Source organism: Stenotrophomonas sp. STK17_22, assembly GCF_051983905.1.
GTDB lineage: Bacteria > Pseudomonadota > Gammaproteobacteria > Xanthomonadales > Xanthomonadaceae > Stenotrophomonas > Stenotrophomonas maltophilia_A.
Genome location: NZ_CP197010.1, coordinates 3,544,683 through 3,655,961, shown reverse-complemented (window position 1 = coordinate 3,655,961; position 111,279 = coordinate 3,544,683). Strand labels below are relative to the sequence as shown.

The 111,279-nt window shown below is 65.5% G+C and carries 109 protein-coding genes and 7 tRNA genes (1 of these 116 cut by a window edge); 74 read left to right on the top strand and 42 right to left on the bottom strand.

Annotation, left to right across the window (positions count from 1 at the left end; all coding sequences use genetic code 11):
• From ACSYS9_RS17190 to ACSYS9_RS17170, 5 genes are all read left to right on the top strand, one after another.
• A protein-coding gene (locus ACSYS9_RS17190) for a VOC family protein (protein WP_032128247.1) crosses the window boundary here: on the top strand, positions 1-56 show its 3' portion. Its footprint begins 307 nt before the window's first position; only the last 56 of its 363 coding nucleotides appear in the window; the start codon falls outside the window, past its left edge; its stop codon occupies positions 54-56.
• 32 nt (positions 57-88) lie between these two features.
• Entirely contained in the window at positions 89-859 is a 771-nt protein-coding gene (gene truA, locus ACSYS9_RS17185) for a tRNA pseudouridine(38-40) synthase TruA (protein WP_049398724.1), read from the top strand.
• Positions 856-1,512, top strand: coding sequence for a phosphoribosylanthranilate isomerase (locus ACSYS9_RS17180; protein WP_049429515.1), 657 nt, complete (start codon positions 856-858; stop codon positions 1,510-1,512). The genes truA and ACSYS9_RS17180 overlap by 4 nt, the downstream gene beginning before the upstream one ends.
• A 253-nt stretch (positions 1,513-1,765) precedes the next feature.
• A complete protein-coding gene (locus ACSYS9_RS17175) occupies positions 1,766-2,455 on the top strand; it encodes a hypothetical protein (protein ID WP_081352348.1) in 690 nt (229 codons plus the stop codon).
• Positions 2,456-2,503: 48 nt separating this feature from the next.
• A complete protein-coding gene (locus ACSYS9_RS17170; RefSeq protein ID WP_081352349.1) occupies positions 2,504-4,360 on the top strand; it encodes a C40 family peptidase in 1,857 nt (618 codons plus the stop codon).
• 48 nt (positions 4,361-4,408) lie between these two features.
• Here the strand turns inward: ACSYS9_RS17170 and ACSYS9_RS17165 are convergent, their stop codons facing one another.
• Entirely contained in the window at positions 4,409-5,296 is an 888-nt protein-coding gene (locus ACSYS9_RS17165) for a LysR family transcriptional regulator (RefSeq protein ID WP_071229130.1), read from the bottom strand.
• A gap of 97 nt (positions 5,297-5,393) precedes the next feature.
• On the opposite strand from ACSYS9_RS17165, the gene trpB reads away from it, so the two are divergent.
• The 5 genes from trpB (at position 5,394) to glmM (ending at position 10,592) form a co-directional block, all read left to right on the top strand.
• Positions 5,394-6,611 (top strand): tryptophan synthase subunit beta, encoded by a 1,218-nt coding sequence (trpB, locus tag ACSYS9_RS17160; RefSeq protein ID WP_071229131.1) that lies wholly within the window; start codon positions 5,394-5,396, stop codon positions 6,609-6,611.
• Positions 6,608-7,285: a hypothetical protein gene (locus ACSYS9_RS17155; protein WP_071229132.1), complete on the top strand. Its 678-nt coding sequence runs from the start codon at positions 6,608-6,610 to the stop codon at positions 7,283-7,285. Before trpB ends, ACSYS9_RS17155 begins: the two co-directional genes overlap by 4 nt.
• 1 nt (position 7,286) lies before the next feature.
• Positions 7,287-8,096: a tryptophan synthase subunit alpha gene (trpA, locus tag ACSYS9_RS17150; RefSeq protein WP_071229133.1), complete on the top strand. Its 810-nt coding sequence runs from the start codon at positions 7,287-7,289 to the stop codon at positions 8,094-8,096.
• Positions 8,097-8,355: 259 nt separating this feature from the next.
• Positions 8,356-9,231 (top strand): acetyl-CoA carboxylase, carboxyltransferase subunit beta, encoded by an 876-nt coding sequence (gene accD, locus ACSYS9_RS17145; protein WP_005410473.1) that lies wholly within the window; start codon positions 8,356-8,358, stop codon positions 9,229-9,231.
• On the top strand, positions 9,231-10,592 hold the full coding sequence (gene glmM, locus ACSYS9_RS17140) for a phosphoglucosamine mutase (RefSeq protein ID WP_071229134.1): 1,362 nt from the start codon (positions 9,231-9,233) through the stop codon (positions 10,590-10,592). The genes accD and glmM overlap by 1 nt, the downstream gene beginning before the upstream one ends.
• 81 nt (positions 10,593-10,673) lie before the next feature.
• Here glmM and ACSYS9_RS17135 read toward each other — a convergent pair whose 3' ends face one another.
• Genes ACSYS9_RS17135 through ACSYS9_RS17125 form a run of 3 tightly spaced genes read right to left on the bottom strand, consistent with a single transcriptional unit; the run spans position 10,674 to position 14,576 of the window.
• Positions 10,674-11,531 (bottom strand): polysaccharide deacetylase family protein, encoded by an 858-nt coding sequence (locus tag ACSYS9_RS17135; RefSeq protein ID WP_071229135.1) that lies wholly within the window; start codon positions 11,529-11,531, stop codon positions 10,674-10,676.
• Positions 11,524-12,669, bottom strand: coding sequence for a glycosyltransferase family 4 protein (locus tag ACSYS9_RS17130; protein WP_107433346.1), 1,146 nt, complete (start codon positions 12,667-12,669; stop codon positions 11,524-11,526). The genes ACSYS9_RS17135 and ACSYS9_RS17130 overlap by 8 nt, the downstream gene beginning before the upstream one ends.
• 20 nt (positions 12,670-12,689) lie before the next feature.
• Complete coding sequence (locus ACSYS9_RS17125; protein WP_071229137.1) at positions 12,690-14,576, bottom strand: DUF3413 domain-containing protein; 1,887 nt, start codon at positions 14,574-14,576, stop codon at positions 12,690-12,692.
• Between the two features lie 195 nt (positions 14,577-14,771).
• Between ACSYS9_RS17125 and ACSYS9_RS17120 the strand changes: the two genes are divergently transcribed.
• From ACSYS9_RS17120 to pnp, 27 genes are all read left to right on the top strand, one after another.
• Positions 14,772-15,707 carry an isopenicillin N synthase family dioxygenase gene (locus tag ACSYS9_RS17120; protein ID WP_032128257.1) on the top strand — a complete coding sequence of 312 codons (936 nt, stop codon included), beginning with the start codon at positions 14,772-14,774 and terminating at the stop codon, positions 15,705-15,707.
• A gap of 687 nt (positions 15,708-16,394) precedes the next feature.
• The gene (gene tpiA, locus ACSYS9_RS17115; RefSeq protein ID WP_032128643.1) at positions 16,395-17,150 is read left to right on the top strand and encodes a triose-phosphate isomerase; all 756 of its coding nucleotides are present in this window, start codon (positions 16,395-16,397) and stop codon (positions 17,148-17,150) included.
• Positions 17,151-17,181: 31 nt separating this feature from the next.
• Entirely contained in the window at positions 17,182-17,619 is a 438-nt protein-coding gene (gene secG, locus ACSYS9_RS17110; protein WP_010486424.1) for a preprotein translocase subunit SecG, read from the top strand.
• 51 nt (positions 17,620-17,670) lie between these two features.
• Positions 17,671-17,755, top strand: a tRNA-Leu gene (locus ACSYS9_RS17105).
• Positions 17,756-17,866: 111 nt separating this feature from the next.
• Complete coding sequence (locus ACSYS9_RS17100; protein WP_008265012.1) at positions 17,867-18,223, top strand: NADH-quinone oxidoreductase subunit A; 357 nt, start codon at positions 17,867-17,869, stop codon at positions 18,221-18,223.
• Positions 18,214-18,768 carry a NuoB/complex I 20 kDa subunit family protein gene (locus ACSYS9_RS17095; protein WP_005417936.1) on the top strand — a complete coding sequence of 185 codons (555 nt, stop codon included), beginning with the start codon at positions 18,214-18,216 and terminating at the stop codon, positions 18,766-18,768. Before ACSYS9_RS17100 ends, ACSYS9_RS17095 begins: the two co-directional genes overlap by 10 nt.
• Positions 18,769-18,801: 33 nt before the next feature.
• A complete protein-coding gene (locus tag ACSYS9_RS17090; RefSeq protein WP_005410462.1) occupies positions 18,802-19,551 on the top strand; it encodes an NADH-quinone oxidoreductase subunit C in 750 nt (249 codons plus the stop codon).
• Positions 19,548-20,855 carry an NADH-quinone oxidoreductase subunit D gene (locus ACSYS9_RS17085; RefSeq protein ID WP_005417935.1) on the top strand — a complete coding sequence of 436 codons (1,308 nt, stop codon included), beginning with the start codon at positions 19,548-19,550 and terminating at the stop codon, positions 20,853-20,855. Before ACSYS9_RS17090 ends, ACSYS9_RS17085 begins: the two co-directional genes overlap by 4 nt.
• A gap of 97 nt (positions 20,856-20,952) precedes the next feature.
• Complete coding sequence (gene nuoE, locus ACSYS9_RS17080; protein WP_005410460.1) at positions 20,953-21,480, top strand: NADH-quinone oxidoreductase subunit NuoE; 528 nt, start codon at positions 20,953-20,955, stop codon at positions 21,478-21,480.
• A 4-nt stretch (positions 21,481-21,484) separates the two neighbouring features.
• Positions 21,485-22,825, top strand: coding sequence for an NADH-quinone oxidoreductase subunit NuoF (gene nuoF / locus ACSYS9_RS17075; RefSeq protein ID WP_071229139.1), 1,341 nt, complete (start codon positions 21,485-21,487; stop codon positions 22,823-22,825).
• The gene (nuoG, locus tag ACSYS9_RS17070) at positions 22,822-25,056 is read left to right on the top strand and encodes an NADH-quinone oxidoreductase subunit NuoG (protein ID WP_071229140.1); all 2,235 of its coding nucleotides are present in this window, start codon (positions 22,822-22,824) and stop codon (positions 25,054-25,056) included. Before nuoF ends, nuoG begins: the two co-directional genes overlap by 4 nt.
• Positions 25,053-26,147 carry an NADH-quinone oxidoreductase subunit NuoH gene (nuoH, locus tag ACSYS9_RS17065; protein ID WP_006381129.1) on the top strand — a complete coding sequence of 365 codons (1,095 nt, stop codon included), beginning with the start codon at positions 25,053-25,055 and terminating at the stop codon, positions 26,145-26,147. Before nuoG ends, nuoH begins: the two co-directional genes overlap by 4 nt.
• 3 nt (positions 26,148-26,150) lie before the next feature.
• Complete coding sequence (nuoI, locus tag ACSYS9_RS17060) at positions 26,151-26,639, top strand: NADH-quinone oxidoreductase subunit NuoI (protein ID WP_006381128.1); 489 nt, start codon at positions 26,151-26,153, stop codon at positions 26,637-26,639.
• A 9-nt stretch (positions 26,640-26,648) separates the two neighbouring features.
• A complete protein-coding gene (locus tag ACSYS9_RS17055) occupies positions 26,649-27,305 on the top strand; it encodes an NADH-quinone oxidoreductase subunit J (RefSeq protein WP_032128645.1) in 657 nt (218 codons plus the stop codon).
• Positions 27,302-27,607, top strand: a complete 306-nt coding sequence (gene nuoK / locus ACSYS9_RS17050; protein WP_005417921.1) for an NADH-quinone oxidoreductase subunit NuoK — start codon at positions 27,302-27,304, stop codon at positions 27,605-27,607. The genes ACSYS9_RS17055 and nuoK overlap by 4 nt, the downstream gene beginning before the upstream one ends.
• 7 nt (positions 27,608-27,614) lie before the next feature.
• Positions 27,615-29,774: an NADH-quinone oxidoreductase subunit L gene (gene nuoL / locus ACSYS9_RS17045; RefSeq protein WP_071229141.1), complete on the top strand. Its 2,160-nt coding sequence runs from the start codon at positions 27,615-27,617 to the stop codon at positions 29,772-29,774.
• A 23-nt stretch (positions 29,775-29,797) separates the two neighbouring features.
• Complete coding sequence (locus ACSYS9_RS17040; RefSeq protein WP_005410452.1) at positions 29,798-31,306, top strand: NADH-quinone oxidoreductase subunit M; 1,509 nt, start codon at positions 29,798-29,800, stop codon at positions 31,304-31,306.
• Between the two features lie 15 nt (positions 31,307-31,321).
• Positions 31,322-32,782: an NADH-quinone oxidoreductase subunit NuoN gene (gene nuoN, locus ACSYS9_RS17035; protein ID WP_049423844.1), complete on the top strand. Its 1,461-nt coding sequence runs from the start codon at positions 31,322-31,324 to the stop codon at positions 32,780-32,782.
• A 129-nt stretch (positions 32,783-32,911) separates the two neighbouring features.
• A tRNA-Met gene (locus ACSYS9_RS17030) sits at positions 32,912-32,988 on the top strand.
• A gap of 82 nt (positions 32,989-33,070) precedes the next feature.
• Positions 33,071-33,147: transfer RNA gene (locus ACSYS9_RS17025), tRNA-Met, on the top strand.
• 366 nt (positions 33,148-33,513) lie between these two features.
• A complete protein-coding gene (gene rimP / locus ACSYS9_RS17020; RefSeq protein ID WP_005410450.1) occupies positions 33,514-34,104 on the top strand; it encodes a ribosome maturation factor RimP in 591 nt (196 codons plus the stop codon).
• A 4-nt stretch (positions 34,105-34,108) separates the two neighbouring features.
• Positions 34,109-35,620: a transcription termination factor NusA gene (nusA, locus tag ACSYS9_RS17015; RefSeq protein WP_071229142.1), complete on the top strand. Its 1,512-nt coding sequence runs from the start codon at positions 34,109-34,111 to the stop codon at positions 35,618-35,620.
• A gap of 92 nt (positions 35,621-35,712) precedes the next feature.
• The gene (infB, locus tag ACSYS9_RS17010) at positions 35,713-38,358 is read left to right on the top strand and encodes a translation initiation factor IF-2 (protein WP_032128650.1); all 2,646 of its coding nucleotides are present in this window, start codon (positions 35,713-35,715) and stop codon (positions 38,356-38,358) included.
• A 92-nt stretch (positions 38,359-38,450) separates the two neighbouring features.
• Positions 38,451-38,834: a 30S ribosome-binding factor RbfA gene (rbfA, locus tag ACSYS9_RS17005; protein ID WP_005410447.1), complete on the top strand. Its 384-nt coding sequence runs from the start codon at positions 38,451-38,453 to the stop codon at positions 38,832-38,834.
• A 107-nt stretch (positions 38,835-38,941) separates the two neighbouring features.
• Positions 38,942-39,850, top strand: a complete 909-nt coding sequence (gene truB / locus ACSYS9_RS17000) for a tRNA pseudouridine(55) synthase TruB (protein WP_032128651.1) — start codon at positions 38,942-38,944, stop codon at positions 39,848-39,850.
• Between the two features lie 173 nt (positions 39,851-40,023).
• Complete coding sequence (gene rpsO, locus ACSYS9_RS16995) at positions 40,024-40,284, top strand: 30S ribosomal protein S15 (protein WP_005410445.1); 261 nt, start codon at positions 40,024-40,026, stop codon at positions 40,282-40,284.
• Positions 40,285-40,435: 151 nt separating this feature from the next.
• Positions 40,436-42,544, top strand: coding sequence for a polyribonucleotide nucleotidyltransferase (gene pnp, locus ACSYS9_RS16990; protein ID WP_032128652.1), 2,109 nt, complete (start codon positions 40,436-40,438; stop codon positions 42,542-42,544).
• Between the two features lie 134 nt (positions 42,545-42,678).
• Here pnp and ACSYS9_RS16985 read toward each other — a convergent pair whose 3' ends face one another.
• Positions 42,679-43,503, bottom strand: coding sequence for a hypothetical protein (locus ACSYS9_RS16985; protein WP_440568236.1), 825 nt, complete (start codon positions 43,501-43,503; stop codon positions 42,679-42,681).
• Between the two features lie 385 nt (positions 43,504-43,888).
• On the opposite strand from ACSYS9_RS16985, the gene ACSYS9_RS16980 reads away from it, so the two are divergent.
• Both ACSYS9_RS16980 and ACSYS9_RS16975 read left to right on the top strand, forming a co-directional pair.
• Positions 43,889-45,079, top strand: a complete 1,191-nt coding sequence (locus tag ACSYS9_RS16980; RefSeq protein WP_071229143.1) for a glycoside hydrolase family 18 protein — start codon at positions 43,889-43,891, stop codon at positions 45,077-45,079.
• A 90-nt stretch (positions 45,080-45,169) separates the two neighbouring features.
• Positions 45,170-45,562: a VOC family protein gene (locus tag ACSYS9_RS16975; protein ID WP_049401221.1), complete on the top strand. Its 393-nt coding sequence runs from the start codon at positions 45,170-45,172 to the stop codon at positions 45,560-45,562.
• Positions 45,563-45,691: 129 nt separating this feature from the next.
• Here ACSYS9_RS16975 and ACSYS9_RS16970 read toward each other — a convergent pair whose 3' ends face one another.
• Genes ACSYS9_RS16970 through ACSYS9_RS16960 form a run of 3 tightly spaced genes read right to left on the bottom strand, consistent with a single transcriptional unit; the run spans position 45,692 to position 47,821 of the window.
• Positions 45,692-47,251, bottom strand: coding sequence for a PepSY-associated TM helix domain-containing protein (locus ACSYS9_RS16970; protein ID WP_071229144.1), 1,560 nt, complete (start codon positions 47,249-47,251; stop codon positions 45,692-45,694).
• Between the two features lie 10 nt (positions 47,252-47,261).
• Complete coding sequence (locus tag ACSYS9_RS16965; protein WP_032128657.1) at positions 47,262-47,525, bottom strand: membrane protein; 264 nt, start codon at positions 47,523-47,525, stop codon at positions 47,262-47,264.
• Positions 47,525-47,821, bottom strand: coding sequence for a hypothetical protein (locus ACSYS9_RS16960; RefSeq protein ID WP_005410439.1), 297 nt, complete (start codon positions 47,819-47,821; stop codon positions 47,525-47,527). Before ACSYS9_RS16960 ends, ACSYS9_RS16965 begins: the two co-directional genes overlap by 1 nt.
• Before the next feature lie 429 nt (positions 47,822-48,250).
• On the opposite strand from ACSYS9_RS16960, the gene thrS reads away from it, so the two are divergent.
• The 11 genes from thrS to ACSYS9_RS16905 all read left to right on the top strand — a co-directional run bounded on the left by thrS (position 48,251) and on the right by ACSYS9_RS16905 (position 56,702).
• Positions 48,251-50,152: a threonine--tRNA ligase gene (gene thrS, locus ACSYS9_RS16955; protein WP_049401217.1), complete on the top strand. Its 1,902-nt coding sequence runs from the start codon at positions 48,251-48,253 to the stop codon at positions 50,150-50,152.
• A 49-nt stretch (positions 50,153-50,201) separates the two neighbouring features.
• Entirely contained in the window at positions 50,202-50,744 is a 543-nt protein-coding gene (gene infC / locus ACSYS9_RS16950; protein ID WP_005410437.1) for a translation initiation factor IF-3, read from the top strand.
• Positions 50,745-51,011: 267 nt separating this feature from the next.
• Entirely contained in the window at positions 51,012-51,209 is a 198-nt protein-coding gene (gene rpmI, locus ACSYS9_RS16945) for a 50S ribosomal protein L35 (RefSeq protein ID WP_005410436.1), read from the top strand.
• 11 nt (positions 51,210-51,220) lie between these two features.
• Complete coding sequence (rplT, locus tag ACSYS9_RS16940) at positions 51,221-51,580, top strand: 50S ribosomal protein L20 (protein ID WP_006380762.1); 360 nt, start codon at positions 51,221-51,223, stop codon at positions 51,578-51,580.
• Positions 51,581-51,774: 194 nt separating this feature from the next.
• Complete coding sequence (locus ACSYS9_RS16935) at positions 51,775-52,770, top strand: phenylalanine--tRNA ligase subunit alpha (protein ID WP_005417865.1); 996 nt, start codon at positions 51,775-51,777, stop codon at positions 52,768-52,770.
• A gap of 85 nt (positions 52,771-52,855) precedes the next feature.
• Positions 52,856-55,237 (top strand): phenylalanine--tRNA ligase subunit beta, encoded by a 2,382-nt coding sequence (gene pheT / locus ACSYS9_RS16930; protein WP_071229153.1) that lies wholly within the window; start codon positions 52,856-52,858, stop codon positions 55,235-55,237.
• Positions 55,238-55,264: 27 nt separating this feature from the next.
• Positions 55,265-55,564, top strand: a complete 300-nt coding sequence (locus ACSYS9_RS16925; protein ID WP_005410432.1) for an integration host factor subunit alpha — start codon at positions 55,265-55,267, stop codon at positions 55,562-55,564.
• Entirely contained in the window at positions 55,545-55,901 is a 357-nt protein-coding gene (locus tag ACSYS9_RS16920; protein ID WP_005410431.1) for a MerR family transcriptional regulator, read from the top strand. The genes ACSYS9_RS16925 and ACSYS9_RS16920 overlap by 20 nt, the downstream gene beginning before the upstream one ends.
• Positions 55,902-55,969: 68 nt before the next feature.
• Positions 55,970-56,046 (top strand) — tRNA-Pro (locus ACSYS9_RS16915).
• 117 nt (positions 56,047-56,163) lie between these two features.
• Positions 56,164-56,364 carry a hypothetical protein gene (locus ACSYS9_RS16910; RefSeq protein ID WP_014037933.1) on the top strand — a complete coding sequence of 67 codons (201 nt, stop codon included), beginning with the start codon at positions 56,164-56,166 and terminating at the stop codon, positions 56,362-56,364.
• Positions 56,361-56,702: a low molecular weight protein tyrosine phosphatase family protein gene (locus ACSYS9_RS16905; protein WP_032128660.1), complete on the top strand. Its 342-nt coding sequence runs from the start codon at positions 56,361-56,363 to the stop codon at positions 56,700-56,702. The genes ACSYS9_RS16910 and ACSYS9_RS16905 overlap by 4 nt, the downstream gene beginning before the upstream one ends.
• On the opposite strand, the gene ACSYS9_RS16900 is transcribed toward ACSYS9_RS16905, so the two are convergent.
• Entirely contained in the window at positions 56,681-57,118 is a 438-nt protein-coding gene (locus tag ACSYS9_RS16900; RefSeq protein WP_071229145.1) for a GNAT family N-acetyltransferase, read from the bottom strand. The genes ACSYS9_RS16905 and ACSYS9_RS16900 overlap by 22 nt on opposite strands.
• An 85-nt stretch (positions 57,119-57,203) precedes the next feature.
• Positions 57,204-57,713, bottom strand: a complete 510-nt coding sequence (locus tag ACSYS9_RS16895; protein WP_071229146.1) for a DUF3011 domain-containing protein — start codon at positions 57,711-57,713, stop codon at positions 57,204-57,206.
• Positions 57,714-57,953: 240 nt separating this feature from the next.
• On the opposite strand from ACSYS9_RS16895, the gene ACSYS9_RS16890 reads away from it, so the two are divergent.
• On the top strand, positions 57,954-58,349 hold the full coding sequence (locus ACSYS9_RS16890; RefSeq protein WP_071229147.1) for a hypothetical protein: 396 nt from the start codon (positions 57,954-57,956) through the stop codon (positions 58,347-58,349).
• 24 nt (positions 58,350-58,373) lie between these two features.
• On the opposite strand, the gene ACSYS9_RS16885 is transcribed toward ACSYS9_RS16890, so the two are convergent.
• Positions 58,374-59,066 (bottom strand): aspartate/glutamate racemase family protein, encoded by a 693-nt coding sequence (locus ACSYS9_RS16885; protein ID WP_032128663.1) that lies wholly within the window; start codon positions 59,064-59,066, stop codon positions 58,374-58,376.
• Between the two features lie 86 nt (positions 59,067-59,152).
• Between ACSYS9_RS16885 and ACSYS9_RS16880 the strand changes: the two genes are divergently transcribed.
• The 5 genes from ACSYS9_RS16880 (at position 59,153) to ACSYS9_RS16860 (ending at position 61,465) form a co-directional block, all read left to right on the top strand.
• A complete protein-coding gene (locus ACSYS9_RS16880; RefSeq protein ID WP_042358872.1) occupies positions 59,153-59,464 on the top strand; it encodes an ArsR/SmtB family transcription factor in 312 nt (103 codons plus the stop codon).
• Positions 59,464-59,811: a polyketide cyclase gene (locus ACSYS9_RS16875; RefSeq protein ID WP_071229148.1), complete on the top strand. Its 348-nt coding sequence runs from the start codon at positions 59,464-59,466 to the stop codon at positions 59,809-59,811. The genes ACSYS9_RS16880 and ACSYS9_RS16875 overlap by 1 nt, the downstream gene beginning before the upstream one ends.
• A 37-nt stretch (positions 59,812-59,848) precedes the next feature.
• Positions 59,849-60,457, top strand: coding sequence for an ATP-dependent Clp protease proteolytic subunit (locus tag ACSYS9_RS16870; protein ID WP_071229149.1), 609 nt, complete (start codon positions 59,849-59,851; stop codon positions 60,455-60,457).
• Positions 60,458-60,555: 98 nt separating this feature from the next.
• Positions 60,556-61,197, top strand: coding sequence for a LysE family translocator (locus ACSYS9_RS16865; RefSeq protein WP_032128667.1), 642 nt, complete (start codon positions 60,556-60,558; stop codon positions 61,195-61,197).
• A 94-nt stretch (positions 61,198-61,291) separates the two neighbouring features.
• Complete coding sequence (locus ACSYS9_RS16860) at positions 61,292-61,465, top strand: DUF1328 domain-containing protein (protein WP_006380555.1); 174 nt, start codon at positions 61,292-61,294, stop codon at positions 61,463-61,465.
• A gap of 22 nt (positions 61,466-61,487) precedes the next feature.
• Here the strand turns inward: ACSYS9_RS16860 and ACSYS9_RS16855 are convergent, their stop codons facing one another.
• From ACSYS9_RS16855 to ACSYS9_RS16840, 4 genes are all read right to left on the bottom strand, one after another.
• Positions 61,488-61,820, bottom strand: a complete 333-nt coding sequence (locus ACSYS9_RS16855) for an SMR family transporter (protein ID WP_005410423.1) — start codon at positions 61,818-61,820, stop codon at positions 61,488-61,490.
• 13 nt (positions 61,821-61,833) lie between these two features.
• Positions 61,834-62,406, bottom strand: a complete 573-nt coding sequence (locus tag ACSYS9_RS16850; protein ID WP_049401207.1) for a TetR/AcrR family transcriptional regulator — start codon at positions 62,404-62,406, stop codon at positions 61,834-61,836.
• An 86-nt stretch (positions 62,407-62,492) separates the two neighbouring features.
• Complete coding sequence (locus ACSYS9_RS16845; protein WP_032128669.1) at positions 62,493-62,726, bottom strand: DUF1653 domain-containing protein; 234 nt, start codon at positions 62,724-62,726, stop codon at positions 62,493-62,495.
• A 12-nt stretch (positions 62,727-62,738) separates the two neighbouring features.
• Entirely contained in the window at positions 62,739-63,023 is a 285-nt protein-coding gene (locus tag ACSYS9_RS16840) for a hypothetical protein (RefSeq protein ID WP_071229150.1), read from the bottom strand.
• A 404-nt stretch (positions 63,024-63,427) separates the two neighbouring features.
• Between ACSYS9_RS16840 and ACSYS9_RS16835 the strand changes: the two genes are divergently transcribed.
• The 3 genes from ACSYS9_RS16835 to ACSYS9_RS16825 all read left to right on the top strand — a co-directional run bounded on the left by ACSYS9_RS16835 (position 63,428) and on the right by ACSYS9_RS16825 (position 64,701).
• A complete protein-coding gene (locus ACSYS9_RS16835) occupies positions 63,428-63,634 on the top strand; it encodes a hypothetical protein (protein ID WP_049423877.1) in 207 nt (68 codons plus the stop codon).
• 132 nt (positions 63,635-63,766) lie between these two features.
• Positions 63,767-64,330 carry a DUF3011 domain-containing protein gene (locus tag ACSYS9_RS16830; protein WP_049401711.1) on the top strand — a complete coding sequence of 188 codons (564 nt, stop codon included), beginning with the start codon at positions 63,767-63,769 and terminating at the stop codon, positions 64,328-64,330.
• 167 nt (positions 64,331-64,497) lie between these two features.
• Positions 64,498-64,701 (top strand): hypothetical protein, encoded by a 204-nt coding sequence (locus ACSYS9_RS16825; RefSeq protein ID WP_005417823.1) that lies wholly within the window; start codon positions 64,498-64,500, stop codon positions 64,699-64,701.
• 152 nt (positions 64,702-64,853) lie between these two features.
• On the opposite strand, the gene dxs is transcribed toward ACSYS9_RS16825, so the two are convergent.
• From dxs to ACSYS9_RS16785, 8 genes are all read right to left on the bottom strand, one after another.
• On the bottom strand, positions 64,854-66,761 hold the full coding sequence (gene dxs / locus ACSYS9_RS16820; RefSeq protein ID WP_071229154.1) for a 1-deoxy-D-xylulose-5-phosphate synthase: 1,908 nt from the start codon (positions 66,759-66,761) through the stop codon (positions 64,854-64,856).
• Positions 66,762-66,866: 105 nt separating this feature from the next.
• Positions 66,867-67,532 (bottom strand): HNH endonuclease, encoded by a 666-nt coding sequence (locus tag ACSYS9_RS16815; RefSeq protein WP_014037907.1) that lies wholly within the window; start codon positions 67,530-67,532, stop codon positions 66,867-66,869.
• Between the two features lie 484 nt (positions 67,533-68,016).
• Positions 68,017-69,807 (bottom strand): acyl-CoA dehydrogenase C-terminal domain-containing protein, encoded by a 1,791-nt coding sequence (locus ACSYS9_RS16810; protein ID WP_071229676.1) that lies wholly within the window; start codon positions 69,805-69,807, stop codon positions 68,017-68,019.
• Between the two features lie 65 nt (positions 69,808-69,872).
• Positions 69,873-70,349, bottom strand: coding sequence for an LEA type 2 family protein (locus tag ACSYS9_RS16805; RefSeq protein ID WP_032130304.1), 477 nt, complete (start codon positions 70,347-70,349; stop codon positions 69,873-69,875).
• A 162-nt stretch (positions 70,350-70,511) separates the two neighbouring features.
• A complete protein-coding gene (locus ACSYS9_RS16800) occupies positions 70,512-71,063 on the bottom strand; it encodes a lipocalin family protein (RefSeq protein WP_032130303.1) in 552 nt (183 codons plus the stop codon).
• Positions 71,064-71,159: 96 nt separating this feature from the next.
• On the bottom strand, positions 71,160-71,735 hold the full coding sequence (locus ACSYS9_RS16795; RefSeq protein WP_071229677.1) for a hypothetical protein: 576 nt from the start codon (positions 71,733-71,735) through the stop codon (positions 71,160-71,162).
• 100 nt (positions 71,736-71,835) lie between these two features.
• Positions 71,836-71,911 (bottom strand) — tRNA-Phe (locus ACSYS9_RS16790).
• Between the two features lie 73 nt (positions 71,912-71,984).
• Positions 71,985-72,060: transfer RNA gene (locus tag ACSYS9_RS16785), tRNA-Phe, on the bottom strand.
• Between the two features lie 334 nt (positions 72,061-72,394).
• On the opposite strand from ACSYS9_RS16785, the gene ACSYS9_RS16780 reads away from it, so the two are divergent.
• A complete protein-coding gene (locus ACSYS9_RS16780) occupies positions 72,395-73,420 on the top strand; it encodes an NADP-dependent oxidoreductase (RefSeq protein WP_071229678.1) in 1,026 nt (341 codons plus the stop codon).
• Positions 73,421-73,601: 181 nt separating this feature from the next.
• Here the strand turns inward: ACSYS9_RS16780 and ACSYS9_RS16775 are convergent, their stop codons facing one another.
• Positions 73,602-74,444, bottom strand: coding sequence for a bifunctional transcriptional activator/DNA repair enzyme AdaA (locus ACSYS9_RS16775; protein ID WP_071229679.1), 843 nt, complete (start codon positions 74,442-74,444; stop codon positions 73,602-73,604).
• A gap of 132 nt (positions 74,445-74,576) precedes the next feature.
• On the opposite strand from ACSYS9_RS16775, the gene ACSYS9_RS16770 reads away from it, so the two are divergent.
• Positions 74,577-75,338 carry an SDR family oxidoreductase gene (locus ACSYS9_RS16770; RefSeq protein ID WP_032130300.1) on the top strand — a complete coding sequence of 254 codons (762 nt, stop codon included), beginning with the start codon at positions 74,577-74,579 and terminating at the stop codon, positions 75,336-75,338.
• A gap of 6 nt (positions 75,339-75,344) precedes the next feature.
• On the opposite strand, the gene ACSYS9_RS16765 is transcribed toward ACSYS9_RS16770, so the two are convergent.
• Positions 75,345-75,830, bottom strand: coding sequence for a hypothetical protein (locus tag ACSYS9_RS16765; protein WP_049423886.1), 486 nt, complete (start codon positions 75,828-75,830; stop codon positions 75,345-75,347).
• A 180-nt stretch (positions 75,831-76,010) separates the two neighbouring features.
• Between ACSYS9_RS16765 and ACSYS9_RS16760 the strand changes: the two genes are divergently transcribed.
• On the top strand, positions 76,011-76,166 hold the full coding sequence (locus ACSYS9_RS16760; RefSeq protein ID WP_177179536.1) for a hypothetical protein: 156 nt from the start codon (positions 76,011-76,013) through the stop codon (positions 76,164-76,166).
• Between the two features lie 479 nt (positions 76,167-76,645).
• Here the strand turns inward: ACSYS9_RS16760 and ACSYS9_RS16755 are convergent, their stop codons facing one another.
• Both ACSYS9_RS16755 and ACSYS9_RS16750 read right to left on the bottom strand, forming a co-directional pair.
• Complete coding sequence (locus ACSYS9_RS16755; RefSeq protein ID WP_440568224.1) at positions 76,646-77,164, bottom strand: hypothetical protein; 519 nt, start codon at positions 77,162-77,164, stop codon at positions 76,646-76,648.
• A gap of 16 nt (positions 77,165-77,180) precedes the next feature.
• Positions 77,181-77,627 (bottom strand): hypothetical protein, encoded by a 447-nt coding sequence (locus ACSYS9_RS16750; protein WP_440568222.1) that lies wholly within the window; start codon positions 77,625-77,627, stop codon positions 77,181-77,183.
• A 430-nt stretch (positions 77,628-78,057) separates the two neighbouring features.
• Here ACSYS9_RS16750 and ACSYS9_RS16745 point away from each other — a divergent pair, with 430 nt between their 5' ends.
• The gene (locus ACSYS9_RS16745; protein ID WP_177179537.1) at positions 78,058-79,896 is read left to right on the top strand and encodes a hypothetical protein; all 1,839 of its coding nucleotides are present in this window, start codon (positions 78,058-78,060) and stop codon (positions 79,894-79,896) included.
• Between the two features lie 193 nt (positions 79,897-80,089).
• Positions 80,090-80,446, top strand: coding sequence for a hypothetical protein (locus ACSYS9_RS16740; RefSeq protein WP_071229684.1), 357 nt, complete (start codon positions 80,090-80,092; stop codon positions 80,444-80,446).
• 2,279 nt (positions 80,447-82,725) lie between these two features.
• Here ACSYS9_RS16740 and ACSYS9_RS16735 read toward each other — a convergent pair.
• The 7 genes from ACSYS9_RS16735 to ACSYS9_RS16705 all read right to left on the bottom strand — a co-directional run bounded on the left by ACSYS9_RS16735 (position 82,726) and on the right by ACSYS9_RS16705 (position 87,299).
• On the bottom strand, positions 82,726-83,388 hold the full coding sequence (locus ACSYS9_RS16735) for a hypothetical protein (protein ID WP_143048266.1): 663 nt from the start codon (positions 83,386-83,388) through the stop codon (positions 82,726-82,728).
• Between the two features lie 65 nt (positions 83,389-83,453).
• Complete coding sequence (locus ACSYS9_RS16730; protein ID WP_081352370.1) at positions 83,454-84,209, bottom strand: M15 family metallopeptidase; 756 nt, start codon at positions 84,207-84,209, stop codon at positions 83,454-83,456.
• A 193-nt stretch (positions 84,210-84,402) separates the two neighbouring features.
• Positions 84,403-85,371, bottom strand: a complete 969-nt coding sequence (locus ACSYS9_RS16725) for a hypothetical protein (protein ID WP_071229688.1) — start codon at positions 85,369-85,371, stop codon at positions 84,403-84,405.
• Positions 85,362-86,066 carry a hypothetical protein gene (locus tag ACSYS9_RS16720; RefSeq protein WP_143048267.1) on the bottom strand — a complete coding sequence of 235 codons (705 nt, stop codon included), beginning with the start codon at positions 86,064-86,066 and terminating at the stop codon, positions 85,362-85,364. The genes ACSYS9_RS16725 and ACSYS9_RS16720 overlap by 10 nt, the downstream gene beginning before the upstream one ends.
• A gap of 258 nt (positions 86,067-86,324) precedes the next feature.
• The gene (locus ACSYS9_RS16715; protein WP_177179538.1) at positions 86,325-86,576 is read right to left on the bottom strand and encodes a hypothetical protein; all 252 of its coding nucleotides are present in this window, start codon (positions 86,574-86,576) and stop codon (positions 86,325-86,327) included.
• 56 nt (positions 86,577-86,632) lie between these two features.
• Entirely contained in the window at positions 86,633-87,094 is a 462-nt protein-coding gene (locus ACSYS9_RS16710; protein ID WP_071229690.1) for a hypothetical protein, read from the bottom strand.
• Positions 87,095-87,223: 129 nt separating this feature from the next.
• Positions 87,224-87,299: transfer RNA gene (locus tag ACSYS9_RS16705), tRNA-Ala, on the bottom strand.
• 237 nt (positions 87,300-87,536) lie between these two features.
• Between ACSYS9_RS16705 and ACSYS9_RS16700 the strand changes: the two genes are divergently transcribed.
• Positions 87,537-89,867: a TonB-dependent receptor gene (locus ACSYS9_RS16700; protein WP_071229691.1), complete on the top strand. Its 2,331-nt coding sequence runs from the start codon at positions 87,537-87,539 to the stop codon at positions 89,865-89,867.
• 73 nt (positions 89,868-89,940) lie between these two features.
• On the opposite strand, the gene ACSYS9_RS16695 is transcribed toward ACSYS9_RS16700, so the two are convergent.
• Both ACSYS9_RS16695 and rnd read right to left on the bottom strand, forming a co-directional pair.
• On the bottom strand, positions 89,941-91,014 hold the full coding sequence (locus ACSYS9_RS16695) for a hypothetical protein (RefSeq protein WP_032130293.1): 1,074 nt from the start codon (positions 91,012-91,014) through the stop codon (positions 89,941-89,943).
• Between the two features lie 90 nt (positions 91,015-91,104).
• Positions 91,105-92,184 carry a ribonuclease D gene (gene rnd / locus ACSYS9_RS16690; protein WP_071229692.1) on the bottom strand — a complete coding sequence of 360 codons (1,080 nt, stop codon included), beginning with the start codon at positions 92,182-92,184 and terminating at the stop codon, positions 91,105-91,107.
• An 84-nt stretch (positions 92,185-92,268) separates the two neighbouring features.
• Here rnd and ACSYS9_RS16685 point away from each other — a divergent pair, with 84 nt between their 5' ends.
• Together ACSYS9_RS16685 and ACSYS9_RS16680 are read left to right on the top strand one after the other, a co-directional pair.
• Positions 92,269-94,155, top strand: coding sequence for a formylglycine-generating enzyme family protein (locus ACSYS9_RS16685; protein WP_071229693.1), 1,887 nt, complete (start codon positions 92,269-92,271; stop codon positions 94,153-94,155).
• Positions 94,156-94,244: 89 nt separating this feature from the next.
• On the top strand, positions 94,245-95,141 hold the full coding sequence (locus ACSYS9_RS16680; RefSeq protein WP_071229694.1) for a M48 family metallopeptidase: 897 nt from the start codon (positions 94,245-94,247) through the stop codon (positions 95,139-95,141).
• Positions 95,142-95,652: 511 nt separating this feature from the next.
• On the opposite strand, the gene ACSYS9_RS16675 is transcribed toward ACSYS9_RS16680, so the two are convergent.
• The 3 genes from ACSYS9_RS16675 to queG form a co-directional block, all read right to left on the bottom strand.
• Positions 95,653-97,004 (bottom strand): IS3 family transposase gene (locus ACSYS9_RS16675; RefSeq protein WP_440568216.1). Its coding sequence is split into 2 segments (ribosomal slippage): positions 95,653-96,557 and positions 96,557-97,004, totalling 1,353 coding nucleotides; the frame shifts between segments, so codons are not numbered across the junction.
• Between the two features lie 198 nt (positions 97,005-97,202).
• Positions 97,203-98,534 carry an exodeoxyribonuclease VII large subunit gene (xseA, locus tag ACSYS9_RS16670; RefSeq protein ID WP_071229696.1) on the bottom strand — a complete coding sequence of 444 codons (1,332 nt, stop codon included), beginning with the start codon at positions 98,532-98,534 and terminating at the stop codon, positions 97,203-97,205.
• Positions 98,535-98,579: 45 nt separating this feature from the next.
• The gene (gene queG, locus ACSYS9_RS16665; protein WP_071229697.1) at positions 98,580-99,650 is read right to left on the bottom strand and encodes a tRNA epoxyqueuosine(34) reductase QueG; all 1,071 of its coding nucleotides are present in this window, start codon (positions 99,648-99,650) and stop codon (positions 98,580-98,582) included.
• Between the two features lie 23 nt (positions 99,651-99,673).
• Between queG and ACSYS9_RS16660 the strand changes: the two genes are divergently transcribed.
• The 6 genes from ACSYS9_RS16660 to ACSYS9_RS16635 all read left to right on the top strand — a co-directional run bounded on the left by ACSYS9_RS16660 (position 99,674) and on the right by ACSYS9_RS16635 (position 107,210).
• Positions 99,674-101,158 (top strand): bifunctional ADP-dependent NAD(P)H-hydrate dehydratase/NAD(P)H-hydrate epimerase, encoded by a 1,485-nt coding sequence (locus tag ACSYS9_RS16660; RefSeq protein ID WP_071229698.1) that lies wholly within the window; start codon positions 99,674-99,676, stop codon positions 101,156-101,158.
• A complete protein-coding gene (gene tsaE, locus ACSYS9_RS16655; RefSeq protein ID WP_071229699.1) occupies positions 101,155-101,637 on the top strand; it encodes a tRNA (adenosine(37)-N6)-threonylcarbamoyltransferase complex ATPase subunit type 1 TsaE in 483 nt (160 codons plus the stop codon). Before ACSYS9_RS16660 ends, tsaE begins: the two co-directional genes overlap by 4 nt.
• A gap of 82 nt (positions 101,638-101,719) precedes the next feature.
• A complete protein-coding gene (locus ACSYS9_RS16650; RefSeq protein ID WP_071229700.1) occupies positions 101,720-103,282 on the top strand; it encodes an N-acetylmuramoyl-L-alanine amidase in 1,563 nt (520 codons plus the stop codon).
• A 121-nt stretch (positions 103,283-103,403) separates the two neighbouring features.
• Positions 103,404-105,311, top strand: a complete 1,908-nt coding sequence (gene mutL / locus ACSYS9_RS16645) for a DNA mismatch repair endonuclease MutL (RefSeq protein ID WP_071229701.1) — start codon at positions 103,404-103,406, stop codon at positions 105,309-105,311.
• Between the two features lie 11 nt (positions 105,312-105,322).
• On the top strand, positions 105,323-106,255 hold the full coding sequence (locus tag ACSYS9_RS16640) for a DUF1684 domain-containing protein (protein WP_071229702.1): 933 nt from the start codon (positions 105,323-105,325) through the stop codon (positions 106,253-106,255).
• Position 106,256: 1 nt separating this feature from the next.
• Positions 106,257-107,210 carry a TraB/GumN family protein gene (locus ACSYS9_RS16635; protein ID WP_032130255.1) on the top strand — a complete coding sequence of 318 codons (954 nt, stop codon included), beginning with the start codon at positions 106,257-106,259 and terminating at the stop codon, positions 107,208-107,210.
• A gap of 74 nt (positions 107,211-107,284) precedes the next feature.
• Here ACSYS9_RS16635 and phaR read toward each other — a convergent pair whose 3' ends face one another.
• The 3 genes from phaR to gluQRS form a co-directional block, all read right to left on the bottom strand.
• Positions 107,285-107,824 (bottom strand): polyhydroxyalkanoate synthesis repressor PhaR, encoded by a 540-nt coding sequence (phaR, locus tag ACSYS9_RS16630; protein ID WP_032130258.1) that lies wholly within the window; start codon positions 107,822-107,824, stop codon positions 107,285-107,287.
• Positions 107,825-108,007: 183 nt separating this feature from the next.
• On the bottom strand, positions 108,008-108,748 hold the full coding sequence (phbB, locus tag ACSYS9_RS16625; RefSeq protein ID WP_049423910.1) for an acetoacetyl-CoA reductase: 741 nt from the start codon (positions 108,746-108,748) through the stop codon (positions 108,008-108,010).
• A gap of 17 nt (positions 108,749-108,765) precedes the next feature.
• Complete coding sequence (gluQRS, locus tag ACSYS9_RS16620) at positions 108,766-109,686, bottom strand: tRNA glutamyl-Q(34) synthetase GluQRS (RefSeq protein WP_071229703.1); 921 nt, start codon at positions 109,684-109,686, stop codon at positions 108,766-108,768.
• Between the two features lie 93 nt (positions 109,687-109,779).
• On the opposite strand from gluQRS, the gene htpX reads away from it, so the two are divergent.
• A complete protein-coding gene (htpX, locus tag ACSYS9_RS16615) occupies positions 109,780-110,646 on the top strand; it encodes a protease HtpX (RefSeq protein WP_049463081.1) in 867 nt (288 codons plus the stop codon).
• Positions 110,647-111,279 lie beyond the last annotated feature (633 nt).

Sequence of the window (111,279 nt, the reverse complement as noted above, 5' to 3'; positions counted from 1 at the left end):
TCGTCGAGCCCGGTGGCAACGAACTGGCGGTCTGGTCCGAACGCGATCCGGCCTGAGCGCCGCCCCATCCGCAACATCGAGGTAGCACATGCGTTATGCGCTTGGCGTCGAGTACGACGGCAGCGATTTCAGGGGCTGGCAGAACCTGGGCGAGGGTGGTCCCAGCGTGCAGGCCAGCCTCGAGCAGGCCCTGTCATCGGTGGCTGATGCGCCGCTGCAGGTGGTCTGCGCCGGCCGCACCGATGCCGGCGTGCATGGCCAGTGCCAGGTCGTGCATTTCGATACCGACGTGGTGCGCGATCCGCGCGCCTGGATGCTCGGCACCACCACCCGCCTGCCGCGCTCGATCGCGGTGCGCTGGTGCGTGCCGGTGGCCGATGATTTCCACGCCCGCTTCTCCGCGCGTGCGCGCCGCTATCGCTATCGGCTGCTCAACCGCGAGGTACGGCCGGCGCTGGACCGGCAGACCCTGAGCTGGGAGCGCCGTGCGCTGGACGAGACCCTGATGCATGCCGCCGGCCAGGCATTGCTTGGTGAGAATGACTTCAGCGCGTTCCGTTCGGTGCAGTGCCAGGCGCTGCATGCGCGGCGTGAACTGCAGTCGCTGCAGGTCAGCCGTCATGGCGAAGTGATCGAAGTCGCAGTACGTGGCAATGCATTTCTTCATCACATGGTCCGCAATATCGTCGGATCGTTGATCCTGGTGGGCAGCGGCGAAAAACCGGTGGAATGGATCGCCGAACTGCTGGCCGGGCGCGATCGCACCGTAGCCGGTCCCACCGCACCGCCGCAGGGCCTGGTGTTCCTTGGGCCCCTGTACCCCGACAACTGGCATCTGCCCGCCGAGGTCACGCTATGAGCCGTTCCTACTACCGTACGCGCATCAAGTTCTGTGGCATGACCCGTGCCGGCGATGTCCGCCTGGCCGGTGAACTGGGCGTGGACGCGGTGGGCTTCATCTTTGCCCGCGAGAGCAGCCGCCGGGTCGCGCCGGCCGAGGCCCGCGCGATGCGCCAGGCGATCGCGCCGATGGTCGACGTGGTGGCGCTGTTCCGCAACAACAGCAAGGAAGAGGTGCGCGAGGTGCTGCGCACGGTGCGTCCGACCCTGCTGCAGTTCCATGGCGAGGAAGACGAGAGCTTCTGCCGCAGCTTCAACATGCCCTACCTGAAGGCGATCGCCATGGGCGGGCGTGAAGAGGTCAACGCCCGCACCCTGCAGCTGCGCTATCCCAGCGCCGCTGGCTTCCTGTTCGACAGCCACGCACCGGGTGGTGGTGGCGGTACCGGCGTAGCGTTCGACTGGGGCCGCATTCCGACCGGGTTGCACCGGCCGTTCCTGCTGGCCGGTGGCCTGAACCCGGAAAACGTCTATGACGCCGTCCTGGCCACGCTGCCGTGGGGCGTGGACGTCTCCAGTGGCATCGAGCTGGAGCCGGGCATCAAGGACGGGTACAAGATGCGCACCTTCGTCGAAGAAGTGCGCCGCGCGGACTGCACGGTTCTGGAGTGATACGCGTCACCTGAGGGGGCACCCGGAATGTCATCGTCGACGGTGCATTCCGCCGTGCCGTGAAGGCGGGCGAATCCTGAATGCGATGAGTATCACGCTTTCGGGTAATTCAGGTTCCAGCGCCAAAAAGTCGACACCCCCCGAACATCTGATCGGACACAATGCGCCCAGCCTGTCTTGGCTGGGTGCGATGCCGCGTGCGTGTCGCTGGCCGCGCCCCTGAGATACGCCTTACCTTTCGAACGAGGACGCAATGGATATGCCCCATCTCTCTTCCCGCCGTATCCGCCTGGCCCGCCTGACGCTCGTGCCCAGCCTGCTGCTTGCCTTGGGCGCGTGTGCGGCCGGTGACTCATCCGCCCCGACCGCATCGGCACCGGCCGCTGCCGCACCGGCAGATGCACCTGCCACAGCACCGGCCACGGTTCCGGCGGCAGCACCGGCAGCCGACGGCCTGGCTGCGCTGATCCAGGCCAGTGGCGTGAAATGCAGCAACGCCAGTACAGGCAGCGGCTGCACGGCGGGCGATGTGGACAGCGGTGATTTCTACGATGTCGAACTGTCGCCGGACTGTGGCGACCAGGGTTTCTTCGCTGGCGTAGCCGATGCCAAGGGCGTGGAGACGTTGAGTGCGGTGCCATCCACCGGCAGCAAGGCCAGCGTGACCGCGAAGCTGTCGAAGGGGCAGCTGGTCTGCGTGCAGGGCATCGGGCGCACCGGACAGAATCCGCTGTTCTATTACGTCGTTGCGGTTCCCGCTGCGACGGTCGGCAAGTGCAAGGGCAACACGTTGTGTGACACCTATGGCGACAGGCCGATCACTGGCCTGGCGACCACGGGGGGCGAGGCCTGCCATGCGACGGCGCCGGGACGTTACGCCGGGAACTGCGCACAGGGCTGGGTCAGTGCGGACGTGCTCGACGTGTTTTCCAACGGAATGTAATCACCGCCAGGGGAGCGGTCCAATCAACCACTGGCAAAGGAACAGCTCATGTCGGATCCAAAAATCACCCGGCTGGTCAGCAGCGTAGGTACCACGCGCACGCTGGAAATGGACGATGGCAGTGTCGTCGAACGATCAGGCGGCAGCGTCTCGTGGCGCAACAACAATCCTGGCAACCTCAAGTTTGAATTCGCCGGCAGCGCGGACAAGACGGTAACCAATCCGCGTACCCGCGAGCAGGCGCTGGAATCGGCGCAGGGGCGCTACAAGGGCGTGGTCGATCTTGACCAATGGGGCAACGCGGTTTTCGAAAGCTATGAAGCCGGCCGGGTGGCGAAGATCCAGCTGCTCGAACGCCGGTTCGGCGACAAGACCGTGGAGGAAATGCTGCCGAGCTACTCCACCAAGGATTACAGCGGCACCACCCACCACAAGGAGCAGGCGGCCACCATCTATGCCGAAGGCGATCGCCAGGGGGTCGACCTGCGCTCGAAGACCGTCGGCCAGATGAGCGTGCGCGAGCGTGAAGTGCTGGCCGACGGCATCCGCCGTTTCGAGGGCTGGCAGCCGGGTGAGGTTGCCACGCAGCAGCCTCCTACGCGCACACCGGCGGCTGCGCCCGTGCAGACCCAGACCCAACCGCAGGTACAGACGCCTTCGGCGGCGGCGCCCGCTGCGGGCCAGGCCGCGGCTGCAGTCGGCAGTGCCGCGCTCTACAACGAGGCCTATCAGCATTTCATGGCCTCAGGCCGCCAGTACGAATACGGGCGCCCGGACCATCCGCGCCCGGGTCGCGACAGCAGCCGGCTGGAGCGTGACCTCGATGGTGACGGACGCTTCGGCGTGGATTGCTCGGCGTTCGTATGGCGCGGCCTGAAGAACGCGGGTTACGACGTGCGGGGCGAGAACGCTGCGGGGTTCACTACGTCGACGCTGTTCAATGGTGCGAACACCACGGCTTACGCACGCGAGCATTTCGATGTGACCTCGGCTGCCGAAGCACGCAAACCGAACGGATCGCTGAAGCAGGGCGACATCCTGATGTTCTCCTCGTCGCAGGGCCAGCATGTCGGCATTTTCAAAGGCTACGACGCGCAGGGAAACATCCAGTTCATCGGCTCGCAGGGAAGCACCGGGCCGGCCGAGGTCACCATCCGGCCGGGCGGGTACTGGGATGGCGGAAGCACCCGCATCGTTGGTGCGCTGACACCGAAGCCGGAATTCCAGGTGCGCGCGCCGCTGCACGGCAATGGCGAACCTGCGCTGTTCCGGCCAACCGCCACCGTGCAGCCGGCTGCATCACACGCGGCGGCCAGCGAGGTGATGAAGCAGGGGCAGCGTGGCGCCGACGTGGAGGCGTTGCAGCAGACTCTCAACCAGCTCGGTGTGCGTGATGCGCAGGGCCATCGGTTGTCAGAGGATGGTCGTTTTGGTGATCACACCCGCGAAGCGGTGATCGCGCTGCAGAAACAGCAGGGGCTGGTGGCCGATGGGATTGTCGGTCGCCAGACCGCTGCCGCGCTGGCGGCGGGCCGTGCGCAGGGCCATGAACCTGCAGCGGCTGTACCGAAGGGGCCGTCGCTGAACGATGCATCGCATCCGGACCACGCACTGCACAACGCCGTCCGCAGCAAGCTTCCCAGCGTGTTTTCCGAAGAGGCTGCCGCCAATATCACCCTGCATGCAAAGCAGAACGGAATCGACGCGGCCGACAAGCTGCAGAGCATCACGGTGCAGGATGGCAAGGCGTTCGTGATGGGCACGACGCCGGGCTTCCGCACCGCGGTGGACCTGGCCCAGGCGCCGCCGTCGCTGGAGCAGACCAGTGCCAAGCTGCTGGCAGATCCTTCGCACCAGCAGCAGGTGCATGAGGAGCAGCAGCGGGTCGCGATGGGCGGTCGCTGAGGCCTGTGTTGCCGGCTCCGGGCGGTGAACGCCGCTCGGGGCCTCGTCTCATTGCAGCTGTGCTGCTGCCCAGTCGGCCAGGGCGTCCACCCGTGCATCGGCCGGGCCATCCGGCCGCGCCAGCACCCAGAAGCCGCCGGTGGCGGTAAACCCCCACGGTGCGACCAGCCTGCCTGTTGCCAGATCTTCGGCCACCAGGGGCTCCGGTGCGATCGCCGGGCCCAGCCCGGCCACGGCTGCTTCCAGCAGGTAGTACAGATGTTCGAAAGCGGTGCCCAGCTGCAGCTTCGCGGTGTCCAGATCGTGCGCCTGCGCCCACGCCGGCCACGCCTGCGGCCGTGAGCTGGTGTGCAGCAGCGTTTCCTGCAGCAGCGCCGAGGGCGGTACCTGCCGCAGGCGCTGCGCGGCCGGATGCGAGGGTGCCACCACCACGCCGACCCGTTCCGGCGCCAGCTCACGCACCTGCCAGCCCCGTGGCCACGGCCCCTGCGCCAGCAGCAGCACGGCATCCAGCGCCGCCTGTGCTTCGGTGAAACTGCCATCCAGCGCCGACCACTGCAGGCGCACGCCGGGCAGGGCGGCCTGCAGCACGGGCAGGCGCGGGATCATCCAGCGCGCCAGTACGCTGCCGCTGCAGCCCAGCACCAGTGCTGGGGCCGCCGTCGGCCGGCGCAGCTCGCGCACGCAGTCTTCGATGCCGCTGAACGCCTCGCTGCACGCGGCCTGCAGTCGCGTGCCCGCAGCGGTCAGGCGCAGCCCGCGGCCGGCACGCTGGAACAATGCCAGGCCGAGATGATCCTCCAGCAGCTTCAGTTGCCGGCTGATCGCGCCGTGGGTGACATGCAGGTCCTGCGCGGCGCGCCCAACCCCGCCCAGACGGGCGGTGGCCTCGAACGCACGCAGCGCATTGAGGGGAGGCAGCAGGGAACGACTCATGTGAGATTTCCTGACGATATGCGCCAGATAATATCCATTTTCCGGTCACGACCCGTGCGCTAGAGTATCCACCTGTCTCGAACCAGCGGTCGCTTCCATGTCTGCCTCCCCCATTGCCGACTACCACGCCTTCCCGGATGCCCAGGGCCACTTCGGCCGCTACGGCGGCAGCTTCGTTGCCGAAACCCTGGTCGGCCCGCTGCAGGAACTGGCCCAGGCCTATGACCAGGCCCGCCAGGACCCGGCATTCCAGGCCGCTTACGACCGCGACCTGGCCCATTACGTGGGCCGGCCGAGCCCGATCTATCACGCCCAGCGCCTGAGCGATCATGTCGGCGGTGCGCAGATCCTGCTCAAGCGCGAGGACCTGAACCACACCGGTGCGCACAAGATCAACAACACCATCGGCCAGGCGCTGCTGGCCGCGCGGATGGGCAAGAAGCGCATCATCGCCGAGACCGGTGCCGGGCAGCATGGCGTGGCCAGTGCCACCGTTGCCGCGCGCTTGGGCCTGGAATGCGTGGTGTACATGGGCGCCACCGACATCGAGCGGCAGAAGATCAACGTCTACCGAATGAAGCTGCTCGGTGCGACGGTGGTGCCGGTCACCTCCGGCTCGGCCACCCTGAAGGACGCGCTCAACGAAGCGATGCGCGATTGGGTGACCAACGTGCAGGACACCTTCTACATCATCGGCACCGTGGCTGGTCCGGATCCGTACCCGCGCATGGTGCGCGATTTCAACGCCATCGTCGGCCGCGAAGCACGCGAGCAGATGCTGGCCGAGTACGGCCGCCTGCCGGATGCGATCACCGCCTGCGTCGGCGGCGGCAGCAATGCCATCGGCCTGTTCCATGCCTTCCTCAACGATCGCCAGGTCGAGATCGTCGGCGCCGAAGCCGCCGGTGATGGCATCAGCACCGGTCGCCATGCCGCCTCCATCGCGGCGGGTCGCCCCGGCGTGCTGCACGGCAACCGCACCTATGTGCTGTGCGACGACGACGGCCAGATCATCGAGACCCACTCGGTATCAGCCGGCCTGGACTATCCGGGTGTCGGGCCGGAGCACGCGTTCCTGGCCGATACCGGCCGCGCGCGCTACCTCGGCGTCACCGATGAGGAAGCGCTGCAGGCCTTCCACCTGCTGGCGCACACCGAGGGCATCCTGCCGGCGCTGGAATCCAGCCATGCGCTGGCACAGGCGATCAAGCTGGCGCGCGGTCGTCCGCGTGACCAGATCGTCCTCTGCAATCTGTCCGGCCGTGGCGACAAGGACGTGCATACCATCGCCGCGCGCGAAGGGCTGGTGCTGTGAGCGCGCGGCTGCGGAACAGTGGCGTGCTGCTGCTGGCACTGGGCTTGGCTGCGTGCCAGCCGCCGGAGCCGCCGGTGCTGGCACCGGCCGCCAAGGCCAACACGCAGCCTGTGCAGCAGGCGGCCAACGATGATCTCGACCCGATGGCGCGTACGCCCATTGTCGATGCCCCCTCCGAAGAAGGGACGAGCGGCGATGACGCGCCCGCGGTGGCTTCGGTGGCGCTGGATCATGCTGGTGACGTGCTGGTTGGCCAGCACATGAGTGACCTGAAGGCACTGGGTCCCTGGAAGGCGCAGGGCGCGAAGGAATTCTTCGAAGGCGACTGCGAGTACTACGACGGCAAGGGACTGCCGCCGGGCGTGTCGATGATGACCGACGACGACCGCGTGGTCCGTTTTGATCTGAAGCCGGGCGACGACCCGGAACTGCCGGTTGAACAGCCCGGTCCATTCGGCCTGCGCATCGGCATGACCCGCGCCCAGGCCATGGCCCAGTTCCCGAAGCCGCCGGTATCCAGCCCGCATGCCTACGACGGTGACCAGGGCGAGTACCTCACCTGGCAGGACCCGGGTTCGGACCTGGGTATCCGCCTGGAACTGTTTGAAGGGAAGGTCACCCGGATGTACTGGGGAACCAGCGATGCGATTGAACTGATTGAAGGATGTGCCTGAAATGCCCGTATCCCGACTCGATGCCTGTTTCCTGCGTCTGCGCGAACAGCAGCGCAAGGCGCTGATTCCCTTCGTCACCGCCGGTGATCCCTCGCTGGAGGCCACCGTGCCGGTCATGCACGCGCTGGTCGATGCCGGTGCCGATGTGATCGAACTGGGCGTGCCGTTCTCCGACCCGATGGCCGACGGCCCGACCATCCAGCGCAGCTCCGAGCGCGCGCTGGCGCGTGGTGCTGGCAGCCGCTACGTGCTGCAGGCCGTTGCGCAGTTCCGCGAGCGTGACGCTCAGACGCCGGTGGTGCTGATGGGCTACCTGAATCCGGTGGAGATCCATGGCTACGCGGCCTTCGCAACGGCAGCCGTGGAGGCGGGTGTGGACGGCGTTCTGCTGGTCGACCTGCCGCCGGAAGAAGCCGGCGAAGCGCAGCAGGCCTTCGATGCAGCGGGCCTGGCACTGGTCCTGCTGGCGTCGCCGACTACCAGCGAGGCGCGCGCCGACAAGCTGCTGGCGCTGGCCCGTGGCTACCTCTACTACGTCAGCTTTGCCGGTGTCACCGGCGCGTCCGAGCGCCTGGACAGCGATGCCGCCAGTGCCCGCCTGCAGGCCCTGCGCGCGCGCGCTTCGGTGCCGGTGGTGGCCGGCTTCGGCATCAAGGATGCCGACAGTGCTGCGGCGATGGCCCGCCAGGCCGACGGCGTGGTGGTCGGCAGCGCGCTGGTGGCGGCGCTGGCCGAAGCGGGCTCGGCGGAAGACGCGGTGCAGCGCGCCCGGGCCTTCCTCGCCCCGCTGCGGCAGGCCCTGGACGCGTAACAGGACTGCCGGCCGCCGGCCGGCATCTGCCTGACGGCCACATGCAAGTGCTGCCGGCCAGCGGCCGGCACTACCCATGGGTCTGCAGGCAGGGGCTGCCGGCTAGCGGCCGGCATGACCCAGCACCTAAACGTACGTCCCAGCATGGTTTTTTCCGGCGGCCCCGGGGCCAGCAAGGGGGTGCACGGGCGGGGAAAGCGGAGCTAGACTGTCCGCCTTTGCGGCCCTTGGGCCGCCCTGAACGGAAGTGTCCTCCCGCATGAGTTGGCTCAGCAAGTTGATGCCGTCCGGCATCCGCACCGACAACACCCCCAGCAAGAAGCGCAGTGTCCCCGAGGGCCTGTGGGAAAAGTGCAGCAACTGCGGCAGCGCGTTGTACCGTCCTGAACTGGAAGAGAACCTGGAGGTCTGCCCGAAGTGCGGCCACCACATGGCGATCCGCGCACGTGCGCGCCTGGCCGCCCTGTTCGACGCCGACAGCACCACCGAGATCGGTGCGCGCCTGGGCCCGACCGACCTGCTCAAGTTCAAGGACCAGAAGAAGTACAGCGAGCGCATCAAGATCGCGCAGAAGAACACCGGCGAGTACGACGCGCTGATCGCCATGCGCGGGCTGCTCAAGGGCCGTGCGCTGGTGGCCTCGTCGTTCGATTTCGCCTTCATGGGTGGCTCGATGGGCTCGGTGGTGGGTGAGCGTTTCGCGCTGGCCGCCGAAACCGCGGTCGAGATCGGCGCCCCGTACGTGTGCTTCTCGCAGAGTGGCGGCGCGCGCATGCAGGAAGGCCTGTTCTCGCTGATGCAGATGGCCAAGACCTCGGCCGCGCTGGGCAAGCTGCGTGAAGCGGGCCTGCCGTACATCTCGGTGCTGACCCACCCGACCACCGGTGGTGTGTCGGCCTCGTTCGCGATGCTGGGCGACATCAACATCGCCGAACCGCAGGCGCTGATCGGCTTCGCCGGCCCGCGCGTGATCGAGCAGACCGTGCGCGAGAAGCTGCCGGAAGGCTTCCAGCGCTCGGAGTTCCTGCTGGAGCACGGTGCCATCGACCAGATCTGCGACCGCCGCGAAATGCGCGACCGCCTGTCCGATCTGCTGGCAATGCTGGGCCGTCAGCCGGCGCCGGAGGTGGCTTGATGGGAGGCCGCAAGTACTTCGGTACTGATGGCATCCGTGGGCGGGTCGGCCAGGGCGTGATCTCGGCCGACTTCGTGCTGCGCCTGGGCAATGCCCTGGGCCGTGTCCTGGTCGCCCAGCGCGGCCAGGACGGGCGCCGGCCGATCGTGGTGATCGGCAAGGACACCCGCATTTCCGGTTACATGTTCGAAGCGGCACTGGAAGCCGGCCTGGTCGCCGCCGGCGCCGACGTACAGCTGCTGGGGCCGATGCCGACCCCGGCGGTGGCGTTCCTGACCCGCACGCTGGGCGTGGACGCCGGCATCGTCATCAGCGCCTCGCACAACCCGCATTACGACAACGGCATCAAGTTCTTCTCGGCCCATGGCGAGAAGCTCGACGATGCCACCGAACTTGCCCTGGAAGCGGCGCTGGACGTTCCGTTCACCACCGCCGAATCGGAGAAGCTGGGCAAGGCATCGCGTGCGTGTGAAGCGGTCGGCCGCTACATCGAGTTCTGCAAGGCCAGCGTGCCGCGCGCGTTCGACCTGCGTGGCGTGCGCCTGGTGCTGGATTGCGCACACGGCGCCACCTACCAGATCGCACCGCTGCTGTTCCGCGAACTGGGGGCCGAGGTGATCGGCATCGGTGCCGAGCCCAACGGCGTCAACATCAACGCCGGTGTGGGTTCCACCCATATCGACAACCTGGCGGCCAAAGTCCGCGAGACCCGTGCCGATCTCGGCATCGCGTTCGATGGTGATGGCGACCGTGTGCTGATGGCCGACGACCAGGGCAACCCGGTCGACGGTGATGACCTGCTGTACATCCTGGCCCGCGCCTGGAAGGACGAAGGCCGCCTGCGCGGCCCGGTGGTCGGCACGCTGATGAGCAACTACGGCGTGGAGAAAGCTTTTGCCGATCTGCAGATCCCGTTCGTGCGCAGCAACGTTGGTGACCGCTACGTGCACCAGGCATTGGTCGAAGGCGGCGGTGTACTCGGTGGTGAAGCGTCGGGCCATCTGCTGTGCCTGGACCGGGCCACCACCGGTGACGGTATCGTCAGCGCGCTGCAGGTGCTGGTCGCGCTGCGCAACAGTGGGCAGACCCTGCGCCAGGCACTGAAGGGCCTGGTGCGGGTGCCGCAGAAGACCGTCAACGTGCGTCTGGGCAATGTCTCGGCCAAGGCCACGGTGCAGTCTGAAAGCGTGCAGTCCGCGCTGGCTGTGGCGCAGCAGGCCGTAGCCGGCCGTGGCCGCGCGTTCCTGCGGCCGTCCGGTACCGAGCCGGTGGTTCGGGTCACCGTGGAAGCCGATGACGCCACGCTGATGCAGCAGACGCTGGACCGCTTGTCCGCTGCGGTGCGTGAAGCCGCCAGCTGAGGCGACTGCACATCCGTACAAAGAAAACGCCCCGGAATTCCGGGGCGTTTTCTTTTGCGGCGGCCAGGGGGGATGGCGTGTTCAGGGCCCCGGCACCATCTTCTTCTGGCGTGCCTTGAACCCATTGAACAGCGGCGCGATCAGCGGGTTGTAACTCAGGCGGATGCGCTTGCGCAGCCAGTTGGCCGGGCGGTTGCGGATCGCGAAACGATAGATGCGTTCCGGGTCGCCACCGATCACGTTGCGGCCGAACGGGTGGGTGGTGTGCAGGTAGCGGAAGCCCTGCTCGCGCGCCACTTCGATGTGATCCTGGTCGAAATCACCGTACGGCCAGCACAAGGTATCGGACACGTCGCCAAGCTTGTCCTGCAGGACTTCGCGCGAGATCGCCAGATCCCGGCTCAGGCCCGCGCGGCGCTGCGCACGGTCCAGATCGTCACGGCGCAGCCAGCGGGTGTGGGTATGGGTGTGGCAATGCACTTCGAAGGTGCCGGCGGCGATGGCCGCACGTGCTTCGCTCCAGCGCATCATCACATCGTCACTGCGGTCCTGCTCGTAGATCGCCGCTTCGCAGCCGCGATGGTCCGGCGTCGACGGCAGCGTCGCTCCAGCAATGCCGGCATGCGGACGTTCCGGGCCTTCGCCCATCCAGCCGGTGACCACGAACACCACGGCATGCATGCCGTACTTCTGCAGGATCGGATGGGCATACACCCAGTTGTCCAGGTAGCCATCGTCGAAGGTGATGACGATCGACTTGCGCGGCACCGGCTTGCCGGCCAGGAAGCCGGCGTACTGCTCCAGCGTCAGTGAGGTCCAGCCATTGCCTGCCAGCCACGCGATCTGGCTTTCGAAGTTTTCCGGCGACACGGTGATCATGCCCGGCGAGGGGCTGACATGGTGGTGCATCAGCACCGGAACGGTTCGCGCATCAGCCATGTCCCAGCTCCTTCAGCCACTGGTGGTAGTAGTGTTCGGTGGCTTCACCGTGGCCGTCCGGCGTGAAGCGGTGCGCGCCGTGCATCCAGTCCCAGCCAGCGCGGCCCATCTGCCGCCGCCGTTCCGGGTCGTCCACCAGCAGGCGCAAGGCACCTGTCATGGCGGCATTGTCTCCCAAACGGGTGAGGATCGCATTGCTGCCATCGACCACCATCTCCGGCACGCCACCCACCCGCGTGGCTACGATCGGTACGCCCACATAAGCCGCTTCCAGGAACACGGTGCCGGCCGCTTCCTTGTGCGAGGCCAGCGCGAAGATGTCGAAGCCGGCCATCAGCCGGCAGGCTCCATCGCGGTAGCCGAGCAGGTGCACCTGGCGCTGCAGGCCGTGCTCGGCGCACATCGCCTGCAGTCGTTCCGTCACGGCCTGGCCATCACCGACGATCACCAGGTGCAGGTCCGGGTTGGCCTTGCACAGCGGGATCATCGCCTGCAGCAGGTCGGCATGGCCCTTGGGCTCGCGCAGTACCGCCACGCAGCCGACCACGATGTCCTGTTCGCCGAAACCGAGCTCGGCACGCACCTGCGCGCGCGCGTCCTGCAGGCACTGCCAGGGATCGGCCTTGCGGATCTCGCTCCAGCGCGGCGGAACCGCGATAGGCGGCACGATGCCGATGCGCTCGGCCGGAATGCCACGGTCGGCCAGCAGCTGCTTGACGAAGCTGCTGACGGTCAACACCCGGTGCGGAAGCCCGGTATAGGTCAGCAGCGAATTGACCGGGCTCATCAGGTGGCGTGAGCGCACCACCAGCGGCGTGCCGCCCAGGCGTGCACCGGCGGCGGCGATCAGCGCATCGCGGCGGCTGGTGGTGTTGACCACGTCGTAGCGTTCGCGGCGCACCAGTCGCGATACCGACCACACGCCGCGCAGCAGGCGTGCCAGGCCTCCCATGCGCAGCGTATGCACGGTGAAACCGTCGTCGCGTGCCAGTGTGGCCAGGCGCGCATCGGGCTGGCACAGCAACGACACTTCATGGCCACGCGCGCGCATCACCTGCATGTGCCGGAAGATATAGATCTCCTGCCCGCCCATTCCCTTGGCGGCTTCGGTATGCAGGATACGCAGCGGACGGTTCATGCAGGATCGGTCCTTGAAGTTCAGCGGTTGCGGAAGCGGGTCAGCGCTTCCCATGCGGAGCGGATGGCGGCGGCGTCCGGTGCCTGCTGCGACAGCGGACGGTAGTGCCGGTCGAGCGCGGTGGCGTTGCCGAACTTGTCGAACACGTAGATGGCATCGCCATGGCGTACCGCGCGCTGCGACCAGCTCTCCACCACCAGCGCACGTTCGCTGGTGGTGGGCGCGGCCAGCAGGTCCTGGCCAGTACTGAAGTCGCTCAGGGCGTTCTCGCAGCCCAGTGCGTGGCGCATCAACGTCGGCACCCAGTCCTCATGCGAACTGGTGCGCATCTCATGGCCGCTGGGCTGGCCAGGCCAGTGCAGCACGAACGGCACCTGCAGCTGGTAGTCGGAGAAGTTGCCGTTGTGACCCCAGTAGTTCAGCTTGAGGTCGTTGAACTCTTCGGCATGGTCACCGGTGACCAGCACGATGGTGTTCTCGGCCAGGCCTTGTGTGCGAAGGTCGTCCAGCAGCGAGCCGACCAGGCTGTCGGCGTAGTGCACGGCGGTGCGGTAGCGGTTGAGCTCCGGCGTCGGGTCGTGGTCCGGGCCGAAGGACAGGAAGTCGATCTCCTTGGCCATCGGCGTGGCCACCGGCGGGTAGCTGGCGGGCAGGTGGTAGCCGGCGTGGGTGGAGTCGAGGAACACGAAGCCGAACCACGGGTGCTGCGCGGCCTGGCTGGTGCGGATGTCGTTCTGCAGCGCGGTGACGATGGCTGCGTCACGCTTGTCGGGTGTCAGGGCGGAGGGGCCCTGGTGCAGCTGGTCGCGTACGTCGGCGAAGGCGGTGCGGTCGAACTCCGGGCTGTACAGCGGCGCGCTGCCGTACAGGTGCAGGTCGTAGCCCTGCTGGCCCAGCACCTGGAACAGCTGCGAGCCGCGCTGTTCGTCCAGCATGCTCTGCCAGTAGCCGCCGGGCAGGCCGTAGAGCAGGCCGAACAGGCCGTAGCGAGTGGCGTTGCCGGTGCTGAAATGCTGGTCGTACACGCGCGAAGCCTGTGCCAGTGCCGTCGTATTGGGCATCAGCTGCGGCGTCATGGCGTCCTGGCGCAGCGACTCCAGCACCACCATCAGCACATTCGGCCGATGTGGGTTCTGGCAGCGCAGGGGCTGCAGCGGATACAGCAGCTGCGCATGGCGCGGGTCAGGCAGGCCAGCCTGCTGTTCGCTGACAACGCCCAGTTTGCGCATGAAGCTCTTGGCGGTGATCGGCTGCGCCCAGGGCAGGTAGTTCCACTGCGCGATGACGTCGCGGTCGCCGCGGGCATCGTAGTAGGCGGTGGCGACCTGGCCCCCCCCCATCAGCAGAGCGACCACCGCCCAGGCCTGCAGGACCCGGCGGCGGCGGGGCAGGGCGGGCAACAGCTTCCAGCATGCCCAGGCCAGCAGGCCTTCGGCGGCGAAGATGGCGGCGACCAGCAGTCCGGCCTGCAGCCAGGTTTTCCAGGACAACGCGACCTGGTCCTGCAGCGCGCCGCCGAACACCATGTTCACCACCATGGCATTGAGGTGGAACCGATACAGAGTGAAAACCTTCGCATCAACCAGCAGCAGGCACAGCCACAGGCCCTGCAGCAGCACGGCGCTGATGCTCAGCGTGCGCGCGCTGCGCGGCCACAGGCCCAGCAGCAGCGGCAGCAGGCCTGCGAGGGCACCGAAGGCGAGCAGATGCCCCGGCAGAGCGACGGACAGGTAAACCAGGCCGATTGCGCCACCGGGGTTGTCGGCCAGCGGTACGTTGCCGAGCGTGATCGCCATCGCCAGCAGCGCGTTGCCGGCCACGAACAGCGACCACCAGGCCAATCGGCGCCAGTGACGTGCCGGGCCGGAGGGCAGGGAGGTGTTGGCAGAAGGAGCAGCAGGGCGCATGAAGGACGGAGGCGGCAGGTGGAACAGGGGCGGGAGTCCCGGTTGTGACGGAATCGTTAATCCGCGCGCGGGTTGCGCATTGTATCGGTTTGTTTCTTCGTATCGAGTGGCGTCCCCCGGGCGATCTGTCACAATGTTCAGGTGGGCCATGAATGCGCTGGCCCTTCCAGACCCAACGACAAGCCAGGAACCGCTGTGAGCCAGATCCCCACCCTCGACATCACCCGTTTCGACAGCGACCGCGAGGCCTTCGTGGCCGAGCTGGGCGCGGCCTACCGCCAATGGGGATTCGCGGGCATCCGCAACCACGGCATCCCGCAGGCCGACATCGACGCGGCCTACGATGCCTTCAAGGCCTTCTTCGCCCTGCCGGAGGAGGTCAAGCGCAAGTACCACGTGGCCGGCAGTGGCGGCGCCCGCGGCTACACCCCGTTCGGCGTGGAGACCGCCAAGGGCTCCAAGCATTTCGACCTGAAGGAGTTCTGGCACATCGGTCGCGAGATCGCCGACGACTCCAAGTACCGTGATGTGATGGCGCCGAACCTGTGGCCGACCGAGGTCGAGGGCTTCCGCGAGCGTGGTTACGGCCTGTACCAGGCGCTGGACAACCTGGGGTCGCGCGTGCTGTCGGCGCTTGCCCTGCACATCGGCCTGCCGGAAGACTTCTTCGCCGACAAGACCAACTTCGGCAACTCGATCCTGCGCCCGATCCACTACCCGCCGATCACCACCGACGACATCCCGAACGTGCGTGCCGGCGCGCATGGCGACATCAACTTCATCACCCTGCTGGTCGGTGCCAGCGCCGCGGGCCTGGAAGTGCAGTCGCACGAGGGCGAGTGGGTGCCGTTCACCTCGGACGCGGACACCATCGTGGTCAACATCGGCGACATGCTGCAGCGCCTGACCAACCACGTGTACCCGTCGACCATCCACCGCGTGGTCAACCCCCCGGGCGAGCTGGCGCGCCAGCCGCGCTACTCGGTGCCGTTCTTCCTGCACCCGAACCCGGACTATCTGATCGACGTGCTGCCGTCCTGCATCACCCCGGAGAACCCGAGCCGGTACCCGGAGGCGATCACCGCCCACGGCTTCCTCGAGGAACGCCTGCGCGAGATCAAGCTGAAGTAATGAGAAGTGAGGCCGCCGAAAGGCGGCCTTTTTCTTTGCAGGGCTGCGCCCTGCACCCGCAGAGGCCAAAGCCAAAGCCAAAGCCAAAGCCAAAGCCAAAGCGGCTCTGGGATGTTCCGTGGGGAGGCGGGGAGGTGTCGACCTTGGTCGACACGGTAGATCCACGCCATGGGTGCGGGCAGCTACCCGCACTGCCGCTTTTGCTTTTGATCTTCTTATTTCTTTCCGTGGCGGGCGGAACCGCCGGAATGTGTCAGAGGCCGGGCGGGTGGGGCTGCGCAGGGGCGTGAGCCGCATGGGCCCGAGGCATGCCTCGGGCGCGTTGGGCAGGACGCCCAACCCGGGTCTTGCTCGTGTGTGCAGGACAGCGCACACGAGCAAGCGGCGACCGAGCTTACAGGGGTGAGGGCGCTTTGCTTGCGAAGTACTGCTTCGCAAGCGCGCCCGAACGCACAGCCGCCAGCGGCTGGGCCGGGCCCCGGAGGGGGACTTGCAGCGCCCCCTGCGCAGTCCCACCCGCCCGGCCAAGCCCCAAATCAACCGGGCTCTCCGCGACCAACCCAACCCCGCCCCCGCCACGAGGGGCTGCGCCGTTGGCTGAAAATCCATGTAACCGCTTACACGGAAACGGATTTTTGCCGTAACGGGTATCATGACCGGCTGACTTCACACAGGAGCAACCCGCTCATGCGCCGCAAGATCGTCGCCGGAAACTGGAAGCTGCATGGCAGCCGTCAATTCGCCAATGAACTGCTGGGGCAGGTCGCCGCCGGGCTGCCGCTGGAGGGGGTGGACGTGGTGATCCTGCCGCCGCTGCCCTACCTCGGGGAGCTGGTCGAGGACTTCGGCGAGACCGGCCTGGCCTTTGGCGCGCAGGACGTGAGCAGCAACGAGAAGGGCGCCTACACCGGCGAGGTCTGCGCCGCCATGCTGGTCGAGGTCGGCGCCCGCTATGGCCTGGTCGGCCATTCCGAGCGCCGCCAGTACCACCACGAAAGCAGCGAGCTGGTCGCACGCAAGTTCGCCGCCGCCCAGCACGCCGGCCTGGTGCCGGTGCTGTGCGTGGGCGAGACCCTGGAGCAGCGCGAGGCCGGGCAGACCGAAGCGGTCATCGCCGGCCAGCTGGCGCCGGTGCTGGAGCTGGTCGGCGCGGCCGGTTTCGCCAAGGCCGTGGTCGCCTACGAGCCGGTCTGGGCCATCGGTACCGGCCGTACCGCTACCAAGGAGCAGGCACAGCAGGTGCACGCGTTCATCCGTGGCGAAGTCGCGCGTATCGATGCTAGAATCGCTGATTCACTGCCCATTGTTTACGGCGGTAGCGTGAAGCCCGACAATGCCGGGGAACTGTTCGCGCAGCCGGATGTCGATGGTGGGCTGGTCGGCGGCGCCTCCCTGGTGGCCGCGGACTTCCTGGCCATCGCACGGGCGGCGGCCGCGAACTAATCCTAGAAGTTTTGTCCGAGGGCGGTTTCCAATGCTGATGTTGATCCTCAATGTCGTCTACGTGCTGGTCGCTGTGGCCATGATCGCGCTGATCCTGATGCAGCGTGGCTCGGGTGCGGCGGCGGGTTCGGGCTTTGGTGCCGGTGCCTCGGGTACGGTGTTCGGTGCGCGCGGCGCCTCGAACTTCCTGTCCAAGTCGACCAAGTGGCTGGCTGTCGTGTTTTTCGGCATCAGCCTCTTCATGGCCTGGTATGCCGGTCATGGCAGCCGCCCGGCGGCCGACCAGGATCTGGGCCTGATGTCCGCACCGGCGGCAGTCGCTCCGGCGGCTCCGGCGGGTGAACTGCCGGCCGTTCCGAAGGCCGATGCGGTCCCGGCCGCCCCGGTTCCGGCCGCGAATGTGCCGGCTCAGGCGGAATCTTCGGTTTCTGGTGAAGAAAAGCCTTCGGAAGGCTCCCAGAAAGACTGAAGCCGGTTACAATACGCGGCGCATCGGGAAGATAGTCTGATGTGATCGTTTGCCCAGGTGGCGGAATTGGTAGACGCACTACCTTGAGGTGGTAGCGACGCAAGTCGTAGGGGTTCGAGTCCCCTCTTGGGCACCATTTGTAAGTAAAGCGGGTTCGTCTGGCGCGCAAGGCGCCAGGCAGATTCCCGTCCACTCCCCCATGCCAAAGCGCCTGCAGGCGCGGCGGCAGAGGCAAGAGAGAATCGCTGTGCTGGCCGAATATTTGCCGTCTCTGCTGTTTCTGATCGTTGCCACCGGTATCGGCATTACGCTGATGCTGGTTGGTCGATTCCTCGGTCCCCGCCGCCCCGATCTGGAAAAGCTGTCGCCGTACGAGTGCGGCTTCGAGGCCTTCGAAGACGCGCGCATGAAGTTCGACGTGCGCTACTACCTGATCGCGATCCAGTTCATCGTCTTCGACCTGGAAATCATCTTCATCGTGCCGTGGACCCAGGTCTTCATGGAGCTGGGTGCCCGTTCGCTCATCACCATGGGCCTGTTCGTCGGCATGCTGTTCCTCGGTTTCATTTACGTCTGGAAGAAGGGAGCGCTGGAATGGGAGTGATTCAGACTCTCGATGGCCTCATGAACAACCCGTCGCCGGAAGGCCGGGTTGATGACATCCTGCGGCCGGAAGGCGACAACCCGCTGCTGGAAAAGGGCTTCGTCACCACCAGCGTCGACGCACTGCTGAACTGGGCGCGCACCGGCTCGATGTGGCCGATGACCTTCGGCCTGGCCTGCTGCGCGGTCGAGATGATGCACGCCGGCGCCGCGCGCCTGGACCTTGACCGCTACGGCGTGGTGTTCCGTCCGTCGCCGCGTCAGTCCGACGTGATGATCGTGGCCGGCACCCTGGTCAACAAGATGGCCCCGGCGCTGCGCAAGGTCTACGACCAGATGCCGGACCCGAAGTGGGTCATCTCGATGGGTAGCTGCGCCAACGGCGGTGGCTATTACCACTACTCATATTCTGTGGTGCGCGGCTGTGATCGCGTGGTGCCGGTGGACGTCTACGTCCCGGGCTGCCCGCCGACCGCCGAGGCGCTGGTGTACGGGATCCTGCAGCTGCAGAAGAAGATCTGGCGTACACAGACCATCGCCCGCTGACCCCTTCACCTGACAAGAGCGCGCCAAGCCCCCATGGCAGAGCAAGCATCCTTCATCGACCGACTCTCCGCACGTTTCGCAGGTGCGAAGGTCATCGTGGTCGAACCCCGCGGCGAAGTGACGCTGGAAGTGCCTGCCGCCGAGTGGCACGCCACCGCCCTGGCGCTGCGTGACGAGTTTGGTTTCGAGCAGGCCGTGGATCTCTGCGGCGTCGACTACCTCGGTTATGGCTCCGACGAATGGGACACCGCAGACGTGTCCTCGCAGGGCTTCAGCCGTGGCGTCGAAGGCAAGGCCCAGGGCCGCTTCGCGTGGGGCGAGTTCCCCACCGAGGAAAACGGTGCCGACGGTGCCCGCCCGCAGCACATGCCGACCCAGCGCTTTGCCGTGGTCGCCCAGCTGCGTTCGTACCAGCACAACCTGATGATGCACCTGCGCTGCTTCGCCCCTGACGAAGCGTTGCCGGTAGTGTCCTCGCTGACCGGCATCTGGCCGGGCCTGAACTGGTTCGAGCGCGAAGCGTTCGACCTGTACGGCGTGATCTTCGAAGGCCACCCGGACCTGCGCCGGATCCTGACCGACTACGGTTTCGTCGGCCATCCGTTCCGCAAGGACTTCCCGCTGATCGGCAATGTCGAAGTCCGCTACGACGAAGAAAAGAAGCGCGTGATCTACGAACCGGTCACCTCGGTGGAGCCGCGCGTCGGCGTGCCGCGCGTGATCCGCGACGACGCCCGTCTGCAGACCGCAGAAGGTGAGCGCGCGCAGGAGGCAGTGAAGTGAGCCACGTACACCAGGCCGGCGAAGCCTTCGCCAGCAACGCCGCCGAAAGCCGGCAGGAAATCCGCAACTACACCATGAACTTCGGCCCGCAGCATCCGGCCGCGCACGGTGTGCTGCGCCTGATCCTGGAAATGGACGGCGAAACCATCATGCGCGCCGACCCGCACGTGGGTCTGCTGCACCGTGGTACCGAAAAGCTGGCCGAGTCCAAGCCGTTCAACCAGTCGATCGGCTACATGGATCGCCTGGATTACGTGTCGATGATGTGCAACGAGCACGCCTACGTGCGCGCGATCGAGACCCTGATGGGCATCGAGGCGCCGGAGCGTGCGCAGTACATCCGCACCATGTACGACGAAATCACCCGCATCCTCAACCACCTGATGTGGCTGGGCTCCAACGCGCTCGACCTGGGTGCGATGGCGGTGATGCTGTATGCCTTCCGCGAGCGCGAAGAGCTGATGGACTGCTATGAAGCGGTCTCCGGCGCGCGCATGCACGCGGCGTACTACCGTCCGGGCGGTGTCTACCGCGACCTGCCGGACCACATGCCGAAGTACAAGGAATCGCGCTGGCACAAGGGCAAGGCGCTGAAGCAGCTCAATGCTTCGCGCGAAGGCTCGCTGCTGGACTTCCTGGAGAACTTCACCGTCGAGTTCCCCAAGCGCATCGACGAATACGAAACCCTGCTGACCGACAACCGTATCTGGAAGCAGCGTACCGTCGGCATCGGCGTGGTCACTCCGGAACTGGCCCACCAGTGGGGCATGACCGGCGTGATGCTGCGTGGCTCGGGCATTGCCTGGGACCTTCGCAAGAAGCGCCCGTACGCCAAGTACGATGCCGTCGATTTCGACATCCCCCTGGGCAAGGAAGGCGACTGCTACGACCGCTACCTGGTCCGCGTTGCCGAAATGCGCGAGTCCAACCGCATCATCAAGCAGTGCGTGGCATGGCTGAAAGCCAACCCCGGCCCGGTGATGGTGAAGAACTTCAAGGTTGCTCCGCCCAGGCGCGAGGACATGAAGGACGACATGGAAGCGCTGATCCACCACTTCAAGCTGTTCAGCGAGGGCTACTGCGTGCCGGCCGGCGAGACCTACTCGGCGGTGGAAGCCCCGAAGGGCGAATTCGGCTGCTACCTGGTCTCCGATGGCGCCAACAAGCCGTTCCGCGTGCACCTGCGTGCGCCGGGCTTCGCCCACCTGTCCTCGATCGATTCGGTCGTGCGCGGCCACATGCTGGCCGACGTGGTGGCGATGATCGGTACCTACGACCTGGTGTTCGGCGAGGTTGACCGGTAATGCCGTCCGCCACGCCAACGCCCGCTGCAGGCAGCCGGCGCAAGCCGGCGCCGCAGTTTCTGGAATTTCACGTTATGCATTTCGCTGAGGTCGGCCGATGAAGGCGACAGGTAATTTCGAGGCGGCGCGCGACGTCGACCCGATGGTGGTGCTGAGCGACAAGACCCGCGCTCACATCGATCACTGGCTTTCCAAGTTCCCGCCGGACCGCAAGCGCTCTGCCGTGCTGCAGGGCCTGCATGCGGCCCAGGAGCAGAACCAGGGCTGGCTGACCGACGAACTGATCGCCGGCGTGGCCAAGTACCTCGACCTGCCGCCGGTGTGGGCCTACGAGGTCGCCAGCTTCTACTCGATGTTCGAGACCGAGAAGGTGGGCCGCAACAACGTGGCCATCTGCACCAACATCAGCTGCTGGCTCAATGGCGCCGAGGACATCGTCCGCCATTGCGAGAAGAAGCTGGGCATCAAGCACGGTGAATCGACCCCGGACGGCCGCGTCTACCTCAAGCGCGAGGAAGAGTGCCTGGCCGGTTGTGGCGGCGCGCCGATGATGGTCATCAACGGTCACTACCATGAGCGTCTGACCCTGGAAAAGGTCGACGAGCTGCTGGACGGGCTGGAGTAAGGGCATGGCACATCACCACGAATCCAAGGGTCCGGTCGGCCCCGCGCCGCTGCCGCACCAGGTGGTCTACACCACCCTGCATTACGACACCCCGTGGTCGTACGAAAGCTACCTGAAGACCGGTGGCTACGCCGCCCTGCGCAAGATCCTCGAAGAGAAGATCCCGCCGGAGCAGGTCATCGAGATGGTCAAGGCCTCGGGCCTGCGCGGCCGCGGTGGCGCAGGCTTCCCGACCGGCCTGAAGTGGTCCTTCATGCCCAAGGGCAACATGCAGAAGTACATCCTCTGCAACTCGGACGAATCCGAGCCGGGCACCTGCAAGGATCGCGACATCCTGCGCTACAACCCGCATTCGGTGGTGGAAGGCATGGCGATCGCCTGCTACGCCACCGGTTCGACCGTGGGTTACAACTACCTGCGTGGTGAGTTCCACCACGAGCCGTTCGAGCACTTCGAGCAGGCCCTGGCCGACGCCTATGCGAACGGCTGGCTGGGCAAGAACATCCTCGGCAGCGGCGTGGACATCGACATCTACGGCGCGCTGGGCGCCGGCGCGTACATCTGCGGCGAAGAAACCGCGCTGATGGAATCGCTGGAGGGCAAGAAGGGCCAGCCGCGCTACAAGCCGCCGTTCCCGGCCAATTTCGGCCTGTATGGCAAGCCGTCGACGATCAACAACACCGAAACCTATGGTTCGGTGCCGGCGATCATCCGCAACGGTCCGGAGTGGTTCAAGGGCCTGAGCCTGACCGCCAACGGCGGTCCGAAGTGCTTCTCGGTGTCCGGCTGCGTGCAGAATGGCGGCAACTTCGAAGTGCCGCTGGGCACCAAGTTCCACGACCTGCTGGAAATGGCCGGTGGCCTGCGTCCGGGCCGTACCCTCAAGGGCGCGATCCCGGGCGGCGTGTCGATGCCGGTACTGACCGCGGCCGAGCTGCAGGATCTGCCGATGGACTACGACACCATCCGTGCGCTGGGCTCCGGCCTGGGTTCGGGTGCGATCGTGGTGCTCGACGACAGCGTCTGCTGCGTCAAGTTCGCCTGCCGCATCAGCCAGTTCTTCCACAAGGAATCGTGCGGCCAGTGCACCCCGTGCCGTGAAGGCACCGGCTGGATGCACCGCGTGCTGGAGCGCATCGTCGCCGGCAAGGCCACGATGGAAGACCTGCACCAGCTGAAGGCGGTGGCCGGCCAGATCGAAGGCCACACCATCTGTGCGTTCGGTGAAGCGGCTGCATGGCCCATCCAGGGCTTCCTGCGCCAGTTCTGGGACGAATTCGAGTACTACATCGTCAACGGTCATTCGATGGTTGACGGCAAGAAGGTGGAGGCAGCCGCCGCATGAGCGCGCAACCCGTAAACCCGAACGTGCCACCGGATCACGTGACCATCGAAATCGATGGCAAGTCGCTGGTCGTGCCCAAGGGTTCGATGATCATCCAGGCGGCCGACAAGGCCGGCATTTCGATTCCGCGCTTCTGCTACCACGAGAAGCTGCCGATCGCCGCCAACTGCCGCATGTGCCTGGTGGACGTGGAAAAGTCGCCGAAGCCGGCGCCGGCCTGCGCCACCCCGGTGATGGATGGCATGAAGGTCGCCACCCGCAGCGAGAAGGCACTGAAGTTCCAGCGCTCGGTGATGGAGTTCCTGCTCATCAACCACCCGCTGGACTGCCCGATCTGCGATCAGGGCGGCGAGTGCGAGCTGCAGGACGTGTCGCTGGGCTATGGCCGTTCGGTCAGCCGCTTCAACGAGCGCAAGCGCGTGGTGCCGGACGAGGACATGGGCCCGCTGGTCGCCACCGAGATGACCCGCTGCATCCAGTGCACCCGCTGCGTCCGCTTCACCGCCGACGTTGCCGGTACCTACGAGCTGGGTGGCATGTACCGCGGTGAGAACCTGCAGATCGGTACCTTCGACGGCAAGCCGCTGACCACCGAGCTGTCCGGCAATGTCGTCGACGTCTGCCCGGTCGGCGCACTGACCAACAAGGTGTTCCAGTTCCGCGCCCGCCCGTGGGAACTGACCGCGCGCGAATCGCTGGGTTACCACGACGCGATGGGTTCGAACCTGTTCCTGCACGTGCGTCGCGGCGAAGTGCTGCGCACCGTGCCGCGCGACAACGAAGCGGTGAACGAGTGCTGGCTGTCCGACCGTGACCGCTACTCGCACCAGGGCCTGTACAGCGAAGACCGTGCGGTCAAGCCGCTGCGCAAGGTCAATGGCGAGTGGAAGGAAGTGAGCTGGGCCGAAGGCCTGGCCGCGGCCGCCGAGATCCTCAAGGCCAACCAGGGCGACAACCTGGGCGTGCTGGTGCACCCGTCCACCTCGAACGAGGAAGGCGCGCTGCTGGCCCGCCTGGCCAAGGGCCTGGGCTCGAGCAACATCGACCACCGCATCAACAACCGCGATTTCTCAGACGCCGCAACCGCCGAAGTGTTCGGCCTGCCGCTCGCCGAGATCGAAGGCGCCGACCGCATAGTCGTTCTGGGCAGCAACATCCGCCAAGAACTGCCGCTGCTGCACGCTCGCCTGCGCAAGGCGCAGACCACCAACGGCGCGAAGATCCACGTCGTCAACCCGGTGGACTTCGACTTCGCCTTCAGCATCGCCGGCAAGCAGATCGTCGCGCCGTCGAAGTTCGTCGACGCGCTGGCCAACGCCGAGCTGCGTTCGGCCGTGCAGGGCGGCAACAACACCGTGCTGATCGTTGGTGGCATCGCCGAAAACCATCCGCAGGCTGCCGCGATCCGCGCCGCCGCGCGTGACTTCGCCGCTGCGACCGGTGCCAAGCTGTGCCGCATCCCGCAGGGTGCCAACGCCGTTGGCCTGACCCGCGCAGGCGTGCTGCCGGCCGGCAAGGACGTCGCCGCAATGCTGGCGCAGCCGCGCCAGGCCTACGTGGTGTACGGCCTGGAGCCGGGTCTGGACTTTGCCGACGCTCCCGCCGCGCGCAAGGCGCTGGTCGGCGCCAAGGTGGTGGCCTTCAGCCAGTTCGCCTGCGTCTCCACCCGCGACGTTGCCGACGTGATCCTGCCGATCGGTGCGCTGCCGGAAATCGACGCCACCCTGACCAACCTCGATGGTCGCGAGCAGTCGGCGCGTGCCGGCGGCAAGCTGCCGGGCGAGGCCCGTGAGGGCTGGCGCGTGCTGCGCGCCCTGGGCGGTGAGCTGGCGGTAGCCGGTTTCGACTTCACCGACCTGGCCGGCCTGCGCGCCAGCCTGGCCCCGGTGTCGGTCGCCGTTGCCGCCTCGGCTCAGCCGGTGGTTGCCGGCGAAGGCCTGGAAGTGGCTTCGACCGCCGCGATCTACCGCACCGATGCGGTGGTCCGTCGCGCCCCGGCGCTGCAGTCGCATCCGCTCAACAACGCCCCGCGCATCGTGCTGAACGCTGAAGATGCCGCTCGCCTGCAGCTGCAGGAAGGGCAGATGGCCAAGGTCGGCACCGATGCCGGCAAGGCCACCCTGCCGGTGGTGATCGACGCCCGCGTCGCTGCGGGTTCGGTCTGGATTGAATCGGGCCACGGCGCGACCGCGCCGCTGGGTGCCGCTCGCGTAACGGTGGTGGCTGCATGAACGAATTGCTGTTGAACGCGGTCGACCCGCTGCACCAGTGGCTGCTTGGCCTTGGTGACATCGGCGCGCTGATCTGGATCATCCTGAAGATCCTGGTGATCACCGTTCCGGTGATCATCTCGGTGGCCTTCTACGTGGTCTGGGAACGCAAGCTGATCGGCTGGATGCACGTCCGCCACGGCCCGATGTACGTGGGCATGGGCATCTTCCAGGCCTTCGCCGACGTCTTCAAGCTGCTGTTCAAGGAAGTGGTCCAGCCGAGCAGCGCCAACAAGGCGATCTACCTGCTGGCCCCGCTGATCACCCTGGCCCCGGCCTTCGCGGCCTGGTCGGTGGTCCCCTTCGACTCGCAGATCGTGCTGTCCAACGCCAACGCCGGCCTGCTGTACCTGCTGGCGATGACCTCGCTGGGCATCTACGGCATCATCCTGGCCGGTTGGGCATCCAACTCGAAGTATGCGTTCCTGGGTGCGATGCGCGCTTCGGCGCAGATGATCAGCTACGAAATCGCCATGGGCTTCGCCCTGGTCGGCGTGATGATCGCCTCGGGCAGCCTGAACCTGAGCAACATCGTGATGGCGCAGGCCGGCAATTCCGGTTTCTTCGACTGGTTCCTGCTGCCGCTGTTCCCGCTGTTCGTCATCTACTGGGTGTCGGGCGTTGCCGAAACCAACCGCGCGCCGTTCGACGTGGTGGAAGGTGAATCGGAAATCGTCGCTGGCCACATGGTCGAGTACTCGGGCGGTGCGTTCGCGCTGTTCTTCCTGGCCGAATACGCCAACATGATCCTGATCAGCTTCCTGATCTCGATCTTCTTCCTCGGCGGCTGGCTGAGCCCCATCCAGGGCTGGGTCAACTTCGGCGACGTCTCGCCGCTGGTCGACTGGATCTGGAAGGGCGGTGCACCGTGGCTGTTCGTCAAGGTGTTCTTCTTCGCCAGTGCCTACATCTGGTTCCGTGCCAGCTTCCCGCGCTTCCGCTATGACCAGATCATGCGCCTGGGCTGGAAGGTCTTCATCCCGCTGGCCATTCTGTGGATCGCGGTTACCGCCGTCATGGTGTTCTTCGGCGTGATTCAAAAGGGCGTCTAAGTGATGAACAGGATTACCCATTACTTCAAGAGCCTGCTGCTGCTCGAACTGCTGGGCGGCCTTTGGCTGACGCTGAAGTACAGCTTCAAGCCCAAGTACACGATGATGTACCCGATGGAGAAGTTCCCGCAGTCGCCGCGCTTCCGTGGACTGCACGCCCTGCGCCGTTACCCCAACGGTGAAGAGCGCTGCATCGCCTGCAAGCTGTGCGAAGCGGTGTGCCCTGCATTGGCCATCACCATCGACTCGGCCAAGCGCGAAGACGGCACCCGCCGTACCACGCGCTATGACATCGATCTGTTCAAGTGCATCTTCTGCGGCTTCTGCGAAGAAAGCTGCCCGGTGGACTCGATCGTCGAAACCCACATCCTCGAGTATCACTTCGAGAATCGTGGCGAAAACATCGTTACCAAGCCGCAGCTGCTGGCCCTGGGCGACCGTCTCGAGTCCGAGATCGCCGAGCGTCGCGCCGCCGATGCCGCTTACCGCTGAGGTCGAGAGATGGATTGGGTAAATATCGCTTTCTGGGTGTTCGCCATCGCGGCAACGGTTTCGGCCGGTGCGGTGATCAGCGTGCGCAACCCGGTTCACGCCGTGCTCTGCCTGGTGCTGACCTTCTTCTCCATTGCCTGCGTGTGGCTGCTGGTCGGCGCCGAGTTCCTCGGCGTGGCGCTGGTGCTGGTCTACGTCGGCGCGGTGATGGTGCTGTTCCTGTTCGTGGTGATGATGCTCGACATCGACCCCACCAAGCTGCGTGAGGGCTGGGTCCGCTACCTGCCGGTCGGTCTCATTGTTGCCGTGGCGATGCTGGTGCAGATGCTGATCCTGATCGGCGTGAAGGGCAGGGCGGTCAACCCGTTCCCGGCCGACAACGCCGCCGCGGTCGCTGCCGACAGCTCCAACGTCACCTGGCTGGCGCGTACGCTGTTCACCGAGTACCTGCTGCCGTTCGAGTTCGCCGCCGTCATCCTGACCGTGGCCGTGGTTGCCGCCGTGATGCTGACCCTGCGCCGCCGTACCGGCGTGAAGAGCCAGAACCCGGGCGAGCAGACCATGGTCAAGGCCGGCCAGCGCCTGCGCATGGTCAAGATGGGCGCCGAAGCGCCGGTCGTGCACAGCAACAGCAAGCCGGCCGCCGGCGAGGAGACCCAGCCGTGATTACCCTTGGCCACATCCTTGCGCTGGGCGCGGTGCTGTTCGCCATCAGCCTGGCCGGCATCTTCCTCAACCGGAAGAACGTCATCGTCCTGCTGATGTCGATCGAACTGATGCTGCTGTCGGTGAACATCAACTTCGTCGGCTTCTCGCGTCAGCTGGGCGATCCGTCCGGCCAGCTGTTCGTGTTCTTCATCCTGACCGTCGCCGCCGCGGAAGCCGCCATCGGCCTGGCGATCCTGGTGACCCTGTTCCGTACCCGCCGCACGATCAATGTCGGCGAAGTCGATTCGTTGAAGGGCTGATCCACAGATGGAAATCACTCTCTCCAAGAGTCTGTTGATCGCAGTGGTGCTTGCACCGCTGTTCGGCAGCATCATCGCCGGCCTGTTCGGTCGCCAGGTCAAGCGCTTCGGCGCGCAGACCATCACCATCCTCGGCGTCGCGGTTGCCTGCGGCCTGTCGATGTACACGCTCTACCAGTTGCTGTGGGGCGGTGCGCAGCCGTTCAACCAGAACATCTACACGTTCTTCGAAGTCGGCCAGTACTCGGCTCACGTCGGTTTCATGGTCGACAAGCTGACCGCGATGATGATGGTGGTGGTGACCTTCGTGTCGCTGCTGGTCCACATCTACACGATCGGCTACATGCAGGACGATCCGGGCTACCAGCGGTTCTTCAGCTACATCTCGCTGTTCACCTTCTCGATGCTCACCCTGGTGATGAGCAACAACTTCCTGCAGCTGTTCTTCGGCTGGGAAGCGGTGGGCCTGGTGTCGTACCTGCTGATCGGCTTCTGGTTCAAGCGCCCGACTGCGATCTTCGCCAACATGAAGGCGTTCCTGGTCAATCGCGTTGGTGACTTCGGCTTCCTGCTCGGTATCGCCGGCGTGCTGTGGGTGTTCGGCACCCTGGACTACTCGCAGGTGTTCTCGCAGGCCGGCATGCTGGCTGACCCGCGCGCCCAGCTGCAGATCTGGGACGGCACCATGTTCGGCATGCAGCTGCTGAACGAGCCGGTGATCTGGTCGATCGCCACCGTCATCTGCATCTGCCTGTTCATCGGTGCGATGGGCAAGTCGGCCCAGGTCCCGCTGCACGTGTGGCTGCCGGACTCGATGGAAGGCCCGACCCCGATCTCGGCACTGATCCACGCCGCGACGATGGTGACCGCCGGTATCTTCATGGTCACCCGCATGTCGCCGCTGTTCGAGCTGTCGCAGACCGCGCTGAACTTCATCCTGTTCATCGGTGCCACCACCGCGTTCTTCACCGGCCTGATCGGCATCGTGCAGAACGACATCAAGCGCGTCGTCGCGTACTCCACGCTGTCGCAGCTGGGCTACATGACCGTGGCCTTGGGCGTGTCCGCCTACTCGGCCGCCGTGTTCCACCTGATGACCCACGCCTTCTTCAAGGCGCTGCTGTTCCTGGGTGCCGGCTCGGTCATCATCGCGATGCACCACGAGCAGGACATGCGCAAGATGGGCGGCCTGCGCAAGTACATGCCGATCACCTTCGTCACCATGTGGATCGGTACCCTGGCCCTGGTCGGTACGCCGTTCTTCTCCGGCTTCTACTCGAAGGACACCATCATCGAGGCGGCCGAGATCCACGCCCACATGCAGAACAGCTGGGTGGCCACCTATGGCTACTGGGCAGTGCTGGGTGGCGTGCTGGTGACCAGCTTCTACAGCTTCCGCCTGCTGTTCATGACCTTCCACGGCAAGGAGCGTTTCCGCGACGCGCACGACGATCATGGCCACGGCCACGACGATCACCACGCCGCCGATGCCCACCATGGCGATGCCCATGACGACCACGGCCATGGCCACGGTCCGCATGAACCGCATGAAACCCCGTGGGTGGTGACCCTGCCGCTGATCCTGCTGGCCATCCCGTCGATCGCCATCGGTTTCTTCAGCATCGGTCCGATGCTGCACGGCACCGACTGGGCCGGCAACCATGCGCACGAGGCGATCAAGGGCCAGGCGCAGACGTTCTTCACCGGCATCGTCGACTTCTACGATCCGGCCAAGAACACCGTCGCGTTCCTGGGTGAAGAGTTCCATGGCCCGGTCGCGTTCGCGCTGCACGGCATGATGCTGCCGCCGTTCTGGCTGACCCTGGCGGGCTTCCTGCTGGCTGCGCTGTTCTACCTGTGGAAGCCGGACCTCTCGGGCAAGGCACGCAAGACCTTCGCCCCGATCGTTTCGGTGCTGGAAAACAAGTACGGCTTCGACAAGCTGTGGATCGATGGCTTTGCCGGTGGCAGCGTCAAGCTGGGCAAGGTCTCGCGCTGGATCGACAGCAACATCGTCGACGGCGTGGTCAATCTCTCGGCACGTGTTGTGGACGTTGCAGCCGGCGTGCTGCGTCGTACCCAATCCGGTTTCCTCTATCACTACGCCTTCGCGATGATCATCGGCCTGATTGCCCTGCTGGGCGTGCTGATGCATTACCTGCGTTGATGACCTGTACGGAATAAGAAGACGTGTCGAACTGGCCTCTACTCAGTGTCCTCATCTGGCTGCCGATCATCGGTGGCGCCCTGATCCTTGCGATCCGTGATGCACAGACTGCCCGCTGGGCGTCGCTGGGCGTCGCGGTGCTCACCTTCGTTGCAAGCCTCTCGCTGCTGAGCGGCTACAACGCGGGCATCGACGGCCTGCAGTTCGTCGAGACCCATGCCTGGATCCCGGCGTACAAGATCGGCTACAACCTGGGCGTGGACGGCATTGCCGTGGCGCTGATCCTGCTGACCACCCTGGTCAGCGTGCTTGCCCTGATCGGCGCCTGGAGCGCCATCGACAAGCGCGTCAACCAGTACGTGGCGGCCTTCCTGATCCTGGAAGGCGTCACCGTCGGCATCTTCGCCGCGACGGACGCGATGCTGTTCTACGTGTTCTTCGAAGCCATGCTGATCCCGATGTTCCTGATCATCGGTGTCTGGGGCGGCCCGCGTCGCATCTACGCCGCGCTGAAGTTCTTCCTGTACACCTTCCTCGGCTCGGTGCTGATGCTGGTGGCGCTGATCTACCTGTACATGAAGGGCGGCAGCTTCCAGCTGGCCGACCTGTACGCGCTGCCGCTGTCGGCCAAGGAACAGACCTGGATCTTCTTCGCCTTCCTGATCGCCTTCGCGGTCAAGGTGCCGATGTTCCCGGTCCACACCTGGCTGCCGGATGCCCACGTGGAAGCGCCGACCGCCGGTTCGGTGATCCTGGCCGCCATCGCCCTGAAGATCGGTGGCTACGGCTTCCTGCGCTTCAACCTGCCGATCGTCCCGGACGCGTCGCAGGAATGGGCGTGGCTGGTGATCGCGCTGTCGCTGATCGCGGTGATCTACGTCGGCCTGGTCGCCCTGGTGCAGGACGACATGAAGAAGCTGATCGCCTATTCGTCGATCGCGCACATGGGCTTCGTCACCCTGGGCACGTTCATTGCCCTGTGGCTGGTGCGTGAAGCCGGCAACGCCGATGCCGCCCGCCTGGGACTGCAGGGCGCCATGGTGCAGATGATCTCGCACGGCTTCGTGTCGGGCGCGATGTTCTCCTGCGTCGGCGTGCTGTACGACCGCATGCACAGCCGCCGCATCGCCGATTACGGCGGCGTGGTCAACGTGATGCCGTGGTTCGCCACCTTCGCCATGCTGTTCTTCATGGCCAACGCGGGCCTGCCGGGTACCAGTGGTTTCGTCGGCGAGTTCATGGTCATCCTGTCGGCCTTCCAGCGTAATCCGTGGATCGCGCTGGGCGCGGCCACCACCCTGATCATCGGCGCCGCCTACACCCTGTGGCTGTACAAGCGCATCTTCTTCGGCGAAGTGGCCAACAGCCACGTTGCCGAACTGAAGGACATCAACGGCCGCGAATGGCTGGTGCTGGGCGTGTTCGCCATCGGCGTGCTGGCCCTGGGCATCTACCCCAAGCCGCTGACCGACCTGATGGAGCCCTCGATCGCGAAGCTGGCGATGCAGATCGCATCCAGCAAGCTGCTGTAATTCCAGGATTTGATGATGACCACCTCGCCGCTGCTGCCATTGACCGCCGCTGACCTGCCACCGCTCGCTCCCGAGCTGGTGCTGATCGGCAGCGCCTTCGCCCTGATGATCCTCGACCTGTTCGTCAGCAACCGGAACAAGATCGTCACCCACCTGTTCTCGCTCGCTGCGCTGGCCGTGGTGCTGTTCATGCTGGCCACCGGCGTGGGCGGGCAGGGGGAGGTCTTCCATGGCATGTTCGTGCGCGATACCGCCGCGGACGTGATGAAGACCGGGATCGTGCTGCTCAGCGGCCTGACCCTGGTCTACGGCTGGCGCTACCTGCGCGACCGCAATCTGTTCCAGGGCGAGATCCCGGTACTGATCCTGTTCGGCACCGCCGGCATGATGATCCTGGTCTCGGCCGGCAGCCTGCTGATGGTCTACCTGGGCCTGGAACTGCTGGCGCTGTGCTCCTACGCGCTGGTTGCCAGCAACCGTGAGAACGGCCTGGCCTCGGAAGCGGCGATGAAGTACATCGTGCTGGGTTCGCTGGCTTCTGGCCTGCTGCTGTACGGCATGTCGCTGATCTACGGCGCCACCGGCAGCCTCCACCTGGACGTCATCCGCGAGGCCATCCCGCACTCGGAAGAGCGCGTGCTGCTGATCACCGGTGCGGTGTTCATGATCGCCGGCGTCGCCTTCAAGCTGGGTGCCGCGCCGTTCCACATGTGGCTGCCGGACGTGTACCAGGGTGCCCCGGCACCGATCGCACTGTTCATCAGCTCGGCGCCGAAGCTGGCCGCCTTCGGCATGGCCTACCGCCTGCTGGAAATGGGCGTGGGCCCGCTGTCGACCGAACTGCAGCTGCTGATCGCCGGCCTGGCCGCGGTCTCGCTGGTCATCGGCAACCTGATGGCCATCGCGCAGAGCAACCTCAAGCGCATGCTGGCGTTCTCCACCGTCTCGCACATCGGCTTCCTGCTGATGGGCATCGCCGGTGGTGGCGCGCAGGGCTATGCCGCCGCGCTGTTCTACGCACTGGCCTACGCCATCATGTCCACCGCCGCCTTCGGCGCGATCATCGCGCTGTCGCGTGCCGGTTTCGAAGCCGAGAACATCGAGGACTTCAAGGGCCTCAATGCCCGCAACCCGTGGATGGCCGGCCTGGTGCTGTGCATCATGGCGTCGCTGGCCGGCATCCCGCCGTTCCTGGGCTTCTGGACCAAGCTGGCGGTGCTGGGCGCGGCCGTCAACGGCGGCCTGCTGTGGCTGGCCATCCTCGGCGTGCTGTGTGCCGTGGTCGGCTGCTTCTACTACCTGCGCGTCATCAAGGTCATGTACTTCGATGAGCCGGTGGGCGAGGCCATGCCGCGCAGCAACGACCGCGTGCTGGGCCTGGTGCTGGGCGTGAACGCGCTGGCGCTGCTGGCGCTGGGCCTGGCTTGGAACCCGATCATGGTCTGGTGCCAGCAGGCATTTGCGCATCTTGCATAAAAGTTGACACAAAGCTGCGCGATTCGTGTAATATGCGCAGCCTGAGTTGTCACTGCAGCGGTTCAGCCAGAACATCGTTGCGGTAGTCCTCCTCGAAAGAGAGCAGGGCAGCAGTTCAGACACTTCCGGTGCGGGGTGGAGCAGTCTGGCAGCTCGTCGGGCTCATAACCCGAAGGTCGCAGGTTCAAATCCTGCCCCCGCTACCAACTTCAGATCGGCGCCAACCGGTTTGATGAATGAGGGAAGGCTTGCAGGTTTTGAAGTTATGCCTCATAATTCCGCTTCTGATGCGGGGTGGAGCAGTCTGGCAGCTCGTCGGGCTCATAACCCGAAGGTCGCAGGTTCAAATCCTGCCCCCGCTACCAAGTAAAGAGATCGCCTTCGAAGTCCTGCTTCGAAGGCGTTTTTCTTTGGGTGGCTGCGTCGTTTCTGCGTGATCGGGGTCAGCTCCCTTTTCCGCGGGAAAGGGAGCTGACCCCAGGTCCGCACCTTGCACCAGCGCGGTGCAGCCGCTATCATCAGCGGCCTAGCAGTACCCCTGAAGGCGGCCTCCCGGCGGGAGTCCGGACCCGGAAGGAGGGCCGCAACCGGCAGGCACTGCAGGTTGCAACCGGAATCCAGTCACCGGAGTCTTTCCGGAAAAGGGGCCCAGCGGGCCCTTTGTCGTTTCCGGGGCGTCATGTTTTCACGCCGGCCAAGGCCGGCACCCAACCAAGAGATCAAGGCAGGCTGTGAGCGACAAGGCAACCGACATCGCGAATCTGCTCGCCCCGACCGTTGTGTCGCTGGGCCTGGAGCTGCTGGGCGTTGAGTATCTGCCGGCCCCCGGCGGTGCGACCCTGCGCCTTTACATCGACGTGCCGCTGGCTGAACAGCCCGAGCGCATCATCAATGTCGACGACTGCGAGCGGGTCAGCCGCGAAGTGTCGGCGCAGCTGGACGTCGAAGACCCGATCAGCGGCAATTACACGCTGGAAGTGTCCTCGCCGGGCGTGGATCGCCCGCTGTTCAACCTGGAGCAGTTCGCTCGCCACCAGGGTGAATCGGCCAAGGTCACGCTGAAGCTGCCGCAGGACAACCGTCGTCGCCTGCAGGGCCGTATCGAAGCGACCGACGAGGCCGCAGGCACCATCACCTTCATCGTCGACAAGACCGAAGTGGTGGTGTCGGCCGACAACATCGACAAGGCACGGATCATGCCCGACTGGGTGGCGCTGGGGCTGGCCCCGAGCAAGCCGACCGGTCCGGCACCGAAGCGTCCGAAGCCGAACACGAATTCTTCTTCCAACGAGCCGGCGGCAAAGAAGCCGCGCGCGGAGTGAGCCAATGAGCAAGGAACTGTTGCTGGTAGTCGACGCGGTCGCCAACGAGAAGGGCGTGCCGCGTGAAGTGATCTTCGATGCCATCGAGGCCGCCCTGGCCTCGGCAGCGAAGAAGCGCTATCCCGACGAGGAAGTGCTGACCCGCGTGGTCATCGACCATAAGGATGGCAGCTACGAAACCTTCCGTCGCTGGGAAGTGGTGGCCGATGACGTGGTCATGGAATCGCCGGACCGCCAGATCCGCCTGATGGACGCCGTCGATGAAGCCGAAGGCGTGGACGTCGGCGACTACATCGAAGAGCAGATCGAGAACCCGGACTTCGGCCGCATTGCCGCCCAGGCCGCCAAGCAGGTCATCGTCCAGCGCGTGCGCGAAGCCGAGCGCCAGCAGGTCGTGGATGCATGGAAGGATCGCGTGGGTGAGCTGATCACCGGTGTGGTCAAGCGCGCCGAGCGCGGCAACATCTATGTCGACCTCGGTGGCAACGCCGAAGGCTTCATCCCGAAGGACAAGGGCATTCCGCGCGACGTGCTGCGCGCCGGTGACCGCGTGCGCGGCTACCTGGCCGAAGTCCGTTCGGAACCGCGTGGCCCGCAGCTGTTCATCAGCCGCGCCGCCCCGGAATTCATGATCGAGCTGTTCAAGCTGGAAGTGCCGGAAGTCGGCCAGGGCCTGGTGGAAATCAAGGCCTGCGCCCGCGATCCGGGCGACCGCGCCAAGATCGCCGTGCTCGCCCACGACCAGCGCACCGATCCGATCGGTGCCTGCATCGGCATGCGCGGTTCGCGCGTGCAGGCCGTGTCCAACGAGCTCAATGGCGAGCGCGTGGACATCGTGCTGTGGAACGACAACCCGGCCAACTTCGTCATCAACGCGATGGCGCCGGCCGAAGTGCAGTCGATCATCGTCGATGAAGACAAGCACTCGATGGACCTGGCCGTTGCCGAAGACCGCCTGGCCCAGGCGATCGGCAAGGGCGGCCAGAACGTGCGCCTGGCCAGCCGCCTGACCGGCTGGCAGCTCAACGTGATGACCCAGGACCAGGTCACCGCCAAGTCGGAGGCCGAGCAGGCTTCGGCCCGCCAGCTGTTCATGGACAAGCTGGAAGTGGACGAGGAAATCGCCGGCATCCTGGTGAGCGAAGGCTTCGGCACCGTCGAGGAAATCGCATATGTCCCGGTCGGCGAACTGCTGGCCGTGGAAGGTTTCGACGAAGACATCGTCGAAGAGCTGCGCGCTCGTGCCCGCGATGCGCTGCTCAATGAGGCCCTGGCAGTCGAGGAAGGCCTTGAAGACGGCCAGCCGGCGCAGGATCTGCTGTCCCTGCAGGGCATGGACGAAGCCACCGCGTATGCGCTGGCCGGCCACGGCGTGCGCACCAGTGAGGACCTGTCCGACCTGGCCGCCGACGAGGTCATGGACTTCGGCATCGAAGGGCTGGATCAGGCGCGCGCCGCTGCGCTGATCCTGGCCGCACGTGCCGAGGAGATCGCCCGACTGGAACGCGGCGAATGAGCCGGCAATGAACAGGGCCCTGAGCCGCTCAGGGCGTAGAATCCGCGCCACCTCCAGATGCGGGGGGGCGCCCACAAGATCATAGGATCCGAATGTCGCAGCAAACCACCATCCGCAAGCTTGCCGAACTGGTCAACACGCCGGTCGAAAAACTGCTGGAACAGCTGGCCGGTGCCGGCATGAAGTTCAGCGGTCCCGACCAGGTCGTGACCAGCACCGAGAAGGTGAAGCTCCTGGGCTTCCTTCGTCGTTCGCACGGCAAGCCCGAGCAGGCCCCGGAAGAAACTGATCAGTCTGCAAAGAAGATCACGCTCAACCGCCGGAAACAGCAGGAAGTGACGGTCAGTTCCGGTCGCAGCAAGACGACCGTGAATGTCGAGGTGCGCCAGAAGCGTACCTACGTCAAGGATGGTGCTCGCGCCATGACCCCGGACGAAGAGCGCGCCGACATCCTGCGCAAGCTGGAAGAGTCGCGTGCGCGCAACCTTGCCGAACAGCAGGCCCTGGCCGAGAAGGATCGTCTGCGCGACGAAGCCATCGTCCGTGCCCGTGAGGAAGAGGTTGCGGCCAAGGAACGCGCAGAGGCCGAGAAGAAGGCCGCCGAGGAAGCTGCGGCCGCCGCCAAGGCTGCCGAGGCGCTGGCTGCCAGCAAGCCCAAGCGCGCTCCGATCGATGAAACCGCGCCGCGCCCGCCGCGTGCTCCGGCCGCCGCTCCGGCTGCGCCGCGCAGCGCTCCGCCGCCGCCGCGCAACGACGACCGCAACAACCGCAGCGCGCCGCGCAACGAGCGTGGCCCGGGCGACCGTTTCGCCGGCCAGATGCACCTGTCGGCTGCCGACCGCGCGCGCCGTGGCAACAGCAACAACAGCAACACCCGTGGTCGTCCGGGCGGGCGTAACCAGGCCGGTGGCCGTCGCGACATGTCGCGCGGTGGCAACAATGCAGGTCCGCACGCCTTCGAGCGTCCGACCGCGCCGGTGGTGCGTGAAGTGGCGATCGGCGACACGATCACCGTGGCCGACCTGGCGCAGAAGCTCGCGCTGAAGGGCGGTGAGGTGGTCAAGGCGCTGTTCAAGATGGGCGTGATGGCCACCATCACCCAGTCCATCGACCATGACACCGCCGCGCTGGTGACCGAAGAACTCGGCCACAAGGCGATCCGTGCCAACGACAACGACGCCGAAGACGCACTGCTGGCCTCGACCGGTGAAAACCAGGGCGAAGCCACCCAGCGTCCGCCGGTGGTCACCATCATGGGCCACGTCGACCACGGCAAGACCTCGCTGCTGGATTACATCCGTCGCACCAAGGTCGCCACCGGCGAAGCCGGCGGCATCACCCAGCACATCGGTGCCTACCACGTGGATACGCCGAAGGGCGTGATCAGCTTCCTGGATACCCCGGGCCACGCGGCATTCACCTCGATGCGTGCGCGCGGCGCCAAGCTGACCGATATCGTGGTGCTGGTCGTGGCCGCCGATGACGGCGTCATGCCGCAGACCAAGGAAGCGATCCAGCACGCCCGTTCGGCGGGTGTGCCGCTGATCGTGGCGATCAACAAGATCGACAAGTCCGACGCCGACCCGATGCGGGTCAAGAACGAACTGCTGTCCGAGCAGGTCGTGGCCGAAGACTTCGGTGGTGATACCCAGATGGTGGAGATCTCGGCCAAGACCGGCCTGGGCATCGACGACCTGCTGGACGCCATCTCGATCCAGGCCGAACTGCTGGAACTGAAGGCCGTCGACGAAGGCCGCGCCTCGGGCGTGGTGATCGAATCGTCGCTGGACAAGGGCCGTGGCCCGGTCGCCACGGTGCTGGTGCAGCAGGGCCGCCTGAAGAAGGGCGACTACCTGGTGTGCGGCATCCAGTACGGCCGCGTGCGTGCGCTGTTCGACGAAACCGGCAAGCAGCCGGAGTTCGCCGGCCCGTCCATCCCGGTGCAGGTCCTGGGCCTGTCCGGCGTGCCGGAAGCGGGTGATGACTTCGTGGTCGTCGAGGACGAGCGCCTGGCCAAGGACGTTGCCCAGCAGCGTGAGACCAAGCGCCGTGAATCGCGCCTGGTCGCCACCGCCGGCAGCCGCATGGAAGACATCATGGCGACCCTGGGCAAGGGCGAGGGCCAGCAGGTCCTCAACCTGGTCATCAAGGCCGACGTGCAGGGTTCGGTGCAGGCGCTGAGCCAGGCACTGGTCGCGCTGTCCAACGAAGACATCCGCATCAACGTGATCCACTCCGGCGTGGGCGGCATCACCGAATCGGACGCCAACTCGGCGGCCGCTTCGAAGGCCACCGTCATCGGCTTCAACGTGCGTGCGGATGCTTCGGCCCGTCGCATCATCGAATCCAACGGCGTCGATCTGCGTTACTTCTCGATCATCTATGACGTGATCGACCAGGTGAAGCAGGTGGCTTCCGGTCTGCTGGGCGTGGAGATCCGCGAAGAGATCATCGGTATCGCCGAGGTCCGCGACGTCTTCCGCAGCTCCAAGCTGGGCGCCGTGGCCGGCTCGATGGTCATCGAGGGCGTGGTCAAGCGCAACAAGCCGATCCGCGTGCTGCGCGACAGCGTGGTGATCTTCGAGGGCGAGCTGGAATCGCTGCGTCGCTTCAAGGAGAACGTCGAGGAAGTCCGCAACGGTACCGAATGCGGTATCGCGGTGAAGGCCTACAACGACGTCAAGCCGGGTGACCAGATCGAGTGCTTCGAGCGTATCGAAGTGCCGCGTACCCTGTAATGCTGCAAGGTGGCCCGACCAACGGTCGGGCCCCACCATGGACCTGTAGCGCCCGACCGTTGGTCGGGCGACAACTGAACCAAGAGCTCCTCGTGCCCAAGACTTTCCATCGAACCGACCGTGTCTCCGCCCAGCTGCGCCGTGAACTCGGCACCCTGGTGCACAACGCTGTGCGCGAGCACGGGTTGCCCTCGGTGAGCGTGTCCGACGTGGAAATCACCCGCGACATGGCTCATGCCAAGGTATTTGTCACCGCGCTGATGCCGGAACGTTCGGCTGAAGCCGTGGCCGGCCTGAAGGAGCTGGGCTATCGCCTGCGCATGGACCTGGCCCGTGCGATGAAGCTGCGCCACGTGCCGGAGCTGCATTTCCACTACGACGACTCGGTCGACCGTGGTGAGCACATCGACAACATCCTGCGCGATCTGCCTGATACGTTGGCCGCTGAGAAGCGTCGCGAGAGCGACGAAGAATAACCGCGCGACGCCGGGCATGCCCGGCGTTGTTGCATTCCGGCTGCGCGATGTCTGATGCAGACCGCGCTGCAGCAGTCGAGCATGGCTCGACTCTACAAAATCCTGTCATGACCCGAATTCAGTTCCGCCGCCTGGATGGCATCCTGCTGCTCGACAAGTCGACCGGCATGAGCTCCAACGCCGCCCTGCAGGTGGCCCGTCGCCTGTTCCGTGCCGAAAAGGGTGGCCATACCGGCAGCCTCGATCCGCTGGCCACCGGCCTGCTGCCGCTGTGCTTCGGCGAGGCGACCAAGATTGCCGGACTGTTGCTCGGCTCGGCCAAGGCCTACGACGCCGAGATCATGCTGGGCCAGACCACCGACACTGACGATTCCGAAGGCCAGGTGCTGCTGCAGCGCCCGGTGCCTTCGATCAGTGCCGAGGCCCTGCAGGCGGCGCTGGCGCCGCTGACCGGCAGCATCCGCCAGCGTGCTCCGATCTATTCGGCACTGAAGCAGGGTGGGGAGCCGCTGTATGTGAAGGCCCGCCGTGGTGACGTCATCGAAGCGCCGGAGCGTGAGGTGCAGGTGCATGCCATCGAGGTGCTGGAGCAGCAGCCCGAGCGGTTGCGGCTGCGCGTGACCTGCGGGTCCGGCACCTACATCCGCAGCCTGGCCCGCGACCTGGGCGAGGCGCTGGGCTGCGGTGCCCACATCAGCGCGTTGCGCCGGCTGTGGGTCGAGCCGTTCCGTGAACCGGCGATGGTCACCCTGGACCAGCTTCGGGCGATGGTCGAGGCAGGCGACGAGGCCGGGATGGACGCGCTGCTGCTGCCGCTGGCGGCCGGCCTGGCTGAATACCCGCGGGTCGACCTGGATGCCGACCAGGCCCACCGCTTCTGCGTCGGCCAGCGCCAGCGCGATCTGTCCTGGCCGCATGGCCTGGTGGCCGTGTTTGGCCCGGACGATGCTGTCCAGGGCCTGGGCCAGGTCGATGACAGTGGCCTGCTGGCTCCGCAGCGTCGTTTCAACCTCTGACCTGGGCCGGGCGGTTCAGCCCCGGTCCTTGTCCCGGAAGCCCCCGACCGTTACAATTTCGCGGCCGTTTTCCGGCAGCCTGCCTCGCGCAGGTTTCATCCTCGTAGTCCACGGCGAGCCTGGCGGTGCGCGAAGCGCGTTCCTGCCGGCCACGCATCACAGAGAAAAAAGAAATGTCGATCGACACCCAGAAGGTCATTGAAGACAACAAGCGCAGCTCGGCTGACACCGGCTCCCCGGAAGTCCAGGTTGCACTGCTGACCGCCCGCATCGAACTGCTGACCGGCCACTTCAAGACCCACAAGAAGGACCACCACAGCCGCCGCGGCCTGCTGCAGATGGTCAACCGCCGTCGCAGCCTGCTCGACTACCTGAAGAAGAAGGACGTCGAGCGTTACAAGGCCCTGATCGAGAAGCTTGGCCTGCGTCGCTAAGCAACGAATCCCCCGCGGCGCAGCGATGCGCCGCGGTTTTGTTTTGTAGCACCGCAATCCCCGATTCAGGCCGGAACGATCCGGCCACCCGCTGGCGGCAAGGGTCGCCGACGGTCCAAATTCGCAGACAGCATCCCCAAGGACACCCTCCGTGGCAAAAATCACCAAAACCTTCCAGTACGGCAAGCACACCGTCACGCTCGAGACCGGCGAAGTCGCCCGTCAGGCCAGCGGTGCCGTCATCGTCAAGATGGACGACACCGTACTGCTGGTCACCGCCGTCGCCGCCAAGAGCGCGCGCGAAGGCCAGGACTTCTTCCCGCTGACCGTCGATTATCAGGAAAAGTTCTACGCCGGCGGCCGTATCCCGGGTGGTTTCTTCAAGCGTGAAGGCCGTGCGACCGAGAAGGAAACCCTGATCTCGCGTCTGATCGACCGTCCGATCCGTCCGCTGTTCCCGGAAGACTACAAGAACGAAGTGCAGATCATCGCCACGGTCATGTCGTTGAACCCGGACGTGGACGGCGACATCCCGGCCCTGATCGGCGCCTCGGCTGCCCTGGCCCTGGCCGGCACCCCGTTCATGGGCCCGATCGGCGCGGCCAAGGTCGGTTACAAGAACGGCGAGTACATCCTGAACCCGACCGTCAGCGAACTGGCTGACTCGCAGCTGGAACTGGTCGTCGCCGGTACCTCCAACGCCGTGCTGATGGTTGAATCCGAAGCCGCGCTGCTGTCCGAAGAAGTGATGCTGGGCGCCGTGACCTTCGGTCACCGCGAAATGCAGAAGGTCATCAACGCGATCAACGAGCTGACCGTCGAAGCCGGCACCAAGCCGTCGACCTGGGAAGCCCCGGCCAAGAACGACGCGCTGATCTCCGCCCTGAAGGAAGCCATCGGCCCGCGCCTGGGCGAAGCCTTCCAGGTGCGCGACAAGCTGCAGCGCCGCGACGCCATCTCGGCGATCAAGAAGGACGTGGTCGAAACCCTGGCTGGCCGCGTGGCCGCTGAAGGCTGGAACCCGGCCGAGCTGTCGAAGGAATTCGGCGAGCTGGAATACCGCACCATGCGTGACTCGGTGCTGGACACCAAGGTCCGCATCGACGGCCGTGCGCTGGACACCGTCCGCCCGATCGCCGTGAAGACCGGCGTGCTGCCGCGTACCCACGGTTCCTCGCTGTTCACCCGCGGCGAAACCCAGGCCATCGTGACCATCACCCTGGGCACCGCCCGTGACGGCCAGGTCATCGACGCCGTTGCCGGTGAGTACAAGGAAAACTTCCTGTTCCACTACAACTTCCCTCCGTTCTCGGTGGGTGAGTGCGGCCGCATGATGGGCCCGAAGCGCCGCGAAATCGGCCACGGTCGCCTGGCCAAGCGCGGCGTGCTGGCTGTCATGCCGTCGCTGGAAGCCTTCCCTTACACCATCCGCGTCGTCTCGGAAATCACCGAGTCGAACGGTTCCTCGTCGATGGCATCGGTCTGCGGTTCGTCGCTGGCCCTGATGGACGCCGGCGTGCCGGTGAAGGCGCCGGTTGCCGGTATCGCCATGGGTCTGGTCAAGGAAGGCGAGCGTTTCGTCGTCCTGTCCGACATCCTGGGTGACGAAGATCACCTGGGCGACATGGACTTCAAGGTGGCCGGTACCGCTGAGGGCATCTCCGCCCTGCAGATGGACATCAAGATCGAAGGCATCACCGAAGAGATCATGAAGCAGGCTCTGCAGCAGGCCAAGGCTGGCCGTCTGCACATCCTGGGCGAAATGGCCCACGGCCTGACCGCTCCGCGTGAAGAGCTGTCGGACTACGCGCCGCGCCTGCTGACCATCAAGATCCACCCGGACAAGATCCGCGAAGTGATCGGCAAGGGTGGTTCGACCATCCAGGCCATCACCAAGGAAACCGGCACCCAGATCGACATCCAGGACGACGGCACCATCGTCATCGCTTCGGTCAATGCCATCGCTGCCCAGGCCGCCAAGGCCCGCATCGAGCAGATCACCTCGGACGTCGAGCCGGGCCGCATCTACGAAGGCAAGGTCGCCAAGATCATGGACTTCGGTGCGTTCGTCACCATCCTGCCGGGCAAGGACGGTCTGGTCCACGTGTCGCAGATCTCCAGCGATCGCGTCGAGAAGGTCGGCGACGTGCTGAAGGAAGGCGATGTGGTCAAGGTCAAGGTGCTGGAAGTCGACAAGCAGGGCCGTATCCGCCTGTCGATGAAGGCCGTGGAAGAAGGCGACGCCGTCAGCGCCGAGTAATCGACCTCCGGTCGATTACGGTAGGTGTCAACCTTGGTTGACACGCTCCTGGAATCGCTGAAATGAAAAAGCGGGCTTCGGCCCGCTTTTTCTTTGCCTGGAATCCTGTGGATGAGGACCGTTGGTCCTTGCACTTACGCGTCTTCTTCGTCCTCCCCCAGCCACCAGACCTGGCCTGGCTCCGGGTCGCTCATCGGGTGCTCGCGCTGTTCGATGGCCTCCAGCACCCGGCCGGGGGCTGCAGCGACCCACACCGCCATGAGCTTTTCCACCGCAGCCCGGCCCTGTGCGGCCACGCCGAGGTCACGTTCGCGTCTCCATTGGTCTTCATCTGGCGCCTCATCACCATGCTGGTGCGGCGTGCCGTAGCTGCAGCGGCGGCACAGCCGGCGCACGGTAGCCGTCCAGTCCTCGACCATGCCGATGCCGGGCAGGGTGATTGCCTCCAGCGCAGCGATGTCATCGGCCGAATCGCACTGCACGAACACGGTGAAGGTCGCCATGTCCGATGCCTGCAGGCGCTGCATTGCATTGAACACCGGCACCTCGTGTTCGCTGTACGTACGGCGGCCGGTCGAGGCGCCGTCGTGCAGCACGATGTCGCCGAAGCGAAAGCCGCTTTCGGGCAGCGGTACGTTGTGGATGCGTGCACGCACCGGATCAATGCGGCTCATGTACACCACTTCGGCATCCGACCGCGGTGCCAGGCGCACGCAGGCCACGCCGAAGTGGCCCTCGATCGGGCCCTCGCCTTCGGGCAGGGTGATGCCACAGCGGGTCCACTGGCGTCGTGCTTCGGCCCAGTCCGCCATGCCGGTGGCGGCGATGCCGGCATTCCAGGCAGTGGCGACATCGAATTCCCCACGCAGCTGCTCCGATTGCAGGTTGTCCTGCAGTGAGGCAGCCCAGTCGCGCAGGTACTTGTGCGCCAATCCGCGCATGTAATGCAGGTACGGCACTTCGGGGGGCGAGTGCGATCAGCTCACCGAACAGCGCCACCGCCTGCTGCAGGTCGCCCTCTCGGAAGGCGGCGTAGGCGCGTGCCTCCAGGGCCTGGCATTCGTCGAGGGTTTCGTCGTCCAGCAGGTCGCCGTCGTCGAGGTTGTCGTGGTCGGTGCTCATGTCCATGCGCGGTTGAAGGTCCGCGGCTACCTTAGCCGATGCGCGAGCCCGCGAAGGCGGCGTCGGCGTGTGTCCTGCTGCAGTGCATGAGGGTCGTTGCATGACTGGCGGGTTGTCGTCATCCGGCGGGATGCACTTGTCCACTGGACGACATGCCACGACAACCGTCCCACAGCCCCATTCGTTTGCTAACGTGGCTGCGCCTTCGAACCGGGAGATCCCATGTTCCGCCAGACCGTGGCTGCCCTTGCCGTGCTGATTGCCGGTGCTTTGCCCATGGCCGTGCATGCGGCACCCGCGCAGCCGCCGATCTTCGGTGCCTACTACCCCGGTGGTTCGGCCGAGCGCTACCCGGTGTCGAGCATTCCGGCCGAGCGCCTCACCCACCTGTTCTACGCGTTCTCCACCATCCAGGACGGGCGCTGCACGATCGGTGCGGAAGCGCCGAAGAATTTCGCTGCGCTGGCCGAGCTGAAGAAGGCGCACCCGCATCTGCGCACGCTGATCTCGATCGGTGGCTGGGGGGCAGGTGGATTCTCCGATGCAGCGCTGACCGAGGCCAGCCGCAAGCGCCTGGTCGACTCGTGCATGGCGCTGTTTTTCGACCGTCATGCTGGCAGTTTCGATGGCGTGGACATCGACTGGGAGTTCCCGGTCAGTGGCGGGCCGAAGGAGCTGGCACACCGTCCGCAGGACCGCGCCAATCTGACCCGGCTCGCGCAGGCGTTCCGCGTGGCCCTTGATGCGCATGGACGCAAGGCGGGGCAGCCGATGCTGTTGACCGCCGCACTGGCCGCCGGTCGCCTGCAGACCGATGGCCCCTACGATCCAGCCGCAAGCTATGACCTGCCGGCGCTGGCCAAGGTGTTCGATTTCATCAACCTGATGAGCTACGACATGGGCACCGGCTTCTCGGCGGTGTCGACGTTCAATGCGCCCCTGCATGAAGTGCCGACCGATCCGCTGGCGCCGGAACTGCGGCGCTGGAACAACGTTGCCGGCGCGGTGCAGTACTACCGCGAGCGCGGGGTGCCAGCCCACAAGCTGGTCCTGGGTGTGCCGTTCTACGGGCGCGGCTTCAAGGTCACCGGCGATGCACCGGACGGTCTGTATCAGGCCTACAGCGCACCGGCCGATGCCGACGATTGGCGGGTGATCAAGGCGCGTTATCTCGACCAGCCGGGCTGGACGAAGCACTGGCAACCACAGGCGCAGAGCCCGTGGCTGTACAATGCCGAGCAGAAGGTTTTCATCAGCTATGAAGACCCGCGCTCGATCGGCCTGCGTGCGCAGTTCGCCCGCGAGCAGGGCCTGGCCGGCGTCTTCATGTGGGAGCTGACCGGCGACGACGAACAGGCCAGCCTGCTCAACGCCATGCTGGGCCCCTGGCAGAAGGCACGCATCGGCGATTGAGCTGCATCAGGCGATGTCCGGCGCCACGCCGCAATGCCATTGGCCCGATCCCGCACAGCATCGCCACGCCCGCAGCGTTACGCTGCGGGCATGATCCATCTTGAACGCCTGGACCATCTGGTCCTCACCGTCGCCGACATCGACCGCAGCTGTGATTTCTATCAGCGCGTGCTCGGCATGCAGGTCGTGCGCTTCGGCGCCGGTCGTACCGCGCTGCAGTTCGGCCAGCAGAAGATCAACCTGCATCCGGCCAGCGCCCCGCTGCAACCGCATGCGCTGCGGCCCATGCCGGGCAGCGCCGATCTGTGCCTGGTCACGCGCACGGCGACGACCGATGTGCTGGCTCACCTGCAGGCGCAGTCCGTTGCAGTGGAGGAGGGGCCGGTCGCACGTACCGGCGCGCTGGGGCCGATCGAATCGGTGTACTTCCGCGACCCGGATGGCAACCTGATCGAAGTGAGTCGTTACCCCGGCGAGGCATGATCCTGCTTGGGTAGCGTCGAGCTTGCTCGACGGAGCTTGGCGCGAAATCAACAGCTGTCGAGCATGCTCGACGCTACAGGGGGCGTTGCGCGTAACGGTCGGTAGCGCCGGGCCATGCCCGGCGACGGCTCAGTTGGCCCAGACGCTGTTGGGGTCGCCGTTGCGGGCGCGGCGTTGGCTGGCCACAGCCAGGCGGGCGAAGCCGAAGGTCATGGCCAGCGCGATGGCATCGACCCAGAACAGCGGCCAGTGGCCACGCGCGGCAGCACGCCACAGCCAGTCACCATTGAGCGCGCCATGCAGGATCGGCACCAGTGCGGTACTGATCGCCGCCGCCCACAGCAGTTCGCGTGCCGCCTGCGCCGGGCGTCGCAGCGCGGCCCACAGCGCACAGGCCGCCCAGCTGCCGAAGCAGGCCCAGCGGATGCCGTGGTCGACCGCGGACGGTGCCAGCCGCTCCAGCACCAGTGCGGTGACGAACGCCACCGAAATCGCAACGCACAGCCCGATGCAGACGCCGACCGTGGCCCGTGCCATGTTCACCCCGGCACGCGGTTGCTGCGGCTGGCGACGCTTGCGCCGCGATTCGATCCACAACAGGTTGCCGGAGTAGAACAGGAAGGCACCGCCAAGGCCGAGCAGGAAGTACAGCCAGACCACTACGCCATTGCCGAACTCGCCGAAGTGCAGGGCATAGGCCGCGCTGAGCGTGGCGTGGTTGGCGTCGCGCTGGCCGGGCAGCTGCGAGGCCAGGACGTTGCCGGTGGCCACGTCCAGTGCCACTGCGCCGAGCGGGCCGAGCGTTCCGGTGGATTCGCCGGTGATCTCGATGGTGGCGTTGGCATCGCCGGCGTTGGCCAGCTTCAGGTAGGCCGGTTCGAAATTGGCCACGCCCTGTGCACGGGCCACTTCAAGCGCGCGCGCATGCAGCACGCGCAGGCTGCCCGGCGGCGCCGGGATGCCGCTGGCGTCGCGCACGGGCGCGGTGTCCATTGCGGTCGGCACCGCCTGCAGGGCCTTGCCGTCGTAGATCAGCGGGTTGAGCAGGGCCATCTGCACGAACACCAGGCAGAGCAGGGCGCCAGTGACCGCGAACATCAGGTGGAAGGGCAGGCTGAGCACGCCGATCACGTTGTGCGCGTCCTGCCACAGTTGTTTCAGGTTGCGGCCCGGACGCAGTGCGAACAGATCACCGAACAGCTTTGGCAGGTGGATCACCAGGCCACTCAGCAGTGCCATGCCATACAGCAGGCTGACGATGCCCATCACGTAGATGCCGGCCACCGGCAGGCCGAGGCTGTAATGCAGCTCGTTGACCAGTTCGGCCAGCCCGGTCTGTGGCGGCGTCGGGCTGCCGGCGATCTGTCCCGGCCAGGCGTAGCGCCAGCTGCCGTCATCGGCCTGCCAGTAGGCCAGTGGCTGCGGGTGTTCGGTGCCGGGGAAGGTCATGCCGACGTGGCGGCGCGCTTCCGGATGCGCGGCAAGCACGTCTTCCAGCAGGTACTGCGCGTCGTCCAGGCCGGCGGGGAGTGCGGTGGCTGCACCGGGCGTCTGCCACAGCGGCAGGTCGTGGTGGAACAGGGTCAGCGCACCCGCGTAGAAGGCCACGAACAGGCCGAAGCCGGCAACCAGGCCGACCCAGGTGTGCAGGGTGGTGAACGTGCGCAGCGTCTGCGAACTGAACTTCATGGGAAAGGTCTCATTGCACCGCGCCGGTCAGGCGCAGCAGCCCGAGCACGGCAAAGCCGGCGGCGGCGCTGCCGGCCAGCACCAGCCAGGCGCGCAGCGCGCTGCGGAAACTGAACGCCCACAGGGCGGCCAGCATCCACAGCGGGATGAAGGCGATGAGGGTCGGCACCAGCGCCCGTTGCCACGGGCCGGGCGGCAGCCACGCCAGCAGGCCGGTGACGGCGGCGGCGAGGAGGAAGCCGGCGATGATGCCGGCAAGGGCACGCGGCCACATCAGGGCGACTCCGTACCGGGGCGGTGCCAGGCCGCCAGCGCCGGCAGCAGCATGGCGGCCAGCATCCAGGTGCACAGCATCGCCACCAGGCCGGCGGCAAAACCAAGCTCGGCCATCCACAGCCACAGCGCGGCGGCAGCGGCGACCAGGCCGATCTGGCGGCCAAGGCGGCCGGCACGGCGCAGGCGCGGCCAGCGGCAGTGCGGCGAGGCGGCATAGAACGCCAGCGCCGAGAACATCGCCGCCAGCATGCCCAGGCTGCAGAAGCCGAGCGTGGAAAGGCCGACGGTGATCATCGCGGGCGGCCAGCGTGGCAGCGGGCCGGCGAACGCGGGGCACGGGCGGGGCCGGCGGGAGCCGGTCGGAGCGGGTGGCGCATCACGGGGTCCTGGGGGAAAGCGGGCAGGCTGGCACAGGGCGGCCTGCGCCGACATGGTAATCATTGCAATTTCACGCCGCCAGCGAGACCCATTCAGCGGACCGTACGGTAGCCCTTGGGCTTTCCGCCGGGCTGGTTTAAGATCATCGCAGAACCCTGACTGGAACAAGGTGGCCCGCGCCCAGCGCCGGCCGAGCGTGCGACATGAGCACTACCACCGCCCACTGTTGACCTGCCCCCGAAGGCCCTGTGTTCCAGGCGCCCTCGCGGCGCTTTTTTATTGCCCGGGCGCCGCCCCGGGAACGCTTTCCAGCCCGCCCCGCGGGCCCCGCACGAAGCCACTGCGATGATCAACATTACTCTTCCCGACGGCAGCCGCCGCGAATTCGAAAATCCCGTCAGCGTCATGGAGGTCGCCCAGTCGATCGGTGCTGGCCTGGCCAAGGCCACCATCGCCGGTGCCGTGGATGGCGTGCTGGTCGATGCCAGTGACGTCATCGACCACGATGCCAGCCTGCGCATCATCACCGCCAAGGACGAGGAGGGCGTGGAGATCATCCGCCACTCCTGCGCCCACCTGGTCGGCCACGCCGTCAAGCAGCTGTACCCGGACGTGAAGATGGTGATCGGCCCAGTGATCGCCGAGGGCTTCTACTACGACATCTACTCCGAGCGCCCGTTCACCCCGGACGACATGGCCGCGATCGAGAAGCGCATGGGTGAACTGATCGCCCAGGACTACGACGTGATCAAGAAGGTGACGCCGCGCGCCGAAGTGATCGAGATCTTCAAGGCCCGTGGCGAGGACTACAAGCTGCGCCTGATCGAGGACATGTCCGACGACATCCAGGCGATGGGCATGTATTACCACCAGGAATACGTGGACATGTGCCGCGGCCCGCACGTGCCGAACACGCGCTTCCTGAAGGCCTTCAAGCTGACCCGCATCTCCGGTGCCTACTGGCGCGGTGACGCGCAGAACGAGCAGCTGCAGCGCATCTACGGCACCGCCTGGGCCGACAAGAAGCAGCTCGAGGCGTACATCAAGCGCATCGAAGAAGCCGAGATGCGCGACCACCGCCGCATCGGCAAGCAGCAGGACCTGTTCCACCTGCAGGAAGAAGCGCCGGGCCTGGTGTTCTGGCACCCGAAGGGCTGGGCACTGTGGCAGGTGGTCGAGCAGTACATGCGCAAGGTGTACCGCAAGACCGGCTACGGCGAGGTGCGCTGCCCGCAGATCCTGGACGTGAGCCTGTGGCAGAAATCCGGCCACTGGGACAACTACCAGGACGCGATGTTCTTCACCGAATCGGAGAAGCGCACCTACGCGCTCAAGCCGATGAACTGCCCGGGCCACGTGCAGGTGTTCAACCAGGGCCTGCACAGCTACCGCGACCTGCCGATCCGCTATGGTGAGTTCGGTGCCTGCCACCGCAATGAGCCGTCCGGCGCGCTGCACGGCATCCTGCGCGTGCGTGGTTTCACCCAGGACGACGGCCACGTGTTCTGCACCGAAAACCAGGTCGAGGCGGAAGTGACCGCGTTCCACCAGCAGGCGCTGGCGGTCTACCAGCACTTCGGCTTCGATGAGATCCAGGTCAAGATCGCGCTGCGCCCGGAATCGCGCCTGGGTGACGACGCCACCTGGGACAAGGCCGAGGGCGCGCTGCGCTCGGCACTGTCCAGCAATGGGGTGGAGTGGCAGGAGCTGCCGGGCGAGGGTGCCTTCTACGGCCCGAAGATCGAGTACCACCTGAAGGACGCGATCGGCCGTACCTGGCAGCTGGGCACGATGCAGGTCGACTTCATGATGCCGGGCCGCCTGGGCGCCGAGTACGTGGACGAGAACAGCCAGAAGAAGCATCCGGTCATGCTGCACCGCGCCATCGTGGGCTCGATGGAGCGCTTCCTGGGCATCCTGATCGAGCACCATGCCGGCCAGTTCCCGACCTGGCTGGCGCCGACCCAGGTGGTGGTGGCCAACATCACCGACGCCCAGGCCGAGTACGTCTCGGGCGTGACCAAAACCCTTGCGGAGCAAGGCTTCCGCGTCAGCTCGGATTTGCGTAACGAGAAGATCGGCTATAAAATCCGCGAGCATACGTTGCAGCGCGTGCCCTACCTGCTGGTCATTGGTGACCGCGAGAAGGAAAATGGGGCTGTGGCGGTGCGTACGCGTTCTGGCGAAGACCTGGGCAGCATGAGCCTGCAGGCCTTCATCGAGCGGCTCCAGGCCGAGGGCGCGTAAGCAAAGGTCCGGTCCGGGGGGCACAGGCACCCGGACCGGTTCGATACCCTTGGGAGAACGTAATATCAGCACCCCTGACAACAAACAGAACCGCAAGAATCAGGAAATCCGTGTGCCGCGCGTCCGCGTGATCGGCAGTGACGGAGAAATGATCGGCGTGTTGTCGCGCGACGAAGCGCTGTCCATGGCCGAAGATGAAGGCCTGGACCTGGTCGAAATCCAGCCGCAGGCTGATCCGCCGGTCTGCAAGATCATGGACTTCGGCAAGTTCAAGTTCGAAGCGCAGAAGAAGGCCAGCGAGGCCAAGAAGAAGACCAAGCAGGTCGAGATCAAGGAAGTGAAGTTCCGTCCGGTCACGGACGAGGGCGACTACCAGATCAAGCTGCGCAAGATGCGCGGGTTCCTCGAGGATGGTGACAAGATCAAGGTCAACATCCGTTTCCGTGGCCGTGAAATGAGCCACCAGGAACTGGGCCGCGAAATGGCCAACCGGATCGAGACCGATCTGGGCGAGGACATCGTCATTGAATCCCGTCCGCGCCTGGAAGGGCGTCAGATGGTCATGATGATCGCGCCGAAGAAGAAGACCTGAGGCCTGACGGGCCGCCTTCCGGGGCGGCTGGCTGAATGGTTCAGGGTAAAGGGACGCCGTCGGCGTCCCTTTGTCTTTTGCGGCAGGCCGGTGCAGTGCCGGTAAACGGGTTGCAGGGGCTGGTGGCAGGGCGGTTTTGCCTGTATCATGCCCGGCTCGACCCACCCAGGACGGGTCGTACGCCGATCATGGCAGGACGGAAAGAGCGGCCCAGGCCGCCGCCAGATCAGTCAGAAACCAGGGTCATATCCCATCAAGGACATTGCAATGCCCAAGATCAAGACCAACCGGGCAGCGGCCAAGCGTTTCCGCAAGACCGCCTCGGGCAAGTACAAGTGCGGCCACGCCAACCGTAGCCACATCCTCACGAAGAAAGCGACCAAGCGTAAGCGTAATCTGCGTCAGACGGGCCATGTCCGTGCAGAAGACGCAGGCCGTCTGGACCGCATGCTCCCTTACCTCTGAGGAACTGAAAAATGGCACGAGTTAAGCGTGGCGTACAGGCGCGTCGCCGCCACAAGAAGATTCTGGATCTCGCCAAGGGCTATTACAACGCCCGTCGCAAGGTCTTCCGCGTCGCCAAGCAGGCGGTCATCAAGGCACAGCAGTACGCCTACATCGGCCGTAAGCAGAAGAAGCGCAACTTCCGTTCGCTGTGGATCACCCGTATCAATGCGGCTGCCCGCATCAACGGCCTGAGCTACAGCCGCTTCATGAACGGTCTGCTGAAGGCCGGCATCACCCTGGATCGCAAGGTCCTGGCTGACATCGCCGTGCACGACGCAGCCGGCTTTACCGCGCTGGCCGAAAAGGCCAAGGGCGCGCTGGCGGCATAAGTCCTTCCCGATGCCGTAACCGTTCGCTCGGAACGGTGTCAGGTCAAGGCAATGCATGGGGAAGGGCGCAAGTCCTTCCCCATTCTTTTTTTGGGTCCCGGCGAGGCCATGACGGCAGCGCGGGGACGGCGGTGGCGACAGGGGTCGGCCCTTCGCGCATCGCGATGGCAGATCGACTGGAGTTCCGGCCCCCCATGAGCGACATCCAATCCCTCACCACCCAGGCGCTGGCCGATGTGGCCGCCGCACAGAGCCCCGACGTGCTGGAACAGCTGCGCGTGGCCCTGCTTGGCAAGAGTGGCAGCATCACCTCGCAGCTCAAGCAGCTCGGCGCCCTGCCGGCCGACGAGCGCAAGGCCGCCGGTGAAGCGATCAACCAGGCCCGCGACGCGCTGACCCGCGCGCTGGGCGAGCGCAAGGCGCTGCTGGAAGACGCGGCACTGGATGCGCGCCTGGCCGCCGAAGCCATCGACATCACCCTGCCGGGCCGCAATGGCGACCGCGCCGGCCTGCATCCGATCACCCGCACCCTGGAGCGCATCACCGGCATCTTCGGCCGGCTGGGCTACGAGCTGTCGGAAGGGCCGGAGATCGAGGATGACTGGCACAACTTCGAGGCGCTGAACTTCCCGCCGCACCACCCGGCGCGTGCCATGCACGACACCTTCTACTTCGGTGACGGCCGCCTGCTGCGCACGCATACCTCCGGTGTGCAGGTGCGCTACATGGGCGACCACGCGCCGCCGCTGCGCATGATCGCCGCCGGCAAGGTGTACCGCAGCGACAGCGACCAGACCCATTCGCCGATGTTCCACCAGGTGGAAGGCCTGCTGGTGGACGAGCATTCGACCTTCGCCGACCTGAAGGGCACGCTGGCCGAGTTCGTGCGCGCCTTCTTCGAGCGCGACTTCGAGATGCGCTTCCGTCCCAGCTACTTCCCGTTTGTTGAACCGGGCGCGGAAGTGGACATCGCCTGGCAGCAGCCCGATGGCAGCACCCGCTGGCTGGAAGTGCTCGGCTGCGGCATGGTCCATCCGAACGTGCTGCGCAACGTCGGCATCGATCCGGAGCGCTACACCGGCTTTGCCTTCGGCATGGGCGTGGAGCGCTTTGCGATGTTGCGTTACGGCGTCAACGATCTGCGCGCGTTCTTCGAGAACGATGTGCGCTTCCTCAAGCAGTTCGCGTAAGCGCCGGTCCGTAGAGTCGAGCTTGCTCGACTGCTTCTAAATTCGCAGGCCCAGGCGCATGCGCCGGGCCCACCAGGGTGACACCATGAAATTCTCCGAAAACTGGCTGCGCAGCCACGTCCCGACCCGTGCTTCGCGCGATGAACTGAGTGCGGTGCTGACCGCCATCGGCCTGGAAGTGGAAGACGTGACCGCGCTGGGCGAAGGCCTCGAGCACGTGGTCGTGGCGCGCATCGTCGACGCCGTACGCCATCCGGAAGCCGACCGCCTGCAGGTGTGCAAGGTCGATGCCGGGCAGGGCGAGCTGCTGCAGATCGTGTGCGGCGCACCGAACGCACGTCCGGGCCTGGTTGCGCCGCTGGCGATGGTCGGCGCGCAGATTGGCGAGCTGAAGATCAAGCCGGCCAAGCTGCGCGGTGTCGAGTCCAACGGCATGCTGTGCTCGGCCAAGGAGCTGGGCCTGGACAACGATGCCTCCGGCCTGCTGGAGCTGCCGGATGACGCACCGGTCGGCCAGGCTCTGGTCGAGTACCTGGGCCTGCCGGACGCCAGCATCGAGATCAAGCTGACCCCGAACCGCGCCGACTGCTTCAGCCTGCGCGGTATCGCCTACGACGTCGCCGCGGCCACCCGCAGCGACGTGCTGGATTTCACCGCCGAGACGATTCCCGCCATTGGCAGCCGTGAGCTGGCCATCCAGCTCGACGCCGGCGCCGAAGCACCGCGTTACCTGGGCCGTGTCATCGAAGGTGTCAACGCCGCTGCCAAGACGCCGTTGTGGATGGCCGAACGCCTGCGCCGCAGCGGTGTGCGCCCGGTTTCGCTGCTGGTCGACATCACCCAGTACGTGATGCTCGAGCTCGGCCAGCCGATGCACGCGTACGACCTCGGCACCCTGCAGGGCAGCATCGCCGTGCGCCGTTCGCGTGCCGGCGAGAGCCTGAAGCTGCTGGACGGCCGCGATGCCGCGCTGGACGACAGCTTCCTGGTGGTCACCGACGCCGATCGTGCGGTCGGCCTGGCCGGCCTGATGGGCGGCTTCGACACCCGTGTCACCGACGCCACCACTGCCGTGTTCCTGGAGGCCGCGCATTTCGCGCCGGCCGCGATCATGGGCCGTGGCCGCAAGCTGGGCCTGCACACCGATGCCGGCCACCGCTTCGAGCGCGGTGTCGACCCGGCACTGCCGCGTACCGCCATCGAGTACGCCACCCGCCTGGTGCTGGACTTGGCCGGCGGCACCCCGGCGCCGGTCACCGAGGCCGTGCGTGAGGCCGATCTGCCGCAGCCGGCAACCATCGTGCTGCGCCGCGCCCGCATCACCCGCGTGCTCGGCATCACCATCGAAGATGCGGAAGTCGAGCGCATCCTGCGCGCGCTGGGCATGGACGTGGTTGCCACCGCCGACGGCTGGCATGTCACGGCGCCGAGCCGCCGCTTCGACATCGCCATCGAAGAAGACCTGATCGAAGAGCTGGCCCGCATCCACGGTTACGAGCAGATCCCGACCACGCTGCCGGGCGGCGCCTCGCGCGTGGCGATGCCGAGCGAGACCCAGCTGGACGCGCTGAGCGTGCGCCGCCAGCTGATCGCCCGTGACCAGCAGGAAACCGTCAATTTCGCTTTCGTCGACGATGCGCTGCTGAGCCAGTGGCAGCTGCGCGACGGCCTGGTACCGCTGGCCAACCCGCTGTCGGCCGAACTGGCGGTGATGCGCCCGTCGCTGCTGCCAGGCCTGGTCGCCACGTTGGGCCGCAACGCCGCCCGCCAGATCGGCCGCGTGCGCCTGTTCGAGTTGGGCCGCGTGTTCGCCCAGCGGGCCGGCGACGGCCGGCCGGCGCCGCTGGAAACCCCGCGCGTGGCCGCTGCGGTCTGTGGCGATGCACAGGCACTGCAGTGGGGCCTGCCGGCCCGCAAGGTCGATTTCCATGACCTGAAGGGCGACCTGGAGTCGCTGGCCGCTGCCAGTGGTGCGGTACTGGAGTTCCGCCCGTCGGCCCGCCCCTACGGCCACCCGGCCCGTTCGGCCGAGGTGTTCCGCGATGGCGTGGCGATCGGCTGGATCGGCCAGATCCACCCGCGCCTGGCCAAGGCAATGGAGATCGAAGCCGACGTCTATGCCTTCGAACTGGACCTGGAGCCGCTGACCGCCCGCCGCCTGCCGCGTGCCGGCGAACTGTCGCGCTTCCCGGCAGTGCGTCGCGACCTGGCATTCCTGGTGCCTGAACAGGTGGCCTGGGCCGATCTCGCGGCCACCGTCCGCCAGGCCGCTGGCCCGCTGCTGCGCGACCTGAACCTGTTCGACCGCTACGTCGGCCAGGGCGTCGAGCCGGGATTCAAGAGTCTCGCTATGGGCTTGATTTTGCAGGACAAGTCGCGCACTCTGACGGACCGCGACGTGGATGCGGTGGTGGCCGAGGCGGTCACTGCCATCGAGCGTGAACATCACGCCCGGATCCGCGGCTGAGCGGGCAGCACTCGGGGGTAGCAGGCAATGGCATTGACCAAGGCGGAGATGGCGGAAAAGCTGTTCGACGAAGTCGGTCTGAACAAGCGGGAAGCCAAGGAATTCGTCGACGCGTTTTTCGATGTGCTGCGTGAAGCATTGGAACAGGGACGTCAGGTGAAGCTGTCGGGCTTCGGTAATTTCGATCTGCGGCGCAAGAACCAGCGCCCGGGTCGCAACCCCAAGACCGGCGAGGAAATTCCGATTTCCGCCCGTACGGTGGTCACCTTCCGTCCGGGCCAGAAGCTCAAGGAGAGGGTGGAAGCTTATGCTGGATCCGGGCAGTAACCGCGAACTACCGCCGATCCCGGCCAAGCGCTACTTCACCATCGGTGAAGTCAGCGAGCTGTGCGACGTCAAGCCGCACGTCCTGCGCTACTGGGAAACCGAGTTTCCCAGCCTTGAGCCGGCCAAGCGCCGAGGCAACCGCCGCTACTACCAGCGCCACGACGTGCTGATGGTGCGGCAGATCCGCAGCCTGCTGTACGAACAGGGCTACACCATCGGTGGTGCACGCCTGCGTCTGGACGGTCCCGATGCCCGCGAGGAATCGGCGCTGAGCAACCAGATCATCAAGCAGGTGCGCATGGAGCTGGAAGAAGTGCTGCAGTTGTTGCGCCGCTGATCCCATTTCCATCGTAATCCGCTATACTTCACGGCCCGCCGCACTGGCGGGCACATCGCAGCATCAGTCGGGGCGTAGCGCAGCCTGGTAGCGCATCTGCCTGGGGGGCAGAGGGTCGTCGGTTCGAATCCGGCCGTCCCGACCACTGTGATGAATCAAGAAGCCTGCGCAGCGATGCGTGGGCTTTTTTGTGCGTGCGGTGTATGCTGCGCGCCACTCGTACTACCGCGGCTGCTGAACCCGGTACTCACGAGAACACATCATGGAATCTGCAAGAAACCGTGCCTGGCGTCGCAGCCAGGCGCGCAACCGTGGTGGCGACCGCGCCACGACCGCCTATAGCTACAAGCCCGAGAAGAACTGGAAGCTGCTGTACACGCGCGATGCCAAGCTCGCGCGCGCACGCCAGCTGGGCTTCACCTATCCGGTGCTCAGCGCCCGCCAACTGCAGGAACAGGAATGATCAACCTGCTGTTCGTCTGCAGCCGCAACCAGCTGCGCAGCCCGACCGCCGAAGCCATGTGGCGACGGCGGCCCGGCTTCACTGCGCTGTCGGCCGGCACCAGCCCGCATGCACGACGCCCCATCGGCCCGGCGGACATCCGCTGGGCCGATGTCATCTTCGTGATGGAGGCCAAGCATCAGCATCGACTGCAGGCCGCATACGCGCGCCTGCTGGAACACAAGCGCCTGCATTGCCTGGATATCCCGGACGACTATCGCTGCATGGATCCCGTGCTGATGGATCTGCTGGACACCAAGGTGACCGCGTATCTCGATCAGCTGCCGGCAAAGCGGTAGATCAGCTCCGGGTCGCCGTCATCCAGTCCATGCACGATGCCGCTGTCGATGAAGCCCGATGCAACGAGCAGGCGCTGCATGGCGATGTTGGAGGCATTGGTCGAGGTGAACAGCTTGCGCTGTCCACGCTCTGCGATCGCGTGCCGCAGCAGTGCGGCGCCGACGCCCTGGCTGCGCCGCTCGCGCGCGACCATCAGCATTTCGACGAAGCCTTCGCCGAAGAAGTGCTCATGGAGGGTCATGTAGCCAACGATCTCGCGCTCCTGCTCGGCAACATGCACGTTGCCCCGCGCCAACCACTCGCCAATCTGTTCCGCCCGTCGAGGGTCGCTTGCCGCCACGCTGTCGAGTGCGATCAGCGCGGAGGCATCGGCGGGCGTCGCGTCGCGGAGGCGCAGCGCAGTCGCAGCGGGCATGGTCGGGCTCCTGACAGGAGGGCTCAGTCTATCGGCTCTGCCGCAGGCGCAGCCGCACCCGCCGCAGCCAGCGCGTGCTCGGCAGTCAATACACGCGGAACTCGGCCCGGCAGCCGTCGCTGACCCACACGCCGCGGCGGTCCCAGCCCCAGTTCTGGTCCTCGACGCAGGCCGTCACCGACTTCTGCTTGATCAGGCGCACCTCGTGGCGCACACGGATACGGCATTCCTTGTCCTTCTTTTCGTAGGACTCGCAGACCAGGCGCTCGCCATCATCGTCACGGTCCCTGCCGCGGCCCGGCCAGCGTCCGCGCCCATAGCCGTCAGCGACGAACTCGGCGCGGCAGCCGTCGGTCACCCACAACGTGCGGCGGCTCTGGCCCCAGTTCTGGTTCTCCACGCACCGGGTCACCGACAGTTGCCTGGCCAGGCGCATGGGGCCTTCGATCGGGCATTGCGCGGTCTTGTTGAACTGCGATTCGCAGCGCAGCGCCGGAATGTGATCGGTGTCGTAGTCCTGTGCGGCCACGGTGGTGGTGGCCAGCAGCAGCGCAAGGGAGGTGCCGGTGATCGTCAGCAGCAGGCGATGGGACATGTGCAGGCTCGGTGGGGATGGGGCGGCAAGAATGGCCCAGTCCGGGGCTGCCGGAACGCTTCGTTCCGAAGATGGCTCAGTGGCGGTTTAGTAGTACGCGCGGGCCCATGCAGAGGCTTACATCCCGTATCATCGCTGCACATCCGATCGCATCGGTTTACACCCTCTTACATGTCTCCCACGCCGGTCGGCACAGCCTGTGGCTGTTGTCACTGGCATGCGGCCGGCGCGTGGAGGAGGATGCGCGGACCACGACGACCACAGGGGGTTGCGTTGATCAGCAGTACCGTCATTCATCGCTCGGCCGACGCAGGCGGCGCCGAGGTGCGGGTCCTGGACACTACGTTCAAGGGCAAGCATGTGTTCATTGCCTGGGGCCTGCGCGGGCCGGAACTGACCCGCAGCGCGGACCCGGCAGCGACCGTGGCCGCACGCAAGGCGCTGCACGCGGTTGCCGGCCACAGCGAGGGGCCGCGCAGCCCGGAAGTGTTCATCGCCAACCAGTCGGCGGTGGCGATCACGGTCTATCGCCTGCTTACCGAGGCGCGCTCCGGCGATGCCATCTTTTTCCTGTGCGATTCACAGGCGGTGATCGAGTGGCTCATCACCGCGCTGGAAGTGCAGGGCGCGGACTGATTCCGCGCTCCGGCGCGCATCGATTCAGGCCAGCGCCGCGTCCACCGCAGCCCGTGCGTGCAGTGCAGTGGTATCGAACAGCGGCACTGCGCTGTCTTCCGGTCGTACCAGCAGCATGATCTCGGTACAGCCCAGGATGATGGCTTCGGCACCGCGCGCCACCAGTCTCGCGATCACGCCGGCGTAGACCTGTCGTGAGTGCTCGCTGACCACACCGGCGATCAGTTCCTGGTAGATGATGTCGTGCACGCTGCGACGATCATCGGCTTCGGGAACCAGCACCTCCAATCCGAAGCGATCCTGCAGCCGGCCGCGGTAGAAGTCCTGTTCCATGGTGAAGGCGGTACCGAGCAGGCCCACCTTGCGTGCGCCTGCCTGCACGATGGCCTGGGCGGTGGGATCGGCGATATGCAGCAGCGGCAGTGGGCAGACCGCCTCGATGCGGTCGGCCAGCTTGTGCATGGTGTTGGTGCAGATCAACAGCAGATCGGCGCCACCGGCCTGCAGGCGCCGTGCAGCGTCGGTCATATGGTCGCCCAGCGCATTCCAGTCGCCGTCATGCTGCAGCTGCTTGATGCCAGCGAAATCCACCGACCACAGCAGCAGCTGCGCCGAATGTGCGCCACCGAGGCGCTGCCGCACGTCCTCGTTGATGAGCCGATAATACTGCGCCGAGCTTTCCCAGCTCATGCCGCCGATCAGGCCAAGGGTCTTCATGCACAGCTCCATGCCGGGGAGCCGTCATTGCAGCACAGCCGATGCGGGAGTTGCACTACACATTAGTGATTGCTAATGTGTTGGTCATGATCGAGAACGCCCTCTTCAAAGCACTGGCCGACCCCACCCGCCGCCACATCTTCGAAAAGCTGGCCGAAGGCGGGCAGCATGCCAGCGCGCTGCGCGAGGGCATGGCGATCAGCCAGTCTGCGATGTCCCAGCACCTGGCGGTGCTGCGCGATGCCGGGCTGGTGAGCGAACAGCGCCAAGGCCGTTTCGTCCACTACGAGGTCGATCCGCGCGGGCTGGCGCACATCGGCAACTGGCTGCAGCGCTACCGGGCCTACTGGCCCGCGCGGATGGATGCCTTGCAGGATCTGCTGAAGGAGATGGACTGATGGACGATGTTCTGAACGAAGCGGCTCCCGCGTTGGTGATGGAGCAGTGGCTGCCAGCGCCACCGGAACGGGTCTGGCGCGCACTGCGCGATCCGGCGCTGCGTGAGCGCTGGATGCCTGCGGCCGATCTTGCCGATCCGCAGCCCTGCCTGTGCGAGGAGGGGCGGGAGCTGGGATTCCGCCTGCGCGATGCGCAGCCTCCGCATCTGCACAGCCTGGTGTGTTTCCAGCTGCGCGCGGACGGCGGGGGGACGGTGCTGACCATCGTGCATCGGCTCACCGACCTGCGCGCGCTGCTGCCGTTGGCCGCCAACGACGATCATCGCACCATGATGCGCGCGGCCTGAGGCGGCGCCTGGATCAAACGCTACAGGGAGCAGGCACATGCGGGACAGAATGCAGCTGATACCGATGGTGGTGGAACGCAGCGAGCGCGGTGAGCGCTCCTATGACATCTACTCGCGGCTCCTGCGCGAGCGCATCATCTTTCTCAACGGTGAAGTCGATGACACTGTGTCGGCGCTGGTCTGCGCGCAGCTGCTGTTCCTGGAATCGGAAAACCCGGAGAAGCCGATCCATCTGTACATCAACTCGCCGGGTGGGGTGATCTCCAGCGGCCTGGCGATGTACGACACCATGCAATACATCTCGGCCCCGGTGCATACGCTGTGCATGGGCACCGCGCGGTCGATGGGATCGTTCCTGCTGATGGCCGGCGAGCCCGGTCACCGTGCGGCGTTGGCCAATGCCAGCCTGCATGTGCATCAGCCGCTGGGCGGGGTGCAGGGCCAGGCGTCGGACATCTTCATCCATGCCGAGGAAATGCAGCGCACCAAGCAGCGCATCACCCGGCTGTATGCGCAGCATTGCGGACGCAGTGTCGAGGAGGTCGAGCAGACCCTGGACCGCGATCGTTTCATGAGTGCCGAGCAGGCATGCGAATGGGGCTTGATCGATCAGGTACTGGTACGGCGCGACGCGCTCGCGGCCTGAGCCTGCCTCTGTAACCACCGCATCCATGCTGCGCTGTGTGTGCCGCGCCAGGCCGGCGCACTCTATGCTGGTGGGATCTTCTGAAGTGGATGTCCGATATGGCCCTGCATACCTGGTGGTGGTTCCTCGCCACGGTGTTCGTTCTGTGTGGTACGCCGGGGCCGAACATGCTGCATATCCTCGGTCGCAGCGTCGGGCTCGGCTTTCGCGGTAGCGTGCCGGCGATGGCTGGCTGCCTGCTGGCGATGCTGCTGGTGCTGGCGGCCTCCGCAGCAGGCCTGAGTGCGTTGCTGCATTCCTCGCCGATGCTGTTTGAGGTGTTGCGCTATCTGGGCGTGGCCTATCTGGCCTGGCTGGGCCTGAAGGCATGGCGTGACAGTTGCCGTCCGGCACCACCGGTGACGGTCGATGCCGCGCTGCCGGTTGCGGCGTCGCTGGGCGCGTGGAAGGTGTTCCGTGGTGGCCTTCTGGTGGGCCTGAGCAATCCCAAGCTGCTGCTGTTCGCTGCGGCGTTCCTGCCGCAGTTCGTCGACCCGTCGCGTGGCCAGGCGCTGCAGTACAGCGTGCTGGTCGCCACCTTCGCCGGCTGCGAACTGTTCTGGTACGTGATGTATGCCGCCGGTGGCCATGGCCTGCGCCGATGGTTGGCCAAACCCTTCGCGCGGCGCTGGTTCGAGCGGCTGGTGGGCAGCGTGTTCCTGGCCTTTGCGGTGGCCCTTCTGCGTTTCCGCCCGCGCTGATTCACGCCGTGCACGCGGCCTGTTCACGACTGCCGCATCGGCTACGGCCTAGCCTGATCATCCAGTACGCAGTCCCCACGGGGAAAGGTTTGACATGATCAAGTGGGCCATCATCTTCGCCATCATCGGCGTCATTGCGGGCGTGCTCGGCTTCGGCGGCATTGCCGGCGCCGCGGTCGGCATCGCCAAGTTCCTGTTCTGGGCCGGCATCATCATCGCCGTGGTGCTGTTCCTGCTCGGCATGACCGTAGCGAAGAAGGTCAGCTAGCGTTGATCGCGCAGCAGCGTACTCAGTGTGCGCTGCTGCGCGAGAACAGATTGATCACCAGTACGCCAGCACAGATCAGGCCGATGCCGATCAACGCCGGTGCATCCAGGCGCTGCTTGAACACCACCAGCCCGATCAGCGAGATCAGCACGATGCCGACGCCGGACCAGATCGCGTAGGCGATGCCGGTCGGGATCGACTTCATGGTCATCGACAGCAGGTAGAAGCACAGTCCATAGCCGACCAGCGCGCCCAGTGTCGGCGCCAGCCGGCTCATGCCGTCGGATGCCTTCAGCAGCGACGTGGCAATTACTTCCAGCACGATGGCAGCGGCAAGGTAGAGGTAGGGATTCATTGAGCGCTCCTGCTTACTGCGGGTCGCATAGTTTCAGGGCCTGTTCGGCCATCGCCAATGCGTTGGCGCGTTCTTCCTCGTCCAGCGGTCGCCCATAGGCCGTGGCCCAGTAGCCATCGGCAGCGCAGCGCGCCGCATACAGTCGGGGATCGTTGGCTTCGCCGGCGAACTCGGCCAGCATCGCACGCTTCCAGGTACGCCAATGCGCGAGCAGGGCTGGTTCCATCAGGTTGCCCAGGGTCAGGCCGATGTCGTTGTCCTGTTCCTGCTGCAGCAGATGCTCGAAATTGGCCTGCACATAGGCGCGGCTGAAACGACCATGCCCTTCGGGGTTTTCCTGCAGCAGGGCACGTACCCGCGCTTCGAATTCGCCGATGAGCGCTCCGATGGCTTCATCCACCAGTGCCTGCTTGCTGCTGAAATGATGGAACAGCGCACCCTTGCTGACACCGGCGGCCTGTGCGACGTCCTGCACGGTCAGCGCGGCCAGGCCATTACGGCCGATCACTTCAATGGTGGCCTGCAGCAGTGACTGGCGCACGCTGTCGGGCGCCTTGCGGCGCGAGCGGGAGGGGGATGCGGACATGGCGGGAAGAAACCGACTGGACGGTACGATTGTAACGCAGGCCCGTGGTGTCACCGCGCTGCCGGCCAGGGCCGGCAGCGGAACCGTCATGCGTCGATGCGGGCGAAACGCGGCTGCGGTCCGTGTTCGCCCGGTACCTGTTCGACGAACATGGCATACGGGCGCACCCACAGGCCGCCTTCGCCATAGAGCGCGCGATACAGCACCAGTGGCTCCAGCGTCTCGCTGCTGCGGACGATATCGAGCACGTCGTACTCGCCGCCCTTGAAGTGGCGGTAGCGACCCGGGGCCAGGGTGGGTAGCGGGCTCAGCTCAGCCATGGGGTGCGCGCCTCACTTGCGTGCCGGGCTGGCCGGCTTCGCGCAGTAGGCATCGATGGCCTCGGCGGTATTGGCCAGGCCCTGTGCCTGTGCCAGTTCCCACGGGCGTTCGCAACGCTGGCTGTGCTCGCACCACTGGTAGCCGGCCGAACCAATGCATCCGTGGGCATCGCGATCGCCGCCCACCTTCGGTATCGCAGACGAGGTGGGCGCCGCATCTGCATGTGCGGCGGCGTCGTGCTGGTTGGCGCACGCGGTCAGCACCAGCAGGGCTGGAATCAGAAGAAGCGCTTTCATCGGGCGGGCTCCGTGCCTAAAGCGACAGTGTCTGTCGCAAATAGCCCTCCAGCAAGCGCTCAGTGCATGGCGGCGCGGATCAGCTCTTCAATCAGCACCAGATAGCTGGCCACGAAATAGAACTTCAGCAGCGTCCAGCGCTGCTGCGAGAAGAAGGTGCGCATGTGGAAGGGGCCCCTGTTGGTGACGGTAGTGTGAAGCTCCGTCAACTCCGTGACAAGGGTCACGGAACGCCTTCACTAAACAGCCTCAGGGATGTGAGGGTTGGGAAGCGCCCGACCGAATCCTGAGGCATTTTCGTACAAATCTGATGGGCCATCTCCGACGCGATCGATAGCCTGAGGGTGTACTGGCACGTGGCTCTGCCGCCTGTCACCGCCTCTTTCCTTCCGCAGGAGCTTCTCATGGTCTTTACCGTCCAATGCACTGCCCGGCACTGGTCCGTGTTGCATCCGAAGGCGGGTGACGCCACCCGTTACGCCCGCGGTGCCGATGCCTTCGACGCGGCCGCTGCGCTGGCCCTCGAGCACCATCGTCGCACCGGCCAGCGCAGCACGGTCCGGGTCGAGGCGCTCGGCAGCACCGTGGATGCGCTCCATATCGGGGAGTGACGCCACCGGCCGAGGCGCAGTCAGCCACGGTTGAGTTGTTTGAATGGGGAAAAAACCGCCGTGGTGCGCCCCTCTGTGCGCCGCGCCACGAATCCCGGATGCTTGCGCCATCGTATTCATCCGGAGATTCCGATGGGCAAGGCACTCACCTGGCGCACCCTGGCCTGCACGCTGCTGCCGATGCTGGCGGCCGCAGGCGGCGCGCAGGCGCAGAGCTATGGCTACGGTTATGACGACGATCGCTATGGCGGTCGTGATGGCGGCGGCATCGTCCGCTGCGAATCGATCAAGAACCGCAGCAATGAATGCCGCCTGGAAGGCCGTGCCCGGATGATCCGCCAGTTGTCCGGTTCGCCGTGCGTGGAAGGCGAGACCTGGGGGCAATCGCGCTACGGTGTGTGGGTCACCCAGGGCTGCCGTGCCGAGTTCGTTGGCGAGTACCGCCGTGGCGGTGGCTGGGGTGGTGGCCATGGCAACGGCTGGGGCAACGGTGGCAATGGCTGGGGCGGGGGTGAGGTGATCACCTGCCATTCCAACGGCCACCGCCAGGAGTACTGTGATGCCCGCATCCGTCGTGGTGTGCGCCTGGTGCGTCAGGATTCACGCAGCGCCTGCATCGAGGGCCAGACCTGGGGCTGGAACCGTCGTGGCATCTGGGTCAGCGACGGCTGCCGGGCGCAGTTCCAGGTGAATTGAGCTCGCCCATCGAAAATCAGAATAATCTGATACAGCTCACATTTTGAACGTCGTATCTTCTGTGATCAGGGCACCCCTGCGTGCCCCTGATCCGTCGCGATGAAGTCTGCCGTAACCGGCACGCCCGTCCCGCCACCGTCGATACGCTGCCTCAAGGAGTGAGCTGCATGTTGATCCGCCTGCAATGCGAGCAACGCCAATGGCGCGTGCTGCACCCGGACCGGCCGGAACCGATCGAGTTCCGCGATGGTGCCCGGGCCTACGATTTCGCTGAAACCCTTGCACGCCTCCACTTCGTCGACACCGGGCAGCGCGCTGCGGTGCGGGTGGAGGCCAGCGGTGCGTTCGTGGAAGCGGTCAGCTACGGCTGAGGGTTGGGGTTTCCGGCCAGATCATCGTTCCGGAGCCCGCCATCCACGCACGGCGTGGATCTACTTTGCATCTGTCTCCACGCATGGCGTGGATCGACCCCTGTTCCGCAGTAGATCCACGCCATGCGTGGATCTACTGGTGGTGACCGGCCTCAGCCTGCCGCGCTGAGCGGCGGGGTCCCGGCAGCCAGCTGCGGCCAGCGCTTGAGCACCGCCGCGCGGATGCCCGCCTCATCGATACCGGCTTCGGCCAGCAGGTCCTCACGGCTTGCGTGGTGCTGGTAACTGTCGGGCAGGCCCAGGTGCAGGATCGGGCGCAATACGCCTTCGGCGTTGAGCAGTTCGCCGACGCCGGAGCCGGCGCCGCCGGCCACCACGTTGTCTTCGATCGTGACCAGGCCCTCGTGCTGGGCGGCCACGGCCAGCACCAGCTCGCGGTCCAGCGGCTTGATGAAGCGCATGTTGACCACGCTCAGGCCCAGTTCGCGGCCGACCTGTTCGGCGGCGGCCACGGTGCTGCCGAAGGCGAGCAGCGCGACGCGGCTGCCCTGCAGGCGCAGCTCGCCCTTGCCGATTGGCAGGGTGGACAGGTCGGTACCGGCGGCAACGCCGGTGCCGGTGCCGCGCGGATAGCGCACGGCAGCCGGGCCCGGATGCTGCAGGCCAGTGCTGAGCATCTGCCGGCACTCGGCTTCATTGGACGGAGCCATCACCACCAGGTTCGGCACGCAGCGCAGGAAGCTCAGGTCGAGGTTGCCGGCATGGGTGGCGCCGTCCGGACCGACCACGCCGGCGCGGTCGATCGCGAACAGCACGTCCAGGTCCTGGATGGCCACGTCATGCACCAGCTGGTCGTACGCGCGCTGCAGGAAGGTCGAATAGATTGCCACCACCGGCTTGCCACCCTGGGTGGCCATGCCGGCGGCGAGGGTGACCGCGTGCTGTTCGGCAATTGCCACGTCGAAATAGCGCTGCGGGTATTCCTTGCTGAAACGCACCAGGCCGGAGCCTTCGCGCATCGCCGGGGTGATGCCGTACAGGCGTGGCTCGGCAGCGGCGGCATCGCACAGCCAGTCGCTGAACACATCGGTGTAGGTCGGCTTCTTGGCACCGGCCTTGGCCACCAGGCCCTTGTCCGGATCGAACGGGCCGACGGCGTGGTAACCGATCTGGTCGCCTTCGGCCGGCTCGTAGCCCTTGCCCTTGGTGGTCATCACGTGCAGCAGCTTCGGGCCCTTGGAGGCGCGCAGCGTCTTCAGCGTGGACAGCAGGGCCGGCATGTCGTGGCCGTCGATCGGGCCGGTGTAGTGGAAGCCCATTTCCTCGAACATCGTGGACGGCACGAACATGCCCTTCCAGTGTTCTTCCCAGCGCTTCACGAAGCGCGCCGGGTTGTTCTTCTTGTCGCCGAGGATCTTCTTGCCGCCTTCGCGCAGCGCATTGAGCGTGCGGCTGCCGGTGGCGCGGCCGAGCATCTTGGTCAGACCGCCGACCGCCTCGGAGATCGACATGTTGTTGTCGTTGAGGATCACCAGCAGGTTCGGCTCGGGCTCCATGCCACCGGCGTGCATCAGCGCTTCGAACGCCATGCCGGCGGTCATTGCGCCATCACCGATCACTGCAACGACCTGGCGGTTGTCGCCTTCGGACTGGCGGGCGATGGCCATGCCGAGTGCGGCCGAGATCGAGGTCGAGGAGTGGCCGACGCCGAAGGTGTCGTACTCGCTCTCTTCGCGCTTCGGGAACGGCGCGACGCCGTCCTTCTGCTTGACGGTGTGGATCTGGTCGCGGCGACCGGTCAGGATCTTGTGCGGGTAGGTCTGGTGACCGACGTCCCAGACCAGCTGGTCCTGCGGGGTCTGGTACAGGTAGTGCAGGGCCACGGTGAGTTCGATCACGCCCAGGCCGGCGGCGAAGTGCCCGCCGCTCTTGCCCACCGACTCGATGAGGTAGGCGCGCAGTTCGTCGGCGACCGCCCTCAATTCGGATTCGTCGAACGTGCGCAGGTCATCCGGTGTCTGGATGCGCGCGAGGCGGGGATAGCGGGCAGAGTCGATCATCATGTTCGCACTTGTTCTGAACGCCCATTTTCGCCCTCAAACGGGGGTGGGGCAAGCAAACGCCGCCGCCCGTGACAGGACGGTGAGGGTTGCATTTTCAGCGATTCAGGTGCTCAGTTTTGACCGCTTGGGCAATTGCGCCTTCAGGAAGGCCATCTGGTCGGCCAGGATGTTGCGGTTGGACAGGATCAGGTGCTCGATCCAGCTGGGCCGGTAAGGCACCGCCAGCAACGGCATTCCGGCCTGCTGCGGGGTGCGGTCGCTCTTGCGCGAGTTGCAGTGGAAGCAGGCGGTGACCACGTTTTCCCAGCAGTCCAGGCCACCCTTGGACAGCGGCATGACGTGGTCGCGGGTGAGCGTGGGGCGGTTGAACTGCTGGCCGCAGTACATGCACAGGTGCGCGTCGCGGGCGAACAGGGCCTGGTTGGTCAGGTTTGGCGTGGGGTCGATCGCGCGGGAGCGGGCGTGGCCGCGGGCGGCGATGATCGGGTGCAGGTCCATGCCGCTCTGCAGGCCGCTGAAGCGGTTGGTGCCGCCGTGGATGTGCAGGCAGGGATCGCCGAGTGTCCAGGCGACGGCTTCGCGGGCGTAGAGGCACGCCGCATCCTGCCAGGTGATCCAGTCCAGTACGCGTCCGTGGGCATCAAGCGAGAGCAGCCGGACCGAACCGGGGCGATGCAGCGTCGTGGCGTTGGGCGATGCTTCGGCGCCCGGAGCAGAAAACGGAGCTCCGGCTTCGATCAGACCCAAGCGTGTAGTGTCTGTCTCCATCGGGAGAACAGCTTATACCTGAATGTTGACGATTTGTGTATCGCCTGTCGGCGATACGCAAATCGCAACGATTCAGGTCCGCGCATTCCTCCTATCCCCCGCGCCTGTCGGTGCGCCCCCTTTAGCAACCCAGCCCGCCGTTGGCGCGCTGGGTTGCCCGCGCATTCTTCCTAATCCCCGCGCCTGTCGGCGCGCCCCCTTTAACAAAAGGGGGCTTTTCTCCAGATGGATTTCGGTGGTTTCCATCCACGCATGGCGTGGATCTACGGTGTCGACCAAGGGCGACACCTACCAGCAGCAGAAATCTGTCGAGGGCGGGGTGGGTCCGGTTGCGGGGGCGTGAGCCGCATGGATGCGGCGACCGAGCTTACATGGACGTACTTGCAGCGCCCCCCGCAATTGGACCCACCCTGCCATCCCTCAGGAAGCCGGCTGTTGCTGTTGCTCCAGCCGTTGCCTCCGCGGGTGCCGGGCGCCGCCCGGCTCAGGCGCCGAAGCGCTCGTCGTCCATCGCCATCAGCGGGGCGGCGCCGGCCTGGATCGCGGCGGCGTGGGCGAGGGTGCGCGGCAGCACGCGGGCGAAGTAGAACCGTGCGGTCTCGCGCTTGCCCTGAGCGAAAGCGGCGCCGTGCGCGCTGGCATCGGCGGCCGCCACGCTGCGGGCCCACCAGTAAGCCAGCACCACGTAGCCCGAATAGAACAGGTAGTCGTAGCTGGCTGCACCCAGTTCGTCCGGGTTGGCGGCCGCGCGCTGCAGCACGTCCAGGGTCAGCTTGCCCCATTCGGCGGCCTTGGCGCGCAGCGGGCCGATGAACTCGGCCAGCGCTTCGTTGCCTTCGTTGGCCTTGGCGAACGCCTCGATCTCGGCCAGCATCAGCTTCAGGCCGGCACCCTGGCTGGACGCGGTCTTGCGGCCGATCAGGTCCAGCGCCTGGATGCCGGTGGTGCCTTCATACAGCGTGGTGATGCGTGCATCGCGGGCCAGCTGCTCCATGCCGTGTTCGCGGATGTAGCCGTGGCCACCGAAACACTGCAGGGCGTTGTAGGTGTTCTCGATGCCCCATTCGGTCTGGCAGGCCTTGGAGATCGGGGTCAGGAAGCTCACCAGGGTGTCGGCGCGCTCGCGCTCGGCGGCATCCTCGGCGTGGTGGGCGACGTCGATCAGGGTGGCGGCGTGCAGGGCCAGCAGGCGGCTGCCCTCGACCAGTGACTTCACCGTCAGCAGCATGCGGCGCACATCCGGATGGACCAGGATCGGGTCGGCCGGCTTGTCCGGGAACTTGGCGCCGCTCAGGGCGCGCGACTGCAGGCGCTCACGGCTGTACTTCAGTGCGTTCTGGTAGGCGCGCTCGGACAGGCCGATGCCCTGCAGGCCGACGCCCAGGCGCGCGGTGTTCATCATGGTGAACATGGCCTGCAGGCCCTTGTGCGGCTGGCCGACCAGGTAGCCCTGCGCACCATCGAAGTTCATCACGCAGGTGACCGACCCCTTGATGCCCATCTTGTGCTCGATCGAGCCGCAGCGCAGTGCGTTGCGCTCGCCGACGTTGCCTTCGCGGTCGACCTTGAACTTCGGGGTGACGAACAGCGAGATGCCCTTGGCACCCGGAGGGGCGTCGGGCAGCTTGGCCAGCACCAGGTGCACGATGTTGCCGGTCAGGTCGTGCTCGCCGGCAGTGATGAAGATCTTGGTGCCGGTGATCGAATAGCTGCCATCGGCATTCGGCTCGGCCTTGGTCTTGAGCAGGCCCAGGTCGGTGCCGCAGTGCGGTTCGGTCAGGCACATGGTGCCGGTCCAGCGGCCCTCGATCAGCGGCTTCAGGAAGGCCTCGTGCTGCCAGGCCTCGCCGTGCTGCTTCAGCGCTTCGATGGCGCCGTGCGAGAGCAGCGGGAAGTTGCCCCACGCCAGGTTGGCGGCATTGATCATTTCGTTGAGCGGCACGCCCAGGGTGTGCGGCAGGCCCTGGCCGCCCAGCTCCGGCGAGGCGGTCAGGCCGGTCCAGCCGCCATCGACGAACTGGTCGTAGGCCTGCTTGAAGCCGGGCGGGGTGGTCACTTCACCGGAGGCCTGGTCGAGTACGCAGCCGATCTCGTCGCCGACGCTGTTGAGCGGGGCCAGCACGGTGGCGCTGAAGCGGCCGGCTTCTTCCAGCACGGCATCGACCACGTCGGCGGTGGCGTCGGTGAAGCCCAGGCGGGCGAACAGGGGTTCGACCTTGAGCACATCGTGCAGGGCGAAACGGAGGTCGGAAAGCGGGGCGGTGTAGCTGCTCATCGGTACGTCTCGATTGGATCAGGGACAGGGGGAGCGGCGCCGGGCGCCGCGGCGGAAAGCGGGAGTCAGCGCAGCACGCCCGGCAGGCCCGGGGCCTGGTTGAGGGTGCTGCGGCTGCTGATGTCGAAGCTGCGCTGCTTCTTTTCCTGCGGCGTGGCTGCCACCGTTCCCTTCAGGCCATAGGCCAGGGTGCGGTTGCTGGCCAGCGCATCGGCCACCACCAGGCGTGCGGCCGAGCTGGGCACCAGGTTGACCTGGATGACGTCGGCCGAGGTGCCGCCGATGGAAATGCCCGGCTTGGCCTGCAGGGTGCCGGCGTCGCTGTCGCCGACGGTCAGCGCCAGCGCGACGTCATCGAAGGTCATGGGCATGGAGCTGTAGTTCTGCAGGCGCAGGGCCACGGTCCAGTTGCCGTCGGCGCGCACGGTCAGCTGCTGCAGGCTGGCCGCCGGTTCCGAAACACGCTTGACGATGCCGTTGTTGCAGGCAACAAGGGCGAGGGTGCACAGGACGATCAAGGCGATACGGAAGCGGTGGAGCATGGGCGCAGGTCCTCTGGAGGGGTGCGTTGGATAAGCATACTACGGCGTATGGTCGTTTGGATCGCCTGTGGCGACCCGTCGCAGAGGGTAGCGCGTGAAGATGGCGGCCGGGCGTGCGCGGCGCCGGATGGCGCGCGCGTGGTGCGCCGGATGCGGCGCGGTTCAGTCGGCGGGCGTATCGCGAATCGGAGCCATCAGGCGCAGTGGGCCGAGGTCGTAGCCCATCGTCTCGGCTTTCTCTTTCAACTGTTCGAACCGGGCGCGATCCATTTCCGGCAGGCGCGAGAGGATCCACAGGTACTTACGGTCCGGCTCACCGACCAACGCCCACTGATAGTCCGGGTCCAGTGCCAGGACCCAGTAGTCCGCCCAGACCAGTGGCACCCAGCTCAGCCAGTCCGGCACGAAGCGCACCTGCAACTGGCCGGGATGGCCGGCAACCGGGCGTGCCACGCCTTCAGCAACCACGCGTTCTCCGTCGCCGTTGCGGCAGGCATTGGTGACACTGATGCGGCCATCGCGGCGCAGCCCGTAGTTGGCGGTGATTTCGCCAACGCACTGCTTCTGGAACGACACCGGAAGATGCGCGATCTCGTGCCACTGGCCTGCGTAGCGGTCGATGTCCAGCGTGTCGACTGCGCGCACCGGTTCGGCGGCGATCACCGGGGAGGCGGCCAGCAGCAGGCAGGCAAGCAGGGTGGGGCGCAGAGGCATCGGCAGGCTCCAGGCAGGAGTCTGGAGCTTAGGCGAGCGGCCACGGGCGCGTGTAAAGGTTCCATGCGCCGGCACCATTGCCGTCGTCGGTTGCGGCTACTGCTCGAACGGGCGTTGACTGCGCTCGTCGCCGTCAAAGGTAAGTGTCCGCGTATGCAACGTGCCGCTGCCCATATCCCATTTGAAGGTGTCCAGCCCTCCGCCGCCAGTTCCCTTGGAATGCAGGCGTACTGCGCCGCGGGTCAGATTGTCGGTCAGCAGCAGTTGCGCGGAGCCGTTGGCGTCCACACGGAGTCCGGCCCGGTCCCGCCACCGGTCCTCGCCCTGTCCCTTCGGGGCGTCCAGAGCAAGAGCGACGCTGTTGTCCTCGAACGTGCTCAGGCCGCCTCGCTCGGCGCCGGAAGCGTCGAAAATCAGGATGCCGGCAGCGCGGCTTCGTCGCCCTTCTTCTACGCTGTCCTGGCCAATCTCCACCCGTACCACGCCGTGCTCGTCGAGTACCTGCAGCTGCCGCGTGCTCAAATGATCGACGTGTAATGGGGCATCGCGCTGCGAAAGCAGCCAGGCCGTGACTGCGGCCAAGCCAAGCAACAATACGGACAGCCCGGCAACCAGCCATTGCAGGCGACGCAGCGATTGCCGTAGTTGGGACAGGGAAGGGGTGTCATCCATGTCATCAGTGCTCCATGCAGTGAACCAAGGACGGTACTACAGAGACGGCAGGCACGATCGCGCAAAAAAAAAGACCTGCATTTCTGCAGGTCTCTGAAGATGGTGGCCGAAGACGGAATCGAACCGCCGACACGGGGATTTTCAATCCCCTGCTCTACCAACTGAGCTACTCGGCCAAATTGTGTGGCAACCGTGATCAAACCCGGTTTCCGGAAAAAAAAGACCCGCATTTCTGCAGGCCTTCGAAAGTGGTGGCCGAAGACGGAATCGAACCGCCGACACGGGGATTTTCAATCCCCTGCTCTACCAACTGAGCTACTCGGCCACGTGTTTCGTTGCAGCGAGGTCGCTGCCAAGGACGCGTATATTACGGAGGTCGGCTGCCTTCGGCAAGCGTTTTGCCAAGATTTCTTCACATTGCCGTCTGCGCGCTCGCAAGTGCTTGATCCTTCGTCCTGGGGCGGGGCGTGGCCAGTCGATCATCGTCTGCGGTGGAAATCAGCAGATCGCCGCGATCGCCAAAGCTGCAAGGGCAAGGGCTGCGCCGGACCCGCGCCGGTCCGGGTGATGGAACGCTGTTTTCGTGGCCGCCATCGGGGATGGCTGCGGCGTAGTGTCGGCACTCCTTTCCTGATGCTGGCAACAGCAGAGACCTGGCCATGTCCGATCCCTCGACCACCTCCCGCATCGTGCTTGCGTCGCGTCCGCAGGGGGCGCCAAGTGCAGCCAACTTCCGCCTGGAACAGGTTGCGTTGCCGTCATTGGCCGATGGCGAGGTGCTGCTGCGCAACCGCTACCTGTCGCTGGACCCGTACATGCGTGGACGCATGGACGAGGGCCCGTCGTACGCCGCGCCGGTGGCGGTGGACGCGGTGATGGAAGGGCAGACCGTGGCCGAGGTGCTGCAGTCCAACGCCGAGGGCGTAGCCGCAGGTGAGCTGGTGCTGGCGCCGGGTGGCTGGCAGACCCACGCGGTGCTGCCGGCCAGGGCACTGGGGCGCCGCCTGGACCCGGCCGGACTGCCGCTGAGTACCGCGCTGGGCGTGTATGGCATGCCCGGCTTCACCGCCTATTCCAGCCTGCATGAAATCGCCCGTTTGAAGCCGGGCGAGACGCTGGTGGTGGCTGCCGCGACCGGGCCGGTGGGCGCGACCGTGGCCCAGCTGGCCAAGCTGCAGGGCGCGCGCGTGGTCGCCATCGCCGGCGGCGAAGCCAAGCGTGCCTATCTGCAGACGCTGGGCGTGGACGTGGCGCTGGATCATCGCGCGGCTGATTTTGCCGATCAACTGCGCGCGGCAGTGTCCGCCGGCATCGACGTGTACTTCGAGAATGTCGGTGGCCATGTGCTGGATGCAGTGCTGCCGCTGCTCAACGACTTCGCCCGCATTCCGGTGTGCGGCACCATCGCCACCTACAACGAGCGGGGCGTCGAGCAGCCCGGCCCGGACCGGTTGCCCGCACTGTTCAGCCAGATCCTGCGCCAGCGCCTGACCGTGCGTGGTTTCATCGTGCACGACTTCAACCATCTGTGGCCGGAGTTCGAACGCGAGATGCCGCAATGGCTGCGCGACGGCCGCATCCAGTACCGCGAGGATGTGGTGGAAGGGCTGGAGAATGCGCCGGAGGCGTTCTTCGGGCTGTTGCAGGGGCGCAACTTCGGAAAGCTGGTGGTGAAGCTGGATTGAGGCCTTGGCGGTGTGCCGACCAAGGTCGGCACCTACGGGAAGCTGGGTGTGCCGACCAAGGTCGGCACCTACGGGAAGCTGGGTGTGCCGACCAAGGTCGGCACCTACGGGAAGCTGGGTGTGCCGACCAAGGTCGGCAGCTATCGGAAGCTGGGTGTGCCGACCAAGGTCGGCACCCACGTCAGGCAGTCGAGGCCTTTTCCCGGCGCAGCAGTTCGCGCTTGCGCGCTACGCCCCAGGCATAGCCGGACAGGTCGCCATCGCGGCGCACCACGCGGTGGCAGGGCACGGCCACCGCCAACGGATTGCTTGCGCATGCGCGTGCGACGGCACGGCTTGAGCGCGGCGCGCCGATACGCGCGGCGATATCCGCATACGAGGTAGTGTGCCCGCGCGGAATCTGCTGCAGTGCCTGCCACACCCGTTGCTGGAACGCGGTGCCACGGATGTCCAGCGGCAGCGTGGCGCCCCGCGAAGGATCCTCGACCATGCCTACGACCTGTGCCACCAGTTGCTCGTAGCCCTGGTCGGCGCCGACCAGTTCGGCTTGGCGGAAGCGTTGCTGCAACGACTGCAGCAGTGTCTCCGGATCGTCGCCGAGCAGGATCGCGACCACGCCGGTCCCGCTGCTGGCCACCAGCACGCTGCCCAGTGAGCTTTCGGCAAGCGCGAAGTGGATGACTTCGCCGCGCCCCCCTGCGCGCCATTGCTTGGGCGTCATGCCCAGCAACTTCGGTGCGTTCTCGTAGAAGCGTCCACTGGATCCGAAGCCAGCATCGTGGAAGGCGTCGGTGATGCGTTCCTGTTGTTCCAGCCCGGTGCGCAGGCGGTCGGCGCGCAGCGCGGCGGCGTACTGCTTGGGGGTCAGCCCGGTGGACTGCTTGAACAGGCGATGCAGGCGCGTCGGGCTGCAGCCAGCGATATCGGCCAGTTCCTGCAGCGAGGGTTCGTCGAGGCTGGTCTGCAGGTGGCGGCAGACCCGTTCGATGCGGTCATCGAGGGCGGTGGTGGCGGTACTGTCCATGGCCGGATTCTGGCACGTGCCGGTGCTGCGGAAACTCCGTTTCCTGCACTCACCTGTGAGGCCCGGAAACGGAGTGTTGGCGGGCCGAACGCACGGCATCGTGGCGGCCACTTCACAACCGGTACCACGACCATGCGCCTGAACAACAAGATCGCTCTCATCACCGGTGCCAGCGCCGGTATCGGCCGCGCCAGCGCGCTGCGCTTCGCCGCCGAAGGAGCAAAGCTGGTGCTCAACGCACGGCGGCCGGAGCCGCTGCAGGCGCTGGCCGAGCAGATTCGCGCTGCCGGTGGCGAAGCCGTGGTGCATGCCGCCGACGTGGCCAACCCGGGCACGGCGCAGGCGCTGGTCGATCTGGCCCAGCAGTCATTCGGCGGCCTGGACATCGCGCTCAACAATGCCGGCATGCTCGGCCCGGGCGTGCCGGCGGCGGAGTTTCCGGTGGATGCCTGGCGCGAGGTGATGGCCACCAATCTCGACGCCGCCTTCCATGCGGCACGCGCGCAGCTGCCGGCACTGCTGGCGCGCGGCGGCGGCTCGCTGGTGTTCGTTGGCACTTTCGTCGGCCACACCGTGGGATTCCCGGGCATGGCGGCCTATGCGTCAAGCAAGGCCGGGCTGATCGGCCTGAGCCAGGTGATCGCTGCCGAATACGGTGCGCGCGGTGTGCGCAGCAACGTACTGCTGCCCGGTGGCACCGATACGGAGATGGGCCGGCAGGCCGCACCGACCGGCGATGCCCGCGACTTCGTGCGCTCGTTGCACGCACTCAAGCGCCTCGCCGAGCCGGAGGAGATCGCCAATGCGGCGCTGTTCCTGGCCAGCGATGAGAGCAGTTTCGTTACGGGTACCGCGATGCGCGTGGAGGGTGGGGTGTCGATCACCCGTACCTGAGCGCGGTCACGTGCGTGGTGAGTAGCGAATGCCGCTGCTGGCCATGAAGCCTTTCGGATCGAAACGGGCCCAGGCTTCGCCCCAGTTGAACCGGGCTTGGCCGCCGCTCAGCTTGCGACCCAGCGCCGCACCCAGCGTGCGGCGCATGAAGGCGACTTCTGCATCGATTGCGGCCTGGGTCGGCCAGCCGTCTTCCAGTGCTGCACCGGGTAGATCGACCCCCATCGTCACCATGTCGAGCTGTTGTCCGAGGAAGCACAGGCTGATGCCAGCGGGCGCACCGCCTAGGCTGAGCCGGTGCAGGCTCAACCAGTGATAGCCGGTGCCGACATCACGCTCCCCACTTACCAAGGCGGTAAAGGCGATGCGCGCTTCATCCAGTGAGAGCGTGGGGCAGATCAAGGCCGGCAGATTGCCGAGCTGGATGCTGCCGTCGGTCGCATCGAGGCGCATCGGCACGGCGTGTGCTGCGTGCTGGGCAGAAGAGGGCATGGCATACCGGTGGGCGTGGTGCCTCGGATTCTGGCTGCACGGGGGCCGCAGCGGCAAGCCAGTGCCTGCACATGACGTTGGCACAGGACTGACCTGTGGCCCGGTCATGCTGAGGCGGCCTACGTGCTCGCTGGCATGCTGCCACAGGTCGATTGCCAAGACTCGATCACCGGGTGGAGGATGAGCGACGAAGCGGAGCGCTATCTCGTTGAGGCCGCCGCGTGGAACCATGGCGATGCCCGCGATGTGCTGGCCCGGCAGGCTTGCCGCAGCAAGTCCGGGTTGAACCGAGCATTGGAGGCGCGCATTGCAGAGCTGGCACATGACGGCGACTGACTCCTACAGAATCACCAGGCAGCCGGCCCCGAGCCGGTTGCCTACGGTCCACATCGACGCTGACAGGGCGGGCGCGTTTCGAGCCTTGGCGCGGCAGCAGGGCGTAACACCCACCGCAGCCCTTGCGGCACTGGTGAACACGCACGCCAAGGTCCGCGAGCCGTTCTCGGCCCGGGTTCGGGCCAAGGCCGGGCAGGGTAAGCGCTACAGCGATCTTCTTCCGGACCCGAAGGTTCCCAAGTCTCAAGCAGAGCTTCTGGCAGTAGATGCCAAGGCCGCTGGGATCACGCTGGGCGAGGCGCTGAGGCAGCTGGTGGACCGGTGCCTGAGGTATAGCCGGTAAGCAAGAGCGCAAGGTAGACGCAAGCCGAACTGCTCAACCATCTTGATTTCCCTGCGCAAAGTTGATGAAAGCAGGATTTCCCGCCCTTGCCGTGATGAATGAAGCATATCGAGTGGCGTGGGGGCTGACGACAGAGTCAGTCCTCTTCATAGATCTTCGTCAGAAGGGATCGCATATCTTCCTCTGAAGCCAAGGGATCGGCCGTTCCAATAAGCGCTTGGAGTTTGAGCAGATCTGGATGCTCCCCCGACTTTGAGATGAAGAAGCGATGCGACAACGCTGCAGATGCACTATTGATCTCCTTCAGTTGAGCCCAGGCGCTCTCTCCCTTCCGCACTGCGGCAATGCATCGCGTGGGGGAGACTGGGAGGTAGATCTGATCCAGCGGAGAATCTTCGTCAAAATCTCCGATGGGCAAGCGAGGTGAGCGATCAGCGCGAAAGCCGATTGCGGCGCAGTCCCCAAGAATGAACTCATCGCCTACGGATGCATTGATGACGGAAAAATCGTAAAGCTGGGTGAGAGAGGCCACTCGCTCCGGGATCGTCGGGTCATCTTCGAAGACTCTGCGGAAAGCTCTATCGGCCATTTGCGCGCTTTCATGATCCATGCGTGCAAAAAGCTCAGCAGCCAAGGCTCTCCCGTTGATCTGCATCTGGGCTATTATCTGCTCACGTCGCCTGTGCCACTCCTGTTAGCCGAGAAACTAGCTTTGCGCGCATCTCGCGAGGCATGGGGGGAAGTTTCTTCAGTTCCCCTTGGATGACTTCCTCAAGTTTGGACTTGTCGCTCCAGTAGGCTTCTATCTCCTGGCGTCTGATGCCGTGCGTCTGGATCAGTCCCGCCAGCTCGTTGATGAAAACTTTCACCGTGGTCTCGAGCGACTCTCGCATCTTCTTCGTTCTTACCGCAAGTGCAGCAACGAGCAGCGCCTGCTCACCTTGCGAAACGCTGGATGGGTTCTCGTTCAGCCGATTAAGTATCAGGGCGAGTCGGTTCTCGCTCTCCGTAACGTTGTCGTCAGCGCACGATTCTTCTGGATTTCCGTAGAAATCCCTTTCTTGCCCTAGGCCCATGGTGCTGGGCGCATAGCTCCGCGTGCTCTCGTGGGCGTGCACGTAGTCCTGCGTGCCGCTCGTTCGGTAGCGAAAGGTGCGTTGCAGGAATCGAGGGAGGTAATGCTGTCGTCGGCCGGCCATATCTCATCATGCTCCAACTTGGGAAGTTTGGCACCTGCCGAATAGCTGCCCTTAGGCGGGCGGATTTGCCCTTGCCTCTCGCAGCGGTACCCAGTGGCGTCGGATGTATAGGGAAAGCGTTGCCCATCTAGCCTGGCGGGCTGTTGAATGCTAGCTCCGCAGCTGCATGTCGCGGCCGCTCGGGTTAAGCTAAATACTCGGGATGTCCGGTCGGATCGGTCAGGTTAGCTTGGTGGCCGACGTGAAGATTTTTGGGTGCACGTTGGATGGTGCAATAAGGCCGGGGTGGTGGGATACAATGCGGCAATCCGGCAGGCTGATTCAGGGGATGGGCAGCGGAATGTGCAGCATGAGTGACGTTCGGCGGACACTTCAAGAAAGGAGTGCCGTTTGGGCTTACCAGCAGTTTCAGTTTGCTTATCCCGAACTGGAGTCGATCCTGCACGGCGAGGATGGTCGTTATGAAATCCACGTCGTGGGTCCTGTGGGCGATTGGGACGAGCTTTCCCGAATTTTTGATAGAGAGATTCGACCAATCACCGCCAATGTGAAGTTGGTGAGTGAGCCGCCCTCCCTTGAAAAGCTGAACATCTCGACCACAGCTGCTGACGACGCCTGGTTGATCAACGAGCCGATGACCCACCCCTGGATCAATGATCTGCTGAGCCTTGCTGCACCCGGTCTGCCTGCGGGAAATTTGGTGTTTAAGTTCGACCTTGATGGCTTCTTCTTTGAGCATCAAGGGTTGTCGAATGAGGAGCTGGCATCTGTAGATGCAGCGTACCGGAAACTTCAGTTGCCAGGGTCTTTGCGCTTCGCGCAGCTGTCCGCGTCTCCTACAAAGGAAGAAGTAGTTTCCGCCGCGGTCGCGCCTGAGAATTTTCTCGATCTGCCAGTCGTTCGACGGTTCAGGGCTTCATCTCAAGCTATCCGCGGGCTGGTTGAAGAAGATGAGGACTCTTGGCGAGAGTTCACCAGTTCCCGCAGTCAACAGCGGTTCTCCAGGAGCGAGTCGAGTCGTGAAAAGTTCTCGGTACTGTTCGGTGCAGATGATCTAAGTGACGTAAAGCTGGCTGAGCTATTGTGCATCTACGATGTCGTCAACATCGTGCCAACCTATGACCTGGGGTGGCTTGGTCGCCACGAGATTGACTTGGCTTCCTTTGAAGAGCTTGTCGGCATGGGGAGGATAAGGCTCGTACTGCCGGTGCCGGTCGCTCGTTATCCTTCGTCTCTGGTAGAGGCGGCCGTTGGAGCAAACAAGTCCTCGGTGATCCTGAGCCGGCGCCTGGCTTCGCTTACGGTGTCGCACGGGCAGCACAAGGATCCACTCCTGTATGGACCATTCAGTAACCAAGAGCGCATTGATCTCCTGCGAATGATTCAATCTGTCGGATCTTCGACTCCGTTGGCCCCTTTGGTCTCGGCCTACGGCAGGGTCCTTAGGCAACAGCATACCGCGTTGTTCCGTCATGGCGCGGTTGCGACCATGGAGTCCGGCTTTGGAGCACTGGTAGGGGAGTTGGTGCACGCGACACGCGGCGTCGATGCGCGCTTGGAGCTGAGCCACGCCGGCGCCATGGTCGAATGGGCGGCGTGCCTTGGTGCGACCTACTTGCCCCGCGAGTTTGCTGATTACGATGAGTCCGGCAATGCAACCACCATCGCCAACTACTTTAACCGGACGTCTGGAACGACTCCTGGACACGTCGCGGATCGAATGCATCGCGTCGTCGATGGCCTTCTAGCCCCGCGAGGCTTGTCAGCGTTGGAAGTGGCTCGGGGCACAACTGCCGAATCGTTCTGGAAGTTCCGCCGGGTGGCGCGCGGCCTATTGACGGCGGATATCGATCGAGAGGAGCTGAGTCAGGCGGTGAGAATGCTTAACGACGATGTCCGGTCCTTTGAGCGTCGGCGAGAGTTTCAAGCCAAGTACCACATAAGAACTACATTGACGGAACTGGTCACGCTTCCGCTTAACACCAAGATTGATTTGCTATTTCCGGGCGCGTCTTTCGTTGCTGCAAGCCTCGCTCGCATCTGCAAGACCGTGCTTAAGGACAGGGGGGTGTTTCCGAGTGAGGAGGGGCCTTGGGGAGACGTTGTGGATGCCATCCATGGGTTGGCTACGTGGACGTCACTGGATGCGGTCGTTATATCGAGAGCCCGTGACCGACTGAGGAATTGATTGCCGTGTGCGCAGAGGACGGGTGCTGCGGCGAACGAGCCTAGCCGGTGAATTTCCATTCCCTGGACTGCCTGGGCTGGCCCTGGCGCGTTCCAGTTACCCACTATGACATTGGAGTGGCGGTGGGGTTTCAAAGTAGGTGCCCGCTGGCTATGATCCGCCTGAGGACCACGGTAGGTCCATAGGTATTGGCATGGCGACGATCCAGGTTCATGCAGGGGATTTTGGTAAAGGAAAGGCCACATTGATGATGGGAGTCATCACGTTCGCGTGGCAGGCGGGGGATGGTTGGGCCGGGGGTTCGCTGCTCCTAAAGGACATTGAATCCGTGGATGTCGCTACGGAGGAAAGTGTTAAGCGGATAGGTGGAACAGTAGGGTGGGGCTTGGTGGGTGGTGCATTGCTGGGCCCGCTCGGGCTGCTCGCAGGGCTGCTGGCAGGTGGTCGGAGTAAGGACATCACGTTCGTGGCGAAGACCAAGGGAGGCAAGAAATTCCTAGCGACCACAGATTCGGCATCATTCAAAAAGATTGCCGCCGCCGCCTTTTGAGTTGTCTGAGTGATCTAATCATGTGCTAGGTGACCTCTGGTTCTTCAGCAGAGAGGCGTACCAGCATTTGTTCTTCCGTTCACAGGAGAGGTCTGCATGCTTGAGTTGTTCACTATCTCGTCGAAAACGCTTTGTTTCATTCTTTCCGCAGATCCGGCAAGTCTCAACGCAATTCAGGGTGCTATTCGACGTGCCCTCGAAGACGGAAATTCGCCAGACGAGCTGGAGGCAATGCGCCAGAGGGCGTGCCTTTCGGAACATTTGGGGACTTACTCAGTCAGCTCGGAAGGTCGGGCGCGGCGACTTTAGCCTTCCAGTAATCTGTTTTGCATGGTCGTTGAGGTGATACATGCAACGTCCTGGCGGCCTGCTGTATGCGTGGCAGGCCGTGGGTAGGTCGCGCTGGTCCCTTTCGGATCCTATTCTTGTCGCGCCAAGTTCAAGCCTAGTTGCCTTACCTCATCGCTCCAAGCCCGGTAGTCATCCAGCGGCATAGGGGCCTCCAAGCCACGCTCCACCCGTTCCAGGTATCTGCCCTTCCGGGCCATCGCCCCTCGATACAACAACTCGGCTTCTTCCAGTCTATCCGCCCGCTTCGCGGCCCGCAGCTGGGCTAGCCGACGAACCGAATCCGGGTTCGTGGATAGCACACGGGGAGCATGAGGAAGAGGCGGACCGCCTGTCAGGGGAACCCGCTTGTTGTTGCTCACTACGTCACGGACCAGGTGGTGCCAGCACTCCCGCCAGTCCTCTGCACCGACCGGGCCACCGCCTGGCACGTCCAACGGCGCGACGATCCCATGGGCCTCAATGAGCGCCCAAACCGCCCCTAGGAAGGCTCCCGCCGGCAGGCGCAGGAGGTGGGTGTGGTCCTCCGCCAGCACCTCACCCCCATCCCGCATTCGCAACGCCAGCAGGGCCTCGCCCAGTGCTAGGGCATCGCCCGCACGGGTGCTCCAGCCAACTACGCACACTCGCTCACCATCGACCATCCCAGCCCACGCATGGACCCGGAACCGGGGCTTGTTGAAACGAGAAGTTAGGTGGTCCAGCACGCGGCCCCTCTTCGCATGGCGGCTGAGTGGGGTGAAGTGGTTCTCGGCATACAGCAACGCCGACCTACGGCGTTCTAGCAGCAGGGCCGCTCGGTCAGTGGGCGCTGTCGCTTGCCACTCTGACCAGCTCACCAAATCGCGAAGGCCCTTTGCAGCAGCGCAGGTTCGGCAGGCAGGCGCCCAGTTCTCGCTGACTTGGGCTGGACCACCCAGTTGTGGCGGCACCAGTGCTACGGCTTGCCAAGCACGGCCACTGGTGCCCTCCAGAGGGGCGGAGCAGAACGCGCAGCACGAACCAAACTCTGCCAGCAGCGCTTTGCGGTTCCAGCGCTGTGAGAACTTGCGCGCGGGGGCTTCGGCACGGGCAACGGCTTCAAGGAACGGGACGGTATCAAACACCGCATGCCCCCACGCCGTTCAAAACTGCTTTCGTCCCCCGACTTCGCAACGCGACGAGAGCGGCCCGGCAGTGGCTTGAGAAAGATTTGACTAAAACGACCTGGCGGGCCTCTGGGAGCATCCTCGCACCAGGCAGCCAGTTCCCCAGTCCCCGCACTGGCAAATGGCAGAAAGCCCGCCAGTGCCCCTCCCTGCGCTGAGCAAGGTGGTGGCTTTCGGTAACGCTGACCCGGCTAAAACGCAACTCCAAAAACCCTTGAAGAAGACCGCAACCGTTTGGGTGCCGTCTGAGTTGTTGGTGACTTCGACGTTCTTGCCCGCCTTTGCTGTCGAACCCGAGCCGGTCCCGGCGGTTCCGTCCACGCCATCGTTGCCGGCAGGCCCCTGCGCTCCTGGTTGCCCTTTCAAGCTTGCCAGCCAATCTTGTTCATTGCCCTGGAAGCCGTTGGCCAGCGCCACCTCGTAGGCGCTTAGCCCATCGACACCACGCGGGCCCGGGGTACCCGTGCCGCTGCCTGGGTTTTGCTCAAGGGAAGTCACGCGTCCATCTAGGTCGTCCAAAGCGGCTCCCACGGTTTGATGAGTGGCCCCGCTCCGGAACTGATAAATCGGCGCTACAAAGTTCCCATTAACGAACGTGGCACCACCGCCAAGCGCTTGTGCGGCCTGACGGACCTGCCCGAGGTTCGCTACATCGGTGTCGGACGTCCCGGCCCGCACGTTGGTAATCCGGCGGGAGCTCTGGCCTCCGCCCTCAGAAGTGGCGCCTACGCTGACTTCGTCGCTGGCCCAGCAACGGCTATTGGAGCCCAAGGCGACGCAATCCTACGCCCGTGACTCGGCCCCGACGCCCACCGCCACAGACTGGCGTGCATCGGCGACGGCAGAGGAACCAAGGGCAACAGCGTGATCGGCGTTGGCCTGGGCCAAGTTGCCTTGTGCGATCGAAGCGTTGCCTCGCGACCTGCTGAAATAGCCTATCGACATCGACAGGTCTCCACTTGCTTGTGACTGAACACCGACCACTAAGGAGTGGACGCCGGTAGCCGCGGATTGGGTTCCCAGTGCGATCGCCGCTTCACCGCTGGCGTAGCTCAACGTGCCAGTGGCTACCGCGTTCGCCGCTTCACCGCTGGCGTAGCTCAACGTGCCAGTGGCTACCGCGTTGACGGCCGTCGCATTTGCGCCCTGGCCCGTGGCGATGGAGTTCACGCCGGAAGCTTGCGCGTTTGTTCCTGAGGCAATCGCGTTGTCTGCGGAGGCGCTGGCTTGAACGCCGGTTGCAATCGCCCCGTCGCCGGACGCATTGGCGTATGCGCCCGTTGCAGTGGCATTCGGACCTGAAGCTTGTGCGTATTCCCCGGTGGCGGTGGAGTTGGGGCCTGAAGCGGTAGCCCCGGTTCCTGTGGCGGTTTGAGCAAACGATGGGGAGGAAAGCAACGTGGCTCCCATCAAAGCCGTTAAGATCGAAATGCGAAGCGACGACATGAAAACCCTCCCCACTATGAGTTGATACTTAACCCATAGCAGGGGATTTCATTTGCGCAAGGCGATCAGGCGATCTTTCTCAAGCTGTTAGGAAAGGTCGCAGAACAAACCCGCTCCGGGATAGCCAAGCTCCATGCGTAGCGGTTTTCATTGCTCCACAGCAAGCACTCGGTTGCCATGCCGGCAGGGCACCACTGCGGTGTCAGGGCTAGGGCCAGGGCGTACGGCGCGGGTTTGCCAATGACGGGAGCAAACGGGCGGCGCGGCTTTCCGTTTCGGTGGGCCCACTTCGCCTGGACGCATTCGGCCCTGAGCTCGACGTGGGGGTAGTCCTTCGGACTGGTCCACCGGCCTCCCCAGTTCAACCCGACCATTTCTGACAGCTCGCCGAACCGAAAGTAGCCGGCCATCACATGCGGATCGCCCAGGTCCCAGCTGGGCTGCCCGTTGACGAACACGGCTGCATCCAGTGCCAGACCAAAGTTATGGCAACTGCTGTAGGCACCAACGGTGGTGACGCCAGAAGCTGAAGCGAGGAGCGCAGCCTGTCGCTCTGGCGAACGGTAGCCCTCAAGTGGGCGCACGTCGAACCCTTCCACAGCAAGCTGGGCTTGGACGGCTTCCACCTTTTCCCTCAAAGCAGGAGAGACCCCTTTCCAAACCCGGCCACTCTTCGGATGGAAGAATCGGTGGATAGCGCCATGCGATTTTGGGGGTTGGTAAGCCCAGGCGGAGAACGGCTTGGGTTTGGGTTCGACGGTCGAACACCCAGCCAAGGCCAGACAAGCCAGAGCAGCGGCGATTGTAAAGCGGAGTTGCATGCTGTCCTCCCAGAAAGATCATTGGATGCTTTCAGGGGTAGTGGATTTCTAGGAAGGCGCAAGCAAGCTAAAAGAAAGCCCCCGAACAACCGGGGGAGGAGGCCTGTTGCCGAGGGCTTAGAGAGGCCCGGGACTAAAGTCCCAGCCTCGTTGCAAGGCATAGCATGCAAAGATTGAAAGTCAATCTGGGAAGCTATGCCGCGATCACCACGATGTCGCCTGCCATAGAGGCATCGTTTACGGCATCGATATCGAAGTGATCGACCCCGAGGAGATCGGCTTGATATGTCAGGGCTGGGATGGTCTGCTTTCCGCTCTCAATGAACGAAACTACTTGGCCCAGCTGGTCTTCGGTAATGCGGAAGGAAAGGTCTCGATCAGAAGTCAGTGCCTTGACGCGGTTTCCGTTGAGCTCATCAAGGTCTTGTGCGAGGTTGTGAAGAGTTTCTTGGCCGCGCTTGCGAGCACCCACCTTGGTTTGAACTTGGGCGAGGAACAGCCCAAGGTTTACCAAGCGGTCTTGGAGCACCTGGATGTCAATCAGGCGGTCCAGGTTGCTTGCTGCTTTGACGGCGTGGCGCTGCAACACCAGCTTGGTGAACTGGTATTGCTCATGGAAGTCCTGAATCTTGTGCTTGAGGAGCTCGATATCGTTCTCCTCAAAGTGCTGCTCGCAGGCGAGCACCAGGCCACGAAACCTCGCCTCATCCATCAGCAAACTGCGTTCGTGGGCTTCGCTGACCATTTGAAGTGTTTGAGCGATGCCGGCTGACTGCGCTTCGATCTGGCCGCTGATCTTGTTCAGCTTCCTGCAAACGATGACGAAGCCCGCGGTCGTGACGGCCAGATTCAAGCCGGCCATGGCGAGGTTGGCCATCTGTAGTGCTTGAAGTGAACCCATGCTCTGTTGGAGGACATCCATGCCGCCCTGAAGGTTGCCCATGCTGTGTTGCATGGCGGCCTGCAGTTGGGAAATGCTCTGCTGGGCCTGCTGCGGGTCGCCTGGGAATACAAGGTGCGCGGCGATCTGGCCCCCCTTTCCAGTTCCCGCGGCGTATCGCACCACGCCTCCAAAAACGTTTAGCTCTCCAGAGGCGATACGCACAAGGATGTCTTGAAGCTTGGGCAGGTCACGCGCCAGCTCTGCATTGGTCAAAGACATGCTTTCAGCCTCTCAGAATAGTGTTGGAAATCGGCGTCAATGCGCTTGCGACGAATTTTGGCGATCTGAAGGACAGCAGGGACTGTAATGCGGAATGCTGGGCCTGTCGCTTCGTAGAGTGAGTACCCCGCAGCCCCAACCGCGACAGGGCCCGCGACAAACGACGCCGCACGAGCGCTCAAAGCGGATGCAAAGCCTGCGACCCCGCCAGCGGAGGCCAAGCCTGCTGCCGTCCCTGCGTTCTGAACTAGTTGTTGCACTACCTTGTCGATGACCGAGTTGGGCGTGGTCTCGCCGGCGCCCTCTGCAGTTGCATCGTCGGGCGAATATTTCCCGATGGCTCCCACAAGGGCCAACTCTTCGAGAGCATAGACGTCGGCGTCCTCTGGGATCTTGCCAACCAGCTTTTTAGCAACGTCTTTGGCCAGCTCCGAGTATTCGACCCCGGAGGACCGGTAGGTGTTCATTAGAGTGTTGCCGCCGAAGGCGCAGATCTCCTTTTCCAGCACATCAGCAATCGACTGAAGGCTCCCCGCGGCCTTTCGATCAACGATGAGCGCCTTGATGCCAGAGTCGAGCGCTAGCCGTCCCTTGCCGTAGTCGGTGATCAAGTCAGCCAGGACGTCCAGATCTTCACTGCCGGCTTGAGAAAGAAGCTCGGCCAATGGCCGGTTTCGTGGAACGCTGAAATCCATGTTTTCCCCCGTATGGGTTGCCTAACCCGTCTGTCTCTTGGCGTCAGGGCTTTATCTACAATCGGCCCTTCGGATCGGATTCTAACCAAAGCCACCGTAGTCTCGGTCGTTGGAGTCGCACTGAAAGAGATCGGAAGTTCGGTCACTGGGAAAAGCGCGTGCAGCGCTTCTCGGCCATGAAGAGGGAGGGGCGGGCGATGATGAAAGTCAAGGCGGCTCAGGGGCCGAACCGCGGCAGCGCCGTTGTCAGGATCTCGATCAGCCCATGCGGCTGCTCAGTGTGGAAAGGGTTGAGCTACTGGCGCATCTAGTGACTGCCACTTGGTGTCCTTCGGAGGTCGGGGAAAGACGGCGTGGTGCTGTTCTCGGAAAGCGCTTGCGCAGCAGATCGGCGCGCGGCAGCGCCAGCGAGGGCCTTATCAGCAGGGCCGACAGCGGCAGCCAGCGTTGGGGTATCTCGATGCGGCGCCCTTCGGCCAGCATGATCGCCAGGAACTGCAGCGCCGTCACGAGGACATCCGACCAGGTGAATGCAAAAATTGGCGTGTGAAGCTCTGGCGTTCGTATCAGAAAGGATTTCGGGGAAGGGGGGCGGCCGGAGGCGGAAGCGCGGCGTCCAGTTCCCAGCCCCTCAAGGTTGACAGTACCAGCGGCCAGAACTGACTAGCCCGGGCTTGCTGAAGCTCGAGCCGCTGCTTGGCTCGGGTGGGCATTCGACCGGCCCGGCGAGGTACCAGCGGCTCTGCAGAGACCACCGTATGTGTAGCGGGCAAGGCATTTGGTGTCGATCTGCCCGTCCCGTCGGTCTCCACCAGACCATCGAGGGCGGCCGCCAAGGTGGTGATAGGCACCAACCAGCTTCCGCCGAACTTCCTCAGGCCAGGGACGATGAGTCCTCTGGAAAGCTGATCTCGGGTCTGCTCATAGCCGCCCGCACCCGTACGGTTGAGCACGCGGGCCACGTCCTCGACGGTCAGCATCGCCTTGCCGGGGAACATTTCGCGCAGCACAGGCAGGATGCCGGTCATTGCCTTGGGAAAAAGTTGGGAAAAACCATCCTTGGAAAGACCTGTTTTTGCTTGGATTTAGTGGCGTGGAACAACAAAAAAGGTTGGGCAGCTTCCTGTCCAACCTCTTGATAAATAAAGCAAATTTAGTGGTGGAGCCAAGGAGGATCGAACTCCTGACCTCGTCATTGCGAACGACGCGCTCTCCCAGCTGAGCTATGGCCCCACGGCAGGGCTTCAGTCTAGCCAAGCGCCTGCCGCTTGCCAAGCCGATCAAAGGAATTCCATGTCGAGACGCGAGGCACATCAGCGGGTGACTGTGCCGAAACCGCTTGTTTCGCCGGGTTTGGGTGCCGTGCAACGAAATCGTAACAATTTGGGGGATAATGGCGGCTTGCGCAGTTATCCTCCTTTTTGCCGCCCGGCTCGCGCAGGCCGCACGGACGCCTCCCCAGAGCATTTCATGCCCTCCCATTCCGATTCCCGCCGCCTGTCGGGTATGTCGTCTTCCTTCGTTTCCTTCCGCCGCCATCCGCTGGCCCTGGCCTGTGCCGGCCTGGCCCTGGTCGGCAGCTTCGGTGCCGCCGCACAGGACAGCGCGCCGACCCCGACCGGCCTGGACACGATCACCGTGACCGCCGAACACCGTGAGCAGAACCTGCAGGAAGTGCCGGTCTCGGTGGGCGTGGTGCAGGGCGAGCGCATGCGCGACTTCACCGCCGGCGGCGACGACACCCTGCTGGCGCTGTCCGGCCGCGTGCCGAGCCTGTATGCGGAAACCACCACCGGCCGCATCTTCCCGCGCTTCTACATCCGTGGCCTGGGCAACATCGACTTCTACCTGGGTGCCTCGCAGCCGGTGTCGATCATCCAGGATGACGTGGTGCTGGAGCACGTGGTGCTGAAGTCGAACCCGGTCTATGACGTGGACCAGGTGGAAGTGCTGCGCGGCCCGCAGGGCTCGCTGTTCGGCCGCAACAGCACCGCGGGCATCATCAAGTTCGACACGCTGAAGCCGACCCAGGACTACACCGGCCGCGTCAGCGCCAGCTATGCGTCCTACAACAGCGTGTCGATCGACGGCGGCTTCGGTGGCCCGATCAACGACATCGCCTCGTTCCGCGTGTCGGCCCTGTACCAGCACCGCGACGACTACGTCGACAACACCTACAAGGGCCCGAGCGCCGACGGCACCGTCAGCCCGAAGAAGAACGCCATGGGCGGCTTCGATGACCGCAACGTGCGCGCGCAGCTGCTGCTGACCCCGAGCGACCAGTTCTCGATCCTGGCCTCGGCCCACGCCCGTGATTACGAAGGCACCTCAACCCTGTTCCTGCGCGGTGCGCTGACCAAGGGCTCGAACAAGACCGACGTGCCGCGCGACAAGGTCGCCTACGACGAAGCCGGCAATAACCCGCAGGCGTACAAGACCTATGGCGGTTCGGTGAAGGCGCGTTATGACTTCGGCGCGATCGACTTCACTTCGATCACCGCCTACGAAACCACCTCCGGTTACAGCCGTGGCGACACCGACGGCGGTGCCGCGGTGAACTTCCCGGTCAACGGCGTGCCGAACGGCTACGGCCAGTCGATGGGCCGCATCCGTGACCTGGACCAGTGGACCCAGGAATTCCGCCTGGCCAGCCATGACGACAGCGCCCTGCAGTGGCAGGCCGGTGCGTTCTACTTCAACGGCAGCGACACCACCGACTTCTACCAGCGTGCATGGTTCCTGCAGGGCGCGGCCCGCAACCCGAACAACTGGGTGCGCCTGCGCAACAAGAACACCTCGTGGGCCGGGTTCGGCCAGATCAGCTACGCCTTCACCGACAAGTTCACCGTCACTGCCGGCCTGCGCCAGACCAAGGACGAGAAGCACACCCGCCTGCTGAAGACGGCTGACACTGCCGCTGGCGTGGTCACCTACAAGGGCCGCACCGACGTCAAGATGTCCGACACCACGCCGAGCTGGGATCTGAGCGCGATGTATCAGATCACGCCGGACGTGAGCGTCTACGCAAAGGTCGCACGCGGCTTCCGCGGCCCGACCATCCAGGGCCGTTCGGCGGTGTTCAATGCCGACTTCACCACCGCTGATTCCGAGACAATCCTGTCCTGGGAAGCGGGCGTGAAGAGCAGCCTGTGGGACAACCGCCTGCGCCTGAACGCCACCGCGTTCACCTACACTGTCAACGACATCCAGCTCAACGGCAACGATTCGGACGGCAATGGCGTGCTGTTCAACGCCGACAAGGCCAAGGCCTACGGCTTTGAAGCGGACATGGAGCTGCGTCCGATCCCGAACCTGACCCTGAGCGCCGGCCTGAGCCTGCTGCACAGCGAGATCAAGGACAAGCGCGTCTACGCGCAGGTCTGCGGCCTCAACGGCCAGGTGGTGTGCACCGTCGGCGACCCGACCATCAAGGTCGGTGCCAACACCTTCGCGCAGATCGACGGCAACCCGCTGCCGAACGCGCCGAAGTACAACGTCAACCTCGCAGCACGCTACGATTTCCCGGTGAGCGACGCCGGCACCATGTTCGTCTCCACCGACTGGAACAAGCAGGGTTACACCAGCTTCGTGCTGTACGACAGCAAGGAGTTCAACTCCAAGGGTGACTTCGAGGGTGGCCTGAAGATCGGCTACTCGGGCAACTACGGTGCCTACGAAGTGGCGCTGTTCGCGCGCAACATCACCAACGAGAAGAACCTCAAGGGTGTGATCGAGAACTACATGGCCGCGGTCTACAACGAGCCGCGCACCGTCGGTGTCTCGCTGAACATGAACTGGTAAGCCCACCCCGTCGTGTAACGGAAACGGCGCTCATCGAGCGCCGTTTTTGTTGCTGGCCAGGCATCATCCGTGCTCAAGGCGTGGCGCTGACGCCCTTGCCCAGCGCTGCATCGGACGGCGCACTGGGGCCCAGCACCTGCAGCTGCATCGCCTCCATCCGCTCCAGTACCTTGCGCTGCTTGCCGTTGAGGCCGCGCGAGGTGATTGCGATGTGCTTGCGTGCAGCGTCCAACGGCGCGGGTTGGTAGTGCACCCTGAAGCGGCGCAGGGCGCAGCCCGTCAGCTTGTCGACCGGTGCGCAGTCGTTCGCGTTGAAATCGATATCGCCGTCGGCGGCAACAATGAAGGGGCTGAGCAGGATCTGCCCTTCGTGGGCAGTGAAGGCCAGTGGCGCGTGGGCCTTGGCGATGACCGCCTGGATGCGTACGGCAGGGATGTCTTCAGGGACGATCCTGTCATCCCAGTAGCCTTCGGTCGGGCGCGAGGTTTCATAGTTCTGGGTGCCCCATGCCACGCAGTTGCCGGAAGCCACGTGCACCGAGATGCAGACCTGCTGGGAGTGCTGATCGGTCAGGACGCCCGGTGGTACCCAGACCTTCTTCCAGGAATAGAAACGGTAGTCGACGTCGGCAAGGCGGGTGGCGCCGATGTCCTTCGATACTTCGTCCATGGTCCCCAGCGGCTTCAGCTTGGCCACGCGGGTGTTCAGGCGGTAGTTCTCCGCACCGTTCAGCAGATAGGTGCCCGGCGGAATCAGATGCACCTCGAACACGTCCATCAACACCGTCCGCTGCGGGCCGGTTTCCAGTTCGTTGGTGTTGAACAGTTGCACATAGCCTTGGGAGGGAATGTCCTTGTGCTGGAAGGACACCCGCGTCGAGAACCCGGGCAGGTCGGTCGAGCGGTTGCCCAGATGAAAGCCGGGGACCGGAGAGCCGACGCCTGGCCCGCCGTTGTGCACGACATACGGGGCCGGCACCAGCACGGCAACCAGACCATCGCGGGTGGCACCGTCAATGATGTCCACCAGCTTGGCTGTGTTCTCCTTTTCCTGTGCATAGGAAAGCGGTGCGGCCTGCCCAGCGCATGCCAGGACCAACGGGGTTAGCAGCAGTGCGCAGGCGGTCGCGATCTTGAGGGTCTGCATCGACGTCTCCTTGTCAGTACCGGCAAACCCTAGCACGGCCCCAGCAGGCCTGAGGTGCACGGCGCCGGCGTGGTCCGGCGCCTTGTGCCATCAACGTGTCGGCAGCAGCGCCTGCAACCGCGATTCCAGTTCCTGCTGGCGCCAGCCGGCCAGTGCTGCCGGCCATTGGCGGCGTTCCAGATAGCTTTCCAGATGCTTGCGGGAGGCCAGCACGCCATCCGGCAGGCCCAGCTCGCGGCTGCGCTCGGCCACCGCGTCTTGAAGCTTCTTCACCGCCTGCTTGTTGCTGTCGTTGGCGGGTAGCGCCAGCGGTGCCCCGGCCTCATCGGCCAGCGGTGTGGACAGCGCCTGCCAGACCGCGCCGGCAAGCTTGCGCGGTGCCTTCGGGAACTGCTCGAACAGCTTGCCCAGCGCAGCCTCGTCGGCCGGTGGCGTGCGCGCCAGGGTGGCGGCCAGTTCGTTGTCCAGGATCCAGCTTCGCGGGCGGTCGCTGTTGCGTGCCTGTACATCACGCCAGCGCAGCAGGCGCAGCAGGCGGTGCTGTGCGGCCGCGTCGAGGAACTGCGCCGAGCGCATCGCCAGATGCGGCCAGCGGTCTTCGTCATTGGCGACGCTGGCCAGCAGGCGCTCGCCATCGTCGTGCAGCCACTGCTGGCGGCCGAGTGCCTGCAGCTTGGCATCAATGGCGTCATGCAGCGCGAACAGGTGCTCGACGTCGTCGGCGGCATACTGCAGCTGCGACTCCGAAAGCGGGCGGCGCATCCAGTCCGAACGGGTTTCGCCCTTGGCCAGGGCGACGCCGGTGATTTCCGCCACCAGCTTCTGGTAGCCCATGCCGCCGCCGATGCCGGCCAGCGCAGCACCGATCTGGGTGTCGAACAGTGGTCGCGGCAGCACGCCGCACGCCCACTTGAAGGCGACCAGGTCTTCGCTGGCGCTGTGCATCACCTTGGTGATGGATTCATCGCCCAGCCACGGCGCCAGCGCCTCGGTCATGCCGGGAATCAGCGGGTCGATCAGCAGGATGTCCTGCCCGATCGCCATCTGCACCAGGGCCAGCTGCGGCCAGAAGGTGCGTTCACGGATGAATTCGGTGTCCAGGCCGATGCGGGTCGGGCGCTGCTGGAAGTACGCATCCAGCTCGGCGGGGGTGGTGATCCAGGTTGCCACGGGTCAGGGCCTACTACTCGGGTTTGCTCAGGCAGGGGAGAATAGCCTAACGTCGGTGCGCGTCCGTGCCGAAGGAGGCTCTGCTTGCGTTTTTCGTTGTCGCCCGTGCTGTGCACCGTCCTGGCCTTGGCCCTGGCCGGCTGCACGCCGTCGCCCCCCACGGCAACGGACCGGAGTGCCGGGGAACAGGCGCGCCCGTCCGCGGACGCAGACAGCGACGAGCGCCCGCAGGCCGGGCAGGGCAGCGTGACCATCGCCGGTGAGGATGCCGCCGAGGATGTACAGCAGTGGACGCCGCCGCGGGTGGACCGCCAGGGCCGCAGCCTGGCCCAGTTGCGCCGCGCCGCCGAGCAGGCGTTCGCCGAAGGACGGCTCTATGAGGATGCCGATGCCGCCATCCCGCTGTGGCTGGCGGTACAGGAAGAGGATCCGGATGACCGCCAGGCTCGCCAAGGCCTGCAGCGCGCCCGCCAGCGCCTGCAGCAGCAGGCGGATGCGTTGCTGGTGCGGCCGCTGAAGCAGCGCGAGGCGCTGGCCGAGGCCAGCCGCCAGGCGCTGGTGTTGCTGACGCTGGCGCCAAAGGACGAAAAGGTGCGTGCGCTGCAGGGACGGGTGGAGCTTGCCCAGCGTGTGGTGGCCTATAACCGCGCCGGCGAAGAGGACCTGCGCTCGGACCGGATCGGTGAAGACGGGGACGGGGCCATCGGCAACTTCCGTGAGGCACTGGCACTGGATGAGGACAACAGCCGCGCACGGCAGGGACTGGCCGCGGCCGAAAGTGGACTGATCCGCCGCGCCGAAGGCGCGGCACGCACGCGTGATTTCGCCAGCGCCGGCACCTGGCTGGCCGAAGCGAGCAAGGTGCGCGACTCGTCGCCCACCATCGCCGACGCGTTCGAGCGCATCGAGCAGATCCGTGCGGCGGCATTGCTGCAGCTGCGCGATGACGGCCTGCGCGACCTGTCCACGCCGCAGGGCCTGAAGCCGGCGCGCGAGAAACTGGCCGAGGCCCTGCGCATCGCCCTGCCGGGAGACGCGGTGGTGGCCCAGCTGCGTGAGCGTATCGACCTGGCCACCCACTACGGCAGCTTCCGCCCTGGACAGGTGTTCAGCGACGCCATGCGCGATGGCGGACGCGGGCCGCAGATGGTGGTGGTGCCGCATGGCGGTTTCCAGATGGGCGCCGGCGATGCCGAGCCGGGCTCGAGCGATGCCGAGCGACCATCGCACTATGTGCGCTTTGATCGAGGCTTTGCGATGGCGATCACCGAGGTCACGGTCAGCGATTTCCAGCGCTACGTGAAGGCGACCAATGCGCGCCCACGGGCGACGCGGCGCGGCCATTCGGTGGTCTATGACGAACGCAGCGGCAACTTCATCCGGCGCAGCGGCGTGGACTGGCGCTCGGATTACGACGGTGGCCGCGCGATGGCCAATTCGCCGGTGATGCACGTCAGCATCCGCGATGCCGAAAACTATGCGGCATGGTTGTCCGAGCAGACCGGGCGCAGCTACCGGTTGCCCAGTGAAGCAGAGTTCGAGTACGCGCTGCGCGGTGGCAGCAGTGGTCGCTACCCCTGGGGCGATGCCGGCACGCCGCCGCCGGGCAGCGGCAATTTCACCGGCAGCAAGGACGTGTCGCCGTCCGGGCGGCATTGGCACAACGCCTTCATCGGCTATGGCGATGGCTGGTGGGGGCCGGCACCGGTAGGGAGTTTCCAGGCCAATGCCTTCGGCCTGCACGACATGGGCGGCAATCTCAGCGAATGGGTGGCCGATTGCTGGCATGCCAGCTACCGGCGCGCGCCCTCCGATGGCGCCGCCTGGTTCAACCCGGGCTGCCGCGCACGGGTGATCCGGGGCGGCAACTGGGCCAATGCGCCGGAGCAGACCCGTGCCGCCTGGCGGCAATCCCAGGACTCGGATACCACCAACGCGCGCATCGGCTTCCGCCTGGTACGCGGCATCTGATCGGCGGCCGGCTTCACCCGTTGCTGGCATGGGCGCACTAAGATTGCGCCGTGCCCGCCGGCCGGCGGGGCCTGCTGGAAGCCGACCCGATGCGCAATGATCCCTTCTCCCGCTCGCCGCAAGGCCCGCAACGGCGCGGCCTGTTCGGCAACATCCGCTGGTGGGTGCTGTTGCTGGCCGCCGGCTATGCGGTCTTCTACTGGTTTTCCAACCGCACGGTGGATCCGTATACCGGCGAGAAGGTGATGATCGACAGCAGCCTGGATGCGCGGCAGGAGACCGCTTTGGGGCTGCAGGCCTACCAGCAGATCCTGTCGCAGGAACGGCCGATGGATCCCAATGCGCCGATCGCGCGCGATGTGCGCGACATCGCCCAGCGGCTGATTGCCAAGGTCGATGTGGTGGAGACCGCGCTGGCCCAGGAGCACGGCGTGCAGCCGGCGCATTTCGCGCGGGATTTCCAGTGGGAAGTGAATGTGATCCCGTCCGAGCAGGCCAACGCGTTCTGCCTCCCGGGCGGCAAGATGGCGGTCTACACCGGGCTGGTGCCGGTGGCGCGCACCCGCGATGCGATGGCGGTGGTGATGGGCCATGAGATTGCCCATGCGCTGCTGCGCCACGGTGCACAGCGGATGGCCCAGCAGAAGCTGACCCAGATCGGGCAGGTGGCCGGCGCCGCCAGCGGCATGGATGCACAGCAGCAACAGATGATGATGTCGGCAATGGGTTATGGGTATCTGCTGCCGTATGCGCGCAGCCACGAGACGCAGGCCGATGAAGTGGGGCTGATGCTGGCCGCAGCGGCGTGCTTCGATCCACGCGAGGCGGTGCCGCTGTGGCAGCGCATGAGCCAGGCCAGCGGTGGCCAGGCGCCGCCGGAATTCTCCTCGACCCATCCCAACCCGGGTACCCGCATCCAGAACCTGCAGGCGCTGATGCCGAAGGCACTCGAGTACCGGCAGAAGTTCTGCGAGCAGGCAAAGTAGAGGGTTGTTCGGCAGGGCTGCGCCCTGCACCTGCCGAAGCAACAGCAACAGCGTGCATTCCGTGGGATGGCGGGGTGGGTCCGGTTGCGGGGGCCGCTGCAAGTACGTCCATGTAAGCTCGGTCGCCGCTTGCTCGTGTGCGCAGTCCTGCGCACACGGCAAGACCGGGGTTGGGCGTCGTGCCCAACCCGCCCGAGGCATGCCTCGGGCCCATGCGGCTCACGCCCCCCGCAACCGGACCCACCCCGCCTTCGACAGATTCTCGCAATCTGTTCGCTCTTCTGTAGAGCCGAGCCATGCTCGGCTCAAATCGTTCCGATATCGAAATATTCGATTCCGATGGAGATTCATCCACGCATGCGTGGATCTACCGTGTCGACCAAGGTCGACAACTACCAACAGCCTCCGGAATCTGTCAGAGGCGGGGCGGTGTGGTTGTGCAGGACCGTTGGCGCCATGGATGGCGCCATCGAGCCCCCATGGTGAAGTGACCCCCGAGACTTGGACGGTGTCAGGCGGCCGATTGGGCCTGCTCCCGGTACTTTACCGGGCTCAGACCTTTCAGTTTCAGTTTGATGCGTTCTTCGTTGTAGTACTGGATGTATTCCACCAGCCCAGCCTCCAGACTCTCGAGGCTGTCAAAGCTGTTCAGGTAGAAGAACTCCGACTTCAGCGTTCCAAAGAAGCTCTCCATCGCCGCATTGTCCAGGCAGTTGCCGCGCCGGGACATGCTTTGCTTCAACGAGTGCTTTTCCAGTATATGCCGGTAGTTTTCATGCTGGTACTGCCAGCCCTGGTCGGAGTGGATCATCGGGCGCTCATCCGGGGAAAGCTTCTTGATGGCCTCCTCCAGCATTTGACCCACCAGATCAAATACGGGCCGACGCTTGATTTGATAAGCCACGATTTCGCCGTTGTAGAGGTCCATGATCGGCGACAGGTACAGCTTCATGCCCTGCACCTTGAACTCGGTCACGTCAGTCACCCACTTCTGGTTGGGCCGCTCGGCATGGAACTGGCGATTGAGGTCATTGCCAACCACAACATTGGCCGCCCCCTTGAAGGCCTGGTAGCGCTTCACACGCACCCGCGATTTCAGTCCCATCTCCCCCATCAGGCGCTGAACCCGCTTGTGATTGGTCCGATGACCCTGATTGGCTAATTCCAGCGTCACCGTGCGATAGCCATAGCGCCCTTGGCTTTGATCGTAGATTGCACGGATGCGCTCGCACAGGGCTGCCTCATCCTGATCCGGATGGGCCAGGACATGATTCTGGTAATAGAACGTACTGCGTGACAGCTCAGCTGCTTCGAGCAGAAGCGACAGCGTATGAACCTGCCTCAATCCTTGGACGGCTTGCGCTTTGCATCCTGCGCCGCCTGCTCTTCCCGGATCAAGGCATCGAGTTTTTTTAGGTAGTCGGTCTCCGCACGCAGATAGGCGACTTCCTTGAGCAGCTCATCGCGGCTCATATCCTCAGGTGGCTTGGACGAACGGGTCTTTTTCATCGGCTTTCGGGGCGGCGGCGGAGGGGGTGCCAACGCTTGGGCACCGCCTTGAGCATACAGGCGCCGCCATCGCCCCACCGCGCCGGCATCGCCAATTTGAAAGTAGGTGGTGGCCTCGCGCCCGGACAGGCCGTCCTGGCTCATCTTCTTCAGGACAGCCAGTTTGAACGGGAGGTCATAGGACCGGGCCTGGCGATGAAATCCCCGCCTCCCATGCAGCCGATAGGTCGCCACCCAGCGCCTGACCGTGGAGAACTCCAGGCCGTGGCGACGGGCAATGGCTTTGACCGATGTGGAGGTCTTGCAGGCCTCTTTGGCGACCTGCAGTTTGAAACGCGCGTCGTATTTGTTCATGTATCCCTCGGGGTTGGATCTAGAGTCCAACTCCCGGGGGTCACTTCATGGATGGGTTTACGGCGTGTCCTGCACAGCCACACCGCCCCGCCATCCCACGGAATACCAGCTTTGGCTGTTGCTTCGGCTGTTGCTTCGGCTGTTGCTGTTGCTTGAACGCTTCTGCAGGTGCAGGGCGCAGCCCTGCCGAACACCCCTTTACTTGACCTGCACGTCGATCACGCCGTCGCCAACGCGGGCCTGCAGGGCGTCACCCGGCTGCACCTGGTCGACGTGCCGCACCAGGGCACCATCGTCACTGCGGGTCAGGATGCTGTAGCCACGGGCCACGGTCGCCAGCGGGCTGACCGCTTCCAGCGAACGCGCCAATCCGCGCAAGCGCAGGGCATCGCGCTCCAGCAGACGCTGCATGGCCACCTGTGGGCGCCCGCGCAGGGCAGCCAGGCGGCGCTGCATCGCGTCGAGCTGGCGTTGCGGATGGTGCCCGCGCAGCACCGCCGCCGCATGGCGCAGGCGTGCGGCACGGCGTTCCTGCTGCTGGTTGAACGCGGCATGCAGGCGTCGGCCCAGATCGAGCTGGCGACGGCGCAGCAGGTCCAGCCGCGCCTGCGGGCTCTGTGCGTTCAGGCGCAGCAGGGCACGATCGGCGCGCTGCATCGCCTGCTGCATCGCATGCCGTTGCAGCTGCACCATGCGCGCTGCAGTCCGGCGCAGGCGCAGGGCCAGTTCGCGCTGGTCGGGTACCAGCAGCTCGGCCGCCACCGACGGCGTCGGTGCGCGCAGGTCGGCGGCAAAATCGCTGAGGCTGAAGTCGGTTTCGTGTCCCACCGCCGACACCACCGGGGTGCGGCTGGCGGCGATCGCTCGGGCCAGGGCTTCATCGTTGAAGGCCCACAGGTCTTCCAGCGAGCCGCCGCCGCGGGTCAGCAGGATCACGTCGTAGCGGCCACTGGCGTCGGCGGCCTGCAGCAGGCGGGTGATCTGCGCGGCGGCACTGCTGCCCTGGACCAGGGTCGGCAGCAGGTCCACTTCCAGCAGTGGGAAGCGGCGGCCGAGCACGCTCAGCACGTCGCGTACGGCGGCACCGGTGGGCGAGGTGATCACTGCCAGGCGCTGCACGTGCGCCGGCAGCGGCCGCTTGCGTGCCGGGTCGAAGAGGCCCTCGGCCTCCAGCCGTGCCTTCAGCTCCTCGAAGGCGCGGCGCAGCGCGCCTTCGCCGGCTTCTTCCATGTGGTCCAGCACCATCTGGTACTCGCCACGGGCGTCGTACAGGGTCACCTTGCCGCGCACCAGCACGCGCATGCCTTCGCGCGGCACGAACTTCAGGTATTGCGCCTTCATCCGGAACATTGCCGCGCGCAGCTGCGCACGTGCGTCCTTCAGGGTGAAATACAGGTGCCCGGAGGCAGGGCGCGCCACGCTGCCCAGTTCGGCCTCGACCCAGATCGCCGGGAAGCTGCCTTCCAGCAGGTCGCGGGCCAGGGTATTGAGCTGGCTGGGGGTGAGGATGTCGTTGTTGCGTGGCTGCATGGGAACGGCGTGCTGCGGGCGGAACGGGGGGCTCAGGATCGCACGTCAGCGCACCGTGTGCTGGCCCAGCGCCCACTGCACGTGTTCACGCACCAGCGGCGAGGGATCATCGATGCGGGTATGCAATGCGGCGAGCGCTTCGGCAGAGGACGGTGCGTTGCCCAGTGCCACGGCGATGTTGCGCAGCCAGCGTTCATGGCCACTGCGCCGGATCGGGCTGCCTTCGGTACGGCGCAGGAACTCGGCTTCATCCCAGGCGAACAGCTGGTCCAACCGCGCGGTATCGAGGTTGTTGCGCGCGCGGAAATCGGCTTCGTCGGTACGCTTGGCGAACTTGTTCCAGGGGCAGACCAGCTGGCAGTCATCACAGCCGTAGATGCGGTTGCCGATCAACGGCCGCATCTCTTCGGGAATGGCGCCGTCGTGCTCGATGGTCAGGTAGGAGATACAGCGCCGCGCGTCCAGCCGCTGCGGGCCGGTGATGGCCTGGGTCGGGCAGACATCGATGCAGCGCGTGCAGGTACCGCAGTGTGCTGTGGCCGCTGCATCGATCGGCAGCGGGATATCGATGTAGATCTCGCCGATGAAGAACCAGGAGCCGCCATGGCGGTCGATCAGGCAGGTGTGCTTGCCGATCCAGCCCAGGCCGGCATTGCGCGCCAGTGCGCGTTCCAGCACGGGGGCGGAATCGACGAATACGCGGTAGCCCAGCGGTGCCACTTCATCGTTGATCTGCGTGGCCAGCTTCTGCAGGCGGTTGCGCATCAGCTTGTGGTAGTCGCGACCCAAAGCGTAACGGGCCACGTAGGCGCGGCCCGGGTCGGCCAGGGTTGCCCAAGCTTCGGTGTCGTCCTTGTGGCTGTAGTCCATGCCCACCGAGATCACCCGCACGGTGCCGGGCAGCAGTTCGGCCGGGCGCGCGCGCAGGGTGCCGTGGCGCGCCATCCAGTCCATCGTGCCGTACAGGCCCTGGCCCAGCCAGTCGGCCAGGTGCGCTTCATCCTCGCCCAGCTCGACGCCGGCGATGCCACAGCGCTGGAAGCCATGCGCACGGGCGAGTTCGCGGATGCGCTGCACGGCCTGGGCCGGATCGACAGGGGCGGGGACGGGGGACATGTGCACCAGTATAAAATCCCCGCATGGCCAACCTTGCCGATCTGTTCGATTCCGCTGCCGCGCGCGCGCTTGATGCGCAGGCCTCGGCGCTGGCCGCCGAGGGCGGTTGGGGCCTGATGGCACAGGCCGGCCAGGCCGCCTGGCAGTGCCTGCTGCAGCATTGGCCGCAGGCGCAGCGGATCGGCGTGGTGGTTGGTGCGGGCAACAACGGCGGCGACGGCCATGTGCTGGCCCGCCATGCGTTGCAGGCCGGACGTGAGGTGACGGTGATCGCCTTGCCGGGGAAGCCACCGTCAACCGCGCTGGCACAGCGTGCAGCATCGGAATTCACATCCGACGGCGGCACCCTCACCGATTTCGACGGCGCGCTTCCCGAGGCCGATATCTGGGTCGATGCACTGTTCGGGCTGGGCTTCGATCGCGTGCCGGAGGGCGTGGCGCGGACGCTGATTGCCGCGCTCAACGCGCAGGCGGCACCGGTTCTGGCGCTGGACGTCCCCAGTGGCGTGGATGCCGACCGCGGCGCCGTACCGGGCGAGGCGGTGAGGGCGGCGCTGACCGTGCAGTTCATCGTGCCGCATCGCGGGCTGTACACCGGCGATGCGCTGGACCATTGCGGGCGGAAGGCGCTGGCGCCGCTGCAGCTACCCGCGGCCGCATGGCAGGGCGTGTCACCCGCTGCGCAGCTCTGGACGCAGGTGCGCCTGCCAGCCCTGCTGCCGCCGCGCCGCACCAATACCCACAAGGGCGAATCCGGGCACGTGCTGTGCGTCGGCGGCAACCATGGCAGCGGCGGCGCCATCGCGATGGCGGCCGAAGCCGCCTTGCGCGCGGGTGCTGGATTGCTGAGCCTGGGCACCCGCCGCGACCACGTTGGCCCGTTGCTGGCGCGGCTGCCCGAAGCCATGACCCATGCACTGGAAGATGGTGACGCGCTGCCGGCACTGCTGGACAAGGCCAGGGTGGTGGCGATCGGCCCCGGTCTGGGCCAGGACGAATGGGCGCGCGCACTGTTTGCGCGGGTGCTGGCCAGCGCCAGGCCACTGGTGGTCGATGCCGATGCACTGAACCTGCTGGCGCAGGATCCGCGCGCGCTGCCCGACGCCATCCTTACGCCACACCCGGGCGAGGCCGCGCGCCTGCTGGGTTGCCGCACGTCTGACATCCAGACCGATCGCTTCACCTGCGCACAGGCACTGGCCGAGCGCTTCCACGCCGTGGTGGTGCTGAAGGGCGCCGGCAGCATCGTCGCAGCGCCGGGGCAACGGCCACGACTGATCGCGGCTGGCAATCCCGGCATGGCCGTGGGTGGCATGGGAGACCTGCTGACAGGCATCATCGCCAGCCTGCGTGGGCAAGGCCTGGCCGCCTTCGATGCCGCCGCCGCTGGTGCGCTGTTGCATGCGCTTGCCGGCGACGTCGCTGCCGTCGACGGCGCGCGCGGCCTGCTTCCAACTGATCTGCTGTCGCCGCTGCGGCGACTGGCCAACCCGGAACTTTCTAGATGATCGATTTCTTCCTTGCCGACAGCGCTGCCACTGAACTGCTCGGGCAGTGGCTGGCCGCCACCCGACCGCCGCAGGCGCTGGTCGAACTGCGCGGCGACCTGGGCGCCGGCAAATCCACCACCGCCCGCGCACTGCTGCGCGCACTGGGCGTGCAGGGGGCGATCCGCAGCCCGACCTACACCCTGGTCGAGCGCTATCCGCTGGCCAGCGGTGGCGAGGCCTGGCATCTGGATCTGTACCGGATCGGCCAGGCCGGCGAGCTCGATTTTCTCGGGCTGGACGAGGGCAGCGCGGTGTTGTGGCTGGTGGAATGGCCGGAACGCGGCGCTGGCGCGCTGCCGCCGACCGACCTGGTGGTGGCGCTGGAGATCGAGGGGCAGGGGCGTCGCGTCCGTCTCACTGGAGCCAGCGACGTCGGACATGAATGGCTGGAACGGCTCCCCCAAGGGGCCGACTTGCAGGCCATTTCTGTCGGCTGACGAGAACAAACACCGGCAGGTTACGGATTATTAAGGAAAAAGGTGTTGCATTCCGTTCAGCGCGGTGATTGAATCCTGAGCCATGCGCCCGGGGAACCGTCTCATTGCCATCTGTGCCGCCGTCGGACTGAGTCTGGCGAGCGTCAGTGCGTGGGCCGGTGAAGTCCGTCAGGTCCTGCTGAATACCGGCGCCACCGGCACCCGTGCCGAGATCTCGCTGGTCGGCAGCGGCGGTTACAAGACCTTGTCGCTGGCCGGACCTAACCGCCTGGTGGTCGATTTCCCGGACTCCAGCGCCATACGCAACCTGAAGATGCCGGCTGCACAGGGCGTGGTCACGGCCGTGCGCACTGGACAGCCGGTGCCGGGTACCTTCCGTGTCGTTTTCGACCTCGCTGAATCCGTGGCGCCGTTCCGCCCGCAGATGCAGCGCGAGGGCAATGAATCCAAGCTGGTGATCGAATGGCCGGGCGATGGCCCGGCCGTGGCCGCCAGCCGCCCGCCAGCGACGCCGGCGGTGCAGCCGCAGGCACCGGTCAACACGCCCGCAGCGACGCCGGCCGAGAGCGCGCAGTCGCGCAACGACGCCGCGCGCGCCACCGCGCTGTTGACCGCGCAGGTACAGCAGCAGGCCAGCGCCGCCGCTGCCACACCGGCCACGCCGACCCCGGCCCCGTCCACTGCACCGGCCCAGGTCGCGGCAGCGGGTACGGCTGCCAGCAGCACGCCGTCCGCATCGCCGGCTGCGATCCTTGCCGGCCAGCGTACCGCCGCCGTGGTAACCACGCCGCCGGCCACAGCGCCTGCACCGGTTCCGACCACGGTGGTGCCACCGCGTCCGGCCATGCCCAGCGATGCCTCGCGCATCCGCATGCAGGCTGGCATGCGCCACCTGGTGGTGGCCATCGATCCGGGCCACGGCGGCCAGGACCCCGGTGCGATCGGCCCGACCGGCAAGCGCGAGAAGGATGTGACCCTGGCCGTAGCGCGTGAGCTGGCCCGCCAGGTCAACGCGACGCCGGGCCTGAAGGCCTACCTGACCCGCGACAGCGACGTGTTCATTCCGCTGCCGATGCGCGCGCAGAAGGCGCGTGCGAACAAGGCCGACATCTTCATTTCGATCCATGCCGATGCGGCGGAAAACCGTTCGGCCACGGGCTCATCGGTGTACGTGCTGTCGACCAAGGGCGCTTCTTCGCAGCGCGCCCGCTGGCTGGCGGACAAGGAAAACGCGGCCGACCTGGTCGGTGGCGTGCGCCTGCAGCAGACCGAAGGCACGCTCGCCAACGTGCTGCTGGATCTGGCCCAGAGCGGCTACATGAAGGCGTCCGAGGACGCGGCCGGCCATGTGCTGGGCGGCCTGAAGCGGATCGGCAACAACCACAAGCCGAACATCGAGCGCGCCAACTTCGCAGTGCTGCGCACCTCGGACATGCCGGCGATGCTGGTGGAGACCGCGTTCATCTCCAATCCGGATGAAGAGCGCCGCCTGATCGATCCGGCCTACCAGCGCAAGATCGCCGGGGCCGTGCTGGATGGTGTGCACACGTTCTTCAGCCGTCAGCCGCCGCCGGGCACGTTGTATGCCGCCCGGGCCCAGGCCGAGATCGACGCCGCCGGCACCATGGCCGGCGGCAGCAAGTAACCCGTCGAAGGCGGGTTACTGCTTTCTGTAGAGTCGAGCGGCGCTCGACTGGGCCTTCCCGGTAGCCCGTCAGTCGAGCATGGCTCGACTCTACCCTCGGCCGCTCCGTTATCATCCCCGCATGACGTCTGCTACCCATCCGCGCCCGATCCGGCCGTTGCCGGAGATCCTCATCAACCAGATCGCCGCTGGCGAAGTGGTCGAACGTCCCGCGTCGGTGGTCAAGGAGCTGGTCGAGAACGCGATCGATGCCGGCGCCAGCCGCGTTGATATCGATCTTGAGGAGGGCGGTGTCCGCCTGATCCGCATCCGCGACAACGGCAGTGGCATCGCGCCGGAACAGCTGCCGCTGGCGGTATCGCGCCACGCCACCAGCAAGATCGCCGATCTGGACGATCTTGAATCGGTGGCCACGCTCGGTTTCCGGGGTGAAGCGCTGCCATCGATCGCCTCGGTCAGCCGCTTCACCCTGTCCTCGCGTCGCGCACATGACGAACACGGTTCGGCGCTGCAGATCGAAGGCGGCAAGATCGGCGAAGTGACGCCGCGCGCGCATGCGCCGGGCACCACGGTGGAAGTGCGCGAGCTGTTCTACAACGTACCGGCGCGGCGCAAGTTCCTGCGCGCCGAGCGCACCGAGCTGGGCCATATCGAAGAATGGCTGCGTTCGCTGGCGCTGGCGCGGCCGGATGTCGAACTGCGTGTCTCGCACAACGGCAAGGCCTCGCGTCGCTACAAGCCGGGCGATCTGTATTCCGATGCGCGATTGGCCGAAACGCTGGGCGAGGATTTCGCCAACCAGGCCGTTCGCGTCGACCACAGCGGTGCCGGCCTGCGCCTGCACGGCTGGATCGCGCAGCCGCATTATTCGCGCGCCAGCGCCGACCAGCAGTACCTGTACGTCAACGGCCGCTCGGTGCGCGACCGCAGCGTCGCCCATGCGGTGAAGATGGCCTATGGCGATGTGCTGTATCACGGCCGCCAACCGGCCTACGTGCTGTTCCTGGAGCTTGACCCGACCCGCGTCGACGTCAACGTGCACCCGGCCAAGCACGAGGTGCGCTTCCGCGACTCGCGGCTGGTGCATGATTTTGTCTACCGCACGCTGAAGGATGCGCTGGCCGATACCCGCGCCGGCATGTCGGTGCAGGACATCGGCGCCGGCTCCGCGCATCCGGTGGATGCAGGCGCGGCATCGATGCTCTCCAGTGCAGGTGCCTCCGGTTTCGGTCTGGTACGCGGTGCCGCACCGGGTGCCGGTTCGAGTGGTGGCGGTGGTGGATTCTCGGGTTGGCGCCCGCAGCAACCGCTGGGATTGCAGGTGGCCGATGCACCGGCGGCTTATGCCGCGCTGTATGCCGCGCCGGCCGGCGCCGAACGCGGTGCTGCGCTGCCGCCGATGCCGACCGAGAACGGGCTGCCGGTCACCAGTGCCGACGCTGGCGTGCCACCGCTGGGCTACGCGATCGCGCAGCTGCATGGCATCTACATCCTGGCCGAGAACGCCGAAGGCCTGATCGTGGTCGACATGCATGCGGCACACGAACGCATCGGTTACGAGCGGCTGAAGAACGCGCACGATGGCATCGGCCTGCAGTCGCAGCCGTTGCTGGTGCCGATCACGCTGGCGGTGGGCGAGCGCGAAGCCGACACCGCCGAGAATGAAAGTGAAACCCTGGCCGCACTCGGCTTCGAAGTGACCCGTGCCGGTCCCGGTGCGCTGCACGTGCGCAGCATTCCGGCGCTGCTGGCGCATGCCGAACCGGAAGGCCTGCTGCGCGATGTGCTGACCGACCTGCGCGAACACGGCCAGAGCCGGCGCGTGGCCAGTGCACGCGACGAACTGCTGTCGACCATGGCCTGCCATGGCGCGGTGCGCGCCAACCGGCGCCTGACCGTGCCGGAAATGAACGCGCTGCTGCGCGACATGGAAATCACCGAGCGGTCCGGCCAGTGCAACCACGGCCGGCCGACCTGGGCCCGTTTTTCGCTGGCGGAGATCGACCGCTGGTTCCTGCGCGGACGTTGAGGGGAGCATCGATGCGTTATCGGGGAATGGGCGGCCTGCTGGCCGCTTTGGTGTTGGCCGCCTGCAGCCCGGCGACGCCGCCGGCACCGGCCTCGGCCGCGGAGGATCCGTCCTATGCCGCCGAGCAGCAGCAGTGGCGGGTGGCACGCTATCAGGACCTGACCCGGCCCGATGGCTGGACCGCGCTGGTCGGCCTGCACTGGCTGCAGAACAAATCCCACTTCGTCGGCAGCGGCGCGACCAATGGCATCCGCCTGGCGGTTGGGCCGGACAAGCTGGGCCTGCTGCGCCGTGAAGGCAGCCAATGGTGGTTCACGCCCGAAGCCGGCGTGGATGTCAGCCATGATGGCCAGCCGGTGCGCGGCCGCATCCGCATCGACACCGACAAGGATCCCCAGCCGACGCTGCTGGCGTTCGATGGCGGCAAAGGCCAGCTCAGCATCATCCGCCGCGGTCCGCGCGATGCGCTGCGGGTCAAGCACGCCGATGCGCCGGCACGTCGCGATTTCGGTGGGCTGGAGTACTGGCCGGGCGGCCCGGACTGGCAGGTGCAGGCGCGCTTCATCGCGCACCCGCCGGGCAAGACCCTGCCCATCGTCGACATCACCGGCCTGACCACCGAAATGCCCAATGCCGGCGCGGTCGAGTTCCAGCGCGATGGCCGCAGCTGGCGGCTGGAGGCGATCGGTGCGCCGGGGCAGCCGCTGTTCCTGATCTTTGCCGATCGCACCAGTGGCCGTGGCAGCTATCCGGCCGGTCGCTATCTGGATACCGATGCCCCCGCTGCCGATGGCACCGTGCGCATCGATTTCAACCATGCCTACAACCCACCGTGTGCGTTCACCGCCTACGCGACCTGCCCGTTGGCGCCACCGGAAAACCGGTTGGACCTGCGTGTGGAAGCGGGCGAGAAGGCCTACCACCTGCCTGAAGGAGAAGGCTGATATGCCGATCAGATCCCTGTTGCGTGCCACCGTTCTGTTGGCGGCCTGTGCGCTGGCACCGCTGGTTGCAGCGCGTACCGTGCAAGCCGATACCGCTGGCGCAGCGGCGGCCAAGCCGCCGGTGCCGTTGCTGTGGAAAGTGACCGGCCCGGGTGACTCGCGCCTCTACCTGCTCGGTTCCTTCCACCTGCTGAAGCCGCAGGATTACCCGTTGTCGCCCGATGTTGAACAGGCGTTCGAGGCCTCGCAGCGGGTCGTGTTCGAACTGTCGCCGGAAGACATGCAGTCACCACAGCTGGCCAGCCGCATGGTGCAGGCGGCGGTGCGCACCGATGGCAGCGAGCTCAAGCGCGATCTGGATGCTGCGACCTGGCAGAAGCTGCAGGTGTTCGCCACCGAAAACAAGCTGCCGCTGGCGCAGATGCAGGGGATGAAGCCGTGGTTTGTCGGCCTGAGCATTTCGGTCGGGCAGATGCAGAAGCTGGGCCTGGACCCGGCACTGGGCCTGGACCGTCACTTCATGGAGCGTGCGCAGAAGACCGGGCGCAAGACTGCGGGACTGGAAGACATCGACACCCAGATCGGCATGCTCGACGGAATGACGCTGCAGGAACAGCGGCAGATGCTGGCCGAAGCGCTGGACCAGGCCGGCAAGGCCGACGAGCAGGCACGCCAGCTGCACGACGCCTGGCGCCGCGGTGACGAGCGCGTGCTGTGGACCCGGATGGCGGCGGAAATGCGCCAGCAGTATCCGCAGCTGTATCAGCGCATCAATACCGGCCGCAATGACGCCTGGGTGCCGAAGCTGCTGCCGTACCTGCAGGCAGGGCAGGGCGGTACGCTGGTGGTGGTGGGCACGCTGCACCTGCTGGGCAACGACGGCGTGGTCGAGAAGCTGAAGGCGAAGGGTTACAAGGTCGAGCGCGTATGCACGGGGTGCAAGGCGAAACGCTGACGTATCGTTGGCGCGATGCCAAACAAAACGGCGCGCCAGTGGCGCGCCGTTTTCGTATCAGCCGTTGCAGCAGCTCAGCGGCGGGTCTTGCCGCCGGTGCCGGTGCCCGGTTCGTTCGGCTTGTTGCCGGTACCTGCGCCGGTTCCGGTTCCGGTGCCGCCCGGACGCGGGCCACCGAAGCCGGTGCCCATGTTGCGCTGGAATTCCTGCCACAGCTCCAGGTTGCGCTCGGTCAGCTGGTTCATCATCGCCCACGGGGTCTGCCCCAGCAGGTTGCCCATCTGCTGGCGGAACTGCTGCTGCTGGTCGAGGAAGACCTGCATGCTGCGCTCCAGGTAGTTGCCCATGAAGCCCTGCAGGGAATCGCCGTAGAAGCGGATCAGCTGGCTCAGCAGCTGGGTGGACAGCATCGGTTCGCCGTCCTGTTCCTGGTCGGCGATGATCTGCAGCAGGACCGATCGCGTGAGGTCGTCGCCGCTCTTGGCGTCGCGGACTTCGAAGTCTTCACCGTCCAGGATCAGCTGGCGCACGTCCTCGATGGTGATGTAGCTGGAGATCTCGGTGTCGTAGAGACGGCGGTTCGGATACTTCTTGATGATGCGGGTCGCAGCCATGAAGCGGTACTCGTCACAGTAGACGCGCAGCATGGCGCAGTGCAGCAGCCGTTGCAACCGCCTCAGCCCCCGCCAGGCTTGGCTTTCGGCGGCGATCATGTTGCGCAACAAGGGTTTGCGTGCTGCGCAGCATGACTCTTGGCAGGGGCCGGCGGTGTTCGCCGCGAGGGCCCGCTGCGCGGCTTACCAGCCCATATGGTGGCCGCCGTTGATGTCCAGGTTGCTACCGGTGATCCACGAGGCTTCATCGGCGACCAGGAACGAGACGCCGTAGGCGATTTCCTCCGGCTTGCCCAGGCGTCCGGTGGGGATGTCGGCGATGATCTTGGCACGCACCTCCTCCGGCACCGCCATCACCATGTCGGTAGCGACGTAGCCGGGCGAAATGGTGTTGACGGTGATGCCGAAACCGGCGTTCTCGCGGGCCAGCGAGATGGTGAAGCCGTGCATGCCGGCCTTGGCCGCCGCGTAGTTGGCCTGACCGTACTGGCCCTTCAGGCCGTTGATCGAGCTGATCTGGATGACCCGGCCCCAGCCGCGGCGGCGCATGCCCTCGATGACCGGACGGGTGACGTTGAACACCGAATTGAGATTGGTGTTGATCACATCGTGCCACTGGTCCGCGCGCATGCGGTGGAAGGTGGTGTCGCGGGTGATGCCGGCGTTGTTGACCAGGATCTCGACCGGACCCAGTTCGGCCTCGACCGCGCGCACCAGCGCTTCGGCGCTGTCCGGATCGGAGACATCGCCCGGGAAGATCGACACGCTGTAGCCGCGTTCGGTCATCGCCTGCTGCCAGGCGCGGGCCTTGGCCTCGTCGCGGTAGTTGGTGGCGACCCGGTGGCCCTGGTCGGCCAGGCGTTGGCAGATGGCGGTACCGATGCCGCCGGTTCCGCCGGTGACCAGTGCGACGCGAGATGTCATGGAGTGCTGTCCGGGTATCAGGTGGGGGAAGGGTGATTCTGCAACATCGGCGCGGAAAGTGCGCCGGCCGGCAACAGGATGTCGCTACGCGGCAACCGCGCCGGGTCGAAGGCCTGTCGAGCGGTGGCCAGCAGCGCGTCCAGATCGTGTGCCTGCGCCAGCGCCTCAGGGGCTTGGCCGAGCAGCTGCCAGAGCTGGCGCAGCACCGGCAGCGGGCGTTCGCTATCCACCGGCAGCGCCGCCAGCGACTTGGACAGCTTGTGGCCCGGTGTATCCAGCAGCAGCGGCAAGTGCCAGTAGCGCGGCACCGCCAGGCCCAACGCCTGCTGCAGCAGGATCTGCCGTGCGGTGGAGTCGAGCAGGTCGGCACCGCGCACCACTTCGGTCACCCCCTGCGCGGCGTCATCGACCACCACCGCCAGCTGGTAGGCCCAGCAGCCATCGGCGCGGCGCAGCACGAAGTCGCCGACCTCGGCATGCACGTCCTGCTGCTGCGGGCCGCGCAGGCCATCGTCGAAGTGCACAAGGCTGCCGGGCGGCACGCGGAAGCGGACGGCCGGGTCCGGTCGTGGTTGCCGGGCGACGCAGCGATGATGGATGCCGCCGCTGGCGGCAAGGTCGCTGCGGCTGCAGTGGCAGACAAAGGCCTGGTCGCTGGCGAGCAGTTCATCCAGCGCGGCCTGGTAGGCCTCGCCGCGCGTGCTCTGCCAGAGCACCGGGCCATCGTGGGCCAGGCCGAACGCCGACAGTGCCTTGAGTTGCGCATCCGCTGCACCGGGCACGGTGCGCGGCGGGTCGACGTCTTCGACGCGCAGCCGCCACAGGCCGCCGTGGTGGCGGGCGAGCAACCAGCTGCCGAAGGCGGCGAGCAGGGATCCGGGGTGGAGCTGGCCGGTCGGCGAAGGGGCGAAGCGGCCGCAGGGAATGGGGGAAGTCATGCTGGCTGAATCGTCGGTCAGGTTGGCGCTTGAATTCAAGCTGACCGCACCGCAAATTGATCGATATCGACCCCTTCCGAGCCGGAATTTCCCATGTTCACCCGTATTGCCCTCTTCCTGGCCACGAACTTTGCCGTGCTGATCCTGGCCAGCATCGTGATGTCGCTGTTGGGAACCGACCCCAGCAAGATGAGCGGCCTGCTGGTCATGGCCGGCATCTTCGGCTTCGGTGGTTCCTTCATCTCGCTGCTGCTGTCCAAGTGGATGGCCAAGCGCTCCACCGGTGCGGTGGTGATCACCGAGCCGCGCAACCAGACCGAGCGCTGGCTGCTGGCTACCGTCGAGCGCCAGGCCAAGGCGGCCGGCATCGGCATGCCCGAAGTGGCCGTGTATGAAGGTCCGGAGATCAATGCCTTCGCCACCGGTGCCAACCGCAACAATGCGCTGGTCGCGGTGTCCACCGGCCTGCTGCACAACATGAGCGAAGACGAGGCCGAAGCGGTGCTGGGCCACGAGATCGCCCACGTCGCTAACGGTGACATGATCACCATGGCCCTGCTGCAGGGTGTGCTGAACACCTTCGTGATCGTGCTGGCCCGCGTGGTCGGCGGCATCATCGACAGCGCACTGTCGGGCAACCGCGAAGGTGGCGGTCGTGGCTTCGCCTACTACATCATCGTGTTCGTGCTGGAGATGGTGTTCGGCCTGTTCGCGACCATGATCTCGATGTGGTTCTCGCGCCACCGCGAGTTCCGCGCCGACGCCGGCGGTGCCTCGTTGGCCGGCCGCCAGAAAATGATCGCCGCGCTGGAGCGCCTGCAGCTCAACCACGGCCAGAGCACGCTGCCGACCCAGATCGCGGCGTTCGGTATTGCCGGTTCGACGGCGAAGAAGCTGTTCATGAGCCACCCGCCGCTGGAAGAGCGCATCGCCGCGCTGCGGGCGTCGACGGTGGCGTAAGCCTCCGTACTTCCACGGTAGTGCAGGAACGCCTGGCCTCGCGCCGGGCGTTTTTGTTTGTGCGCCGACGCATTGGCGGCGCCGTCCATGACCCGGCGAGAGTCATTTCCGCGACCGCGGAGGGGTGTCACTTTCTTTGCTCGTGCAAAGAAAGTAACCAAAGAAACACGCCGCCGGGGCGCGATCCGATGCTGCGCATCGGTTCCCTGCGCTTCTCGGCGAATCAGGGGGCGGCGCCGAACTCGCTTCGCTCAAACATCGGCGCCTCTTCGCCCCTGATTCCCCTGCGATGCTCGGCTCGCTCAAGGCGGACTCAAGGTCAAATGCCACAGCTGCACCCGGTAGATGCACGCCATGCATGGATGCTGTTGCCCTTGCCCTTGCCCTTGCCCTTGCCCTTGCCCTTGATCTTGACCTTCCAGTCCGCCTTCAAGCGAGCCGAGCACCGCAGGTCCGGCGAGGGCGAAGAGGTGCGGGTGTCTGAGCGCAGCGAGTTCCCGCACCGTCCCTCGACGGACCGAGGAGCGCAGGGCACCGGCGTGCGAAGCACGTCGGCTCGCGGCCGGCGGAGCGTTTCTTTGGTTACTTTCTTGATGGCGCACATCCGTGTGCGCCACCCTACGGGCCGGCTAC

Bases quoted from the DNA above. Each gene is read 5' to 3' on its own strand.
- truA (WP_049398724.1), top strand. From the start codon at position 89: ATGCGTTATGCGCTTGGCGTCGAGTACGACGGCAGCGATTTCAGGGGC.
- ACSYS9_RS17180 (WP_049429515.1), top strand. From the start codon at position 856: ATGAGCCGTTCCTACTACCGTACGCGCATCAAGTTCTGTGGCATGACC.
- ACSYS9_RS17175 (WP_081352348.1), top strand. From the start codon at position 1,766: ATGGATATGCCCCATCTCTCTTCCCGCCGTATCCGCCTGGCCCGCCTG.
- ACSYS9_RS17170 (WP_081352349.1), top strand. From the start codon at position 2,504: ATGTCGGATCCAAAAATCACCCGGCTGGTCAGCAGCGTAGGTACCACG.
- ACSYS9_RS17165 (WP_071229130.1), bottom strand. From the start codon at position 5,296: ATGAGTCGTTCCCTGCTGCCTCCCCTCAATGCGCTGCGTGCGTTCGAG.
- trpB (WP_071229131.1), top strand. From the start codon at position 5,394: ATGTCTGCCTCCCCCATTGCCGACTACCACGCCTTCCCGGATGCCCAG.
- trpA (WP_071229133.1), top strand. From the start codon at position 7,287: ATGCCCGTATCCCGACTCGATGCCTGTTTCCTGCGTCTGCGCGAACAG.
- accD (WP_005410473.1), top strand. From the start codon at position 8,356: ATGAGTTGGCTCAGCAAGTTGATGCCGTCCGGCATCCGCACCGACAAC.
- glmM (WP_071229134.1), top strand. From the start codon at position 9,231: ATGGGAGGCCGCAAGTACTTCGGTACTGATGGCATCCGTGGGCGGGTC.
- ACSYS9_RS17135 (WP_071229135.1), bottom strand. From the start codon at position 11,531: ATGGCTGATGCGCGAACCGTTCCGGTGCTGATGCACCACCATGTCAGC.
- ACSYS9_RS17130 (WP_107433346.1), bottom strand. From the start codon at position 12,669: ATGAACCGTCCGCTGCGTATCCTGCATACCGAAGCCGCCAAGGGAATG.
- ACSYS9_RS17125 (WP_071229137.1), bottom strand. From the start codon at position 14,576: ATGCGCCCTGCTGCTCCTTCTGCCAACACCTCCCTGCCCTCCGGCCCG.
- tpiA (WP_032128643.1), top strand. From the start codon at position 16,395: ATGCGCCGCAAGATCGTCGCCGGAAACTGGAAGCTGCATGGCAGCCGT.
- secG (WP_010486424.1), top strand. From the start codon at position 17,182: ATGCTGATGTTGATCCTCAATGTCGTCTACGTGCTGGTCGCTGTGGCC.
- ACSYS9_RS17095 (WP_005417936.1), top strand. From the start codon at position 18,214: ATGGGAGTGATTCAGACTCTCGATGGCCTCATGAACAACCCGTCGCCG.
- ACSYS9_RS17090 (WP_005410462.1), top strand. From the start codon at position 18,802: ATGGCAGAGCAAGCATCCTTCATCGACCGACTCTCCGCACGTTTCGCA.
- nuoE (WP_005410460.1), top strand. From the start codon at position 20,953: ATGAAGGCGACAGGTAATTTCGAGGCGGCGCGCGACGTCGACCCGATG.
- nuoF (WP_071229139.1), top strand. From the start codon at position 21,485: ATGGCACATCACCACGAATCCAAGGGTCCGGTCGGCCCCGCGCCGCTG.
- nuoG (WP_071229140.1), top strand. From the start codon at position 22,822: ATGAGCGCGCAACCCGTAAACCCGAACGTGCCACCGGATCACGTGACC.
- nuoH (WP_006381129.1), top strand. From the start codon at position 25,053: ATGAACGAATTGCTGTTGAACGCGGTCGACCCGCTGCACCAGTGGCTG.
- nuoI (WP_006381128.1), top strand. From the start codon at position 26,151: ATGAACAGGATTACCCATTACTTCAAGAGCCTGCTGCTGCTCGAACTG.
- ACSYS9_RS17055 (WP_032128645.1), top strand. From the start codon at position 26,649: ATGGATTGGGTAAATATCGCTTTCTGGGTGTTCGCCATCGCGGCAACG.
- nuoL (WP_071229141.1), top strand. From the start codon at position 27,615: ATGGAAATCACTCTCTCCAAGAGTCTGTTGATCGCAGTGGTGCTTGCA.
- nuoN (WP_049423844.1), top strand. From the start codon at position 31,322: ATGACCACCTCGCCGCTGCTGCCATTGACCGCCGCTGACCTGCCACCG.
- nusA (WP_071229142.1), top strand. From the start codon at position 34,109: ATGAGCAAGGAACTGTTGCTGGTAGTCGACGCGGTCGCCAACGAGAAG.
- infB (WP_032128650.1), top strand. From the start codon at position 35,713: ATGTCGCAGCAAACCACCATCCGCAAGCTTGCCGAACTGGTCAACACG.
- truB (WP_032128651.1), top strand. From the start codon at position 38,942: ATGACCCGAATTCAGTTCCGCCGCCTGGATGGCATCCTGCTGCTCGAC.
- rpsO (WP_005410445.1), top strand. From the start codon at position 40,024: ATGTCGATCGACACCCAGAAGGTCATTGAAGACAACAAGCGCAGCTCG.
- ACSYS9_RS16980 (WP_071229143.1), top strand. From the start codon at position 43,889: ATGTTCCGCCAGACCGTGGCTGCCCTTGCCGTGCTGATTGCCGGTGCT.
- ACSYS9_RS16975 (WP_049401221.1), top strand. From the start codon at position 45,170: ATGATCCATCTTGAACGCCTGGACCATCTGGTCCTCACCGTCGCCGAC.
- ACSYS9_RS16970 (WP_071229144.1), bottom strand. From the start codon at position 47,251: ATGAAGTTCAGTTCGCAGACGCTGCGCACGTTCACCACCCTGCACACC.
- ACSYS9_RS16965 (WP_032128657.1), bottom strand. From the start codon at position 47,525: ATGTGGCCGCGTGCCCTTGCCGGCATCATCGCCGGCTTCCTCCTCGCC.
- ACSYS9_RS16960 (WP_005410439.1), bottom strand. From the start codon at position 47,821: ATGATCACCGTCGGCCTTTCCACGCTCGGCTTCTGCAGCCTGGGCATG.
- thrS (WP_049401217.1), top strand. From the start codon at position 48,251: ATGATCAACATTACTCTTCCCGACGGCAGCCGCCGCGAATTCGAAAAT.
- rpmI (WP_005410436.1), top strand. From the start codon at position 51,012: ATGCCCAAGATCAAGACCAACCGGGCAGCGGCCAAGCGTTTCCGCAAG.
- rplT (WP_006380762.1), top strand. From the start codon at position 51,221: ATGGCACGAGTTAAGCGTGGCGTACAGGCGCGTCGCCGCCACAAGAAG.
- ACSYS9_RS16935 (WP_005417865.1), top strand. From the start codon at position 51,775: ATGAGCGACATCCAATCCCTCACCACCCAGGCGCTGGCCGATGTGGCC.
- pheT (WP_071229153.1), top strand. From the start codon at position 52,856: ATGAAATTCTCCGAAAACTGGCTGCGCAGCCACGTCCCGACCCGTGCT.
- ACSYS9_RS16925 (WP_005410432.1), top strand. From the start codon at position 55,265: ATGGCATTGACCAAGGCGGAGATGGCGGAAAAGCTGTTCGACGAAGTC.
- ACSYS9_RS16920 (WP_005410431.1), top strand. From the start codon at position 55,545: ATGCTGGATCCGGGCAGTAACCGCGAACTACCGCCGATCCCGGCCAAG.
- ACSYS9_RS16910 (WP_014037933.1), top strand. From the start codon at position 56,164: ATGGAATCTGCAAGAAACCGTGCCTGGCGTCGCAGCCAGGCGCGCAAC.
- ACSYS9_RS16905 (WP_032128660.1), top strand. From the start codon at position 56,361: ATGATCAACCTGCTGTTCGTCTGCAGCCGCAACCAGCTGCGCAGCCCG.
- ACSYS9_RS16900 (WP_071229145.1), bottom strand. From the start codon at position 57,118: ATGCCCGCTGCGACTGCGCTGCGCCTCCGCGACGCGACGCCCGCCGAT.
- ACSYS9_RS16895 (WP_071229146.1), bottom strand. From the start codon at position 57,713: ATGTCCCATCGCCTGCTGCTGACGATCACCGGCACCTCCCTTGCGCTG.
- ACSYS9_RS16890 (WP_071229147.1), top strand. From the start codon at position 57,954: ATGCGCGGACCACGACGACCACAGGGGGTTGCGTTGATCAGCAGTACC.
- ACSYS9_RS16885 (WP_032128663.1), bottom strand. From the start codon at position 59,066: ATGAAGACCCTTGGCCTGATCGGCGGCATGAGCTGGGAAAGCTCGGCG.
- ACSYS9_RS16880 (WP_042358872.1), top strand. From the start codon at position 59,153: ATGATCGAGAACGCCCTCTTCAAAGCACTGGCCGACCCCACCCGCCGC.
- ACSYS9_RS16875 (WP_071229148.1), top strand. From the start codon at position 59,464: ATGGACGATGTTCTGAACGAAGCGGCTCCCGCGTTGGTGATGGAGCAG.
- ACSYS9_RS16870 (WP_071229149.1), top strand. From the start codon at position 59,849: ATGCGGGACAGAATGCAGCTGATACCGATGGTGGTGGAACGCAGCGAG.
- ACSYS9_RS16865 (WP_032128667.1), top strand. From the start codon at position 60,556: ATGGCCCTGCATACCTGGTGGTGGTTCCTCGCCACGGTGTTCGTTCTG.
- ACSYS9_RS16860 (WP_006380555.1), top strand. From the start codon at position 61,292: ATGATCAAGTGGGCCATCATCTTCGCCATCATCGGCGTCATTGCGGGC.
- ACSYS9_RS16855 (WP_005410423.1), bottom strand. From the start codon at position 61,820: ATGAATCCCTACCTCTACCTTGCCGCTGCCATCGTGCTGGAAGTAATT.
- ACSYS9_RS16850 (WP_049401207.1), bottom strand. From the start codon at position 62,406: ATGTCCGCATCCCCCTCCCGCTCGCGCCGCAAGGCGCCCGACAGCGTG.
- ACSYS9_RS16845 (WP_032128669.1), bottom strand. From the start codon at position 62,726: ATGGCTGAGCTGAGCCCGCTACCCACCCTGGCCCCGGGTCGCTACCGC.
- ACSYS9_RS16840 (WP_071229150.1), bottom strand. From the start codon at position 63,023: ATGAAAGCGCTTCTTCTGATTCCAGCCCTGCTGGTGCTGACCGCGTGC.
- ACSYS9_RS16835 (WP_049423877.1), top strand. From the start codon at position 63,428: ATGGTCTTTACCGTCCAATGCACTGCCCGGCACTGGTCCGTGTTGCAT.
- ACSYS9_RS16830 (WP_049401711.1), top strand. From the start codon at position 63,767: ATGGGCAAGGCACTCACCTGGCGCACCCTGGCCTGCACGCTGCTGCCG.
- ACSYS9_RS16825 (WP_005417823.1), top strand. From the start codon at position 64,498: ATGTTGATCCGCCTGCAATGCGAGCAACGCCAATGGCGCGTGCTGCAC.
- dxs (WP_071229154.1), bottom strand. From the start codon at position 66,761: ATGATCGACTCTGCCCGCTATCCCCGCCTCGCGCGCATCCAGACACCG.
- ACSYS9_RS16815 (WP_014037907.1), bottom strand. From the start codon at position 67,532: ATGGAGACAGACACTACACGCTTGGGTCTGATCGAAGCCGGAGCTCCG.
- ACSYS9_RS16810 (WP_071229676.1), bottom strand. From the start codon at position 69,807: ATGAGCAGCTACACCGCCCCGCTTTCCGACCTCCGTTTCGCCCTGCAC.
- ACSYS9_RS16805 (WP_032130304.1), bottom strand. From the start codon at position 70,349: ATGCTCCACCGCTTCCGTATCGCCTTGATCGTCCTGTGCACCCTCGCC.
- ACSYS9_RS16800 (WP_032130303.1), bottom strand. From the start codon at position 71,063: ATGCCTCTGCGCCCCACCCTGCTTGCCTGCCTGCTGCTGGCCGCCTCC.
- ACSYS9_RS16795 (WP_071229677.1), bottom strand. From the start codon at position 71,735: ATGGATGACACCCCTTCCCTGTCCCAACTACGGCAATCGCTGCGTCGC.
- ACSYS9_RS16780 (WP_071229678.1), top strand. From the start codon at position 72,395: ATGTCCGATCCCTCGACCACCTCCCGCATCGTGCTTGCGTCGCGTCCG.
- ACSYS9_RS16775 (WP_071229679.1), bottom strand. From the start codon at position 74,444: ATGGACAGTACCGCCACCACCGCCCTCGATGACCGCATCGAACGGGTC.
- ACSYS9_RS16770 (WP_032130300.1), top strand. From the start codon at position 74,577: ATGCGCCTGAACAACAAGATCGCTCTCATCACCGGTGCCAGCGCCGGT.
- ACSYS9_RS16765 (WP_049423886.1), bottom strand. From the start codon at position 75,830: ATGCCCTCTTCTGCCCAGCACGCAGCACACGCCGTGCCGATGCGCCTC.
- ACSYS9_RS16760 (WP_177179536.1), top strand. From the start codon at position 76,011: ATGAGCGACGAAGCGGAGCGCTATCTCGTTGAGGCCGCCGCGTGGAAC.
- ACSYS9_RS16755 (WP_440568224.1), bottom strand. From the start codon at position 77,164: ATGCAGATCAACGGGAGAGCCTTGGCTGCTGAGCTTTTTGCACGCATG.
- ACSYS9_RS16745 (WP_177179537.1), top strand. From the start codon at position 78,058: ATGAGTGACGTTCGGCGGACACTTCAAGAAAGGAGTGCCGTTTGGGCT.
- ACSYS9_RS16740 (WP_071229684.1), top strand. From the start codon at position 80,090: ATGGCGACGATCCAGGTTCATGCAGGGGATTTTGGTAAAGGAAAGGCC.
- ACSYS9_RS16735 (WP_143048266.1), bottom strand. From the start codon at position 83,388: ATGTCGTCGCTTCGCATTTCGATCTTAACGGCTTTGATGGGAGCCACG.
- ACSYS9_RS16730 (WP_081352370.1), bottom strand. From the start codon at position 84,209: ATGCAACTCCGCTTTACAATCGCCGCTGCTCTGGCTTGTCTGGCCTTG.
- ACSYS9_RS16725 (WP_071229688.1), bottom strand. From the start codon at position 85,371: ATGTCTTTGACCAATGCAGAGCTGGCGCGTGACCTGCCCAAGCTTCAA.
- ACSYS9_RS16720 (WP_143048267.1), bottom strand. From the start codon at position 86,066: ATGGATTTCAGCGTTCCACGAAACCGGCCATTGGCCGAGCTTCTTTCT.
- ACSYS9_RS16710 (WP_071229690.1), bottom strand. From the start codon at position 87,094: ATGACCGGCATCCTGCCTGTGCTGCGCGAAATGTTCCCCGGCAAGGCG.
- ACSYS9_RS16700 (WP_071229691.1), top strand. From the start codon at position 87,537: ATGCCCTCCCATTCCGATTCCCGCCGCCTGTCGGGTATGTCGTCTTCC.
- ACSYS9_RS16695 (WP_032130293.1), bottom strand. From the start codon at position 91,014: ATGCAGACCCTCAAGATCGCGACCGCCTGCGCACTGCTGCTAACCCCG.
- ACSYS9_RS16680 (WP_071229694.1), top strand. From the start codon at position 94,245: ATGCGCAATGATCCCTTCTCCCGCTCGCCGCAAGGCCCGCAACGGCGC.
- xseA (WP_071229696.1), bottom strand. From the start codon at position 98,534: ATGCAGCCACGCAACAACGACATCCTCACCCCCAGCCAGCTCAATACC.
- queG (WP_071229697.1), bottom strand. From the start codon at position 99,650: ATGTCCCCCGTCCCCGCCCCTGTCGATCCGGCCCAGGCCGTGCAGCGC.
- ACSYS9_RS16660 (WP_071229698.1), top strand. From the start codon at position 99,674: ATGGCCAACCTTGCCGATCTGTTCGATTCCGCTGCCGCGCGCGCGCTT.
- tsaE (WP_071229699.1), top strand. From the start codon at position 101,155: ATGATCGATTTCTTCCTTGCCGACAGCGCTGCCACTGAACTGCTCGGG.
- ACSYS9_RS16650 (WP_071229700.1), top strand. From the start codon at position 101,720: ATGCGCCCGGGGAACCGTCTCATTGCCATCTGTGCCGCCGTCGGACTG.
- mutL (WP_071229701.1), top strand. From the start codon at position 103,404: ATGACGTCTGCTACCCATCCGCGCCCGATCCGGCCGTTGCCGGAGATC.
- ACSYS9_RS16640 (WP_071229702.1), top strand. From the start codon at position 105,323: ATGCGTTATCGGGGAATGGGCGGCCTGCTGGCCGCTTTGGTGTTGGCC.
- ACSYS9_RS16635 (WP_032130255.1), top strand. From the start codon at position 106,257: ATGCCGATCAGATCCCTGTTGCGTGCCACCGTTCTGTTGGCGGCCTGT.
- phaR (WP_032130258.1), bottom strand. From the start codon at position 107,824: ATGGCTGCGACCCGCATCATCAAGAAGTATCCGAACCGCCGTCTCTAC.
- phbB (WP_049423910.1), bottom strand. From the start codon at position 108,748: ATGACATCTCGCGTCGCACTGGTCACCGGCGGAACCGGCGGCATCGGT.
- gluQRS (WP_071229703.1), bottom strand. From the start codon at position 109,686: ATGACTTCCCCCATTCCCTGCGGCCGCTTCGCCCCTTCGCCGACCGGC.
- htpX (WP_049463081.1), top strand. From the start codon at position 109,780: ATGTTCACCCGTATTGCCCTCTTCCTGGCCACGAACTTTGCCGTGCTG.